Below are 88,539 nucleotides of genomic sequence, written 5' to 3'. Positions count from 1 at the left end.
TCGCGCTCTCGGCGGTCTCCATCGTGACGGCGGTGCCGGTGAGCGTGGCGTGGGCCAGCAGACGGTTGACCGCGCCTTCGAGGTCGCGGCCGTTGGCCGTGATCGCCCGGGCCACGTAGGTCGCGACGCGCAGCGCCTCGTCGAGGGCCGTGATCTCGACCACGAGGCCGCCGCCCAGGCGCGAGCGCACGCGCTCGTCCAGCGCCTCCAGCTCGGTCGGGGGCCGGTCGGACGCCACGACGACCTGCCGGCCGGCATCGATCAGCGCGTTGATGGTGTGGCCGAATTCCGCCTGGATCGACTTGCCTTGAATGAACTGGACGTCGTCCAGGATCAGCAGATCGATGCCGCGCAGACGCTCCTTGTAGGCGAGGGCCGACTGGGTCTTCAGGGCGTTGACGAAGCCGTACATGAAGCGGTCGGCGGTCAGGTAGATCACCCGGCGGCCGGCCTCGCGGGCGGCATGGCCGATGCCGTGCAGCAGGTGGGTCTTGCCGAGGCCGACGCCGGCATGGAGGTAGAGCGGGTTGTAGAGCGCGCCCTCGCCCTGGTGCCGGGCGACCCGCTCGGCGGCGGCATGGGCCAGCGCGTTCGAGCGGCCGATCACGAAGCTCGCGAAGGTCAGCCGCGCGTCCAGCGGCGTGCCGCTGAGGTCACCGCCCGCATCGGCGGAGCGATGCTCCGACGGCGTGGCGACGGCCGCAACCGGTGTCGGCGTCCCGGTGGCGTGGAGCCGGGCCAGCGGGCCGCTGGCCGGTCCGGCCTTGGGCGCGCCGACGGCGGCCGGACGGACCGGGGCGGCCGTGCCGCGCACGCCGACTTCGATCCGGCCGATCTCCTCGGCCTCGGCCTTGAAGGTGCCGAGCACCCGGTCGAGGTAGTGTGATTCGATCCAGCTCTTGAGGAAGCGCGTCGGCACCGTCAGCCGCGCCGTCCCGGCGGTCACGCCCTCCAGTTCCAGGCGGGCGAACCAGCTGGCGAACACATCCTCGCCCAGCTCGGCGCGCAGCCGACGCTTCACCCGCGCCCAGGCGGGCCCGAAATCCATGTTGCCGCCGCTGCGGCCGCCCTCGTCGTCGCTCGCCACCGTTCCGTCGACACGCATCACTGGCTCTCCCGACGCCGCCGGCGGAAACCCGCAGGCCGCGCGTACGCACGATTTACGCCCTCAGCGTCCCGCATAATCGGGCGGGACAGACTCCGCTGGCGGAGTCAACTCCCCACCAAGGAACTTTTGCCGATTGGAAGAGCCTATCAACAATTACCTACAGTTCCTTTAACAGTGGGACTTGTGGGGACGGCCCAGATTCGCAACTGCAAGTCTTCTGCGACTCAACCGGGTCGCTGGATAGAGTCTTGGCGAATCGGAATGATTCGCTCACGTCCCGAAATCGGCGGTCTTTTCTTGAACACAGTCAGTTTTTGTTAAGCTACACGCCACCCCAAGACTCCGCAACGTGCGAAATTCTGGCCTAGGGTTAACGCTTCGCGACCCGGGCCGGACCAGGCCGGCCGGCGGCGCTCCGGAACGCGGACACGAAAAAGCCCGGCGCGAAGGCCGGGCTCGGTGTCGTCTTACGTGGTGCGGTGGCGGGATTAGGCGGCCAGCGCCTTCACCCGGGCGGCCAGGCGCGAGACCTTCCGCGAGGCGTTGTTCTTGTGAACGATGCCGTGCTGGGCAGCGCGCATCATCTCGGGTTCGGCGGCCCGCAAAGCGGTCAGCGCGTCCTGCTGGTTGCCGGCGGCGATCGCCTCCTCGACCTTGCGGACGAAGGTGCGCATGCGCGAGCGGCGCGAGCGGTTGACCGCCGTGCGCTTCTCGATCTTGCGGGTCATTTTCTTGGCCGAAGCGGTGTTGGCCATGGAGTCCTCGTTCTCTTCGTCGGGCGATGCCGACGGGCCGGCTCAGCCGGGAATCGGTCGTCGCATCAGGTTGTCAGGCGATGGCCGCGTAACGGCGCACGCAAAAGCGCGTCGTTCCGGCGAAGTGGCCTCTATAGTTAGCGCGATGCGGCGCGTCAACGCGGAAGATCCCGGAGCGAGCCGGCCGGGCCGCGCGTCCTAGATCTTGACATTTTTCCTATGTTCCTGCTTTGTTCTTGCGGCCGTAACAGGGCGGCGGGGCGGGGCCACCATGCGTGACGAATCTCAAGCGCACAGCGAAGCAATCATTCTGCGTCACGTTCTGGCTCGCCTCACCCTTGAGACGAAGCTGATGCGCCTGCAGCGGCAGCTCCAGGCCAAAAATTGGGAGACCCAGCCGCGCGCGCCAGCGGGACAGCCGAACGGCGGCGAGTGGATGCCGGCCCCCGGCGGTGGCCAGTGGGCCTCGCTCCACGGGGATCGACCCGGCGGACCGTCCCGACAGGATCCACCCGCGCTCACGGACAGCACGACGCTCGAGGATGGGACGCGCATCCTCTCGATCCGCGTACATGCCGGGCGAAAATCCTTCGATGAACGACACACCGTCACGGCGCCGGATGGCGAGAGCCGGATCTTCGAGACATCCGGCGAAACCCCGACGATTCGAGATGGCAATACGGGTGAAGTTCTGTCGCGGACCACCTTCGCGCCGACAGGTCTCGTCGCTGAACCGTTTGCTCAACCTGCCCTGGCCCCTGCCCTACCTCTGATTGCCGCCCCAATCATCGCAACCTTCGAGCTTGGGTTGCAACTCCTGACGTATCTCTCTGCCCGGGAGGACGGGTACGGCACCGCACTGGGGCTTACAACGCAAGAATATAAAACCGGGGACGATCCGCAAATGAGTATGCCAATCTGGATTGGCCGGCTCAGACAATCTCAATTGGACGAAGCTTGTCCAAGAAATGGGGAAGTGCAAGCGATCGTGGACGAGGTAACTGCGCGTGTGACAGCGCAAGGCGGATACGCAAACGCGACGCAGTTGGGTACAAAGATTCACGTCAAGATCGCGCAGATTATCAATGAAAAGAAAGACCCAAATTTTGTTGCAGAACTAATTCTAGCCGAACGGAATGCAAATCAAAATTTTATCCTATCTGGCAGTAAAAGATCCGACGTATTCGAAAGAGCTCGCATCGATACTGCATGTATCTACGATCCAAAAACCGGCCGAAGGGGATGGACCCCTCGACAAGCCGTCGACACAATCAAGGCGGCAAAACGCAAATTTCCCGAAGACGTGCGATTTATCATGATACAGGTGAGACCCAGGAAATGGCCACATTGATTCTTACACCGGCACAGCAAATCCGAGATTTGTCTGCTCCGCTGGTAGATCGAAATCAGGATGTCGTTCTAACTGGCGGCAAATTTATATGCCTTCAAAGTGTTGGTCATATCGCTAGGCAGATACGGATACATAACCGACCAAGCCGTGGATACTTCACACTCGAATGGCGACTAACGGAGTTGTATATCCGGGGGGACAAATTCGATTTCGGAGGCTATGGTCGATCGATCGGCTTGATTGGTCGATCCCGTCGGTTCAAACCCGCCGGTCAGGACGGAGTCTGGTATTGGGACGACCCGATGATCAGTGGCGATTTCGTCGAGCAAATTGAGACGGAAGTTCTGCCCCTTCTCAGATCCTTAGACTCGATCGAGAAAATCGTGACCTTCATCCTATCCCGAGAATCAAGAGGCTACAGTTTTCACAAAGATCATATCTGGATGTGTTTCACGCAGGCAGCTCTTGGCGAGTTTGCAAGTGCAAGAATTCATTGGAAGTTGATCGCTCCGAGCTTTAAAGAACAACATGAAAAGCAAACAGCAATCGATGGCGAACCGATGTCAGACTATTTTCGCAGCGGCCTCGCCGTGGGGGACGCTTTGAAAGAGCGCGATCATATGGCCTTGGCAAAGCTTCTTTGGGAGAACGAGCGCACCGAAGCAGACCGGTTCAAGCTCGGTCGCCACTGGCAGCCGACAGCGTTTCCATTTCAGAAAGCTGCCACACCCGCTACGGTCGCCGGCGGACCGGATCAACAATGATCGCCGCCTGAGGGACAGGTATCAATTCGAGCGCGTCGACGGCGGCCACAATCCGAACAGCAAAAGGATAAGCGCGATAGAGGGATCAGCAGCCAGATAGTCGCGGCAACCCGGAGTTGGCCAAAGTCTCCAGTGTCGTCCACGGACCCGCATCGACTCGCGGGGGAGGGGAAGCGCATGGAAAAGCATACAATCTTCGACGCGCTAAAAGCCTTAGGCGGCAAATAGTGCATTCCGACTTGCGAGGGATCGGCCGGATACGATCAGGGTCGATGCGAACTCTGTACAGATTGCGGCTCGAAATAGGGTGCTTCGATGACAATCACGTCGAGGCATCGAAATTCAAAGGAACAGGAGGCATTGATGGAGGACATGGTTATCTGTTGAAGATATTGGCCGCGAATCCGATGGATTAGATTTCGGCTCTGCGATAGCGCTATGTCGCAAAGCAACGGCGGCGCATAACACTTGACAGCAAACGATCACTCCGGCCAGCGCAAAGCCGCCGCCGCCGCAAGCGTCCCGACCACGGCGGCGATCAGGGTCAGCGCCGTTAGCACCGCGAGCGGCACGAGGAACGGCACCGTGCCCCCCGTCGCCGCCTGGGCGGCCGAGACGCCGAAGATCAGGCTCGGGATCATCAGCGGCAGGACCAGGACCGCGAGAATCAGCCCGCCCCGGCGGATCGAGGCCGTCAGCGCCGCCCCGACCGCGCCGATGAAGCTGAGTGCCGGGGTTCCGGCGAGCAGCGTCAGCGCGGTGGCGCCCATGGCGGTGCCGTCGAGGGCGACGAGCAGGCCGAAGAGCGGCGATGCCAGCGCCAAGGGCAGTCCCGTCGTCAGCCAGTGCGCCGTGACCTTGGCGAGCACCACGCCTTCGAGGGGCACCGGGGCGGCGGTCATCAGGTCGAGGGATCCGTCCTCCTCGTCGGCCTGGAACAAGCGATCGAGGCCGATCAGGGTCGAGAGCACCGCGGCGAGCCACAGGATGGCCGGGCCGATCCGCGACAGCAGGTTGAGATCGGGTCCGAGCGCGAACGGCACCAGGGCGACGATCATCAGGAAGAACACCAGCGACAGGGCGCCGGAGCCGCCGACGCGGCCGGCGAGCCGCAGGTCGCGGGCGATCAGCGCGAGGATGGCACGGGTCACGCCCAATCCTCCGCGGGCTCGGGCTCCGGCCCGGTCCCGGGCTCGATGCGCAACTCCGCCGCCCCGTCGAGGCCCAGCGGCTGGTGGGTGGCGGCGATCACCAGGCCGCCGCCCGCCCGGTGGGCCGCCATCAGGCCAGCGAGGAGGGCCTGCGAGCCGGTATCGAGGGCCGCGGTCGGCTCGTCCAGGAGCCAGAGCGGGCGCGCGCAGACCAGCAGCCGCGCCAGGGCCACGCGCCGCCGCTGGCCGGCCGACAGATAGCCGACCGGCAAATCGTGGGCGTGGCCGAGGCCGAGCCGGTCCAGGGCCTCCCGGGGCGACAGGCGCGGAGCGCCGAGGAGGCTCTGCGCGAAGCGCAGATTCTCGCCGGCCGACAGCGAACTCTTGAGGCCGTCGCGGTGGCCGATTGCATGGAGGCATTCGGGCAGGCTCGCCTCGCCGACCTCGGACAAGGCGATGCGCCCGGCATCGGGCCGCAGCCGGCCCGTCAGGATGGCGAGCAGGCTCGACTTGCCCGCGCCGTTCCGCCCGGTCACCGCCAGGGCGTCGCCGGGCCCGAGGGCGAAGGTCAGGCCGGAGAAGATCCGCCGGCCGGAACGGCGGCAGGCGAGATTGTCGACGCTGAGCCGCACCCGGTACCCCGCCCTCTCCCGCCGGCAGGCGGCCAGACCGATCCGCGCCGCCCCGCGGACGGGAACGGACACCCGGCGCCTCCATGCCCGATTGCGGCGCATAACGGAACCGTGCCGGGACGGGCCGGCTTTTTCACCGGTTGCGGAGGCTTTCATGAACGAGGCGGAACACCCGAGCGAGGCGGACGTCGCCGCGACGGCCGATGCGCGGGAGGGCCGGGCCCTGGTCGAGGCCCGCGTGGCCCTCTGTACCCCGGAGGAGCAGGCGGCGTTCTGGGAGGCGGTCGGGCGCTGCTTCGGCGGCGGCAAACCGCCCGACATGCAAGTCGACGCCTGATCAGCTGCCCAGGTCAGGCCCCTTTCTGAGGTCCTTTTCGTGTCAGCGCCCGCAACGCGCCCCGGAAGGTGCGCACGTCCTGCTCGGTCAAGCCCATGCGGTGGAGCATGTCGCGCATGTTGCGGGCGATGATGTCGCGCTTCTCGGGCGGGTAGAACCGGGCTCCGTCGAGGGCCGCCTCCAGGCTCCCGAACAGGGATATCAGGGCCTCGCGGCTCGCCGGCGACGACAGCAGCTCGCCCGAGAACGGCAGCACAGCCCGGCCGCTGGCCTGCCGCCAGGCGTAGCCGACCAGCAGCACCGCCTGAGCCAGGTTCAGCGACGGGAAGTCCGGCGAGACCGGGAAGGTGATGATGGCGTCGGCCAACGACACCTCGTCGTTCATCAACCCGACCCGCTCGCGGCCGAACATCACCGCGACGCGCTGCCCCTGCCGGGCGACCACCTCGCCCATCGCGTCCTCAGGCGCGAAGACCCGCTTCATCTGACCGCGCTCCCGCGCCGTGGTGGCGAGCACGTAATGCAGATCGCCGATCGCCTCGGCGACGCTGGCATGGATCGTCGCCCGGTCGAGCACGTGGGTCGCCCCCGAGGCCGCCTCGCGCACGCCCTTCTTGGGCCAGCCGTTCTTCGGGTTGACTAGGCGCAGCTCCGACAGGCCGAAATTGGCCATGGCCCGGGCGGTCATCCCGATATTCTCGGCGAGCTGCGGCTCCACCAGGATCACCACCGGGGCGATTCCGGGCGGCACCTCGGTGAGCTTGGCCGGTGCCTGGTCCTGCGGGTCTTGGGTCGTCATGCCGGCCCTCTGGCACAGCCGGCGACCGCCCGTCGAGGGCCGGGTGACGATGCCGCCCGGATGACAGCCCGCGCCTTCCGCTGCCGGAAGGGCCGCGCTATGTCGCCGGGGCGAAACGTACCCAATCGACGGTTGGGCAGGCGACCGCACGGCCCTTGCATGCCGTGCGCGGGGACAACGCGAGAAGGCATCGGTCCATGGCGAAGATCAAGGTAGCGAACCCCGTCGTTGAACTCGACGGCGACGAGATGACCCGGATCATCTGGGCCGAGATCAAGAACAAGCTCATCCATCCCTATCTCGACGTCGACCTCGAATATTACGACCTCGGCGTGGAGCACCGCGACGCCACCGGCGACAAGGTCACGGTCGATGCCGCCGAGGCGATCAAGCGCCACGGCGTCGGCGTGAAGTGCGCCACCATCACCCCCGACGAGCAGCGGGTGCAGGAATTCGGCCTCAAGGAGATGTGGCGGTCGCCCAACGGCACGATCCGCAACATCCTGGGCGGCGTGATCTTCCGCGAGCCCATCATCTGCAAGAACGTCCCGCGCCTCGTGCCCGGCTGGACCCAGCCCTTCGTGATCGGCCGCCACGCCTACGGCGACCAGTACCGCGCCACCGACTTCAAGGTGCCCGGCAAGGGGCGCCTGACCATCAAGTTCGAGGGCGACGACGGCACCGTCATCGAGAAGGAGGTGTTCAAGTTCCCGGACGCCGGCGTCGCGATGTCGATGTACAACCTGGACCAGTCGATCATCGACTTCGCCCGCGCCTCGCTGAACTACGGCCTCGCCCGCAAGTACCCGGTCTACCTGTCGACCAAGAACACCATCCTCAAGGCCTATGACGGCCGGTTCAAGGACCTGTTCCAGAAGGTCTACGAGGAGGAGTTCGAGGCCAAGTTCAAGCCGCTCGGGATCACCTACGAGCACCGCCTGATCGACGACATGGTCGCCTCGTGCCTGAAGTGGTCCGGCGGCTACGTCTGGGCGTGCAAGAACTACGACGGCGACGTGCAGTCGGACACCGCCGCGCAAGGCTTCGGCTCGCTCGGCCTGATGACCTCGGTGCTGATGACCCCGGACGGCCAGACCGTCGAGGCAGAGGCCGCCCACGGCACGGTCACGCGGCACTTCCGCGAGCACCAAAAGGGCCGCGAGACCTCGACCAACTCGATCGCCTCGATCTTCGCCTGGACCCGTGGCCTGTCGCACCGCGCCAAGCTCGACGGCAACGACGACCTCGCCAAGTTCTCGGCGACCCTCGAGAAGGTCTGCGTCGACACCGTCGAGGCCGGGCATATGACCAAGGACCTCGCGCTCCTGGTCGGACCCGATCAGAAGTGGCTCTCCACCACGGGCTTCCTCGACAAGGTCGATCAGAACCTGAAGACCGCGATGGGCGTCTGACAGGTCCATTCCTGTCGGAATCCGAACGGCGGGCGCCCCGAGGCGTCCGCCGTTCTTGTTTAAGGTCGCCGTCGGCCGCCGGAGGGCGGTACGCGGTTCGTCCGGGTCAGGCCTCAGCCTGTCCATCCCCCCCGCAGCTCTGGGCCAGCGCCCGGCCGACCTCGATCAGCAGCAGGTCGATCGCGGCTCGCATCAGCGGATCGCCGACCGAATCGATCAGGTCGCGCACCGAGAGGCACTGCGCCGCGAGGGTGTCCAGGTGGCTATCGTTCATGGCGTTGGTTCTCATCAGGCGGCCAGGTAGGCTGGCTCGGACACGAGGACGGAGCGGCTGTCGCCGTGGACCGTGCGAAGGCGCGCCAGGGTGCGGGCGTCGAAAGCGGCGGTCGCCGCCATGATGTCCTCGCCGCCGATCTGGACCGGAAGGCCCAGCGGCTGGGCGCGGAAATGCAGCTGGATGACGTGGATCATGTACAGGGTCGGCATCTGCAGCAGCAGGCCGGTGAGCCCGTGCGCCATGCCCCATTCCACGATGCCGGTGAGCAGGGCGATCGAGACCGGGTTGACCACACGGCCCCGGGCGCGGTGCGAGCGGGCGACGCCCTGCCGGGTCCATTCCCAGAGGTGCGGGCCGGCGGGACGCGCGCCCTTGCAGAGTTCCGGGTAGACGTCGGAGAGGAGGTGCGGGCGCGTGGTCGGCAGGAGGCGGCTGTAGCCGATGATGGTATCGCCCTCCATGGCCAGGAAGTGCACCGCGTGCGGCGTATCGAACTGGTCGATCTCGCGTCCGTCCGGACGGGCCAGGTCGGTCCAGCCCTTCTCCTCGACGAAGATTTGGTGCCGCAGGCGCCAAGCCTGCTCCATCGCGTCGCCGTAGCGACAGGCGTTGGCGGGGGTGACCACATGGATCATGAAACAACCTCACGTCTCGATGCCGTGAGTGTTCCGCGTTCGGGCTCGGGTGTGTACTACGTAAAACCGTAGGGTTACGTGTATCGCCCAGCGCCGATGCAACCGTGGATTTGACGCCGGATCGCGGACCCAGCGGGTGACGCGCTCAGGTGATGAGGCCGGCCCGCAACGCCTGCGCCACGGTGTGCGCCTTGTTGACCGTGTCGAGCTTCGTGCGCGCCGAGCGCAGATGATAATCGACGCCCGAGGCGGTGATGCCCATCACCATCCCGATCTCCGCGTCGGTCTTGCCTTCGGCGGCCCATTGCAGGGTCTCGCGCTCCCGCGGCGACAGGCGCACCGGCTCGCTTGCGCTGGGACGGCTGTTCATCAGGAGCAGTTGCCCGACCGCGTAGGTCGCCACCAGATTGACCGCGATGCGGTCTGCCGCCTCGATCTCGATCGCCGCGCCGGAAAAGCTGATCCCGCCCGGTTCGCCGTCGAGGGTCACGAAGGGGATCGTCAGGCCGGCCCGGATACCGAACTCCGTGGCCTCGTCCATGACGCGGCCGCCGACTGGCGTCTCGGCCTGTACGGCATTCCATTCGAACGGGACGGCGCTGGTGCAGAGCCGGCGAACCGTCGGGTCGTGCAGGGCGTAGCCCCGGGAGACGTAACGACGGGCCCATTCCTCCGGCATCGTGCTCGCGAGGACGAAGCCGCCGTGGCGCCGCGGCGGCAGCCCGGGTTCCGGCACGATGCCGGCCATCACGTAGGAAACCCCATATCCGCGGAAGGCGCCCACGAGCAGATGGGCGATCTCGTCCGGCGTCGCCGCGCGGTCGAGATCGCGTAAGAGGTTGAACGTCCTGTCCAAATGCTTCGCTTGCGGCATGCTCGCCCCGGATTTTACACGTAGCGCGACAAATCGCAGACCACCACAACCTGAGGATGGCATCTTGAACGCTTCGGCGATAGGTTGTGACCGAAATCTGTCCCGCGGCCGGGGTCGCCTCCGGCACCGATGTGCGAAGCGGATCGAGTGCGAGTTTCGTGTCCATGATCGACGATGAGACTTCTCCGACGACGCGCTCACTTCTGGAGCGCATCGCCGCCACGCTCGACGTGCCGGCGTCCTACTTCTTCCGCGTCGATTGCATGCCGGCCGATCCGTCGGGGGTCAGTGCGGCGCAGTGCGACGAGGTCACGTCGCTGTTCCGGGCCATCAAGTCACCCGCCCGCCGCGACGCCGTGATGCGGCTGCTCCGCGAGATGGCCAGCGACAGCTAGGGCGCTCTTCGACGGAGGGCAGATCTGACGGGCCGCAGCGATCGTTTGGAATCAGAGGCTCGACGTCGATCCGAGGCGATGCGCTTTCGGGCGGCTCCGGGCGGCCCTGGTTTCCGAGGGCCGGTCATCGCCCCAGAGATGCATGCGATCCAATGCGGCCGATGCCGTCGTTTTCGACCCGGCGCCTATCCGATGCTCCGATCCCCACCACCGGGCGTCGGCGGTCACCGCCGGTGTCGCCCGCGCTGCTGCGCCGCCAAGACATCGCCGCAGCGGCTGAGAAGAAGATCCGGTAGGACGGCCGTTCCGACGCTCAGGATGCCACCAACAAGGCGGCTCCGGCCACGCCGGACAGGACCAGCCGCAGGCGGCCGAGCCAGAGCGGCACGAGGCCGCGTCGGGGCAGATCCTGATCGATCAGGCCCCAGGCCAGGACGAGGACGCCGAGCACGCGCAAGTCCCAGGGGGCCGGCGCCGCCATCGCGGCCCAGGCCACCAGCGACGGCACGATCGCGACGACATAATCCCCGTTGCCGGAGTTGCGGGCTGCGGCCGCGCCCCAGCGGATGCCGCCCAGGAACGACGCGATCACCGCGCCATACGCCGACAGGATCGTCCGAGGCGACAGACCGATGCTGCTCAAGCCGCCGTCCGAGCCCGAGACTGCGAGCGCCGCGAAGCCCAGGAACGGGATGAGGCCGGCCACGCCGAGCACGAGCGCGCTCATCGGGACAGGGTTCCGGTGCGCCATCCATCCTCCGAGCCGCCGCACGGGCGGCCGCCACGCCGTATTTACGCGGGCGGGTATCGCCCGACCCGAGCGTTCACGCATCGCGTGAGACCGGTCAAGCTGGGATCAGGGCGGCAAAACACAGCAGGCGTCCGCCGGTTCTCGGACCACGCGTCCGGACCCTGAAACGCCCCACGCCGCGCCGCGGGACACACGGCTCGGGCGAGACTGTGGGTGCACGCACGGCGCGACGCGCCGGACGCGCCTCAACCCCGCGAAAGCACGCGCGGAAAGGGCAGTCTCGTTCATCGAGCGGGGGTGGATCGATGCGGCCACACGCAGTTATTCCGGGGCGCCGCAGGCGAGCCCGGAATGACGGGGCGGGTTATCAGGTATGGGGTATCGATCCTCAGGAACTGAATCGTCCAACCCATGTGGTCCGTAGACACACGGGCACGGAAGCGCATCGCCTCCCGCATCACCATCGAAGCCGAAAGCCGATGGCCCTCGGCCGGGAGGAGGTTCGCGCGGCCGCTACGACTTGCGGGCCGGAGCGGTGAAGCCGTTCGGGCTCGGGGTCGGGGCACCCAGGAGCGACATCGGCGCGGTGATGCCGTCCTTCGCGGCGGGCGGCTCGTTGACGGCGGGATCGAGCTTGCGCGGCTTGAATGTCGCCGCGAGGCTCTTGGCGCTGGCCAGGTCGGTGGGGCTGAGCTTGTTCGCCACGTCGTCGCGCTTCTTAGCCGCGTCGTCGTCGCCCTGTGCGGCGGCGGCCGAGAACCATGCGTAGGACTGCACCAGATCCTGCGTCAGGCCGAGGCCGCGGGCGTAGAGCACCGCCAGGTTGTACTGGCTGTCGCGCACGCCGAACTCGGCGCCCTGTCGGAACCACGAGGCCGCCGAGGCGAAATCGGGCTTGCCGTTGGCGGCGGGGTTTTCAGCGTAGAGCACCGCCAGATTGTGCATCGAGCGGGCATGGCCCTGCTCGGCGGCCCGGCCGTACCAGAGCTTCGCCTTGTCGAGGTCCCGGACCACGCCGGATCCCTTCTCATAGTGACCGGCAAGCTTGTACTCGGCCGGGGCATAACCGGCCCCTGCCAGCTTCTCGAACAGCTTCGCGGCCACCGAGAGGTCGCGGGGCATGCCGCGGCCGTCCGCTTCGCGCGCTGCCAGATCCCAGATCGCCGTCCCGTCGCCGTCCAGCGCCGCCTGCTTCACCTTGGCGAGGGCCGGCGGAACCGTGCCCAGATCCGCCTGCAGGGTGTTCATGCCCGAGACCTGCGGCACAGCAGCCCGGACGGCGGCCGCCCGCGCCTCTGCGGGAAGCGGCGTCGGCAGGGCCTGCGTGGTCACCGGGTCGGCCACCGGCGGCTTCTGCGCCGGAGCCTCTGCGGCGGTCTCCGGGCGGACGTCCCGGGCGGGCTCGGCCCGGCTCGGGGCGACCTGCGAGGTCTGGACCGTGCGCGGTGCCTCGTCGGGGGCACGCATGCTGATTGCCTGGAGCGCGCCCAGAGCCAGCACGATGGCGGCGAGGCCGAGCAGGAGGGGCCGCCGCCGGCGGTTGATCTCCGCCCGCAACCGGCTGAGTCGGCTCTCACCCGCGGCTTCCGGCTCGCTCTCGGCCATGCGGGCGCGCAGGTCCCGGCGGTCGGCCGGCGCCTCGGCGGCGAGTTCAGCCTGGGCAGCCTGGGCGGCGCGACGGGCGGCCGCGATGAAGCTGGTCTTGATGTCGGCTTCGCCGCCGGCCTCCGGAACCGGGCGGCCGCGCGCCGGATCGGCCGAACGCTCCCGCGCCGGCCGGCGGATGGCGGTGTCACGGACCGCGCGCGGCTCCCGGCCCGGACGGCCGCTGCCGGGTTCCAGCAGGTCGTCGGCCAAGCGCGACGCGTCGGATGCCGCGACCCGCGCCTCCGGGCTGGTTGAGGTCAGGAGCCGCTCGTCCAGCGACGGTGGGCGCGCGGCGGTCGAATCGGCTGGGCCGAGCCGGTTGACGAGGCGCTCCAGGGCGGACTGGACGCCCTCCAGGGTGGCGCCGAGCCGCTGGTCCGAGGCGATCTGCCGGGCCTGCATGTCGGCCAGGCTCGCCCGCAGGAGGCCGATCTCGCCGAGCTCGGCGCTCGGCAGGCCGGAGCCCTTGAGGGTCTGGGCCACGGCGTTGCGCGCGGCGCGCTCGACGACGGCCTCGCTCGGCGCCGATTCGCGCAGGGCCGCAACCTGCTGCAGCAGGTCGTCCATGGTGCGCTCGAGGCCTGCCAGGGCCGGATCGCCGCTACGGGGGGCATCGAGCCGGCCCGCGAGCGAGACGACCTGCTTCTCCAGGGCGTCGAGGCCCTCGTTCTCCGGGCGGCTGCCGACCTGATCGACCTTCTCGGCGAGGCTGCGCAGCATCGCGTGGATCGAGGCCATGTCGCCGGCCTGAGCCGGATCGGACGCTTCGGCGCGGTCGTACCGCTGATCGCGGGTGTAGAGGCCGTCGACCTTGTCGGCCAGCGTCTGGATCTGCTCGGCGATGGCGGCCGGGGCGCCGGTGCGGACATCGCTGCGGATCTCCTCCAGCAGCGGGCGCAGGCTGGCCTCGCTGCCGATGCGCTGGAGCTGCGCGATCTGTGCGCTCACGGCCTGTAGGCTGTTGGCCAGACTCTGGATCCGCTCCGGGCCAGCCAGGGCGCCGATCAGGCGGCGGATCTCTTCGAGCTCCGCGAACAGACCCGCCAGCGTGTGGCCGTCCGAACCGGCCTGTCCGGCCGCGGCGACGCTGTCGAGGCGCTCGGCCAGGCGGCGCACGTCGTCGGCCACGCGGGTGTGGACGTTCTCGGCGACCTCCTCGGCCAGCCGCTCGACCTGGGCCCGGACCTGCTCGACCGGCGCCGCGATCGCGGCGAGGTCGGTGCCGACCTGCGCCCGCTCGATGCCGTGCGCGAGCGAGGTCACGGCCTGCTCAAGCGCCCCGACATCGCGGCTGGTCGCCAGCTGATTGATCGCCTCGCGCAGACGCACGGTCTCGCGCTGCAGCTCGGACACGGCGGCGGACGGCGCCGCCATATCCTCGACGCGCGCCTCGAGGCGGCGGGCGAGGTCCATCCGCATGCTCGCCACGACGCCGCCATCGGACCGGCCTGCGGCGAGCGCGCGCTCACCGACGCCCTCCGACAGCTCGCGCTGGCGCTGGCGGATATCCTGGACGGCGTTGCGGATCTCGACCGCATCCGGCCGGCCGCGGCGGCCGGCGGGGCGCCCGGAGGCCATCTGCTCGCCGAGCTGCGACATCCGCCGCTCGATGTCGCCGAGACGCTCGGTCACCTGCTGGACCGGCGCCGCTGTAAGGGCGCGCTCGATCCGGGTCTCGATCTCGGCCAGGCGCCGGGTCTCGGCCTCCTGGGTCAGGCGCCGCTCCTCGTCCAGGGTCCGGTTCAGTCCGTCGATCCGGCTCATCAGGGCGGCGAAGCCCTGGCCATAGGAATCTGGGCTTGGCTCCTGGCGGGTCTCGGACGTCCGCTCGAACCGGGAGCCGCCCGGCTGATCCATGATATCCGCCTGCCGGTCGCTCTCGAGCCGGCTGTCCGGGCGCGCGGTCTGCTCGGCCCGCTGCTGGCGGCGGCGCTGCCGGCGGTTGCCCTGCAGGCCCTGCTGCTGCGGCACCACCGAGGCGATCCAGGTCTCGAGCGGGACACCCGCCCGCGCCGCGACGTCCCGGGCGGCGTCAAGCACCTCCGGGTCGAAACTGTCGAGCTGCGGCATGGCGTTGCGGGTCATCGGAGGCCTGTCGTCGGCAGCGTTCGGCGTTGATCCTGTTCGCGGGGCGGGACCGAGAGACGGTATCCACGGAACGCGGGCGCCGGATCGTTCGGGGCGACCTTTAACTTTCTTGGTAAACACACGGTTAAGGCGAGGCCGGCCCAGTAATCTTCGGCGCTGACGTGCAAGCCCCTGACACTTCCCGCGCACGCGACCGCAGAACCGTTGCTCCGGAGCCGGGGGCGCGCTTAGATGCTGGCAAACGGGCGGGCCGATGTCGGCGATCAGCCCGGCGAGGGGGAATCAGGTCATGCCGCACTATCGCGCCCCGGTCGACGACACGCTGTTCCTGCTGAACGACGTCTTGGGCTTCCATAGCCGGGACAACCTGGCCGGATTCGCAGACGCCTCCCCGGACGTGGTCGAGGCGGTGCTGCGCGAGGGCGCGAAGCTCGCCGAGGAGGTGCTGGCTCCGGTCAACCGGGTGGGCGACCTCGAGGGCTGCCGCCGCGAGCCCGACGGCAGCGTGCGCACGCCGACCGGCTTCAAGGCCGCCTACGATGCCTACGCGAAGGGCGGCTGGATGGGCCTCGCAGTCCCGGAGGCGTTCGGCGGCCAGGGCCTGCCGCACACCGTCAACACGGCGATGCAGGAATTCGCCTCGGGGGCGAACCTGGCGCTGGGGATGTATCCGGGGCTGACGCAGGGCGCGATGGCCGCGCTCCTGGTCCACGGCACCGAGGCACAGAAGGCGCTCTACCTGCCCAAGATGGTCGAGGGCGCCTGGACCGGCACCATGAACCTGACGGAGCCGCATTGCGGCACGGATCTCGGCCTGCTCAAGACCAAGGCGGTGCCGAACGGCGACGGCTCCTACAGCCTCACCGGCACCAAGATCTTCATCTCGGCGGGGGAGCACGACCTCGCGGAGAACATCGTCCACCTGGTCATCGCCCGGATCGAGGGTGCGCCGGCCGGGACCAAGGGCATCTCCCTGTTCGTGGTCCCGAAGGTGCTGGTGAACCCTGACGGGTCGCTCGGCGCCCGCAACGGCGTGTCCTGCGGCTCCCTCGAGCACAAGATGGGCATCCACGGGAACAGTACCTGCGTGATGAACTACGACGGCGCCACGGGTTGGCTGGTCGGGCAGGAGAACCGCGGCCTGAACGCCATGTTCGTGATGATGAACGAGGCGCGGCTCGCGGTCGGCGTCCAGGGGCTGGGCCAGTCCGAGGTCGCCTACCAGAACGCCGTCGCCTACGCGAAGGACCGGCTCCAGGGCCGGGCGCTGACCGGCGCCAAGGCCCCCGACAAGGCCGCCGACCCGATCCTGGTCCACCCGGATGTCCGCCGCACCCTGATGCAGATCCGCGCCTTCAACGAAGCCGCGCGCGCCCTCATGCTATGGACGGCCCTCCAGGCCGACATCCTGCACCGGTCCGAGGATGCCAAGGAGCGCCAGACGGCCGACGACCATCTCGGCCTGCTCACCCCCGTGGTGAAGGGTGTGCTCACCGATCGGGGCTTCGCCAACGCGGTTGAGGCGCAGCAGCTGTTCGGCGGTCACGGCTATATTGAGGAGTGGGGCATGTCGCAGTTCGTGCGCGATGCCCGCATCGCCATGATCTACGAGGGCGCCAACGGGATCCAGGCCATGGACCTGATCGGCCGCAAGCTGCCCAAGGACGGCGGCCGGGCGATGATGACGTTCCTGGGCGAGGTTCAGACCTTCCTGAAGGACCATGCTGAGGATCCCGCGATGGCGCCGTTCACCCAGCCGCTCCAGGCCGGGCTGAACGACCTGCAGGGCGCCGTCATGTGGCTGATGCAGAACGCCTTCTCGAAGCCCGACAATGCCGGCGCCGGCGCGACGGACTTCATGCACCTCTTCGGCCTCGTGGCTTTGGGCTACATGTGGGCGCGGATCGCCAAGTCGGCGCTCGCCAAGCAGGCGGAAGACGCCTCCCCCTGCTGGGCGGCCAAGCTCGCCACCGGCCGGTTCTTCATGGAGCGCATGCTGCCGGAGACTGCCTTGCGCCTGGTGCGGATCAAGGCGGGCTCGGAGTCCACGATGGCGCTGGCGGACGAGGTTTTTTAGGCGCCCGCCGATGGCCGGCTCAAAAGCCGGCTGTCACGCGTGGCAAAACTCCACGGACGGTCGCGAGCGGCGCGGTTTCGCAAGATCCTGCCACGAAGCGACCACTTCGCGACCGTCCTTCCGGGTGCCGTTGTGGCAACGCGACGGCGTCAAAGGCCGAGTTCAGCCTGTGAGCCGAGACGAACCAGCCGGATCGACGGCGCATCCGGTAAGCGATGGAGCAGCACGAAATCCGGTTTGATGTGGCAATCGCGATGATCGCGCCAATTGCCGACCGGAGTGGGATCGCGATAACGGGCGTCCAGCGTCTGATCGACCATCAAAGCATCGATTACGGGCGACAGATCTGCAACTCGCGTTGCGCGATAACGCCCCTTCATCTCGCGCCTGTAGTCCCGCCTGAACTGGCCGGTGCATTCCATCGTCCGCATCGAGGTCGGCCATTGATGCGGCCACGCTGTCGAACCGAACCAAGCCGCCCCGCCGCGCTTTCTCCATGGCGGCAAGGGTCGTCAGGTTCGGAATGAGCGGCTCGAAGGGCAGAGCCTTGTCGCGCGCGACACGGACCAGCATCAGCCGGAAGGCATCGGCACCGTCAGGCCTATCGTAGCCGGGACCGCAGCTGCCTCTTCCTCCGTGGCTGAGCCGATACTGGCCGGGATCAGCGTGTCAGCCATGGGGTCGACCTCCTGCCCGCATCACACCGTGATGCCGCGGACGATCCGGCGCCATGACACCTCGACGTGTCTCTGGCCGCTCTCAAGCCCCCAGCGCACCGTCCAGATCCTCTATCAGATCCGCCGGATCCTCCAGGCCGATCGACAGCCGCACCACCTCCGGCCCCGCCCCGGCGGCGGACTTCTGCGCGTCGGTGAGCTGCCGGTGCGTGGTGGAGGCCGGGTGGATCACCAGCGAGCGCGTGTCGCCGATATTGGCCAGGTGCGAGAACAGCTGCAGGTTCGAGACCAGCTTCACCCCGGCCTCGTAGCCGCCCTTCAGGCCGAAGGTGAAGACCGCGCCGGCGCCGTTGGGCGTGTAGCGCTTGGCCAGCGCGTGGTAGCGGTCGGTCTCCAGGCCCGGGTAGCTGACCCAGGACACGGCCTCGTGCTGCGCCAGGTGCTTGGCCACCACCAGGGCGTTGTCGGAATGGCGCTGCATCCGCAGGGGCAGGGTCTCGATGCCGTTCAGGATCAGGAAGGCGTTGAACGGCGAGAGGGCCGGGCCGAGATCGCGCAGGCCGAGCACCCGGCACGCGATGGCGAAGCCGAAATTGCCGAAGGTTTCGGCGAGCACCATGCCGGAATATTCCGGCCGGGGCTGGCTCATCATCGGGTAGCGGGAATCCCCCGCCCACTGGAACGAGCCGCCGTCGACGATCAATCCACCGATCGAATTGCCGTGCCCGCCCAGGAACTTGGTGGCCGAATGCACGACGATGTCGGCCCCGTGCTCGAACGGTCGGATCAGGTACGGCGTCGCCATGGTGTTGTCGACGACCAGCGGGATGTTGTGCTTCTTCGCGACGTCCGAGAGCGCCTTGATGTCGGTGATGACCCCGCCAGGGTTGGCAATCGACTCGCAGAAGATCGCCTTGGTGCGCGGCGTGATCGCCGCCTCGAACGAGGCCGGGTCGTCGTTGTCGGCCCACGCCACCGACCAGCCGAAGTTCTTGTAGGAGTGATTGAACTGGTTGATCGAGCCGCCATACAGCTTGTTCGAGGCGATGAACTCGTCCCCCGGCTGCATCAGCGCGTGCATGGTGAGGAACTCGGCGGCGTGACCCGAGGCCACGGCGAGCGCCGCAGTCCCCCCCTCCAGCGCCGCGATGCGCTCCTCTAGCACGGCGTTCGTCGGGTTGGTGATCCGGGTGTAGATGTTGCCGAAGGCCTGCAGCCCGAACAGTGAGGCCGCGTGATCGACGTCGTCGAACACGAAGCTGGTGGTCTGGTAGATGGGCGTGGCCCGCGCGCCCGTGCTCGCGTCGGGGGCGGCGCCCGCATGGATCGCCAACGTGTTGAAGCCGGGCAGGCGGTCGGTCATCGTCAGGTCTCCTCGCACCGTCTCGCCTGTATGCCCGCGCGGGCGCGGGGCGCAAGGTTCGACGAAGGCCCGGCGGTCGATGCCCCCGCCCCCGTCCGTTCCTAGGCCTCGTGCCTATGCCTCGTGCGCGGCGCCGATATCGACATGGGGCTGTCCGGCATCGACCAGGGCGCGGTCCACGGCCTCGATCGCCAGCAGCGTCCGGGTGAGGTCTTCGGCCATGGAGATCGGGGCCACGTCGATCCCGCCCAATCGCTTGGCGATGGCGTTCCGCTGCCGCGCCAGGGCGCCGCGCGCGCGCTTCAGGTCTTCGACCTCGTCGAGGGTCATCCGCAATCCCTTTCCTGGCCCGGGCCGTTCAGTCGCCGGGCGTCCAGTCGATGGTCGGCCGCTGCGCCAGCATGCGGTCGAAGTAGTTGGCCACCGCCTGAGCCCCATCCGTGTGCATCATCGCGACGGGATGCGCGAGGTAGGCACGGGCGAGATCCATCGGAATCTGGCCGGACTGGAGGGCTTTCAGTACCTCGTCGATGAACGCGTCGTTGGCGTCGTTGAAATCCCCCGACAGCTTCTTGCGGTCGTTGAGCGCCTTGATCGGCATGCGGTGTCCTCTGGTGCGAACGGTAATCGGCGACGAGTGGGTTTGCCGGCGGGCGCGGACATCCTGAGCGGCGAGTCGCGAGATGGACGGCGTGCCTCGACGCGCCGCCCCGATCGAACCTGCGTTGCCGTCAGGCTCGTCCGAGGCGCCGACGGGCCGATCCGACAATTGCGAGCGTGTGATTCCACACTTAAGTAATCACGTGCGCCGGTCGATCGGAGCGGATGTCCGGCGTGGAACGTTTACGATCCATGTCCATCGATCTGATACCCGCCCATAGCGTCGAAGTCATTCCCTGCGCGCGCGATCCGCGCTGCTACCGCTGGGTCATCCGCGCCGGCGGCGGAACCGTCGTGGAACGCTCTCCCTACGCGTTCGTCACGCAGAACGGCGCCCGGATTTCGGGAGAATGCTGGATCCGCGAGCACTTCGCCGACGGCGTGCGCGGCTGAGCGCGGAGCCGCGTCAGGCATCGTCCAGCGCACGACAACGTTCCGGTACGGCCGGCCAACGCGCATCCAAGGATATGCGCGCGGGCGCCACATCGGCCGCAAATGCAAAAAACGCCCGTCGGGCGTTTTGCAAAGATTTGGTTGGGAAGAAAAACTGGAGCGGGCGAAGGGATTCGAACCCTCGACCCCAACCTTGGCAAGGTTGTGCTCTACCCCTGAGCTACACCCGCTCACTAGTGCCTGGCCGCCTGGACTTTCGTGCCGGCGGCCCCCGGCGCGGCTCTCTAAACACCATTCCGCCGGGCGACGCAAGCGTCTCTTTTGCGGTTCCTGTCGATTCACCAATCCGGGTCGGGTGCGAGCCCCTGCCGGATCTCCCGGAGCCGCGCGGCGGTCGCCCGGGTGGTGCCCTCGGGGAGCGCATCCACCGGGAAGAACCCGAAGGCGGCGATCTCGCGGTCGGGGGTCTTGTCCCGCAGCACCGTGAAGGCCGATAGGACGAACACAGCGACGTGGTCCCGGGGCGCCGCCCCGACGTTCCGGTAGAGCCCGTGGAGGCGCAGGGGCGCAGCGGCAGCGATCTCAGCCTCCTCGCGAAATTCACGCTCCATGGCGGCGACCGCAGTCTCGCCACGCTCGACGCCGCCGCCCGGCAGGTGCCAGCCGCTGACGTAGGTGTGCCGGACCAGGGCTACCCGTCCCTGCGTATCGAGGGCGACGCCGCGCACGCCCAGCGTCATGCCCCGGGACGCGAGGGCCCCGAGGTGGAACAGGCGCCGGAGGAGCGGCCGGTCGAGGAGCATGGTGCGCGCGGTCACACGACGTCGAGGGTCATCTCGCCAAGGCCGGCGATCGCCGCGACCATGCGTTCGCCGCGCCGGACCGGGCCGACGCCCGACGGCGTGCCGGTGAAGATCAGGTCGCCGGGCTGTAGGGTGAAGTAGCGCGACAGGTAGGCGACCTGCTCGGCGACCGACCAGATCATGTCGGCGAGGTCGCCCGTCTGGCGGATCGCGCCGTCCACCGAGAGCGTGATCGCGCCCTTGGCCGGATGGCCGATCGCCGAGGCCGGAAACAGCGGACCGATCGGGCCGGAGCCGTCGGCCGCCTTGCCGAGGTCCCAGGGCCGCGACAGCTTCTTGGCCTCGTCCTGAAGGTCGCGCCGGGTCATGTCGAGGCCGATCGCGTAGCCGTAGACCTGGTCGAGGGCGGTCTCGGTCGGGATGTCGCTGCCGCCGCCGGAGAGCGCGGCCACGAGCTCGACCTCGAAATGGTAGTTCTGCGTCTGGGGCGGATAGGTGTGCGGCGTCGGCTCGGCGCCGACGATCTGCAGGGCGTCGGCCGGCTTCATGAAGAAGAACGGCGGCTCCCGGTCCGGGTCGGCGCCCATCTCGCGGGCATGGGCGGCGTAGTTGCGGCCGACGCAGTAGACGCGGCGCACGGGGAACAGGTCGGTGCTGCCGGCGATCGGCAGGGCGATCCGGGGGGGATTCTGGATGACGGAGAGCATCGCGGCCTCTGGGGTGGAGCGTGCTGGAAACCGGGCGCGGGTGCCCCGGGCGTGCAGGAGCGTTGTAAAGCCTGCCGGGGCCCGCGCCATCCCGGCGCTTGCAACCGGCGCCGGCTGGCCTACAAAATTTCAGTGATGACGCCCCCTTCCCTCTCCCACGACACGCTGCTCAGCGCCCTGCGCGACGGGATCGGCGCGCGCCACGTGCTCACGGAGCCCGAGGACCTCGCGCCCTACCTGATCGAGAGCCGCAAGCTGTTCACAGGCGCGGCGCTGGCCGTGCTGCGGCCCGGGAGCACCGAAGAAGTTGCGTTCGCGGTCCGCGCCTGCACCCAGGCGGGCCTCGCCGTGGTGCCGCTGGGCGGCAATACCGGGCTGACCGGGGGCGGCGTCCCGCAGGGCGGCGTGGTCCTGTCGCTGGAACGGATGGCGCGCCTGCGCGCGGTCGATCCGGTCGACGCCACGATCACGGTCGAGGCTGGGATGATCCTCTCGGAAGTTCAGGACGCCGCCGAGCGGGCCGGCCTGCTGTTCCCGCTCTCTTACGCGTCCCGGGGCTCCGCCCGGATCGGCGGGGGCATCGCCACCAATGCCGGCGGCATCGCCGTGCTGGCCTACGGCAACGCCCGGGACCTCGTCCTCGGGCTCGAGGTGGTTCTGGCCGACGGGCGGGTGTGGAACGGGCTGCGGGCGCTTCGGAAGGACAATGCCGGCTATGACCTGAAGCAGCTGTTCATCGGGTCCGAGGGCACGCTGGGGATCGTCACCGCGGCGGTGCTGAAGCTGTTCCCGCGTCCCCGCTCGACCAGCGTCGCCTTCGTCGGGCTGGACTCGTCCCGCGCCGCCCTCGACCTGTTCGTCTTCCTGCGCACGCGGATGGACCGCGACCTCACCGCCTTCGAGTACCTGCCGCCCTTCGCCCTGGAGATCGTGCTGCGGCACGTCCCGGGCACGGTCCGGCCGCTCTCGGGCGATCACGGCGCCTACGCGCTGATCGAGGTGTCGTCCGCGCGGCCCGACGCCGACACGCGGGCCGAACTCGAAGCCGCCCTCGGGGAGGCCCTGGAATCGGGATCGATCGCCGACGCGGCCATCGGGGCGAGCGGCGCCCAGAACGCCGCGCTCTGGGCCCTGCGCGAGGGCGTGCCGGAGGCGCAGACCCGGGAAGGCGCCTCGATCAAGCACGACGTCTCGGTGCCGCTCTCGACGCTGCCCGCGTTCCTGGAGCGGGCGAGCGCGGCCTGCATCGCGGCGATGCCGGGCCTGCGGCCCTGCGGCTTCGGCCATTTCGGCGACGGCAACATCCACTTCAACCTGACGCAGCCGGCCGGGCTGGATCGCGCCGCGTTCCTGGCGGAATGGGGCCGGTTCAACCGCATCGTGCATGACATCGTGCACGAACTCGGCGGCTCGATCGCGGCCGAGCATGGCGTCGGCCTGATCAAGCGCGACGAGCTGGCGCATTACGCCGACCCGGTCGGGCTCGACCTGATGCGCCGGATCAAGGCGGCGCTCGATCCCGAGGATCGGATGAACCCCGGAAAGGTGATCCCGAACCCCGACGGGGCACCGCCGGCAAAGCCCTAGCCGCGCGCCTGCGCGTAAAGCGCCTCGCAGCGGTCGAGCCAGAGGTCGCGGGTGAACAGGCGCGCGACCCGGGCCTGCGGGATCGGGCGCGGGATGGCCAGCGCCGTGCCGATCGCACCGGCCAGCCCGGCCTCGTCCCCGGCCGCCGCGAGGCATCCGGCCTCGCCGACCACCTCCCGGGCCGCGCCCATGGCGAAGCCCGCGACCGGCAGGCCGCAAGCCATCGCCTCGATCGCCACCAGACCGAACGGCTCGTCCCAGCACGGGGTGAACAGGAAGACCGAGGCGCGGCCGATCTCGGCGGCGAGCGCCCGGCCGTCGAGATGGCCGCCGTAGCGGATCGGGCCGCCGAGCTGCGGGGCGATCCGGTCCTCCCAGTAATCCGGCTCTTCGACCGGGCCGTAGAGCGTCAGCGCGATGCCGGCGCGCCGGGCCGCCGCGATCGCGTGGTGGGCGCCCTTGATCGCCGCAAGCCGCCCGGACCAGGCCGCGCTGCCGTCGCCGCGCTCCCGGAACGGCCAGGCCGCGGGGTCGACGCCGTTATGCAGCACCGACACCTCCGGCGGTGCGCCCTCCGGCCACCAGGCCTGCCCCTGCGCCCGCGACGTCACGGTGATCCGGTGACCCGGGCCAGGGCTGTCGTGAACGAACCCGCGCAGGGCGTCGTAGGGCGGCACGTGCAGGGAGGTGACGGTGGGGACCTGCGCGGTCCGCCGGCGCTCCAGGGGCAGCCGGCTCAGGCTGTTGTTGTGCAGCACGTCGAACCCGCCCGCCGCGATGCGGTCGCAGGCGGCGGCGTAGCCGTCATCGACAGAAGCCCGCAGCCCCGGATCGCCGCGATGCTCGAGACCCGGGAAGACGCGCTCGTGGTGCTCCGGGACCACGGCGTCGATCGCGAAGCGCGGATCGCTGTCGCCAGACGCGAACAGCACGACGTCGTGGCCGCGGGCCGCCAGCCCCTCGGCGAGGTGCCAGCTATGGGCCTCCATACCCCCCGTGAAGGGCGGCGCGACCGGGTGGCGGATATGAGCGAGGAGCGCAATCTTCACGCGGTCGCTGCCGCGCCGACCCGGGATTCCAGATACCGGATGACCGACGCCGAGTTTGTGTAGGGCTGGTGGCTCTGCTGCCCGGTCAGGGCGAGGTCGTCGGCGTCGGGCCGGCGCAGGATCCGGATCGGCTGGTCGGGCGTGTCGTCGATCAGGCCCATGACCCGGAACGCGTAGAGCCAGTGGCCCATGGTCCGGTAGCCCCACTTGGCCTCGAACAGCTCGGCGTTGCGCACGACGCTGTCGAGGTGGTGGACCGGGGGCATGTGGTGCGGGTGGTACTGGTGATAGGCCAGCGCGCCCTTGATCCAGGCGATCGGGGTGCCGCTCTGGTCGAGGATCTTGCCGAAATCGGTGTCCTCGCCGCCATAGCCGGCATAGCGCTCGTCGAAGCCGCCGAGCGCCAGGAAGGTGGCCCGCCGGATCGCGAAGTTGAGCGACCAGAAGCAGCGGTAATCGTTGCACATCTCGATGCCGGAAGCCGGCGGTCCGCGACGGTCGGAATGCCGCTCCGCGCTCGCCGCCAAGTCGGCGTAGCGCCAGGCGCCCGCGGTGGCGCGCTCGGGCAGGTGCAGGACCTCGCCCATCAGCAGGCCGTCGAGCTCGGCGAGCCCGCGCGCGTAATCGGCCACGAGGTCGGGGGCCGGGATGCAGTCCACGTCCAGGAAGACGATGCCCTCGCCGGTGGCCGTGCCCACGCCGCGGTTGCGCGCGGCCGCGAGCGGCAGCTCATGTCCGGAAACCCGGATCTGGCGCACCGGAAACGACGTCTCGGGCAGGTCGTAGAGCTCGTCCTGCATCACCGCGACGATGAATTCGGCGGGGGCCTGCGTCTGGCGCTCCAGGCCGCGCAGCACGTTGCGCAGATGCGCCGGCCGGCCCTTGGCCAGGGTCACGACGGAAACGGTGGACATGCGACAGTCGGGCTCCGGGGGGATGATGGACGGGGTGGCGGCGGGGGATCAGCCGGTCGCGACGACGCGAAGCGGACCCGGCTCTTCGGCGCCCAGCCAAAGCGCGTCGGTGAGCCCTTCGAGCCAGTCGGCGGCGCGGAATGCGGCGTCCGGGGCGTAGAGGTCGTGCAGCACGGAGCCGTCGAGGACGCGGGCACGAGCCAGGAGGTCGCGCCAGCCCTGGAGGTCGCCCGGCCAGGCCGGAGCCTGGACGGCGGCCCCGAGCCGGACCAGGGCTTCGGCCTTGCGGGTCTGCTCGGCGAAGTAGCGCCATTCCGGCATCACGATCAGGCGGCCGCCGACCCGGGCGACCTCGTGGACCGTGTTGTCGCCCGCGGACGCGATGACGATGTCGGCGGCCGCCAGATAGTCGGTGACCGAGGGCACCCAGCCGAGTTCGCGCAGGTTGGCGAAATCGGTCTCGTGACCCTCGCGGTGGGTCGGCCCGAGGGTCAGCCACAGGGCGTCGGGCTCGGCCCGCGCCGCCACGGTGAGCGGCGCGTAAGGCGTGCCGCTGCCGCCGCCGCCGGTCACGGCCACGACGATCTCGCGCTGCGGGTCGAGGCCGAGCTTCGCCCGCGCCTCGGCCCGGTCGGGGATCCGGTCGAGGCTGGTGCACAGACCGCCGCTGTAGAAGGTCTTGGCGCGCAGCGCCGCCGGGTAGTCCGCCTGCTCCAGCCGCGCGTCGAACGGCGCCAGCATCCCGACGCAGGCCTCGTAGGCGCCGACATGTCCGATATCGGAGCGGTCGCCGTGCATCCGGATCTGCACCGCCGGCACGCTGGCGATCCGGGCGAGCAACGCGATCTCGGCCGAGACGTCGACCACGAACAGGCCGGCCTCGCGCGCGTCGAGATGATCGAGGATGGTCCGCATGGTCCGGCGCATCGGGGCGAGCCCCAGGGGCACGCAATGCATCACCTGCGGGGTCGGCTCGGCGTAGAGGCGCGCGGTCGGCACCGCGGCGCCGATCATGTCGGGCAGGGCCACGATCTCGATGTCGCGGGAGAAACCGTCGAACAGATGGGGGCCGGCGGTCAGCACTGAGACCGGCCGGTCGCGGGCAAATTCGGCGGCGACCGCCATGGTGCGGTTGGCGTGGCCCCGTCCCTGGTGGTGGACGAAGAACGCAATCGGCTTCTTCATGGTCTGCTTCATGAGAACAGGGCGCCGGGACGGAGGGAGGCGACCACCTCCGGGGCGGTCGGCTTGCGGATCAGGCGGATTGCCGGGGCGGCCTCGCTCCAATCGATCAGCCCGGCGGCGCGGAACTGGTCGAGCCAGTACGTCATGCACCAGCGCCCGTGCCTGGCGTGGAACCGGACGGCGTTGGCCAGGATCGGCGCGAAGTGCTGCAGGGGCGGCACGTGGACCGGGTGGTGCTGATGGTAGGCACGCGCCCCCGCGACCCAGTCGGTCGGCAGGCCCGTGGCGGCGAGGCGGGCGGCGAAGTCGGTCTCCTCGCCGCCATAACCTGTAAAGCCCTCGTCCATGCCGCCGACCGAGCGCCAGGCCCGAGCCGGCAGGGCGAAGGACAGCCCCCAGAGCTGGCCGGGATCGGGCTCCCGGCGCAGCCCCGTCTCCGGCACCGGAGGCCGTGCCGGGTGGGGGCGGCCGAGGCTGTCGAGGGCTGCGTCGTCGAGATCGGACGCGTCCAGCGCCGGCCCGGCTTCCGGCGGCAGGTACAGAACCTCGCCGAGGAGCAGCCCCCCGGCGCCGGAGGCGGCCGCCGCGTAGGCGCCGACCAGGCCGGAGGCCGGGATGCAATCCACGTCGAGGAAGACCAGCAGGTCGCCGGCGGCGGCCTCGGCGGCGCGGTTGCGCGCGGCGGCAAGCGGCATCGGCTCGCCCGGCACGTGGAGATGACGCACCGGGCAGCCGGGATCGGGCAGGCCGGGGGCGGGCTCGGGCTGCATCCAGGCGATCACCAGCTCGCGCGGGCGCACGGTTTGCCGGGCGAGGCCGCGCATCAGGTTGCGCAGGCATCCAGCCCGGCCGCGCACGAGGGTCAGCACGCTCGGCGCGGGCGTCGGCGATACGGCCTCAGGAGGCTCAATGTCAGGAAGCATGGGCCAGCATCCGGCGGAAATGCGCCACGCCCTCGATGATGCCGCGGGCATGCGAGGCACGGGCGACGTAGGAGTGCTGCAGCGCCGCGTTGCTGGCGAGGTCGTCGGAATAGTTCGCCACGATGATCGCCTGCACCCGCACGCGCAGCATCTCGATGTCGTTGCCCGAATCGCCGGCCACGAACACCGCCCGCTCCGGCAGGCCGTAGAGGGCGCGGACATGGTCCACCGCGGTGCCCTTGGAGGCTGCCGCCGGCAGGACATCGAGGTAGCGGTCGTGGCTGTGGATCACCCGGGCATCGAGACCGAACTCGGCGAGATGCGCTTCGACCTGGCGGGCCGCGGCATCGCCCCCGAAATAGCTCAGCTTGTACGGGCGTTGCTCCAGCGGACCCTGCGGTAGAAGCGCCGGGATGCCGGCGAGCGCCGCGCGCACCGCCTCCCGGTTCCAATCCGCCGCGATCGCCTCGCGCCAGGCGGCATCGGCCGTGTAGGTCACGCCGTTGGCGTCCAGGTGGTAGATCTCGGAGCCGACCGACGTGATCATCACCTGGGGTCGGGGGCTCGCCTGCTGCTCCAGGATCGCCATGGCGCTGTGGAACGAGCGACCGGTGGCGACCCCGAAGGCCAGGCCCGCCTGCTCGCTGCGCCAGCGCCTGAAGATGCCGAGCGCGGCCTCGCAGCCGACCAGGGTGTTGTCGATATCGCAGACCAGCAGCTGCGCAGGCGTCCGCAGGGGCGGCTCTGGGGCGAGCAGGGCCCGCAGCAGGGCGTGGTAGCGCGCGGCGTGCCGGTCCCAGTCGTAGGCGGCCGCGGCGCGGGCCCCGCCGGCCACGTAGCGGGCGCGCAGGGCGGGGTCGGACAGGATGCGCAGGCAGGCTTGCGCGATCGCCGTGGGGTCACGGGGATCGACCAGCAGGCCGTTGCCACAGGTCTCGACGATGTCGTTGGGGCCGCCGCTGTCGGTGGCGACCAGGGGCAGGCCGGCGGCCGACGCCTCCAGCAGCGTCAGGCCGAACGGCTCATTCAGCGCCGGATTGACGAAGATCCCGCCGCGCTCCCGGGCATAGGCGTAGATCGCCGGCACGTCGTCGGGCCTGTGCGTCTTCGGGTAGGCCACGCGGCCGTACAGGTCGTAGCGGTCGATCAGCACCAGCAGGTGGCGCATCGTCGCGGCCATGTCGCCGTCGAGGGCGTCGATGTCGCCGCGGGTGCCGGCCACGATCACCAGGTTGGCCCGGGCCTGCAGCTCCGGGCTCTCGCCATAGGCCTCGACCAGGGCCGCCAGGTTCTTGCGCGCCACCGGCCGGGCCAGGGCCAGCAACGGCGGCTTGGCGGGATCGTCTAGGAAGCGGTCGATCAGGGCATCGACCCGCGGATGCGGCTCGGCGGCGGCGAAGCGCACGAGGTCGCTGCCCGGCGGCACGACGCGGACGCGGCCGGGATTGTAGGATTCGTAGCCGGCATACTGGACTTCGGCCTCGTCCCGGGACGAGGCGATGACCAGGGTGGCCCGGGCGAGTGCCGCCTCCTCGGTGGCGATCCGGCGGGCGAGGTCGGGGGCTCCGTCGGCGTCACCACCGAGCATCGCGGCCTTGACCCGCCCGAGGGAGTGGGCGGTGAACACGAACGGGATCGCCAGCCGCGCCTCGACGATCGCCGCCACCGCGGCGGCGTCGGCGTAATGGGCGTGGATCAGGTCGGGCGTGCGCGCCTGCCCGGCGATCCAGGCGATGAGGTTCTCGGCGAAGCTTGCGACTTCGGCGTGCATCGCCTCCTTGGACCGGTAACCCGATGCCGCGCTCGGGAGCCGCACCAGCCTGACCTTGTCGGAGATCCGCTCTTCGGGCACGGCGTAGTCCGGGCCGGGCGATCCGTGGAACAAGCGGGTCGCCACCACGACCTCGGCGACGCCGAAATCCTGGGCCGAGGCGGCGACGAGATCCAGCAGGTAGCGGATGTGGCCGCCGGTATCGGCGGTCAGGCCGTAGACGACATCGCGGCCGCGCAGGCAGCCCTGCAGGGCGACGTGCAGGACGAACATCAGGCGTTTGCTGAAGCTGTCGACCGCGCCTGCCAACTTAACTTATGTGAAGAGGGCGTCGTGATCCGTGTTGCCCAAGTCGCGCCGAACATTTTTCCCGTTCCCCCAAACCATCACGGCGGCACCGAGCGGGTTGTGCACGATCTCAGCACGGCGCTCCGAAGCTTGGGCGTGGAAATAACGTTATTTGCCTCCTCGGACAGTGCGACAGACTTACCCCGTGTCGGCGATTACCCGAGCCTCGCGGCCCTGGAACAACGCCACGGCCGGGTCGCGCCCGGGGTTCCGGCGGCGCTCGACGCCCTGCAGCTGGAGGCGCTGCGACTGCGGCTGCCCGATTTCGACATCGTGCATTGCCACGGCGAGTTCGCGCACGCGGCGCTGCTCGGCGCGGCCCGAACGCGCAGCCTGACCACGGTGCATTGGCGGGTGGACGAGCTCGACCGGGCGCTGTTTTTCGCCGGCTTCCCCGATCTTCCGGTGGCGGCGATCTCGGCCGCGCAGGAATCCGGCATCCCGGCGTCCAACCGCGCCGGGATCGTGCATCACGGCATCGATCGGGACCGCTACGTTTTCCGGGCCGAGCCGGAGGCGCATGTCGCCTTCGTGGGCCGGATGACCGACCAGAAGCGCCCGGACACCGCGATCCGCGTCGCCCGGGCGGCCGGGATGCCGATCCGTCTCGGCGGCACCGTCGATGTCGGCAACCCCGCCTATTTCGACCGCCAGGTCCGCCCGCTGCTCGGGCCCGACGCGACCTATCTCGGGCCGTTGGACGATGCCCAGAAGGGTTCGCTCCTGGGTAGCGCCCGGGCGCTGCTGTTCCCGATCGACTGGCCCGAGCCGTTCGGGCTGGTGATGATCGAGGCGATGGCCTGCGGCACCCCGGTGGTGGCCTGGAACCGCGGATCGGTCCCGGAGATCGTCGAAGACGGCGTGACGGGGTTCATCGTCGAGTCCGAGGCGCAGGCCGTGAAGGCTATGCGAAGAGTCGCCAGCCTCGACCGCGCACACATTCGAAAAACCTTCGAAGAACGCTTCACCGCCGAGCGCATGGCACGCGATTACCTCGCACTCTACCGTCGCCTGCTCGCCCGCTGATGCGCACGGCGCTCCTGGCCTGGGACTACCCGCCATCCCCCAGCGGCCTCTCGACGGCGGCCCGCGAGATCGCCGAAAGCCTCGCCGAGGCGGGCACCGACGTCACGGTCTTCACCCTGGACCGGACCGGCCGGGAGCGGGTCGGCGGCGTCACCGTGCTCGGTATCGCGATACCGCCTGAGAGCCTGCTGTCGCGACTGCGCCTTTGGGGCACGGTCGGTCATCTCGCGGCGCCGCTGGCCTTCCGGAAATCGGTGCTGGCTGAGCACGCCCGGGCGGCGTTCGCCGTCGTCGAGGCGACGAACTGGTACGCCCCGGCGGTGCTGCTCACAGGCCGCTGGGACCTGCCCATCGTAACGCGCAGCTCGACGCCCGCCGCCTTCACCCGCGAAGGCCGCCCCAACCTGCGCCATCGCCTCGACGGCGCCGCCGCCGACCGACTGGAGCGCCGGCAGGCCAGAAGCAGCGCCGGGCTGATCGCCAACACGGCGGCGCATGCCGGTGTGATCGCCCGGGCCTACGGGCTGTCGGGTGGGAGGCCGGAGGCGGTCATCGGCCTCAGCCTACCGCCGGAGATCGCGGCCGCCGCCCGGGCGGCGCCTTATCCGGCGGACGGGGCGGGACCGGTGCGCCTGCTGTTCGTCGGCCGGGCTGAGGCGCGCAAAGGCTTCGACGCCCTGCTCGACGCCATGGCGATCCTGGCTGCAGAACAGGTGCGAGGCGAGTTTCCGCCCTTCTCGCTCGAACTCGTCGGGGTCCCCCCGGGCGACCTGCCGGCGGACCTGTCGGATGCCGCCAGGAGCCGCATCCGGGCTCGCGGCCGGATCGACGCGGAGGGCCTAGCCGAGGCCTATGCGGGCGCGCACGTCGTCCTGGCGCCCTCGCGCTACGAAAGCTTCGGCCTCGTCTACCAGGAGGCCCTGGCCTATGGCCGGCCGGTGGTGGCCTGCGCCGAGGATGCGAGTGCCCGGGCCTTCGTCGGCGCCCCCGAGGCGGGGCCGCTGGCGCGGGCGGCGACCGGCCCCGCCGTTGCCGAAGCTCTGCGCCCGCTCCTGCGTGATCCCGCCCTGCGTTCGGCCTACCGAGCCCGCGCGCTGACGGCGGCTGGCCGGTTCGACCGGACGAGCCTCGGACGCGAAACCTTGGACCTCTACCGGCGGGCGATCGATCAGGCGCGGTAGGGGCGCAGCAGCGCCTCCCGCTCGTCCGGCCGCCCGCGCCCCGGATCCAGCGCCTCGTAGTGCTGGGAGCGTGCCCGGACATGGGCACCGCTGAGTGCATGGTCGATCACTCCGTGGAGCGCGATGAAGCTCCGGGGCCAGCCGCCGAGCAGCGCCGGCCGCTCGTGCACGCGGCCGACATAGCGCGTCCCGGTCCGGTTTAGCCGGTACTGCACGTCCGGGTAGACATCCGACAGGATGCCGTCGACACGATTGCGCCGGGGAAGCCCAACCGACACGACGTCGCCGGCCTCGGCGAGCACTGCCAGCGCTGGAAGATGCCTACCGGTCTCGGGATCCAGGACCTCGTCGGCGTCGAGCTGCAGCATCCAGTCGTTGCGGGCGAAGTCCTGCAGAGCGTTGCGTTGGGCGGCGAAATCGCCCGCGAGGGGACGCGCCGCCAGCCGCACGGCGCCGGGAGCGAAGCCCGGAACATCAACGGCAAGGGCCGGGGCAGCCGGCGCATCCAGCAGGATCGCGACATCCGAGGTCCAAACGGCCTGCGCCGGCAGCGCCGCCAGCACGGAGTCCCGCTCGGCCGGGCGGCAGATCACCCCGAGCGAGACCGGACGCCGCTCTGCGCCATCGAGGTCGTACAGGGCGCCTTGGGCGGCGCGCACGCTGTGCGGTTGGAGCAGGGCGATGCGATCAGCCGGGCCGAGGGTGCGGATCCCGCGGCCGAGCCGGGTTGCGGCGCTGCGCAGGGTGTAGAGGTCGAGGCCGTAGCCCGCCTCCGGGTCGGGAACGAAGACGGGCGCGGCGAGCCGCCCAGCAAGATCCCGCCAGCATCGGTCGGCGTCCGCATCCGGATCGATCAGCACGCCGCAGGAGGCACACCCGATTGTGAACAGTCGCCGCCACCCGCCCGGGAAATCGAGGACCCGCGCGTTCGGCGCCAGCATGTCGGCGGCGCAAACGAAGCAGCGGCGTGGGGGCTTCACCGAGCGCTCCGGTTTGTCGCGGCGCCCTGGCGACGCGGAGCCGGTGCCATACCTTGGCTGTTCCTCGCGACCCAGCCGCCCATGTCCATCGCCCTCGACTCCCTCCGCCCGGAGCGCGCTGACCCGCGCGGCTCCATCGCCATCGTCGGAAACGCGCCCGGGATCGGACCGGTCGCGCGCACGATCGACGCGGCCCACCAAGTCGTGCGCTTCAACAACGCCCCGGGCTTCGGCGGGCGCACAGGCTCGCGCGTCACGCATCTGGCCCTGGTCAATCGCGGCGGGCAGATGCGGGAATGGCTGGCCGATCCAGGCTTCCTGGACCGCCCGGTGGTCCGGCAGGCAGAGGCGTTCATCCTGCCGTTCCCGATGCTGCCTACCGAAGCGAACGCGCCTGAACCGATCTGCTGGACCCGCGAGGCGCTGGTGCTGCTGCGGCCCCTCGGCAAGCCAGTCCATCTCCTGCCCGAGGCCCTGCACGACGAGGCGAGGCGCCGGCTCGCGCGCGGCACCAAGGATTGCCCGAACCCGAGCACCGGCTTCCTGGTGAGCCTCGCACTGCTGCTCGACCGCCCCACGGATTCTGGTGAGGTGAACATCCACGGCTTCGGCTTCGCGGGGTGGCCCGGCCATCCCTGGGCAGCCGAGCGGGCCTGGTTCGCAGAGGCCGCAGCAGCCGGGCGCCTGCGCCTGCACCCACCCGAGGCGTCGGACGCATCATGACCACGCTGATCACCGTCCTCAGGAGTGGCGGGCGCTACGATGCGACCTGGGTCGAGCGCCTGGCCCAGGGCGTGCGCCGCCACGCGCCGGCCTTCGACCGGTTCCTCTGCCTGACCGACCTTCCGCTCGATGTAGCGGGTGTCGAGCGGGTACCGCTGCGGCACGGCTGGCCGGCCTGGTGGGCCAAGATGGAGGCGTTCCGTCCGGGCCTCGTGCGCGGCACGGCTCTGCTGTGCGATCTCGATACCGTCCTCACCGGACCGGCCGACGCCCTGGCCGAGCCCGGCTTCGCCGCCATGGAGGATTATTTCCACCACGGCCGGCTCTCCAGCGCCCTTATGCGCTGGGACGGGGACGACCTCGCCGGCCTCTACGCGACCTTCACGGCCGATCCCGCACGCTGGATGGCGGCCGGTTCCTGCGGCCCGGTCCCGAACGCGGTGCATGGAGACCAAGTCGTGATCGATCACCTGCTCCGCCGAGACGGCCGCTATCCGGATTTCATCCAGAACGTCCATCCGGGCCCGTTAGATTTCTATGATCCCCGTCGCGAGGCTCATGGCCCAGTCGTAATCTTCATCGGCGCTGCGAAGCCGGATACGGCTACCGGTCCTGTTCTCGACGCATGGAAGCATATTTAACATACTCTGAAGTCCGTCACACCCAAATATGCCAGTTGAAAATATCAAATAATACCTCGCTGAAATTGATCGATATCGGCCATTATACCCTGAGTTACTATGAACACAGCGCCTCGATAGACCCTGTCCCAGCCATCAGCGCTGCGGACAGTATCCGCAAACCTGGGTTGACGGCGGTGCCTGTGCCACGCCGAGGAACCTGAAGAAGGCGTTGCGGACGGGAATGGCGGGTCCGATCCGTGCGCGAAATACGCATCCGAATTGACGATTTGCGCGGAATGCGCAATTTGTTCGCCATGCGTGGTGGGTATTGCCGCCCGTTATACAAAAATTCGCGCGCATTACGCAGGGAGGAAACGAGCATGCAGATCCCGATCAAGCGGGCGATCGAGCGTGTCCCGGGCGGCATGATGGTCGTGCCCCTTCTTACCGGCGCATTGATCGCGACGTTCTTCCCAGGAACGCCGAAGTATTTTGGCTCTTTCACGGGGGCGCTGTTCTCGGGTGCTCTGACGATCCTGGCCGTCTTCTATGTCTGCATGGGTGCGAGCATCGATTTTCGCGCCACCCCTTACATCGTCAAGAAAGGTGGCACCCTGCTCGTCGTGAAGATCGGGATCGCCTTGATCCTGGGGCTGATCTTCGGACGGGTTCTCGGTGAGGCGCCGGTTGCCGCCGGAATGTTCGCGGGGCTGTCCACCCTGGCCATCGTCGCAAGCATGAACGACACGAATGGCGGTCTCTACATGGCGCTGATGGGCCAATACGGGCGCCCGCGCGATGTCGGGGCCTACACGGTCATGTCGCTCGAGAGCGGCCCCTTTCTGACGATGGTGACGCTGGGCGTCGCCGGCCTCTCGGCGTTTCCCTGGCAAACGCTGGTCGGCGCGGTTCTCCCGCTCCTCGTCGGCATGATCATCGGGAACCTCGACCGAGAGATGCGCGCGTTCCTGAGCCGCGCGATTCCGGTGATGATCCCGTTCTTCGCCTTCGCCCTCGGGGCGGGCCTCGATCTGACCAAGGTGTGGCAAGCCGGCCTGCTGGGCTTGGCGATGGGGGTCGCGGTCGTGGTCCTCACCGGGATCCCGCTGTTCCTCGCCGATCGCCTGACAGGCGGCACCGGCGTGGCGGGCGTTGCCGCCGCATCGACGGCCGGCAATGCCGCAGCCGTGCCGGCGATCGTGGCTGCGGCCAATCCGGCCTACACGGATGCCGCCGGTCCCGCGACGATCCTCGTCGCCGCCTGCGTCGTCGTCACGGCGATCTTGGTCCCGATCGTCACGGCCTGGACCGCGCGGGTCGTCGGCCGTGGAGAGGACGAGACGGAGGCGCTCGATGGAGAGCCCGTTGGTCCCGTGCCGGTCAGCCGTGCCTGAGATGAGCGCGCGCTGGCTCATCCTCGCCGACGATCTGACGGGCGCCGCCGACTGCGCGATCGCGTTCCGACGGCGTGGGAGCGCGGCTGCGGTGATCTGGGGCGATGCGGCTCCGGACGATCGGGTTCCGATCCTGTCGTACGATGCGGACAGCCGCGGTCTGTCCGCGCAGGCCGCAGCCGGGCGCCATGCCGCCCTGTTGCAGCGGCTGCACAGCGCGGATCGACGCCTGTTCAAGAAGATCGATTCGACGATGCGGGGGCAGCCCGCCGCCGAGAGCGCTGCAACGCTGGCGCATCTGCGTAACTGGTCCGGTCAACCGGCCTTCGGCGTGCTGGCACCGGCTTTCCCCGCGACGGGCCGGACCACGGTGGACGGCCGGATGCGGGTCGGCGGCCGTCCGTTGGAAGAGGCGGAGGTCTGGCGGCGCGATCATACCTATGCCAGTGCCGACCTCGGCGCGATGCTGGCGACTGCCGGGACACGGGCCAGGACGATCACCCTGCCGACGGTGCGCAGCGGCTGTCTTGCCGAAGTGCTGGCGGAGGCTGCTGCCGGTCCTGACGAAATCGTCGTCTGCGATGCCGAGACCGACGACGATCTGCACCGTATCGCCGAGGCCGGCCTGGCAGCGACGCCGTCGGCCTGCTTCATCGGCAGTGCCGGGCTGGCGCACGCACTTGCGGCCGCCGGGCCGAAGGCTGCGCGCGAGCCGGTCCGGATCAGGCCGGACAGGCGCGGCACGCTCCTCGTCGTCGGTTCACTCGCCGAAGTCTCGCGCGCCGGTGCCAAGCGTCTCGTTGCCGACGGTGCCGTGGCGCATCTGCCGGTCTCCCCGGAGACATTGCTGGCCTCCGAAGGCCAGGGGCATCTGACGGCGGAGCTCGCGGAGCGGCTGACGGCTGGTCAGGATGTCCTGGTCGAGATCCTGATCGGCGCCGACCCCGACATGAGTCTCGGGCCCCGGCTCGCGCACGGGCTCGCAGACGCACTGGCGCCGATCGCGCATCAGATCGGGGCGCTGGCGGCCACGGGCGGCGAGACCGCGGCGGCGCTGTTGACGCGCTTCGATATCCACGGAATCCAGCTGGCCGACGAGATCGAGCCGGGCGTCTCGCTCGGCCTCACGCTGGGTCGGCTTTCGATCCCTATCGCCACGAAAGCCGGGGCGTTCGGCGATGCCGATAGCCTCACGCGCATTCGTGACCGCCTGCGCAGAGCGCGAATTGAAGGAAGCCTGACATGACCCGTCCGACCATCGCCATCACCATGGGCGATCCCGCCGGCATCGGGCCGGAGATCATCATGAAGGCGCTGGCGCATCCGGAGGTCCACGCGATCTGCCAACCACTGGTGGTCGGCGATGCCGGGCGCCTTCGTCATGCCGGACGCATCGTCGGAGCCACGATCGGGGTCGACGCGCTCGCCGATGCCGGCGACGCGACGTTCGACACCGACGCGGTCCAGTGCATCGATCTGAAATGCGTGCCCGACGACCTACCGTTCGGAAAGCTGTCCCCGATCGCCGGCGAGACCGCCTATCGCTGCATCGCGGCGGCGGTGGAGATCGTCCAGGCGGGTCAGGCGCAGGGGATCTGCACAGCGCCCCTGTCGAAGGAAGCGCTGCACGCGGCGGGTCACAAGTTTCCCGGCCACACCGAGATGCTGGCCCATCTCACCGGGACGCCGGAAGTCTCGATGATGCTGGTCTCCCCCAAGCTGCGAGTGATCCACGTCACGACCCATATCGGCCTGATCGACGCGATCGCGCGAATCGAGCCGGGACTCGTCGAGCGCGTCATCGCCCGCGGGCACGCGGTGCTGGTGAAGGCCGGCATCGCCGAGCCGAAGATCGGCGTCTGCGCCATCAATCCGCATGCGGGCGAGAACGGTCTGTTCGGTCATGGCGAGGAGGCGGAGAAGATCACGCCGGCGGTCGAGGCCTGTCGCGCCAAGGGCTGGGACGTTCGTGGCCCCCTGCCGGCCGACACCCTGTTCTTCCTGGCCGGTCGAGGCGATTACGACATGGTGGTCGCCATGTATCACGATCAGGGTCATGGCCCGATCAAGGTGTTGGGTCTCGAGGCCGGGGTGAACATCACGGTCGGGCTTCCGGTGATCCGCACCTCCGTCGACCACGGGACGGCCTTCGACATCGCCGGGACGGGTGTCGCGGATGAGCGCAGCCTCATCGAAGCCCTGCGGCAGGCGGTCGAGCTGGCGCCGAAACCATCCGCGGCTTGACAGGATCGTCGGGACGGATGGAAGCGCCTCCTGTCGCGGGCAGGTAGGAAGAGCAGGGCTATGCGCGGTACGGAACGCCGGGCGCGGCTGCTGGAGGCGCTGGGGCTCGGTGAGATCGATGTGGACGATCTCGCCCGACGGTTCGGCGTCTCAGCCTCGACCGTCCGGCGCGATCTGCAGCACCTCTCCGACACCAAGGCGGTGCGACGGACCTACGGCGGCGCAATCCTGGCCGGGGCCATGCCCGAGACCACTCTCGACCAGAGGTCGGCGATCAACGGCCCCGAGAAACAAGCGATCGCCCGGGCGGCGCTCGCACTCATCGCGGATGGCGAGACCCTCATCCTCGATGCCGGCTCGACGGTCACGGCCTTCGGGCGCCTCCTGCTCGATCGACGGCTGCGCATCATCACGAACAATCTGGCGCTGCTGCCCTGCCTGGCGCAGGCGCCCGGAATCGATCTCGTCGTCCTCGGCGGCAGCCTGAGAGCCACGAGCATGAGCACCGTCGGCCCTCTCGCCGTCGAAGCCCTGCAGAGGATGACCGCGGATCGAACGGTGATGAGTGCGGACGGCGTGGTCGCTGGACGCGGCCTGTGCGAGGCGAGCCTCGATCAGGTCGCGCTCAAATCCGTGATGATCGCGCAGGCGCGCGAGACGATCGTGCTGGCCAACGCGGGCAAGCTCGGGCGCGCGGAGCAGATGGCCTGGGCTCCGCTCCCACGGCGCTGGACTTTGGTCACCGACGCGACAGTTCCACCGGACCAGCGGCGGCACCTCGCGGACGCAGGCGCCTCCATCATCGTCGCCGGCACCTGATCGACGCGGCGCCGTTGGCGGACGCGATCAAGCGGCGGGACGGTCGTATCACAGCGCGCGGTGTACGATCCCGGTGCTGCGGCCGACAAAGGTGGACCGATCATGACCCAGGACCTGCCGGAGCTGCCGCCGGAGGCATTCGCCAAGCCCGACCACCATCCCGATCCGCTGTTCTACGCGCAGCCGCGGCTGGTCACCCACATCGACGCGGCCGCGATCGCCGCCGTGACCGACCTCTACCGCGCGGTCGTGCCTGCGGGCGGCATCGTCCTCGACCTGATGTCGAGCTGGATTAGCCACCTGCCGGACGAGGTCGCCTACGAAAGCGTCATCGGCCACGGCATGAACGCGGCGGAGCTGGCCGCCAACCCGCGCCTGGCCCGGCACTTCGTGCAGGACCTCAACGCCGAGCCGCGCCTGCCGCTCGACACGGCGAGCGTGGACGCGGCTTTGATGTGCGTCTCGGTGCAGTACCTACAACGCCCCGTGGACGTCCTGTCCGAGGTCGCCCGCATCCTGCGCCCCGGCGCACCGGTGATCATCAGTTTCTCGAACCGCTGCTTCCCGACCAAGGCGATCGCGATCTGGAGCGCGCTCGATGGCGAGGGGCACGCGCGGCTGGTCAACCTGTACCTGCAGCGCGCGGGCTTAGCGCGCGTCGAGACCCGCATCCTGAAGCGCGCGGCAGGCTCGGGCGACCCGCTGACGGCGGTCATCGGATGGACAGGGCCGGCCTGACAGCCCGTCCGGATCGGGAGGGTGAATCCGAGCGTCCGCGTCAGCGGATGCCGCCGTCGCTGAGCCGGTACCAGGCGATGATGGCCGAGACGTACAGGCGGTGGAACGCGTGCAGCGGCAGCGGTGCGACCGGTGTCAGCGGCAGTGGCAGACGGTCCGGATCCCCGGTCACGACGTAATCGGCGATCAACCGCCCCATAGTGGATTGAAGGCCGACACCGCGCCCCTGGCAGCCGATGTCGATGAGGAGCCCGGGCGCGGGCTCGTGGAGATGCGGTAGGTAATCCTGCGTGATCGCCACCCGGCCGCACCAGCGATGGTCGAACGCGATCCCGTCGAGATGCGGGAACAGCTTGCCGACAATGCGCTCGAGATGAGCCCAGTCGCGGGCACTGCGCGGTTCGCGGAACGGCCCACGGCCGCCCATCAGCAGGCGGCCGGTATGGTCGAGGCGGAAATACAGCAGCAGCTTGCGCGTGTCCGAGGAGACTTGCCCCTCGGGCAGGATCGAGCGGCGGAGGTTGTCCGAGAGCGGCTTCGTGGCAACCTGGAAGGAATTCGCCGCGATCACGGTCTGCGCGAGCCCGGGCCAAAGCCCGCCCGTGTAGCCGTTGGTGCACAGGACGACCCGCTCGGTCGAGAGCCGCGCGCCTTGAGCGGTCGTAACGGTCCAGGTCGATCCGCTGCGGGCCAAGCCGGTGACAGGGCTGCCTCCGTGGATGGCGGCGCCGGCCTTCAATGCAGCGCGAGCGAGACCGCGGGCGTAGCTCAGCGGCTGGACCGCACCGCCACGGCCGTCGAGCCAGCCGCCCAGGTATCGCTCCGTTCCGAGGAGCCGCGCGGTCTCGGACTTGTCGAGGACCCGGGTCGGCGCACCGAGCCCGGCCCATTGCTCCGCCCGGCGCGCGACCTCGACGAGCCCGGCCGCGGTATGCGCGCCCTGGATCCAGCCGGCGCGTTGGTGCGGCACGTCCATCGCGTGTCGGGCGATCAGGTCGAAGACCGTGTCGGCGGTGCTTCCCGCAAAGCGCGCGAGCCGCTCGCCGCGCTCGTGCCCGAACTTGGCGACGAGGTCGGCGGGATCATATTTCAGGCCCGGGATCACTTGGCCGCCGTTGCGCCCGGACCCGCCGAAGCCGACTTCGCGAGCCTCCAGCACGACCGGTCGGATCCCGCGCTCGGCGAGGTGCAGGGCGGTCGAGAGGCCGCAGAAGCCGCCGCCGACGATCACCACATCGGCGTGCCCGGATTCGGACAGGGGCGGCGTCTCGGGTCCCGGTGGTGCGGTGGTGGCCCAGAGCGACGGAGCGAGGGGAAACGGTTCGGCCACGGTAATCCCTAGAGCGGATGCAGCACGCGCTGCAGGAAGTCTTGGGTGCGCGGGTGTTGCGGGCGATTGAGGATCTCGGCGGCCGGCCCCTGCTCGACCAGGCGACCGCCGTCGAGGAACAGCACGCGATCGGCGACTTCCCGGGCGAACCCGATCTCGTGGGTCACGACGATCATGGTCATGCCCTCGTCCGCCAGCCCGCGCATCACCCGCAGGACATCGCCGACCAGCTCCGGATCGAGGGCCGATGTCGGCTCGTCGAACAGGATCGCCTCGGGACGCATGGCCAGGGCCCGCGCGATGGCGACGCGCTGCTGCTGGCCGCCGGACAGCGCGTCGGGCCGGGCGTGCTCCTTGCCGGCGAGGCCGACCCGGGCGAGCAGCGCCCGAGCGCGCTCTTCGACCTCGGCGCGGGGCTCCCGCTTCACGTGGATGGGCCCCTCGACGACGTTCTCCAGCGCAGTGCGGTTGGCGAACAGGTTGAAGCGCTGGAACACCATGGACACGCGGGTCCGCACCGCTTGGATGCTCCGCTTGTCCCGGTCGACGCGCTGGCCGTCGACCCGGATCTCGCCGCCGTCATAGGCTTCGAGCCCGTTGATGCAGCGCAGCAGCGTCGACTTGCCGGAACCCGACGGCCCGATGATGCAGACCACCTCGCCCTTGGTGACCTCGGCCGAGACGCCCTTGATCACTTCCAGCGAGCCGTAATGCTTGTGCACATCCTGGAGGACGATCACCGGTGGCGCCCCTTCGCTTCGAGATGACGCACCAGGAGGATCAGCGGCAGGCTCAGCGCCAAGTACATCAGCGCCACCATGGTGTAGACGCTGGTATTTTTGAACGTGGAGGAGGCGATGAGCTTGCCCTGGAGGGCGAGTTCCGCGACCGTGATGGTCGAGGCTTGCGACGAATCCTTGAGCATCATGATCATGATGTTGCCGTAGGGCGGCAGCGCGATCTTGACCGCCTGGGGCAGGATCACCCGACGCATGGTCATCCACCAGCCCATACCGATCGACAGGGCAGCCTCGACCTGCCCGCGGTCCACAGCCTCGATACCGGCCCGGAAGTTCTCGGCCTGATAGGCAGAATAGGCGATTCCGAGCCCGATGATCGCTGCCTGCACCGCCGTGAGCGACAGGCCGAAATCCGGCAGCACGAAGTAGATGTAGAAAAGCTGCACGATGATCGGGATGCCGCGCAGGATGTTGATCATCACCGCGCTGAACCCCGCCAGCACGGCGATGCCGGAGACCCGCAGCACCGCCCAGAACAGGCCGAGGACGGTCGAGACGACAAGGGAAGCCAGGGTGATCAGAACCGTAAGCTGCACGCCCTGGAACAGGATCGGCAGATAATCCTGCGCGTCGGCCAGGAACTCGCGCATGAAGCTCAGGACCGGTCGGCCGAGGGCGGCAGACCCCACTTCGTCAGGATCTTCTCAAGGGTCCCGTCGGCCTTCAGCTTGGCGAGCGCGGCGTCGATCTTGGCGAGCAGGGCGGTGTCGGCCTTGCGCACGCTGATGCCCACCGCGGCCACGACGGTCGGCTTGAGGGTCTCGACCAGCCGGACGCCGGGAAACATCCCCTGCTTGACGTAGTAGGCCAGGATTGGAGCGTCGGCGAAGCCGGCCTTCAGCCGCCCGGAATTCACGTCTCGGATGATGTCCGGGATCGCGTCGTAGATCTTCACCTCGGCGAACAGGCCCGACTTCTTTAACGGATCGACGAAGGCGGTGCCGACCTGGGCGCCGACGGTCTCACCCTTCAGGTCGGCGAAGGACGTGTAGTCCTTGGTGTCGGCCTTCGGGACGATCAATCCCTCGCCGTAGCTGTAGACCGGGGCCGAGAAAGACACGATCTCCTTGCGCTGGGGCGTGATGAACATCGCCGCCGAAATGATGTCGATCTTCGAGGCGGTGAGCGCCGGGATCAGGGTCGAGAATTGTAGGGGCTCGACTGCGACGGCGAAGCCGGCCTCCTTGCCGACCGCGTTCACGAGATCCACCATGACCCCCTGGATCGTGTTGGTCTTGGTGTCGAGGAAGGTGAACGGCAAGCCGGTCGGCGTGGCGCCGACCCTCAGGGGCGGCTCGGCCCTGGCCGGGCCGGCGATCAGGAGGGCGAGGCTCAAGCCCAGGCTTGGAAGCAGGCGTCTCATGGCGCGGATCCTCGACACTTGCATAGCGCGGCTCTGCGCTATCGCTCGTCTGTTTTCATATTCGTGAAGATTACCGCACGGTTCGCGGCTCGACGCAAGATGATTTCACGTGCATGAAGATGGCACGGATTCTCCAGGATGACGCTGCGGTGAGCAGGCCCAAAGTCGAACCGATGGCGGCCGATCCCGTGGACCGGGCCGTGGGCCAGCGGCTGCGCGCCCTGCGCCAGGAGCGACGGCTGTCCCTGGAGAAGGTCGCGGCCAGCACCGGGCTCTCGATCGGGTTCATCAGCCAGGTAGAGCGCGGCCTGTCCTCGCCGTCCCTGCGCGTCCTGGCCCTGCTCGCCGACACGCTCCAGACCGGGATCGGCGGCCTGTTCGAGACGACCGCCCCGGAGAAGGACCCCGACCCGATCGTGGTGTTCGAGCGGGACCGGGCGGAACTCAAGCTCTGGCGCGCCGGGATCACCAAGCAACTGCTGACGCCCGCGGGCAGGACGCCGAGCCTCAGCCTGTTCCACATGGTGCTCGAGCCGAAGGCCAGCACGGGCGACGAGCTGTTCAGCCACGACGGCGAGGAGGCCGGACTTGTGCTCGAGGGGCGTCTGACCCTCGTGGTGGAAGCCCGGACGCTGGACCTCGCCGCCGGCGACAGCTTCCGCTTCGCCAGCCATCGGCCGCACCGGTTCGGCAATCCGGACGGCCGGACGCGTGCCGTCGTCCTGTGGGTCAACGCCTTGGGGGCGGATCGAACACCGGATCCGTGAAGGGCCGCAGTGCGCGCGCGCGCGGATAAGCGCAGCCGTCCGGGCCGCGATGCGCGCCGGCGGAACGAGACTTCGGCTCGGTGTCTCGCAGACCATGGCGATCGGTCTTGACGCTGAGTTGTAGCACGTGCCCTCGTAACACTCACAAAGAGAAGCATTCCACGGGAGGTCCACCATGGCGCTGATCCGCAGCTGCGTCCTCTCGGCCGCGATCGCCTGCGGCGCGATGGCCGGGGCAGCCGCGGCGGAGCCGATCACCGTGAAGGTGGGTGTCCTGAACGATATGTCGGGGGTCTACTCCGATACGGGAGGCCAGGGGTCAGTGGTCGCCGCGCGGCTCGCGATCGAGGATTTCGCCAAGACCGACGCCGACGTGCGGGTCGATCTCGTCTCCGCCGACCACCAGAACAAGCCGGATGTCGGCGCCGCCATCGCGCGGCAATGGTACGATCGCGACGGAGTCGACGCGATCTTCGACGTGCCGACGTCCTCGGTGGCCTTGGCGGTCAGCCAGGTCACGCGCGAAAAGAACCGGATCTTCATCGATTCCGGCGCCGGGACCACGGATCTGACCGGCAAGGCCTGCTCGCCCAATACGATCCAGTGGACCTACGACACCTATGCCCTCGCGCACGGCACGGCCGGCGCGATGCTCAAGCGCGGGGGCGAGTCCTGGTACTTCCTCACCGCCGACTACGCGTTCGGGATCTCGCTCCAGAACGAGGCCTCCGCGGTCGTCCAGAAGGGCGGGGGCCGCGTGCTCGGTGCCGCCAAGGTGCCGTTCCCGGCCACGGACTTCTCGTCGTTCCTGCTTCAGGCGCAGGCGTCGGGGGCGAAGGTGGTCGGGCTCGCCAACGCCGGCGGCGACACGATCAACGCCGTCAAGCAGGCCCACGAGTTCGGTCTGACGGAGAGCGGTCAGACCCTGGCGGCATTGCTCGTCTACGCGGTGGACGTGCATTCGCTCGGCCTGCAGACGGCCCGCGGACTGGTGCTGACCGAGTCCTTCTACTGGGATCTCAACCCCGGCACGCGCGCCTTCTCCGAGCGTTTCGCGCCGCGCCACAACGGCGCCATGCCGACGATGAACCAGGCGGGCGTCTATGCCGGCCTCCTGCACTACCTGAAGGCCGTCGCGGCGACGAAGTCGAAGGATCCGCAGACGACCATGGCCTGGATGAAGGCCAACCCCACCGACGATCCGCTGTTCGGCAAGGGCTCGATCCGAGTCGATGGCCGCAAGCTGCACCCGATGTACCTGTTCGAGGTGAAGGCGCCCGCCGAATCGAAGGGCGAATGGGACCTGTACAAGCTCCTCGACACCATCCCGGCCGAGCAGGCGTTCCGCCCCCTCGCCGACGGGGGGTGTCCCCTGGCCGCCGCGCAATAGGCTCGGCGCATGAGCTTCCGGGAGCCGGGGATCGGCAACCGGTAGACCCTGGGACGCCGTCCGGCGCAGGCACGGCCGCGGCCCTCGACGAAAGACGTTCGGGAGAGCGCTCGACATGCTGCGCGATATCAGAGGACAGGTCGCCTGGGTGACGGGAGCCGGGTCCGGCATCGGACAGGCCGCCGCGGTGGCGCTCGCCAAGGCCGGGATGCGGCTGGCCCTTACGGGGCGCCGGGCGGACGCCCTGGAGCACACTGCGGAACTGGTCCGCGCCGCGGGTGGCGAGGCCCTGATAGCGCCCGCCGACATGGGCCGCGCCGACGACGTCGAGCGCGCCTGGGCGGCGGTCCACGCGGCCTATCAAGGCTGCGACATCCTGGTGAACTCCGCCGGTCTCAACGTGCCGAACCGGTCCTGGAGCGAGATCTCGCACGCCGACATCGACGCGGTGATCGGCGTGGATCTCAACGGCCCCTTCTACGCATCCCGGGCCGTGCTTCCGACGATGCGCGTCCAGAAGGGCGGCCTGATCATTCAGGTCTCGTCATGGGCCGGCCGTTACGTGTCCAAGCTGACGGGTCCGGCCTACTCGGCGGCCAAGCACGGGCTGGTCGCGCTCTCCGAGAGCCTGAACCAGGAGGAATGCGGACATGGCATCCGCTCCTGCTGCATCTGCCCCGGTGAGGTGGCGACGCCCATCCTGGACAAGCGTCCCGTTCCGGTCACGGCGGACGACAGGGCGCGCATGCTGCAATCGGAGGATCTCGCCGAGACGATCCTATTCGTGGCCCGCCTCCCGGCGACCGTCTGCGTCAACGAGATCCTGATCAGCCCGACATGGAATCGCGGCTATCTCGAAGGGATCAAGCTCTGAGCGGGGAAGACCGCGCCCGGTCGTCGGGATATTGGATTCCGCTGCTCGACGCGGCCCTCTTGAAGGGCACGAGGCTTGCTGAGATTGGTTCTGGCAGCCGGAGACGTCCACGAGGCCGATATGCAGTACCGACACGATGCGCTCTACGCCTCCCGGCGCTCGCCCGTCTTCGCGCGCAATCTCGTCGCCACGTCGCAGCCGCTCGCCACGCAGGCCGGGTTGCGGATGCTGCAACAGGGCGGCAACGCCCTCGACGCGGCGCTGGCGGCGGCCATCGCGCTCACGGTGGTCGAGCCCACCGGCAACGGCATCGGGTCGGACGCCTTCTGCATCCTCTGGCACGACGGCAAGCTCCACGGGCTCAATGCGTCCGGCCGCTCGCCGGCTGGTTGGACGCCTGAACGCTACGCCGGGCACACGGCGTTTCCGCATCGCGGCTGGGACACCGTCACGGTCCCGGGCGCAGTCTCGGCTTGGGTCGAGCTATCGCGGCGCTTCGGCCAGCTGCCGTTCGAGCGCCTGTTCGAGCCGGCCATCGATTACGCCGAGGCGGGCTTCCTCGTCTCGCCGGTCATCGCCGAGCTCTGGCGGCGCGGCGCGGCGGAACTGAAGAACCAGCCCGGCTTTGCGGCCACCTTCATGCCGGACGGGCGCACGCCGGCCGCCGGTGAGCTTTTCCGGTCGCCCGGCCACGCGCGCACGCTCCGGTCGATCGCCGAGACGCGCGGCGACAGCTTCTACCGGGGCGCGTTGGCGCACCGGATCGCGGATTTCGCCCGCGCGCACGGGGCGGCGCTCGACGAGGGCGACCTTGCCGAGCACAGCGCGGATTGGTGCGGCACCATCCATCAGGATTTCGGCGGCGTGAGCCTGCACGAGATCCCGCCGAACGGTCAGGGCATCGCGGCGCTGATGGCCCTCGGTATCCTCCGGGCGGCCGGCCTCGAAGATCTGCCGGTCGACGGCGCGGACGCGCTCCACCTCCAGATCGAGGCCATGAAGCTCGCCTTCGCGGACGTCTACGCCTACGCGGCCGACCTTCGGCACATGACCAAGGTCACCCACGACCATCTGCTGGACCCGGGCTACCTGGCGTCGCGGGCGGCGCTGATCGACCGTCGGCGCGCGCAGGTGTTCGGGCATGGAGCGCCGAACGAGGGCGGGACCGTGTGCCTCGCCACCGGCGATGCGGGCGGCATGATGGTCTCCTACATCCAGTCGAATTATTCGGGCTTCGGGTCCGGCGTGGTGGTCCCGGAGACGGGCATCAGCCTGCAGAACCGTGGATACGGCTTCACCCTGGCCGAGGGCCATCCCAACCAGGTCGGGCCGAGCAAGCGTCCGTTCAACACGATCATCCCAGGCTTCGTGATGCAGAACGGCGCGCCGTTGATGGCGTTCGGCTTCATGGGCGGGCCGATCCAGGCGCAGGGCCACGTGCAGGTTGTGGTTCGAACCCAGGTGTGGGGGCAGGATCCGCAGACGGCGGTGGACGCGCCCCGCTGGCGCCACGTCGCCGGCCTGCAGGTGGCGGTCGAGACCACGTTCCCGGCCTCGACGCTGGGCGACCTGGAGGCGCGCGGCCACGAACTCGTCCGAGAGCCGCCGGATTCCGCCTTCGGGTTCGGGGGCGCGCAGCTCGTGCGCCGGATCGAGGGCGGCTACGTCGGCGGCTCCGATCCCCGCAAGGACGGCCATGCCGGCGGATTCTAGAGCCTCGCCCGGCGACGTCTGAAAACCCCGCTGCGACGCGCGCTGAAGCGGCGCCCGTCACGGCGCGCGCCTCATCCAACCGAGATCGAGCAGCATATGTCGTCACCGGACGCGGCCGTGAGCGCAACACCCGTCCGCGGTACATCGCAAATGTACAAGGCGGTGATTGCATCCTCGATCGGAAACGCTCTCGAGTTCTACGATCTGACGCTGTACCTGTACTTCGCCGTCACGATCTCGAAGTTGTTCTTCCCGACCAGCAACCCGACCACGTCGCTGCTGATCGCCCTCGGCAGCTTCGGCATCTCGTACCTGATGCGCCCGCTCGGAGCGATCGTACTCGGCCTCTATGCGGACAGAGCCGGCCGCAAACCCGCTTTGATGCTGTCGATCATGCTGATGATGGTCGGGACCTTCATGATGGTCGTGATGCCGTCCTACGAATCGATCGGCATCATGGCCTCGGTCGGCGTGCTGGTGGCACGGCTGATCCAAGGTTTCTCGGTCGGTGGCGAATTCGGCGCGTCGACCGCCTTCATGGTCGAGCACGGGCCGACGCGAAAAGGCTTCTTCGCGAGCTTCCAGTTCGCCAGCCAGGGTCTGGCGAGCGTTCTGGCGGCCTTGTCCGGGGTCATCCTGAGCGCCACGCTGAGCCCGGACCAGATCGCCGCGTGGGGCTGGCGCCTGCCGTTCGCGTTCGGGCTGCTGATCGGTCCCGTGGGCCTCTACATCCGTCGTAACATCGCGGAGACGCCCGAATTCGAGGCCTCGGCCGAGACGGGCGACGCGCGCTCACCCGTACGCGACCTGTTCGGACAGCAATGGCTGAACATGCTGCTGGCGACGGGGCTCGTGGCGACCTCCACGGCGCTGAACTACATGATCAGCTATACGCCGACCTACGCCGTCAAGCAACTCGGCCTGCCATCCTGGATCGGCTTCCTGGCGTCGTTCGTGGGCGCCGTCATGCTGATGACAGTCGCACCGCTGGTGGGGCACTGGTCGGACACGGTCGGCCGGACACCGATCATGCGGATCGTGGTAATCGCGGTGTTCGTGCTGATGTTTCCCGCCTTCGCGCTGCTGATCAGCTATCCGGTGCTGCTCGTCATCGTGCCGGTGCTCGCCCTGATCGGCGGCCTGAAGGCGAGCTACAGCGCGGCCCTGCCGGCGCTCATGGCCGAGATCTTCCCGACACGCACCCGCAGCACGGGCATGAACATCAGCTACAACGTGGGCGTGACGGTCTTCGGCGGCTTCGCACCGTTCTGGATCGAGAGCCTGATCGCGGTCACACACACGCCGCTCGCGCCCAGCTTCTTCCTGATGTTCGCGGCCGGAATCAGCCTCACGTGCCTGGTGCTGGTCCGTCGAAAATTTGGATTGCGATGATCTGGGTTTTCTCGGTCTGACGTTGGCATCGGCTGCCGCGTCCAATTGAGCCGAGGCGTGCCCTACGGAGCCTGATCCGGGGGTGAGGCAGCTGTCCGGCCGTGATCCAGGCGCATGAGGACAGAACCGTCAGGGGTTTGCAGGGGCAGATACCGCAGGACCGGCCCAGGACATCCTCTGCTATACCGTCGTTGCCACGCCTCGATCGCACTTCCGATCTCGGCTGACGATGGGACACCGTTCGAGTTCGGCCAACGTCGCGCAAGCGGTCCCGATGGCGAAGTCGCTCGCAGGCGGACTTCGCCTCAACACTCCGATCGGCGCGATTGAATTTGTGCGGCGCGCCATAATTCGGCACGTCGAGGGGTGCAGGACAGCCACGCGGCGCCGCGTTCGGCGGTCGCCGTGCCGGCCGTTAAACGACTGCTAACGCATCGAGCCGACCCTTCAGGCAGCGATCGGGGGCAGCCTCGTGAGCCCGGGCATAGTCCTTGCTCAGGATGTGTTCATCTCGCATGTGCGAGATATCGCAACGCTCCGTCCACCGATGACCGCGTTCACTTTTCTGGAGACCCACGGAATGCCGACCTCTCAGGCCCGCGTGCAGACCGCCGAGGCAAGCCGCTACCTGCAGCAGCTGTGCCGGCACTGGAGCCACAAGTTCAAAGTCGAGGCGACGCCCGAGCACGGCACCGTGCCGTTCGGCGAGGACCGCGTCTGCACCTTCGACGCCGAACCCGATGCCCTGGTGATGCGCATCGACAGCGCCGACCCGGTCAACCTCACCCGGCTCGAGAACGTGGTCGCTGATCACCTTGCCCGCTTCGCCTTCCGCGAGAGCCTCGGCGATATCCGCTGGTCCCGCGCCGCCTGAGCTGTCGCCGACGTTGCCGGGGCGCGAATCCTGAGGACGCGCGAGCGGTCGCGTTCCGATATGGGCCGTCTGGCTTCAGACCGGGACGGCTGTCTCAATCCTGACCGGTAAGGGTCCGGCTGCTGGCGTAGGCTTTGCAACCGGGAAGCGCTGCGCGGATCCGCGTCGGCAACCCTGGATCGGAGCGGGACGACGGTATGAAGCGACGCACTCTGCTGCGAGGCGCTGGCGCCTTGATGGCCGGAGCCATGGCACGCCCTGCCCTGGTCCGGGCGGCCTCAGCCACGACACTCCGCTTCGTGCCTTACGCAGACCTCGCTCTGCTCGATCCGATCATCACCACGAATTACGTCACACGCACGCACGCGTTGATGGTGTTCGACACGCTGTACAGCCTGGATGCGTCCTACCGCGCGCAGCCGCAGATGGTCGGGAGCCAGGACGTATCGCCGGACGGTTTGACCTGGCGGCTGACCCTGCGCGACGGCCTACGCTTCCACGACGGCACCCCGGTTCTCGCCCGCGACGTGGTGGCGAGCCTCAAGCGCTGGTCCGGGCGCGATGCCTTCGGGGGCGCGCTGTTTTCCACCGTCGACGAACTCTCGGCCCCGTCCGACACCGTTGTGCAGTTCCGGCTCAAGAAACCGTTCCCGCTTCTCCCGGACGCCCTGGCAAAGCCGACCTCCTACCTGCCGGTGATCATGCCGGAACGGCTGAGCGCGACGCCGGCCACGCAAGCCGTGGCGGAGATCGTCGGCAGCGGGCCCTATCGCTACGTCGCGACCGAGCGCGTACCGGGCTCCCTCAACGTCTACCGCCGGTTCGAGGCTTACCGGCCCCGCGAGGACGGCACGCCGAGCTTCACCGCCGGCCCCCGGATCGCGCATTTCGACCGGATCGAATGGCGCACGATCCCCGATGGCGCCACCGCGGCCGGCGCCCTGCGTTCGGGCGAGATCGATTGGTGGGAGCAGCCGCTGGTCGACCTCGTGCCCGATCTGCTGCGCCAGCGGGACGTGCGCGTCGAACTGGTGGAGACGACCGGCCTGATCGGGCAGATCCGCCTCAACCATACCCTGCCGCCCTTCGACAATCCCGCGATCAGCCGGGCGCTCCTGTCGGCCGTCGATCAGAACGAGATGATGGACGCGGTCGCAGGCAGCGATCCGTCGATCCGGCGCGGTCCCGCGGGCATCTTCACCCCCGGCGGCCCGATGGCTTCGGAGGCTGGGATGTCGGTATTCACCGGTCCGCGCGACCTCGCAGGCGCCAAGCGGGCGCTGGCGGCGGCCGGCTACAACGGCGAGCGGGTCGTGCTGCTGGCGGGCACCGACGTGCCGCGGATCAACGCGGTCTGCGAGGTGATGGCCGACCTCTGCCGTAAGCTCGGGATGAACCTCGACGTCGTCTCCACCGACTGGGGCACGGTGAATCAGCGGATCCTCAATGCGAAGCCGCTCGACCAGGGCGGTTGGTCGATGTTCGGCATCTTCTCCGGTGGGCTCGACATGATCTCGCCGGCCTACCACTTGGCGGCCCGCGGCAACGGCCGGGCCGGCGTCCCGAGTTGGCTGACGGATGCGCCCCTGGAGGAGATGCGCGCCGCGTGGTTCGCAGCCCCGGATGTCGGCGCTCAGAAGGCCTTGGCGGCGACCATCCAGGCCCGGGCCCTGGAGGTCGGCGCCTACATTCCGTGCGGCCAGTATTTCCAGCCCACCGCCTACCGGCGCGACCTGGACGGTATGCTCACTGGTTTGCCGCTGTTCTGGAACCTGCGCCGGTCGGCCTGATCGATTAGCCGATCGCCAGAAGGCTGGCATTGCCACCGGCGGCCGCGGTGTTGATCGCGGTCGAGCGCTCCTCGATCAAGCCAGGGAGCGCATACAGGTCGCCTGCCGCAAGCGCGTCGATTGCGCGGGCCTGAACCTGAAGGATCGGACCGGGACGGTGGGCGATGGCGCGGTTCAGCGCCTGCAAACCCTCGGGTCCACCTTCGTACAGCACCGCCCGGACCTCGCCGGCCTGCCTGAGATCCGCCGCGCGTTTGACCCGGGCCGCGAGTTCGGCCGGTAGCTCGGCCAAGACCGCGAAGATCCTGTCCGGACTCAGCACCACGGCGCGGTTGCCTGTGGCGATGATCGCACCGAGTTGAAGGATCAGGCCGCGCTCGGTCTCGGCGATCGCCGCGACGCGCCCGCGTGGGCGCAACGCGTAGAGATTGCGCTCCCCGACCGGCCCGGCGAGCGCAATCTCCGCGCCCTGGATCGGAGGCAACGCTGCAACGGTGTCGGCGAGCGGGCCGAACCCACGGACTCGCAGCCACGCCGCGTAGCGTCGGCCCAGATCGCCTGAGCCCTCAAGACCATCGAGCGCGGAAGCCGGCGGCCGCTTCAGCAAGCGGCCGAGATAAAGCGGACCGCCGGCCTTGGGCCCGGTACCGGACAACCCGGACCCGCCGAAGGGCTGGACGCCGACCACCGCGCCGATGACGTTGCGGTTGACGTAGCGGTTGCCGGCCCCGACGCGGTCGAGAATCCGGTCGGCGGTCTCGTCGATGCGGGTCTGGAGGCCGAACGTCAGGCCGTAACCGGTGGCGTCGATCTCGTCCAACAGGCGGCCGAGATCGTGGCGCGCGTACCGCAGGACATGCAGGACCGGCCCGAACACCTCATGCTCGACATCCGCGACGCGGGTGATCTCGATGAGCGTGGGCGGAACGAAGGTGCCGTTCGCCGTCTCGGCCGGCAGCGAAACCTGGTGGATGGCGAAGCCGCGTCCCCGCATCGTCTCGACATGCTTGTTCAGGCGTTCGGCCGCCGCCTGGGTAATGACAGGGCCGACATCGACTGCGAGCCGGCGGGGATCGCCGACGACCAGCTCGCGCATGGCGCTCCGCAGCATGTCCACGGTACGGTCCGCGATCTCCTCCTGAAGGCACAGGATACGCAGGGCCGAGCAGCGCTGGCCGGCGGAATCAAACGCCGAAGCGATGACGTCGGCGACCACCTGCTCGGCCAGGGCGGAGGAATCGACCACCATGGCGTTCTGACCGCCCGTCTCCGCGACGAGCGGGATCGGCTCGCCGTCGCAGCCCAGGCGCTCGGCGAGACGTCCCTGGATCGTCTTTGCGATGCCGGTCGAGCCGGTGAACATCACGCCCTGCACGCGGGCGTCGCCGACCAGGGCCGCCCCGACGTCGCCGGCCCCCGGAAGGATCTGCAGGGCATCCTCCGGGATGCCGGCGCCGTGCAGCAAGCGGATCGCCTCCCAGGCCGTGAGCGGCGTCTCCGCGGCGGGCTTGGCCAGGACCGGGTTGCCGGCCGCCAGGGCGGCGGCGACCTGCCCGACGAAGATCGCCAGCGGGAAGTTCCAGGGGGCGATGCAGACGACCGGACCGAGCGGGGCGTGCGGGCCGGTGAGAGTCCGCTCGGCCTCGGCCGCGTAGTAGCGCAGGAAATCCACGGCCTCGCGGATCTCCGCGACGGCGTTGGCGGAGGATTTGCCGGCCTCGCGCACGATCAGCCCGATCAGCACCGGCATCCGTGCCTCGAAGGCGTCGGCCGCGGTGCGCAGACGCGCGGAGCGCGTCTCGGTCTCCACCGCCGCCCAGGTCTCGGCTGCCGCCTCCGCCCGGGCGAGCGCCGCCTCGATGGCGGGGACCGACGCGGCGCGGACTGTCCCGACCACGTCCCGATGGTCGGCGGGGTTGTGCACGGGCGTATCGGCTGAGGCCGGATCGGCCCCCGACGGCACGGCGCGCCAGGGCGTCCTCCCGCTTTCCGCCAGCGCCGCAGCGAGTCGGCCCAGGACGGCCTCGTCGGCCAGGTCGAGGCCCGCGGCATTGGCACGGCTGAGTCCGTAGAGATCGCGTGGCAGGGCGATCCGCTCGTGCGGTGCGCCCGGGACTGGCATCGCCGCGACGGCGGCGACGGGATCGGCGATCAGCGCGTCCACCGGCACGGACACGTCGCCGACCCGGTTCACGAAGGAGCTGTTGGCGCCGTTCTCGAGGAGCCGCCGCACGAGATAGGCCAGCAGGGTCTCGTGGGTGCCCACCGGCGCGTAGATCCGGCACGGCCTGTCGAGGTCGGCCCCGCCGACCACCGCTTCGTAGAGCGGCTCCCCCATGCCGTGCAGGCACTGGAATTCGTATCGGCCGAGGCGGAAATCGGGGCCCGCCATCTCGACGATGCTGGCCAGCGTCTGTGCGTTGTGCGTGGCGAATTGTGGAAAGATCGCGTCGGGTGCGGCGAGGAGCTTTCGCGCGCAAGCGAGGTAGGACACGTCCGTGTGCAGCTTGCGGGTAAAGACCGGGAAGTCCGCGAGCCCGTCCACCTGCGCGCGCTTGATCTCGCTGTCCCAGTACGCGCCCTTCACCAGACGGACCATCAGCCGCCGCCGGCTGCGCCGGGCCAGGTCGATCAGCACATCGATCGCGAATGGGCAGCGCTTGCCGTAGGCCTGTACGACGAAGCCCAGCCCATCCCATCCGGCGAGACCCGGGTCGAAGACCAGCGTCTCGAGGATGTCGAGGGACAGGTCGAGGCGGTCGGCCTCCTCGGCGTCGATGTTGAGACCGATCTCGTAGCGCTTGGCGAGACGGGCGAGGTCCCGAATGCGGGGCGCCAGTTCCGCCATCACGCGCCCGCGCTGGGATCTCGTGTATCGGGGATGAAGCGCCGACAGCTTGATCGAGATGCCCGGCCCCAAGAGGACGCCGCGCCCGGCAGACGCATCCCCGATCGCTCGAATCGCCTCCTGGTAGGCGCTCAGATAACGGTCCGCGTCCTCGGCGGTGAGGGCAGCCTCGCCGAGCATGTCGTAGGAGTAGGTGACCCCCCTCGCCTCCACCTGGGCGGCGTTGCGCAGGGCCTCTCCGATGTCGCGCCCGGTGACGAACTGCTCGCCCATCAGCCGCATGGCGAGATCGACCGCCTTGCGGATCAGCGGTTCACCGCCGCGCGCGATCAGGCGGGTCAGCGTCGCCGACAGCCCGGATTCACTGCGTGTCGCCGTGAGCCGGCCGGTCACCAGCAGGCCCCAGGTCGCGGCGTTCACGAAGGGCGACGGGCTGTGGCCGAGATGCGCGGCCCAGTCGCCACCGGCGATCTTGTCCCGGATCAGCGCATCGCGGGTGGCGGCGTCGGGAATGCGCAGCAGCGCTTCGGCGAGACACATCAACGCCACGCCCTCCTGACTGGAGAGCGCGTATTCGTGGATCAGGCCTTCGACGCCGCCGCGGCGGGTGTTGCGACGCAGCCCTTCCACCAGACGCCGGGCTATGTTGGCGACGCGCCCGGCCGCGTCGGGCGGCAAGCGGGCGAGATCGAGGAGCGGTGCCACGCAATCCGGCTCGGGGCGCCGACACGCCGCGACCATCGCGGCCCGGAGTGGCGACAGGGAGACCACGTCGTCCGCGAAGGCCGTGAACGGGTCGTCCGTCGGGACGGCGGGACGGTGCAGAACGCCTGATTCTGGCATGTTCGCTTCCTCGGGCTGAAAAAACTCACCGCCTGTGTGCACCAGGCTACGTCTCCGGGGCATCGTCCCGAAAGGTGGCTGCCGACGCGGATCGGGTGCCGCTCAGCGCACGGGTTTCGCGCACCTGCCAGGATCGCCTTGTGACCGGCCGCCATGTGACGGACGGCCGTACGCAGTCCCCTCCTGCTCGGGCCATGATAGAGGGACGGTCATGACCGCGATCCTGATCTACGGAGCCACCGGCTACACCGGGACGCTCCTGGCCGAACATGCCCTTGTGCAGGGCCTTCGCCCGATCCTGGCCGGCCGCGATCCGGACAAGCTGCGACCGCTGGCCGACCGGCTCGGGCTCGACTGGAGGGCGGCCCCCCTCGATGCCCCGGACCGGCTGCGGGACGCGCTCGCCGGCGTCGCCGCGGTGATCCACGCCGCCGGACCCTTCTCCAGGACGGCCCGCCCCATGGCCGAGGCGTGCCTCGCCGCAAGGACGCACTACGTCGACATCACCGGCGAGATCGACGTGCTGGAGTCGCTCGCCGCCCGGGACGCCGATGCGCAGGCGGCCGGCATCGTGCTGCTGCCCGCCGCCGGCTTCGACGTGGTGCCGAGCGATTGCCTGGCCGCCCACGTGGCCGGCCGGCTACCCGGCGCCACGAACCTGCGGATCTCCATCGGCGGTTTCGGTGGCTTCAGCCGCGGGACGGCCCGCACCATGGTCGAGGGCATCGCCTGGGGCACGCGGGTGCGGCGCGCCGGCCGCATCGTCGAGTTGCCAAGCCCGCCCCGCGGGAGCGCGGATTTCGGCCGCGGACCTCGGCGCACGGTGGGGCTCGGCTGGGGCGACGTGTCGAGCGCTTGGTACTCGACGCGGGTCCCCAACATCGAGGTGTTTTTTGAGGCGCTCCCCGCCATGTCTGCCGCAGCGGGCCTGCCCGCTGGCTTCCGGCGGATTATCGCCGGCGGCACGGTGCAGCGCCTCATCAATCGCGGCATCGACCGCCTGCCGGAGGGCCCGTCGGCGGCCGCGCGGGCGACGGCGCGCAGCACGTTCCTGGCCGAGGCCTGGGATGAGAACGGCAGGCGCGCGGCAAGCCGGATGGAGACCCCCGAGGGGTATACGCTCACCGTCCTGACAGCGCTGGAAGTCGCCCGGCGCGTGGCGGCGGGTGGGATCCCGGCCGGGTTCCACACGCCGGTCACCGCCTTCGGGGCGGATTTCATCCTGGGTTTTCCAAACGTCGTGCGGATGGATCTCTGATCTCGCATCCGGGCGTGTCGTTCGAACAGCGCGATCTCCGGAGGGCCCATTCTCCGAAGTGGCTCCGCTACGCTCGCAACGGCAATTGAGACTTCGATCGCCGTCAAATCAGACGGTTGCGCCGAGCTGCCAGGGGGCGAATTCCGACGATCCGAAGTCGAACTGCTCGCTCTTCGTCCGCTCGCCGCTGGCGACCCGAAGGATCAGCTCGAAGATCCGTTGGCCGGCCTGCTCGACGCTTTCCTCGCCGTCGAGGATCGTGCCGCAATTGACGTCCATGTCCTCCTCGAGCCGCTGGTACATGGCCGAGTTCGTGGCGATCTTGATCGACGGGGACGGCTTGCAGCCGAACACGCTGCCGCGCCCGGTGGTAAAGCACACGAGGTGCGCCCCGCCGGCCACCTGCCCGGTCGCGGAGACCGGATCGTAGCCGGGGGTGTCCATGAACACGAAGCCTTTGGCGATGACTGGATCGGCGTAGCGGACCACGTCGACCAGGTTGGTGCTGCCAGCCTTGGCCATGGCACCCAGCGACTTTTCCAGGATTGTGGTCAGGCCGCCGGCCTTGTTGCCGGGGGACGGGTTGGCGTCGATCTCCGAGCCCTCCCGACGGGTGTACTCTTCCCACCAGCGCATCAGATCGACGAGCTTCTGGCCAACCTCCGGGGACACAGCGCGCCGGGTGAACAGGTGTTCGGCCCCGTAGGTCTCGGTGGTCTCCGACAGGATCACGGTGCCGCCGTTCTCGACCACGCGGTCGCTGGCGATCCCGAGCGCCGGGTTGGCGGAAACGCCGGAATAGCCGTCCGAGCCACCGCATTGCAGGGCGACGATCAGCTCGCTCGCCGGCACGGTCTCCCGCTGCACCACGTTCGCCTCGGCCAGGATTCCCGTGACGAACGCGATGCCGGCCTCGACGGTCTTGCGCGTGCCGCCGAGCGTCTGGATGTTCATGCTGCGGATCCGGTCGCCCAGGCCCTGCTCCTCCAGGAAGGCGCCGATCTGGTTCACCTCGCAGCCGAGCCCGATCATCACGATGTGCGAGAAGTTGACGTGGCGGGCATAGCCCGCGAGCGTCCGGCGCAGGAGCCGCAGCGGCTCACCCATGGCCATGCCGCAGCCGGTCTTATGGGTCAGCGCGACGACGCCGTCGACATTCGGGTAAGCGGCCAGCGGATCGAGGCCGAGGATCGGGTGGCGCCGGAACGCGTCCGCGATCAGGTCGGCGACATGCGCGCTGCAATTCACCGAGGTCAGGATGCCGACATAGTTGCGCGTCGCCACCCGCCCGTCCGGGCGGCGGATGCCCTGGAAGGTCGCGGGTGGCGCGACCAGCCGGGTCGGGCGCGCATCGACCCCGAACGCGTAGTCGCGAGCGAACTCGCCCACGCCGAGATTGTGCACGTGGACGTGCCGGCCGGCCGCGATGTCGTCCTTGGCGAAGCCGATGATCTGTCCGTACTTGGTCACAGCCTCGCCCGAGCGGTGGGGACGGACCGCGACCTTGTGGCCGGGCAGGATCCGCTCGACGGCCATCACGCCCGGGGCGACCGGCGTGCCCGGCTCGATCGCAGTCCTGGCGACCGCGACGCCGTCGTCCAGCCGCAGGGTGATGACGGGATAGGCGGACAGCCTGTCGGCCGTGACCAGCATCGGACTTCCTCCCTGAGTCGCGCCTCGCCGGGCGCGTTCACGGGAAACCTAGCGCCCCTGCACGCAGGGCGCGAGAACCGCGGGTGACGCGGGAGCCCGGATGTCGTCGGCTGGCGTCAGGAGATCTCGCGCACCAGCTTGGCGATGAGCGCCCGGCCGAATGCCTCGAAGCTCTGCGCCGTCATGACGAACGCTCCTTCCCCGCCGATCACGGTCTCCCGGTAGTAGGCGGCCAGCCCGCCGGGGGGATTGGTGTGCTCTTTCAAATACCCCGGCATCCCGGTGGGATCGGTGAGGATGACGATGCCGTTGACCGTGGTGCCCAGCGCCACGGCGGCATCCCGGGCTTCGGCGATCGCGCGGCCGGAATTGCTGGTGCCGTCCCCGGAGATGTCGATCACCGTCCGCTCGGCGCGGTAGGGCGAGCTATCGATGAGCTTGGACGCGAAACCGATCGCCGACCCGATGGCGGTCCGGCCGTAGAAGGGGCGCGATGCTCCGGCCAGCCGCGCGGCGAAGGTAGCAGCATCGGCGGCCGAAGCGATGGTCATCCAGTCGACCGCGACCTGCTGCTCACTGGGCCCCGCCCAATCGAACAGCGCCACAGCGATGCGCCCGCGCTTCCCCTCGGCGATCGCCTGCAGGACGCGCCGGTCGCCGAAGGCTTCGGCATAGCCCCGTCGCTCCAACTCGAAGCGCGACGCGCTGATGCTCAGCGAGACATCGACCGCAAGCACCAGGAGAACATCGACCCCGGTCTCCGCGGCGGTGGCCCGCCGCGCCGTCAGCGACAGCGTGGCGAGCATCCCGGAGAGCAGATGGCGTCGCCGCATGGCCGAAAACCCGGTGTTGGGCGTCCGCACGGTCCGGCGGACCACCTCGGGCGTGCAACGAGCCTGCCGCCGGGCTGGTTCGGTGCCACCGGCACCGCATATGCGACACCGGCGCCCGGCTTCCAAGCGATAGGAGCGGCGGCGCCTCTCCGTGGTCGAAGCGGCGGGCTCATCGGCGATGCTGGCTCCGACCGCATTGCGGGAAGGTTCCGTTGCCCCGGGCGCGGGCGACGCCGCCTTCGGTCGCATCGGGCACCGGGCTGTCCGCCCTATCTCCGCGTGGTGAGGTGCATCAGGCGCCGAAACCGGGAAAGCTCGAAACCGACAATGCGTATCTTCAAGTGGATCGGCCGCGTCACGAGGGCTGTCGTGGTCGGCGGGGTGACGGGCACCGTCGCTTTGACCAGTCGGCTCCTCGACGGGACCATCGAGCTGGTCGGCCGGTCCTCCGAGCGCCTGGATGCGAAGCTCGGCGCCCTGGCGCACGCCTCGGAAGAACGCCGCCGCCAGCAGGGCCGCCGCCCGATCGATCCGATCACCCTGCAGAAGTAGACCGTAGCCCTACAGGCCCGGGCCCTTGGCGGCGCCGAGGATACGGCCCGGACGGCCTTCGGCGGCGCTCTGGACCAGAACGACCCAGCTGTCGGCCTCGGCGATCTCCGCCATGGTGCACGGGACATCGAACCGCGTCGGCTGGCCGGCCCAGGTGCCGAGACGCTGCATGCCGCGCACGACGTTGACATAGGTGGCCGTCCGGCCGCCGTTCTCCCCGCCCTGAATTGCGATGGCGCGGCTCCGCAGCACGGGCACGAGCCAGACGTCGCCGCGGGTGTCGGTCCTGGTGTCCGGCGCGGCGCCGACCTCGACGGTGATCCGGTCGCCGTGCATCTCGCCGCGGACCGGGATCGGCAGACCGCCGTGCTGCGTCGCCTCGCGCATCAAGCGTTCGAGGGCCGCTCGATCCGATCCGACCGCGAAGCCGCTGCCGTCGACCACGATCTGCGGCGTGAAGACCTGACGGGCGCCGCGAGCCCTGGCGTAGGCGCGCTGACGTTCGGTCAGAGGCCGCATCGCCAGGGTGTCTTTCCAGCCGAGATAATCCCAGTAGGTCACCGGCAGGGTCAGCGCGACCACGCCGGGCTGGCGTGCCAGGTCGCGGATCACGGGGTCGGCACTCCGGCAGGCGCCACAGCCCTGGCTGGTGAACAGCTCCACGACGGCGCGGACCGGCTCCGCCCGCGCCTGCGCCGAAGCCGAGACCGCGCACAGCAGCGCGGCAGCGCACAGCGCGCGGCTTTCGCCGGTCCTGGTACGGGCGCGGTGCCGATGCGTCATCGATCCATCAGAGCGGTTGGGACGCCGTGTGGGAAATCACGTTGGCTTGAGAGGCCTCTACCATCGGTTGAGCGGCCTGTGGGAGATTTCTCGCCTTAGGCAACATGTCCGGCCGCCACCGGCGGTGCATCCAGAGCCATTGGCCGGGATGCTCGCGCACCCAGCCATCCACGACCGCCGTCATCGCCTGCATGGCGCCGGTCACATCGATCACCCCGTCAGCGTTGCGCGGCAGGTCGAGCGGCGGCGTCAGTTCGAGCCGGAATCGGCCCTTCGGCAAGCGGATCACTCGGACGCCGTGAACCGGGCAGTCGTAGTGCCGGACGAGCTTGGCGAGTAGCGGGTTGGCCAGACAGGGCCGCCCGAGAAAATCGACCACGACGCCGCGGGTGAAGTGCTGATCGATCAGCTGCCCGAGATGTCCGCCGTTCTCGACCACGTCCCGCATGGCGAAGACGGCGCCGGGGGTCGACGCCGCCAGGCCCCCCATCGAACGCCGGCGGACCTCCTGCACGAGGCGCGCGGCGGCCGGGTTGTTGGGCGGCCGGAAGACGGCGGTCGCGTCGAGGCCGAACCGGGCCGCGCAGATCGCCGGGAGTTCCCAGTTCCCGAGGTGGGCGGAGAAGATCAGCCCGGGCCGACCGTCGTCGCGCAGGGCCGCGAAGTGCTCGATCCCCGCAACCTCCGTGCGCATCGTACCGGTGGCGTCGGGATCGTAGTCGAACAGCGAATCGAGGTGGGCGTATTCGGCGCCGGTCCGCCCGAGATTGTCCCAGGCCTCCAGGGCGATGCGCTTCCGCTCTGCCTCCGGCATGTCGGGAAACGCCCCGCGCAGGTTCGCCATGGCGGTGCGATGGGCCGGCAGCCATGGTCCGACCGTGCGCAGGAGCGCTGCGCCGAGCGCAGTCGAGCGATCCGGACCGAGGGCGCGGGCCAGCCAGACCAGGGCGCGTATCAACGGGATCATGGCGAATCCGGCAAGCCGGGGGAACGATCGTCTGAGGATGAGAGCGAGGCGCAGCACGTTAATTTCCCGGGCACGATGCGGGCAGGCCCGGCAGTTCGCGTGTAAGGCGACGCTTAAACCATGTCCGCCGCGGTGCGATAGCGCATCGCCGCGCGAGATGGCCGCCGCCCTTCGGAACGATGGCAGGCCAGCATTGGGCAAGGCGTCCGGGAGGAGATCCCAGGACGCAGCGCCGGCCGCTACAGGCTGACGAGAATCTTTCCGAACACCTTGCGGGATTCGAGCCGCTCCAGCCCCTGCGCGAAGTCGCCGAGCGGGTAGACCGTATCGACCACCGGGCGGATCCCCTGGGCCATCTTTTCGAGGGCCTGCGCGATGTTCGCCAAGGAGCAGCCGAATGAGCCGGTGATGCGATACTGCTGCTGGAACAGCTGCATCAGGTTCATGGTCGCCGAGACGCCGGAGGTCGAGCCGCAGGTTACCAGCCGGCCGCCGCGCTTCAGGCAAAGCAGCGAGCCGTTCCAGGTATCGGCGCCGACATGCTCAAACACCACATCGACGCCCTTGCGCTTGGTCAGCCGGCGGACCTCGCCCTCAAATCGCTCGGTGCGGTAGTTGATGACGTGGTCGGCTCCGAGCTCCGTCGCCTTCCGACCCTTCTCGTCGTCGCCGACCGTGGTGTAGACGGTGCAGCCGATCGCCTTGGCCATGCGGATCGCCGCGGTTCCGATGCCGGAGCCGCCGGCATGGACCAGGACGCTCTCTCCCGGCTCCAGGCGGGCGTTGTCGAACAGCATGTGCTGGACGGTGCCGAAGGCGATGCCCGCACAGGCTGCGTCCGTGTCGCTGACGCCATCCGGCACCTTCACGACCAGGCGGGCCGGCACGGTCACCAGCTCACGCGCAAAACCATCGACGTGGAAACCCATCACGCCGGAGACATCCTCGCAGAGGTTGTCGCGGCCCTCCCGGCAGGCCCGGCACTGCCCGCAGGTCATCGCCCCGTAGGGCACGACCCGATCGCCGGGCGCAACAGCGGTGACGCCTGCGCCGACCGCTTGCACGACGCCGGCCGCCTCGGCGCCGACGATGAGCGGCATCTTGCGCTTGGCGAACGCCATGCCGCGAAAGCCCCAGACGTCGATGAAGTTGAGGCCGACCGCATGGATACGGATCTGCACGTCGCCGGGCCCCGGCGCAGCGGGGGCCTCGACCTCGTTCAAGCGCAGGTCGCGGTCGCCGAATAGCTGTAGGGCTCGCATGTCGTCTTTCATCGTTCCGGCGCCAGGTAACGCCGCCGCGCCCACCCCACGGTTCGCCCGGCCTTGACCCGGCACCACGTCGCCCGGCTCGGCGTATCGGCGGTGCAGCCGAAGACCAGGGCACGGGTGCGGATCTCGCCGACCTGTTCGGCCGCGGCGTCCGGCTCGGCGCGGATCGAGAGAGGCTCGCCGGGGGAGAGCCCCGAGATCCGGTACGATTCCGGTTCGGCACGGGCACGGCCCGGGACGAGCGGAGCGGCGAGGCAGAGTCCGGCGAGGAGGGCGAGGCGGGCGCGCATTGGCAGGTCGCTAAAGCATCGCGCGTGCGAGGGGAATTGAGGGCGTCGGACTTATCACGGCGGTGGCGAAAGCCGCGAGCCTACAACGGAGACACGCAAGCGGAACTGCAATCAGGCGCGGTGGACGCCCATCATCGCGGTGAGACCGCCGTCCACCGGCAAGACTGCTCCGGTGATGTAGGCCGCCCCGTCGCCCATGAGGAACGCGGCCAGGGCGGCGACGTCCTCGGGCCGGGCGAACCGGCCGGCGGGAATCTGGCGCTCCATCCCGGCGCGGTGCGCGGCGTAGCGCGCCATCATGGCGGTGTCGACGAAGCCCGGCGCAATAACGTTGACCGTCACCCCGCGCTTGGCGGTCTCGATCGCGAGCGTGCGGCAATAGGCGATCAGCGCGCCCTTGCTGGCCGCGTATGCGGCGTTTCCGGCATTGCCCCGCAGGGCGGCCACAGAACCGATGGCGATGACGCGGCCCGCCCGGGCGCGGATCATCTCGCGCATCAGCGCCTTGGCGATCCGCGTCAGGGAAAAGAAGTTGACCTGCATGGCCGCCTCGGCCCGCTCCTGGTCGAACATCGCCGCCAGGGCGTCGCTGGCCTGACCGGCATTGTGGACGAGGCCGTAATAGGCCGTCGCCTCCGCGGCCTCGCAGAAGCCCTCGAGGGCGGCCTTGTCGGCAAGGTCCAAGGCGTGACCGGTGAAAGTGCGGTCCGGATGAGCCTCGTGCAGCTCGGCGAGCAACGCCTCGGCAGCCTCGGCCGAGGAGCGGTAAGTGAAGTCGACGGCGTGCCCGGCGCGTGCCAGCGCCCGTACGATCGCCAGGCCGACCCCCGAGGCGCCGCCGGTGACGAGGACGCGCCGTGCTTCGGGCGTGCCGCTCACGCCGGCTCCGCCCCGAAGACCAGACAAGTGTTCTGGCCGCCAAATCCGAACGAATTCGACAGCACCGTCCGCACCGTCATGTCCCGGGCGGTCTCCACCACATCGAGGCCGATCACTGGATCCGCCATCCGGTGGTTGATGGTCGGCGGGATGCGGCCATGCTGGATCGTCAGCAGCGAGACCGCCGCCTCGATGGCACCGGCTGCGGTCAGCGTGTGGCCGATCATCGACTTGTTGGAGGTCACCGGCAGGGACGGGGCGCCGGCGCCGAAGACCGCGGCGAGCCCGAAAGCCTCCATCTTGTCGTTCTCGGGCGTCGAGGTGCCGTGCGCATTGACCGTGTCGATTGCCTCCGGGGCGAGCCCGGCATCGTCGAGACTGGCCCGGATCGCCGCGATGACCGGCGCTCCGTCAGGGCTGGAGCGGGTGCGATGAAAACCGTCGCCCTTCTCGCCGCAGCCGAGCACGTAGCCGAGGATCCTGGCGCCCCTGGCGATTGCGGCCTCCGCATCCTCAAGGACCAGGGCGGCCGCGCCCTCTCCCATCACGAAGCCGTCCCGATCCTTCGAGAACGGCTTCGAGGCCTCCGCGGGGACATCGTTGCGCGTGGAGAGCGCCGAGAGCAGCGAGAACCGGATCAGCGATTCCGGGTTCACGGAGCCGTCGGTGCCGATGCAGAGCGCCGCTGCGGTCTCGCCCCGGCGGATCGCCTCGACACCGAGCTGGATCGCGGTGGCGCCGGAGGAGCAGGCGGTGGAAAGCGAGATCGGCGAGCCCTTGGTGCCGAACCGGTCGGCGATGCGATCGGCCACGGTGCCGAAGATGAACAGGTCGTGCCAATCATCGAAGCGCCGGGTCGCAGCGGCCCGGAGCAACCCGGCGTAATCGACCGCGCCGTCGCCGCCGGCGGCCTCGGCGAGCGCCTGGCGCTGCGGCCATTCCATCTCGACGGGGGGGACCGCGATGAACAGGGCCCCCGGGAAATCACCCTTCGTGCCGATGCCGGCCTGCGCGACCGCCTCCTCGGCGGCCTCCGCGGCAAAGCGCTCGGACAGGAGCGGGGCAATCAGCGGATCGGTATCCAGGAAATCAACGGTGCCGGCGATGCGGGTGCGGAGACCCTCGGTCGAGAATCGGGCGATGGCATGGATGCCGGACCGGCCCGCACAGAGGGCCGCCCAGGTATCGGCTTGGCCCTGACCGAGGGAGGAGACGACGCCGATGCCCGTCACCGCGATCAGCGGCCGGCCCCTGGCGTCGCGATGGGATCGCGCGCTCATGGCGCGTCTGTACGGGATTTTCCGGCGGCGTACACCCGGTCCGTGTATGCCGTTCAGGCTGCGCGCCGCGAAGCCGAAAACGCTCTGAGCGCCCCGAACAGCACCCGCGCCCCGGTCTCGATATCGGCAATGCTCGCGAATTCGGCGGGGTTGTGGCTGATGCCGCCTAGGCAACGCACGAACACCATGGCGATCGGTGCGATCGCCGCCACCGCCATGCCGTCATGCCCGGCGCCGCTCGGCAGAGCGACGACGGGCAGGCCCTCGGCCGCGATGGCGTCGCGGATCAGCGCGGTCAGCCCGGGATCGCACGGCACTGCCCCGGCCTCGTGCAGGAGGCTGACGCCGAGATCGAGGTTGCGGCGCGCCGCAATGCCATTGAAATCCGCCTGGATGTCGGCGAGCGCGGCGAGGCGCTGAGCGTCGTCGGGCGCGCGAAGATCGAGCGTGAATCGCACCCGCCCGGGTATCGTGTTCCCGACGCCCGGTTCGACCACCATCCGGCCGACGGTGCCGACCAGATGCTGCTCTTCGCGGCATCGTGCCTCCACGGCGAGCACGCAGTCCGCGGCGCCCGCCAAGGCGTCGCGCCGCTCGCCCATGGCGACAGTGCCGGCATGGCCGGCCTCGCCGACCAAGGTGAATTCCAGGCGGCTGGCGCCCGAGATCGCGGTCACGACGCCCACCGGCAGGCCGGCCTTCTCGAGCATCGGCCCCTGCTCGATATGCAGTTCGAGGTAGCCGAGAATCGCGACCGGCGGACGCGCCGCGGACGCGATCGCCGCGGGGTCGAGCCCGGACGTCCGCAATGCCGCGGCGAGGGAGATCCCATCCGCATCCGTGGCATCGAGGACGGCCGGGTCGAGGCGGCCCGCGAAGGCGCGGCTGCCGATGAGGGTGGCGGCGAAGCGGACACCCTCCTCGTCGGCGAAAGCCACCACTTCCAAGGCGTGCGGCAGGCGGATGCCGTCGCGCGCTAGAGCCTCGACGCAGGCGATCCCGGCGACCACGCCGAGCGGCCCGTCGTAGCGGCCGGCATTGCGGACCGTATCGAGATGGGATCCGATGACGAGAGCCGGACCACCCGGGTCAGGACCTTCGAGGCGGCCGATCAGGTTGCCGACGGCATCGTGCCGCACGGTCAGGCCGGCCTCGCGCATCCATCCCGCCACCAGCGCCTCGGCCCGCGCCTGCTCGGGTGTCAGGTAGAGGCGGGTGATGGCGCCGGGCTCGGCGGTGATCGCAGCCAGCGCGTCGAGGCGGTCCTGGATGCGCGGGGCGAAGATCATCGCGCGGTCTGGTCCGTCCGGGGCGCGTTGGCGAGGCGGAGCACCGTCTGCAACAGGACGTCGGCACCGGCCGCGCAATCGCCCGGCGTGGCGGATTCAGACTCGTTATGGCTCACGCCATCCTTGCACGGCACGAAGATCATCGCGGTCGGCACCTTGGCGGCTAGGTTGCAGGCGTCGTGCCCGGCCCCCGAGATAATCCGGCGCTGCGGATGCCCGAGGCTCTCGGCGGCGGCATCCACGGCGGCCACGATCGCCGGATCGAACGGCACCGGTTCCTTGCGCCAGATCCGGGTCAGGGCGACCTCAAGCCGGCGTCGCTCGGCGATCTCGGTCGCGGCCTCGCGCAGGCTCGCCTCCATGGCGTCGAGGGTTGTGGATCGGGGGTCGCGCACGTCGACCGTGAAGGCGACCCGCCCCGGCACGACGTTGCGCGAAGGGGCCAGGATCACGGCCTCCCCGATCGTGGCCACCGCGGTCGGCGCATGCGCCAGGGCGATCCGCTCGGCCGCAAGCGCGAACTCGGAGAGGGCCAACAGCGCGTCCCGGCGGCGCGGCATCGGCGTGGTGCCGGCGTGGCTCTCAAAGCCGGTGATTCGCCCGTCGAACCACATGATGCCCTGGCCGCCCTCGACCACCCCGATGGTCTTGCCTTCGGCCTCCAGGATCGGGCCCTGCTCGATATGCAGTTCCACGAAGGCACCGATCTCGCGTGCACCGACGGCTTCGCCGCCGTGATAGCCGATCGCCGCCAGGGCTTCGGCGACGGTGACGCCGGCCGCGTCGCGCTTGACCAGGATCTCGTCCGTCGTGAAGTCACCCGCATAGGCCGCCGACGCCATCATGGCCGGGGCGAAGCGCGAGCCCTCCTCGTTGGTCCAGTTGACCACCATCAAGGGTGCCTCGGTCTCGATCCCGGCATCGTTCAGGCTGCGCATCACCTCCAGTCCGGCCAGGACTCCGAGCACGCCGTCGAACTTGCCGCCGGTCGGCTGCGTATCGAGATGCGATCCGAACGCGATCGGCGCGCGGCTCATGTCTCGCCCCGGCCGCACGGCGTACTGGGTCCCGAGCGCATCCACCGAGACCGTGAGGCCGGCCGTCTCGCAGGCTTCCCGGAACCAGTCGCGCACGCAACCATCCTCGGGCGACAGAGTCAGGCGGTTGATGCCGCCGGCCGGCGTACTGCCGAACGTCGCCGTCTCCAGGATCGTGGCCCACAGGCGCGATCCGTTCGCGCGCAGGTTATCGGTCTTGCTCGGGGTGGTTTCGGGCATGGCGGGTCCTCTCACGGCGCTGGGCCGTGCGAATCGTTTCTCGGTCACCGTTATCAGGCGATGGGCCGGCCCGGAGCAACGGTGATGCCAGCCGGCGGGATCAGACCGGAGGCCGGCGTACCGGATTGGCGCGCAACAATGCCTCGCCGTCGACCTGCAGCGCGATGGCGATCTCGCCCAGGGCGTTCGCTTCGATTCCGCTGATCCCGTCCTGGTCGGCGACGTCGGCGGCGATCAGGAAGACGTTCTCCCGCTGGCTCATCGGCCGATCCGCGACGGCGGCAACATGGCGGAGATTCTCGGCCCGGCCGAGACGGGTGCGGGCCCGAGCGATCCCTTCGTACAGCTCCGTCTCCAGCATCAGCGCGTCGTAGCCCTTCACCAGGACCGGATCGGCGCGCAGACCGTGCAGGGCCGTGTCGAACTCCTCGCTCGCCACCTCGCCGTCGGCGACGATGACGTTGGCGGCGGCCGAGACAGCCGCGAGCATCAGCGCCTTGTCGCCCGCATAGGCTGTCACGGTACGGCCGACATGGCCGAAAATGTCGCTCAGAAGGCTCATGCCGAATATTCGAGGATGTCCGCCGGAGCGGGAGGGATAGCAGACCGCGGTCGCGAAGGAAGGGGCTGTGAGGCGCTTGGTCAACGCGACGCGGTTCGGATCTTGGGTCGGAGCTTCGCAACAGGCGAGCACCAAAAATTCGCCAGCAACATCCGTCTGTGAATCAGGCATTCAACCGCGTCCCCAGCGCGGTCGGACAGATCCCGGGCCTGCCATCCCCCCCTCGGGCGCGCCCGGTTTTTGTTCAACGCCGTCGGGACGGTGCGCGCGTGGCCCCAACCGCGCTCGCCGGTCCGGCGGCGGATTCCTGGGCGAGAAGATCCACCACCGCCGACAGGGCCTCGCGTTCCCGGGCCCCGCGTTTGCGGGCTGCGGAAAAGATCGCGAGCTGTCGATCGGCGCTCGATCCTTCCGCCACGATGGTCCGGGCGTGCGCGCAGGCCTCCGCGCAGCCGAGCGCTTCGGCATCCTCTGCCGTCTCCTCGAGCAATGTCTCGACCGTCTCGGTCATCGGCACCGCCTGCTCCCGCGCCTCGTCGATCAGCTTGGCCTTCACCCCGTCGCGTTCGGCCCGCCACAGGTTCTCACGGATGAAGCCCCGGGATGCGGCCGTCATCCCGGCATGGCGTGTTTGGTCCCGGACCACCCGACGCACCAGGCAGCGGAACAGGCTGGCGATGCAGAGTCCGTCGTCGAGGCGAGGGCAGCTGTCTGCGACGCGCAGCTCGAGAGTCGGATATTTGAGGGACGGGCGGATCTGCCACCACAGGAAGGTCGCATCCGCGATGGCGCCGCTGCGGGTCATCACGTCGACGTAGCGGGCGTAGTCGGCCGGGCCGGCAAAGAGTTCCGGCAGGCCGGTGCGGGGCAACTCGGCGTAGGCGCGAGTCCGATAGCCGGCCATCCCGGTCCGTTCGCCCTGCCAGAACGGCGAGGAGCTCGAGAGCGCGAGCAGCACCGGCAGGAACGGCAGCAGCCGCCCCATGAGGTCGATGCGGGTGTCGGGATCCGGTACCTCGACATGGACGTGCAGTCCGCAGACGAGGTTGCGTTGCCCGACCATCCGCAGGTCGGCCATGATGCCGTGGTAGCGGGCCTTGTCGGTGGCAGATTGGTCCCGCCACCGGGCCGTCGGATGCGTCCCGGCCGCGAAAGGCAGGATTTCGCGCTCAGAACCGATTTCAGAAAGCCTCCGGCGCTGCTCCGCCAGATGGCCCCGCGCCGCTTCGGTGTCGTCGGTCGGGGGTGAGGCGATCTCGATCTGACACTGGAGTTGCTCACGCTCGACTGTGTCCAGCCGCGCCTTGACGGCTGCGTGGAACGCCTTCAGCCGGGCTCGCGGCGAGCCGCGCGTGCGGGCGTCGGCGAGGAAGAACTCTTCCTCCATCCCGAACCGATAGGCATGGGCCATCCGCGCTCCTCGCCGGGGACGTCGGCCCAGGCCGGCATTCCGATCGACGAAGCGTCGCGAGATCCGTGCCGGACCCGATCGCAATCGGGCACGGATCCGCTGTCTCGGCCGGGAAACGCGGGGTCAGGCAGCGTCTGTCAACGCCAGAACGGCTTGACGTCCAGCAGCTCGGCGCGCGCCTCCGCGGCCTCGATCAGAAGCTCCCGGGTGCTCGCGTCGTCCGGACCGGGCATCGGCGCCCCGCCCAGGCTCTCCATCATCGTGCGCGCCGTCTCCAGGTCGTTCAGCGCGCCGAGGTGATCCTGCAGGTCCGAGAGCGCGGTGCCGAACTTGTCCTGGCGACGCCGCGCCTTCTTTTTCGTGTAGAGCCCCGCGAAGAATTCGGCGCCGTAGCGCAGTTTCTTCGCGGCGATCCGTGCCCGGTGGCGGGTGTGCGGATCGAGCTTCTTCAAGCCCCGGCCGCGCTTCTTCAGACGCTCGCGGGCCCGATCCAGGACGCGCGCCGCGAAGGTGCTGCCGTCCTCGGCGGCGGCATCCTGGACCGCCCAAGACCCAGCCTCGACCCAGCCGGCGAAGTCGATGATCAGGCCGCGCCATTGCGGGCTCTCCAGGATCGCCAGGACTGCGTCGTAGGCTTTGGCGCGCTCGGCCTCGGCCAGCTCGCGCACGGCGGTGAGGTCGGTGTCGTCCGGGCGCTCCTTGGCGAGGTTCGGCAGGGTATGACCGAGGAACACGTCGAGGTTGCGGGCATGCCCGAACGGTTCGGTGACGCGCTTGATCTCGTCGCCGAAGGTGGCCGCGCGTGGGTCGGTCTCCAGCATGGGGGCGAACAGCGACAGGGCCGAGCGCAGGCGCCGCAGCGAGACGCGCATCTGGTGCAGGGCCTCCGGCGCATGGCCCGCAAGGAACGCGGTCTCGTTAAGGCGCAGGTGGCGCAGGCAGGCGCGGGCCACCCGGCGGAAGACGTCGCCGACGCTCGCCCCCTCGGGCAGCACCACCGGCTCGGCCTTGACCGAGGACGGGCTGGTCGCGTCGACCAGGGCGAAGCCGCGGCTGCTCTTGGCGGTGGCGCTCAGGCGCAGCGGAACGGTCTCGGCCAGATGCTGTGCCAGGGCGAACAGGTCGGCGGGCTCGCCGTCGGCGAGCTCGAGTTCGACCTCGCAAATCGGGGTATCGCCGGCCGGGCTTTCGACCCGACCTTCATCCAGAGTGACCAGGATGCGCGAGGTGCCCTGCAGAACCGGGATGACCCGACGCGTGACCACCGTCGAGAACAGCTTCACCAGGGGCGCGTCCGCCTTGCGCAGGACCTTGTCCGCTGCAGTCTCGGCCCAGGCCGCGGGATCGGGCATCTCGCCCGCGATCTCGGTCTCCCACTCGGACCGGTCGAACAATCCGACACCGCCCTGCCCGGCCTTCACGGTCTGGATGTGGCGGTCGCCTTGATTGCGGACCCGCAGGGTCAATCCGGCGGCGCGCAGATCCTGTTCCGCGGTATCGTAATAGCTGCTGACGAGGAGTTCGGGCTCGGAGCCTTCGGATCCCTGAAGCCGGGGATGGGCCGCCAGCGCGGTCAGGTCGGGACCCGCGCAATCGAGCTTCAGCTCAATCTCGCGGGGGGCGGCCACGGCGTGGCTATCGGTCTCGCTCATGCTCTCCTCTTCGAAACGTCCGGTTCTTAACTCGGCGGGGCGCCCACCGGTTTGCATCCGGGCGTCGTGAAAGCCGATCTAGGGCCGATCCGGACTTTCTGGCAATCGGGGCCACCCCTAAGTCCTTGATCGGACGTGCACGATCGTGCCGATCCGGCGCCCGGCACGCATATGAGGTTGCACCGGGTATCCACGGTATCGGCCGAAGCGGTCCGTGGCATGCGTATTGAGTCGCTTCACTTTTACGCTTTCCCAATCCGGAATGCCGTGGCAAACCCGATTGTCCACAACTCATCTGCCTCCAGCGTGACGACCTCGACCGGTGGGCGGCGAACGCGCAACGTTGGTTCAGCGAGACGAAATCCCTCGCCGTGAGTGCGGTGCGCGCTGCGTGGACGGCATCAACGCGGAGACAATCGGGTCGGTGACTTCCTTGAAGACACTTCTGGTCGGCGTGATCGGGCATGTGGACCACGGCAAGACGGCCCTGGTCCGGGCGCTCACGGGAGTCGAAACGGACAGGCTCAAGGAAGAGCGGGACCGCGGGGTTTCCATCGTACCGGGCTTCGCGTTGCTGACGAGCGCGCAGGGCGAGATCGACCTCGTCGACCTGCCGGGTCACGAGCAGTTCGTCCGCGCCATGGTCTCCGGTGCCACCGGCATGCGTGCCGTCCTGCTCGCGGTGGATGCCAACGAAGGGATCAAGCCGCAGACGGTCGAGCACCTGGAGATCGCCCGGCTGATCGGTGTCCGCCGCGGCGTGCTGGCGCTGACGAAAGCTGATCTGGCCTCGCCCGAGGCGATCGCCACGCGGTCAGCGGAGATTGCCGCCGCCGCCTCCCGGGCCGGGATCGTCGCAGGGCCGGTGATCGCCACCTCCACGCACGCCGGCACCGGAGTCGAGGATCTGGCCCGCGCCTTGGCCGATTTGCTCGCCGATGCGGAAACCGGTGTCGACGACGGGTCCCCGTATCTGCCAGTGGATCGGGTCTTCACCCGTCCGGGCTTCGGCACGGTGGTGACCGGGACCCTCCGGCGCGGGCCGCTCGCAATCGGCGACACCCTGGAGATTGTGCCCGGCGGCCGCAGCGCGGTGGTGCGAAGCCTTCAGATCCACGGACGCCCGGTCGAGCGCGCCGAGCCCGGACGACGGACCGCCGTAGCCCTGCGCGGCGTCGGTCTCGACGAGATCGCGCGCGGTCAGGCCCTGACGGTGCCCGGATTGCTGGCGCCGTCGCACTGGCTCGACGTGGCGCTGACCGCTGCGGCCAGTGCGGATGCGGTGCTGCCCGGCGGCAGCGCATGTCGGCTCCTGTTCGGGACCACCGAGGTCGAGGCCCGCCTGCGCTTGCTGGACCGCGACACGCTGGAACCGGGCGCGACCGCACCGGCGCAGTTGCACCTCGCCGAGCCGATCACCGTGCCGGCTCGCGAGCCGTTCGTGCTCCGCCTCGATTCCCCGCCCGCGACCGTGGCCGGCGGCCGCGTACTCGATCCGGTGAGCCGTCGGCGGCGGCGGCACGATGCCAGGGTGTTGGCCGACTTCAGCGCGCTGGCGACCGGGAAGCCGGCGGACGCCGTGACGGTCCGGCTGTCGCAGGCCGGTGCAGCGGGGGCGACCCTGCCGGAACTCGCCCGCGCAGCCGGCATCGGAACCGAGCGGGTCCGCCAGATCCTTACGGCCTCCGGCGCCCGGGCGATCGGCGACGGCTTCATCGGGGCTCCCGCCTTCGCGGCGCTGCGCGCCGCAGCGTTGGCGGCGCTCAGCGAGTATCACCGGGACAACCCGATGGAGCACGGCATCCCGCTGGAGCGCCTCGCCCGGCTGCTGTCGATTCCTGAAGTCCTGACAAGCTTGGTCCTGCGCGATCTCGCCGGCACGGGGGGCACGGTTCAGGCCGGCGCACTCTGGCGCAGGTCCGATTTCGATCCGGCCCGCAACGAGAGCGAGACCGCGCGCAAGCTCGAGCAGCTGTTCCGCCGGGCCGGCCTCAATCCGCCCGATGAAACCGAGGCGGTCGGCCGTGATGTCAGGCGCCGGGAGGCGCTGACCTATCTCGTCGGCGCCGGCACGGTGATCCGCGCCATCGACCGGGTGCAGCGCCGGGCCGTGCTGTTCCACCGCGACGCGGTCACGGTCGCCCGCACGCGGCTGGCGGAGGCATTCCCGAACGCGACGACGCCGGAAACCGGATTTCTGGCGCGGGAAGCCGGGGCGGCCCTCGGGATCTCGCGAAAGTACTCGATCCCGCTTCTCGAGCACCTGGATGCCGCGGGCTTCAGCCGCAGGGCGGGGGATCGGCGCGTGATCGTGACCCTGGAGGAAGCGGCGGGCGGTCGCTGAGGTCCGCAGTCCATAACCGCGCGAGCCAGCGCATCACCGTCATCTCGAAAGCGGCAATCGGCTCTCGGGAGGATGTTCTAGAAACCCTCGCCGGGCCAATCGTCGGCACCGGGTTCGTAGCAGGTGTAGCCGATCAGGCAGGTCGGGTTGTCGCGGGTCGGCCGGAAGGCGCGCCGCGCGATCTCGGTCGGCTCGCAGAACGACCGGTCCCGGACGAACCGATCGTAGGTCTGGCCGCCGGTCCCGAGGACCAGGGCGCCGCGGGCCTGGACCAGCCGGACGGTCTGCTGGCAGGTCATGGTCGTGCTCGACGGGCGCGTCTGGGCCGCTGCGGGGATGGTCATCACGAAGAGAGCCGTGGCGATCCGGACGATCATCGGTTGCGCCTGGTGTGATCAGATCGGGTTATCTGGGAACGCCGCCTGAACCGCGATCCGCGCTGTGTCGGTTCGACACGGGTTGGCGGAGCTTCACGCAGCGAGCCTCGATCAGGTCGCCCCGCCTGCGCCATGAGCCGATCTCGAATTCATCATTCCTCGAACGCCTCGACATGCACCGTGCCCGGCACCTGACGACGCGCGGCATCCTCAATCCGGGCCAGTTGCGACTCTGCCCGCCCGCAGGAAATCCGTACCGCTCACGGACCTTGTCGCTGGCGCTGCCGAGGGCGAGCCGGATCGGTGCCAGGAACTCGTCCAGGACGTAGTCCTGACCGACCGCCGAATGGTCCTTAATGACCAACGACGGCGAATAGCAGGCCTCGCGGCTGCCGTCCGGCCATCGGATATGGAAACGCATCTCAGGCATCGCCCGCGATCCGGGTGGTGTTCCAGGCGGCGGATCCCGTGGCGATCGCCGAAAGCGGGGCCGGACCGGGGGCGAACGACGCGTAGGTCGGCAGGTGACGTGCGGCGCAGGCGTCCCAGGTGTGGGCCCGGGCGACCTCGAGACCGTTGGCGCGCAGGCGAGCGTGCCGGGACGGGTCGAGGCTCGCCTGCATGGCGGCGGCGATCGCTTCGGGATCGTCGGGCTGGACTGCGAGGGCCGCTGCGACGTTCGGCTGTTCAGCGAAGGGCGACGGTGCCGAGACGATGACGGCGGTACCGCTGGCCATCGCCTCCAGAACGCATAGGCCGTAGCCTCCCCGTGGGGATGGAAACACCAGCGTATCTGCGATGCGGTAGAGGCCCGGCATATCCGCCTGAGCGATCGGCCCTGTCCGGATGACCGGCTTGCCGGGACCGACCTCCAGGCCTTCGCGCTCCAGGGCGGCGTAGCACCGGGCTTCGTAGCCGGCATGGTCGAGGAGCGAAACGCCCCCCGCGATCACGAGCTGTGCGGCCGGGATATCACGGCGCAGGCGCGCGAAGGCCGCGATGATCGCCAGCGTGTTCTTTCGCGCTTCGAACCCGCCGACGCTGAGGAAGACCGGCCCGGGCCCGATGCCGATGCGCTCACGCAGCGCCGGATCGCCGGGCGACGGCTCAGGGGTGTAGACGGTACCATCCACGCCGCTGCCGACCACGTCGGCCCGCGCGCCATATTCGGCCGCAAGAGCCTTGGCCCAGGACGAGCTCAGGCAGAGCAGACGCCCGGCATCGACGATCGCCCGCTCCTGCCACTGGCTCATCTGCGGATCTGTCAGCGTATCGATGTGGTGGACCGTGCGGACGAAGCCGGGGATCAGGCGGCGCCGCGTCAGGGTCGCCAGCGCGTTGCCGCTGATGCCGCAATGCGCATGGAAGATGTCGAAGTCGCAGGCCGCCGGCGTCGAGAAATGAGACAGGTAATCAGCGATCCGTGACTGGACCAGCGCGACCGTCGGTTCGGCGATTGGTTTGGCTGTGACCGAGACCACGGGACAGCGTGCATCCCGAAAGAAGCCGCGACCGGTCGGGTCGGGGGCGTGGACCACCGCCTCATGCCCGAGGTCGCACAGAGCCTCGCCGAGCGCCAGGGCGTGGACCACGCCCCCGCGGGGGTTGGTCGAGTGCGTGAGAATCGCGATGCGCAAGCGATCGACCATGGGATGGCAGATGAGGCTCGCAGCCGGTCCGGACTCCGCCCTCGAAGCCCAGCACCAGGATCCCGCCACCCATCCGGAGACCCGTTATGCCCGATCGCATCGATCGTGCCGAAATCTGCACCCGGGATAATAAACGGTTCGATTTTGTCATCTTGGCGGGGCACACAACGTCATCGGCGTATTCGAAAAGCCACCTTGAGCCACGGCGTCGCGCACCGGAACCCAGGCTCCTTCATCTCATTACCGGCGAGAGACCCGCGCGCTTTGATCCTCGCTGTGAATATTTAATACAGTGCGAGGATCACTGGATGGAACGGAGCGTCGTCTTCCTGCGAGAGCCGGCGCCTGGCCCTCGGGACGATGCTCCGGCTGCGGGTCGAGGCGGAGAACCAAGACCTTGCAGAAGATCCTAATCGCTGCTGCCCTGGCTAGCCTTCTCGCCGGTCCAGCCGACGCCGAGGACAACCCGCAGCTCGGCAAACCCGCCAGCGCGGTGATGCCGCCCGTCGAGCTGACCATCACGCTTCAGGATGACAAACCGGTCTGCGCGCCGGCCGATCTGCGCCTGCCCGCCAACACCGACGTGGTGCTGAAGGTGGTGAGCGAGGCCAATGTCCCAGTGACACTCACGGCACCCGGACAGTTCGAACAGGGACACCTGCTGCACGCCGACGGCGACCTCGTCCATGTAATGAGCGAGAAGGGCTACACCGTCAAAGCCAACGGCCGCGGCACCCTGAAACTGCGCACCCTCGACGCCGGGGAGCACAGCTACGCCTGCACCGCGAACAACAAGCGCAATGCACCCTTCGTGGGCAAACTCGTGCTGTCCCCGCCGGCTGGTTGACGCCGGTCGCGCAGAGGCGAGACGCCGCCCGGCTCGGGTCCGGCGACGTCTCGCATTTAATTTTGTGTTACGAATTCACATCATCTTAAAGGCGCGTACGGAACCGCTCTTTTCAAGTGCCTGTGTCAGATTGTATCGGTCATTGACGAGTGGCGGAGCAATCGGTCCCGTGTCCCAGAACCTGACATCCGTCACGCCCGCTAAGCTGCGCCGAAAGCGCTGGCGGGATGTATTGGTTCTGTGCGGCCTGCTGTTGGTCCCCACCGCGGTTCTCGCCTACGCGGATCTCCTGCCTGATTCATTGGACATGCTCGGCATCGACCTGAGCGACAGTCCGGATCTCCCACACGTCGCACGGCAGATCGCCATCGGCGCGCCGCTCAAGATCGTCGCGTTCGGGTCGTCTTCGACAGAGGGCATCGGTGCCTCGAGCCCGGCCAACGCCTATCCGGCCCGCTTGCAGGTCAACCTGCGCAAGAAGCTCCGCGGCATGGAGGTCGCCGTCATCAATCGCGGCATCGGCGGCGAGCATGTCGACGACATGCTGAAGCGCCTGGACCGCGACGTGATCGCGGCCGAGCCGCAGCTCGTCATCTGGCAGACCGGCAGCAACGATCCGCTGCGCGGCGTCTCCATCGAGCATTTCCACGAGGCGACCGCCGTCGCGATCCGTCGGATTCGGGAAGCCGGCATCGACGTGGTGCTGATGGAACCGCAATGGTGTCCGAAACTGGATTCGACACCCGGCTCGTCCCGGTTCCGGGATGCGGTGCGGGCGATCGGGACGGAACTCGACGTGCCGGTCATCCGTCGGGCCGACCTGATGCACGGCTGGGTCCGCGAGGGGAAGCTCACCGCCAAGCAGCTCTTCGCCTCAGACGGCCTCCACATGGCCGATGGTGGCTACGCCCTGCTGGCTCAGGCGGCGGCCGAATCGATCCTGCACGACGCCGGTCCCGTGCAGACCGCCGAGGCGGTCGCGGAGTAGAGCTCCGCACCGTCGCAAGGCCCCCGACACGACGGAAGCGAACGTCCTATCGTCGGGGCGGACGTCCGATGGCTGGACGCGGCCGATAAAGCTCCCCATCTCGGCGCGGACCGAGATCGGAGCCGAACTTTGAGCCAGGACGCATTCAGGTACGACGACCGGGGCTCCGTGCCCCAGATGCACGCCACCACGATCCTGATGGTCCGCAAGGGCGGGCGCGTCGTGGTTGGGGGCGACGGGCAGGTCAGCCTTGGCCAAACCATCGTCAAAGGAAACGCCCGCAAGGTGCGACGCCTCGCCAAGGGCGCGGTGATCGGGGGCTTCGCCGGGGCGACCGCCGATGCCTTCACGCTGTTCGAGCGCCTCGAAGCCAAGCTGGAGCAGTATCCCGGCCAGCTGACGCGCGCCTGCGTCGAACTCACCAAGGATTGGCGTACCGACCGCTACCTCCGCCGCCTCGAAGCGATGATGGTGGTGGCTGACCGCGACGTCAGCCTGTTGCTCTCGGGTTCCGGAGACGTGCTGGAGCCGGAAACCGGCGTCATGGCGATCGGTTCGGGCGGAAACTACGCCCTGGCAGCCGCCCGCGCCCTCGAGGATAGCGATCTCGACGCGGAAGCGATCGTGCGTAAAGCCATGACGATCGCCGCTGAGATTTGCGTCTACACCAACGGCAACCTGGTTATCGAGGCCCTCGATCAGGCGTGATGCAGAAGGTTCATGCGCCCGAGGTATGATCGCCTGGTTGCGGTGAAGTAGGCTGGTGCGACGAGGGGCGAGACGATTTTCGACGTTTATAGAACAGGATAAGATGCCGATCTGCCGGTCGAATGACCACGCGGACCGGCGATTCGAATCGCATCAGCTTGCCAGCAGACTGCACCTTAACGGAGCTTTGATTCGTCACCGGCACAATCGTTCCGCAAAGCCCTGGGTGGAAACGGCATGAAGATCGGTGGCAAGATCCTGGGCTTCGTCGCAGCCTGCAGCCTGACGACGCTCGTCGTCGCGGGCATCAGCGTCGCGACCCTGCAGCGCTTCGAGTACGCACTGACACAGGTCGAGGATGCCTCGGTCCGCGCGCTGAATGCCGCAAACTTCAACCGCCTCGTTGCCGAGGTGACAATGGATTCCCGCGGCGTCTACGCCTCGGCCGACCGAACCGAGGCTACGAAATACGCCGCCGGCATCCGCAAGGGCTTGGCCGCGATGGATGTCCTGCGGGCCGACTGGGCGCCCCGGGTGACGGAGCAGGAACGCCCGCTCTTCGACGCGATGGCGCGGAACGCCGACGCCTTCCGGACCTTGCGGGCTGCGCTGGCCACCGCCGGCGTGGAAGCCGGTCCCCGCGCCGCCGCCGATCTGGGCTTCAACGAGGCCAACCAGTCCAACCGCAGGGCGTTCCAGGCGAGTATCGATGCCCTGGTCATGGGCGGCCGGGCCGAGATGGCCGCGGTCAAGGCCGAGACCCGCGACCTCTTCCAGGCGCGGACGCTCCTGGTGTTCGCGCTGGCGCTGCTCGGCACAGTGGCGTGCTGCGGGCTCGGCCTCCTTGTCGGCCAGCGCCAGATCGCCCGGCCGCTCCGGGCCGTGTCCGAGGCGATCCAACGCCTGTCGCGGGGCGACCACACGCTGCCGGATGTGCATCCGCGTCGCGACGAGATCGGGGCGATCTGGGCCAGTATGCAGGTCTTCGCGGGGACGATGCGGGAAGCCGACGGTCTGCGGCAGGAGCGCGAGCGCTTGGGCGCGGAGGCGGTGACCCGCAAGCGCACCGAGATGGTCGGGCTTGCAGACCAGTTCGAGGGCAGCATCGGTGGCTTGGTTCACCACCTCGTCGGCGCCGCCACCGGCATGGAACGCGCCGCTGCCGCCATGGCGGGCAATGCCGAGCGCACCGACGAGCAGTCGCGCGTCGTGACCCGCGCCGCCGAGACCACCGCGCACAATGTCGAGGCCGTGGCTGCCGCCACGGAGGAACTCGCCGCCACCGCGAGTGAGATCGGCGTCCAGGTTTCACAGACGTCCGACGCTGCCGCTGGCGCCGTCGAGGCCGCCAAACGGACCCGCGCCAGTGTCCAGGCGCTTGCTCGGAGTGCCGACGGCATCGGGCGGGTCGTATCGCTGATCTCGACCATCGCGGGACAGACCAATCTGCTCGCCCTCAACGCGACGATCGAGGCGGCCCGGGCTGGCGAGTCGGGGCGTGGTTTCGCCGTGGTCGCCACCGAGGTGAAGGCGCTGGCGACTCAGACCGCCAGGGCTACGGACGAGATCGCCGGCCAGATCGACGCGATGCGTGCGGCGACCCATGCGGCCGTCGTGGCCATCGAAGAGATCGGCGGCACGATCGAGCAGGTCCACGGCATCGCGCTGGGCGTGGCGGCGGCCGTCGAGCAACAGCAGGTCGCCACCCAGGAGATTGCCCGCAGCATCGCCGAGGCTGCCAGCGGCACCCGCGCCGTGACCGAGACCATGTCGATGGTGTTGGACGCCGCCCACGAGACCGGCGCCAGCGCCGGCAGGGTACTCGATGCGGCGGCCGACATCGCCCGCCGTTCGGATGGCCTGGGGAACGAGGTCGCGGGTTTCGTAGCGCAGGTGCGAGCGGCCTGACGCCGCCTGAATGTTGCATCGCAGTGCGATGCCCCGTAGGGTCGTGCCATTCGCAAGGACCCGGTGAAAGCCCGGGTGGCTCTTCCGGCCGCCGATCCGCCGGACCACGCATCCGAGACGCCCGTTGATCCGCCGTTCGAGCGGACGCGCGTCTCGTGCGGATTCTCATCACCATGCAACGCAGTTCATCCGGAACCGGCGGCCCTCTCGGGTCGTGGGTGTCCAATATCCGCGGCGATACCCTGTCGGGCGTCGTCGTCGCCCTGGCGCTGATCCCGGAGGCGATCGGCTTCTCGGTCATCGCCGGGGTCGATCCCAAGGTCGGGCTCTACGCCTCGGTGGTCATCGCCTGCACGATCGCCTTCGCGGGGGGGCGGCCGGCCATGATCTCGGCCGCGACCGCCGCGACCGCGGTGGTGATGGTCGATCTCGTGCGCGAGCACGGGGTTCAATACCTGTTCGCCGCCACCGTCCTGATGGGCGTGATCCAGATCCTCGCCGGCCTGCTCAAACTCGGCCGGCTGATGCGGTTCGTCTCGCAATCGGTCATGACCGGCTTCGTCAACGCGCTGGCGATCCTGATCTTCCTGGCGCAAATGCCCGAGCTTACGGGCGTTACGCCGGCGACCTACGGATTGATCGCCTTGGGCCTCGCGATCATCTACGGTTTCCCGCGGATCACCCGGGCCGTCCCCTCGCCCCTCGTGGCGATCGCGGTGCTGACCGCAGTGACGGCGATCTTCCACCTCGACGTGCGCACCGTCTCGCATCTGGGCGCTCTGCCCTCGACGCTGCCGAGCTTCGCGCTGCCGGACGTGCCGCTGACCTTCGAGACCCTGCGCATCCTGCTGCCCTACGCGGCGACGCTCGCCGCCGTCGGCCTGCTGGAAAGCCTGCTCACCGCGCAGATCGTCGACGACATGACCGACACCGCCAGCGACAAGAACCGGGAATGCATGGGCCAGGGCGTCGCCAACATGGCCTCCGCGGTGTTCGGCGGCATGGGCGGCTGCGCGATGATCGGGCAGTCGGTGATCAACGTCACCTCGGGGGCTCGCGGCCGCCTGTCCACGCTGGTGGCGGGCGCCTTCCTGCTGCTGCTCCTGGTGGCCCTTCAGGATCTGCTGGCCGTGGTACCGGTCGCGGCCCTGACGGCGGTGATGATCATGGTCTCGCTGAATACCTTCTCGTGGCGGTCGCTGGCGCAGCTGCGCACGAACCCGCTGCCGTCCTCGGCCGTGATGCTGGCGACCGTCCTGGTCGTGGTCGCCACCCAGGATCTGGCGCAGGGTGTGCTCGCCGGCGTGCTCCTCTCCGGCGTGTTCTTCGCCGGCAAGGTCTCGCGGCTGAGCCAGGTGACCTCCACGCTCTCGGAAGACGGCCGGACCCGGACCTATCGGGTGGCCGGGCAGGTCTTCTTCGCCTCGGCCGGCACGTTCTCGGAGGCGATCGACGTGCTGGAGCCGGTGGACCGCCTCGTGATCGACCTGCAGGACGCGCATTTCTGGGACATCTCGGCGGTGGCCGCGCTAGACCGCGTCGTCCTGAAGGCCCGGACCCGTGGGCGGACCGTCGACGTGATCGGCCTGAACGCTGCCAGTGCGACGCTGGTCGAACGCTTCGGCAAGCACGACAAGCCCGACGCCGCACCGTCGCTGGCGGGTCACTGAGACGGGGCGACGCACGCCCCAGGCCGCGCCCGGCCTCTTGCGTCGCGCGCGCCGCGACCCCATTCCCGGCCCAGGCCTGCGGTTGCGTCGGCCAGGCCGGGACAATAAGGATGGCACAGCGTTGACGACGTTCTCTCCCCGCGAGATCGTGTCCGAACTCGATCGCTTCATCGTCGGGCAGCACGACGCCAAGCGCGCCGTCGCGATCGCGCTCCGCAATCGCTGGCGTCGCCAGCAGCTCACGGGGCCGCTTCGCGAGGAGGTCGCGCCCAAAAACATCCTGATGATCGGGCCGACCGGCTGCGGCAAGACCGAGATCGCCCGCCGCCTCGCCAGGCTGGCCAATGCCCCGTTCCTGAAGATCGAGGCCACCAAATTCACCGAGGTCGGCTATGTCGGCCGTGACGTCGAGCAGATCATCCGCGATCTCGTGGAGGTGGCGATCGGCCTGACCCGACAGGCGAAGCGCGAGACCGTCAAAGCCAAGGCAGAGGCGGCGGCCGAAAATCGGATCCTCGACGCCCTGGTCGGGCCCACCGCCAGCCAGGCGACCCGCGACAGCTTCCGGCGCAAGCTGCGTGACAGCGAACTCGACGACAAGGAAGTCGAGCTGGAGCTGGCCTCGGGTGCCCCGTCGGGTCTGCCGATGTTCGAGATCCCCGGCATGCCGGGGGCCTCCATGGGGGCGATCAACATCGGGGACGTGCTCGGCAAGGCGCTGGGCGGGCAGCGCGGCAAGCCGCGCCGTATCCTGGTTCGAGATGCCTACGCGCCGCTGCTGGCCGAGGAATCCGACAAGCTGGTCGACGACGACGCGCTGATCCGCGACGCGATCCGCGAAGTCGAGAACAACGGCATCGTCTTCCTCGATGAGATCGACAAGATCTGCACCCGTGAGGGCCGCTCCTCCGGGGACGTCTCCCGCGAAGGCGTACAGCGCGACCTGCTGCCCCTGATCGAGGGTACGACGATCGCGACGAAGCACGGCCCGGTGAAGACCGACCACGTGCTGTTCATCGCCTCGGGCGCGTTCCATGTCTCGAAGCCCTCCGACCTCCTGCCGGAACTCCAGGGCCGTCTGCCGATCCGGGTCGAGCTGCAGCCGCTGACGGTGGACGACTTCCGCCAGATCCTGACCTCCACGGAAGCGAGCCTGCTCAAGCAGACGGTGGCGCTGATGGAGACGGAGGGCGTGACCCTCACGTTCACCGACGACGCCGTGGACGCGCTGGCCCGAGTCGCCGTCGAGGTGAATTCGTCGGTCGAGAACATCGGCGCCCGCCGCCTGCAGACCGTTCTGGAGCGGGTGATCGATGAGATCTCCTTCACCGCCACCGACCGGTCCGGAGAGACCGTGCCGATCGACGCCGCCTATGTCCGTGCCCGGGTCGAGGATCTGGCAGCCAACGCGGACCTGAGCCGGTTCATCCTGTGATCACGCGCTCGGGGTGGCGGCCGGATGCGGCTCTCCTCCCCGTCATCGCGCTGGTGGCCGGGATGATCTCCCTCCAGTTCGGAGCCACGGTCGCCAAGAGCCTGTTCCCCGTCGTCGGAGCGGCCGGGACGGCGTCTCTGCGAGTCGGCTTCTCGGCCGTGATGCTGATCGCGGTCTGGCGTCCGTGGCGGCGCAGCCTGTCGGGGCGCGATGCCGGATGGATCGCGCTCTACGGGATCAGCCTGGGGCTGATGAACGTCCTGTTCTACCTGGCCATCGCCCGTTTGCCGCTCGGGCCGGCAGTGGCGATCGAGTTCGCAGGGCCGCTCGCCATTGCGCTGATCGCGTCCCGTCGCAGGTCTGACTTCCTGTGGATCGGGGTCGCGGTACTGGGACTCGGCCTGCTCCTGCCGGTCGCATCGACGAGCTCCTTGGACCCGCTCGGCGTCGTCCTGGCGCTCGGGGCGGCTCTGGCCTGGGCGCTCTACATCCTGTTCGGCCAACGAGCGGGACGGATCGACGGCGGTCAGGCAGTCTCGCTGGGCATGCTGGTCGCGGCGGTGGTCGCAGCACCATTCGGGCTGACGGAAGCCGGTCTTGACCTGTTCGCCCCCGGTATCCTGGTGGCCGGTCTCACGGTAGCGCTTATGTCGAGCGCCCTGCCCTACTCGCTCGAGATGTTCGCGCTGCGCCGCCTGGATCGGAAACGTTTCGGCGTCCTGATGAGCCTGGAGCCTGCCGTGGCCGCCTGCGCGGGCTTCGCTCTGTTGGGTGAGCGCCTCGGCATCGTTCAGTGGCTGGCCATCGGGCTGGTGATTCTGGCCTCGGCGGGCATCACCGCAACGAGCCGCCAGCCTGCTACCACGGCCGTAGTCCTCGACGGCTGATGAGCTTTATTTCCCGGCCAGGACGCGGGAGGCGACGTTGATGTATTTGCGCCCGGCTTCCTGGGCGTGAAGGACGGCGTCGCTGAGGTTTTCCTCGTCACGGACGCTCGCTAACTTGATCAGCATCGGCAGGTTGATCCCCGCCACCACCTCGACCGAGCCGCCGTTCATACACGAGAGCGCAAGGTTCGAGGGCGTGCCACCGAACATGTCGGTGAGCACCACCACACCGTCGCCGGTGTTCACGCGGCAGACCGCCGACATGATGTCCCGGCGCCGCAATTCCATATCGTCTTCCGGCCCGATCGTGATCGTCTCGATCTGATCCTGCGGGCCGACCACGTGCTCCAGAGCGGCCTTGAATTCGGTCGCCAGCAGCCCGTGAGTGACGAGCACCATGCCAATCATCGACACGTGTTCCAACGTCCTCTGTCTGCCGCCATGTTGTGCACTGCACAGGTCCCAACAAGGCGATCGCGACGTTTTTGCTCGGACATTAGAACGATCATGCCACGCTGGCCCCTTCGGCGCCATGGGGTCTCACCACCGTGACGCGAATCGATGACCTGTGCGGCTGCGAAGTCACGGACTGGACTTTCGCAGCGCGGCACGAATCAGCAACATCGATAATCCCGCCCGTCGCACTGCGGCGTCGAGGACCAAGCGCGGTAACGGCACGTCGAGAATGTGGGCATCGCCCGGTGGATCGGGCAACCGAGGTTGTTCGTCAACGAGATCGACCGAGAGGCGTAGATGCGCCTCGTAGCGGAGCGGCAATCCAAGGTCCGCTGCCGATAGAATGCCCTGCCCTCGGATCTCGACCTGTCCCGCCGATACCTCATGGGACCGGGCGACAAGCGCATCGGCCCGTCGGTCGCACACCACCCGGTCGTCAGCCACGAAGGCCCCATCCGCCTCCGCGGCGATGAGAACCGCCAAGCTCGACTTTCCAGAGCCGGACGGACCGCGAATCAGGATGCCGGCCCCACCCAAGGTCACGCAGGAAGCGTGGAGGGTCGTCATCAGGCGTGGAGCTGCCGCGGTGCGGCCGGGAGGCGAACGGTGAAGCGGGCGCCGCGCACCGTGGGCTCGCCGTCCTCGTCCGGTGCACCGGGTCGGTTCTCGGCTCGGATCGTCCCACGGTGGGCCTGAACGATCTGGCGCGAGATCGACAGCCCGAGCCCCGAATTCTGCCCGAACCCCTGCTCGGGCCGATCGGTGTAGAAGCGCTCGAAGATGCGCTCCAGGGCGTGCTCCGGAATGCCGGGTCCCTCGTCCTCGCAAACCAGCTCGACCTCGCCGCGGACCCGGCGCAGGGCCACCCGGACCTTCGCCTCGGTGGGCGAGAACGAGCGGGCATTGTCGAGAAGGTTGTTGACGACCTGACCAAGCCGGCTGTCGTGGCCGATCACCGTGAAGGGTGCATCCTGATCGGCGATCGGCTCGACGTCGAGCTGGATCAGGCAATCTTTCGGGCGTCTCCGCTCGTTCGCCACCGAGACGACCGTGGACAGCAGCTTCTTGAGATCGACCGGGCGTGCCTCTGCGCGGGCAAGTTCGGCGTCGAGCCGCGAAGCGTCGGCGATGTCGCTGATCAGCCGGTCGAGGCGCTTCACATCGTGCTGGATGATCGCCATCAGGCGGCCGCGCGAATCATCGGACTTCGCCAGCGGCAGCGTCTCGACCGCGCTGCGCAGGGACGTCAGCGGGTTCTTCAGCTCATGGCTGACATCAGCGGCGAAGCTTTCGATGGCGTCGATGCGCCGGTAGAGCGCCTGGGTCATGTCCCGCAGGGCCCCGGAAAGGTGGCCGATCTCGTCCGTGCGCTGGGTAAAGTCGGGGATCTCTTCGCGGGTCTTGATCCCCATGCGGACCTTTTCGGCAGCCTCGGCCAGCCGCCGGACCGGCCCTGCGATGGCGCCGGCCAGCAACGCCGAGAGCACCACCATGACAGCCGAGGCGACCAGGAACACCTGCAGGAGACCGAAGCGCTCCGAGGCGATCACCCGGTCGATGGCGTCCCCTTGCGTGGAGATCAGGAGCGCGCCTCGCACCGAGCCGGCACGGTGGATCGGCACGGCCACCGAGACGGTGGTCTCGCCCAGGGCGTTGCGGCGGACCAGGCTGCCGCGATTGCCGGTGAGCGCAGCTTGGACCTCGCGGAGCGAATGGCCGTTCACCGGCCCCGTCTCCTCGGGTTGAGCGCCTCGGCCGCCGATGAGGGCGCTGAGCTTAGTCTGGACCGCCTGGAAAGCGGATTCCAGCATGCCCGCTTTGTGGGGCTTTGCCGCGATCGTGTCGTTGCGGCCGGCATCCCCGCGCTTGAACAGGGTCCGGGTGTCGAACAGCAGGCCGCCCTCCTGGTCATAGACCCGGGCCCGGTTGCCCGTGGGGGTGACCAGGCGGGACAGCAGCGGCGCCACCTTCTCGGGGTTGAGCGAGAAGGCCAGAGGCTGCGATTCCTCCTCGGTGGGCTCCCCCGCCTGCTGCTGGAGCAGCTTGTCGGGGTCGATCTGGATGGTGTCGGTGTCGACCGACGCGGAGGCCGCGATGGCGCCCGCGATGATCTCGCCCTGGATCGCCAGGCTCTGGATCCGGGCCTGGATCAGGCCCTGCCGGAACTGATTCAAGTAGAGGAACCCGACGAGCAGCGCGATCAACCCGACGAGGTTGAGCACGACGATGCGACGCGTCAGGCTCGACGACGCGCGCTGGCCGATCGCGTCCCAGAGGGCGCGCGGCCAGGTCAGCGGTCGGGACAGGAGCTGGGTGAACGAGGGGCGCGGTGGGGCGTCCTCGGCTTGGGCGGGGGTCTGGCCGGTCACGTGGCGGATCCTTTTAGATCACGCCTCCTTGAACCGGTAGCCGACGCCGTACAGCGTCTCGATCATGTCGAAGGCCTGGTCGGTCACTTTGAACTTCTTGCGCAGGCGTTTGATGTGGCTGTCGATGGTGCGGTCGTCGACGTAGACCTGATCGTCGTAGGCGGCATCCATGAGGGCGTTGCGGCTCTTCACGACGCCCGGGCGGTGGGCCAGCGCCTGCAGGATCAGGAATTCCGTGACCGTGAGGGTCACCGGCTCACCCTTCCAGGTGCAGGTGTGGCGCTCCGGATCCATCATCAGCGAGCCGCGCTCCAGCGAGCGGGCCGCGACCTCGGCCTCGCCCCGTGGGGTGGCGCCCGCCGGCTCCTTGGCGAAGCGGCGCAGCACCGCCTTCACGCGCTCCACCAGAAGGCGCTGCGAGAACGGCTTATGGATGAAGTCGTCCGCGCCCATCTTGAGACCGAACAGCTCGTCGATCTCCTCGTCCTTCGAGGTCAGGAAGATCACCGGGAGGTCGGATTTCTGCCGCAGGCGGCGGAGAAGCTCCATCCCGTCCATGCGCGGCATCTTGATGTCGAAGATCGCGAGGTCCGGCGGGGAGTGCCGCAGACCGTCGAGGGCGGAGGCGCCGTCGGTGTAGGTCTGGATGCGATAGCCTTCGGTCTCAAGCGCGATCGACACGGAGGTCAGGATATTCCGGTCGTCGTCGACGAGGGCGATGGTTGGCATGCGCGATCCCTGACTGAACGGGCTCAAGCGCGGTCCCGGCTGTTCGCGCGGGCCGCGCTCCATCCCGGCCCCCGAGGGGCAGGCGGAAGCGCGAACCGGGCCGGTTTCGGCGCCGCCCGGTTCGCGCAACGGGACAGGTGCTTTAGTACGGCCGATCGGAAAAAGCGAGCGGCGGTCATAGCTTGGCCATAAAGGCCGATCTGACGCGGGTCCGGGCGCTCGTGCGGGAAGCGGTGCGCCGCTACGGTGGCGGGCGTGCGGCAGCGGTGGAAAACGGGAGCGACCGGATGGGCGAGACGAGCACCAGTGCGTCGGAACAGCGCGAGATGGCCCGTCCGCTGCCCGCGGGCGAGGCGCCGTTCGACGCCATCGGGTTGTCGCGGATGCTGCTGCGGAGCATCCGTTCCGGGGCGCTGGCGACCCTAGATGCGGAGGGGACGCCGTTCGCGTCGCTGGTGACGATCGCCACCGACCAGGACGGCACGCCGCTGATGCTGCTGTCGCGGCTCTCGGCCCACACCCGCAACCTGCTGGCGGATCCGCGGTGCTCGCTGCTGTTCTCGCAGGGCGGCAAGGGCGATCCGTTGGCGCATCCGCGGCTCACCGTGGTCGGCACCGCCGTGCAGACCGAGGCGGCGCGGGCGCGGGCGCGTTTCCTGGCCCGCCATCCGAAGGCCAAGCTCTACGCCGACTTTCCGGATTTCGGGTTCTTCGCAGTGACCGCGAAGTCTGGCCACCTGAACGGCGGTTTCGCGAAGGCCGCCACGTTGACCCGCGAAGAATTGCTCCTCGACCTCACCGGGGCGGAGGCCGTGGTCGCCGGCGAGGCCGGGGCGGTCGAGCACATGAACGCCGACCACGCCGACGCGCTGGCGCTCTACGCCGCCGCGGCGGGTGCAGAGTCTGGGCTGCCGTGGCGCTTGAGCGGGCTGGACCCGGAGGGGCTCGACCTGATGGCCGGCGACCGGACGGCGCGGGTGGTCTTTCCCGAGCGCGTCTCCGACATGGGCGGCCTGCGCAGACACCTCGTCGCCATGGCGGCGCAGGCGCGCGGCGGGGCCTGAGCGGGG

81 protein-coding genes, 1 tRNA gene, 2 pseudogenes and 1 other annotated feature are annotated in these 88,539 nt (G+C 69.1%); of the genes and pseudogenes, 35 read left to right on the top strand and 49 right to left on the bottom strand.

Annotated elements, in window-relative coordinates:
• Together FV242_RS10535 and rpsT are read right to left on the bottom strand one after the other, a co-directional pair.
• Positions 1-1,105, bottom strand: a 1,105-nt coding sequence (locus FV242_RS10535; protein WP_147938883.1) for a chromosomal replication initiator protein DnaA, incomplete at its 3' end; no start/stop codon positions are given.
• A 491-nt stretch (positions 1,106-1,596) separates the two neighbouring features.
• Positions 1,597-1,863 (bottom strand): 30S ribosomal protein S20, encoded by a 267-nt coding sequence (gene rpsT, locus FV242_RS10530; protein WP_147856441.1) that lies wholly within the window; start codon positions 1,861-1,863, stop codon positions 1,597-1,599.
• Between the two features lie 271 nt (positions 1,864-2,134).
• Here rpsT and FV242_RS10525 point away from each other — a divergent pair, with 271 nt between their 5' ends.
• Both FV242_RS10525 and FV242_RS10520 read left to right on the top strand, forming a co-directional pair.
• On the top strand, positions 2,135-3,214 hold the full coding sequence (locus FV242_RS10525; RefSeq protein ID WP_147938882.1) for a hypothetical protein: 1,080 nt from the start codon (positions 2,135-2,137) through the stop codon (positions 3,212-3,214).
• A complete protein-coding gene (locus FV242_RS10520; protein ID WP_147938881.1) occupies positions 3,202-3,978 on the top strand; it encodes a hypothetical protein in 777 nt (258 codons plus the stop codon). The genes FV242_RS10525 and FV242_RS10520 overlap by 13 nt, the downstream gene beginning before the upstream one ends.
• 482 nt (positions 3,979-4,460) lie before the next feature.
• Here the strand turns inward: FV242_RS10520 and ccmB are convergent, their stop codons facing one another.
• Positions 4,461-5,129, bottom strand: coding sequence for a heme exporter protein CcmB (gene ccmB / locus FV242_RS10515; protein WP_147856438.1), 669 nt, complete (start codon positions 5,127-5,129; stop codon positions 4,461-4,463).
• Positions 5,126-5,761, bottom strand: coding sequence for a heme ABC exporter ATP-binding protein CcmA (ccmA, locus tag FV242_RS10510; RefSeq protein ID WP_147938888.1), 636 nt, complete (start codon positions 5,759-5,761; stop codon positions 5,126-5,128). Before ccmA ends, ccmB begins: the two co-directional genes overlap by 4 nt.
• A 154-nt stretch (positions 5,762-5,915) precedes the next feature.
• Here ccmA and FV242_RS10505 point away from each other — a divergent pair, with 154 nt between their 5' ends.
• Positions 5,916-6,098: a hypothetical protein gene (locus FV242_RS10505; RefSeq protein ID WP_147907115.1), complete on the top strand. Its 183-nt coding sequence runs from the start codon at positions 5,916-5,918 to the stop codon at positions 6,096-6,098.
• Positions 6,099-6,111: 13 nt separating this feature from the next.
• Here FV242_RS10505 and FV242_RS10500 read toward each other — a convergent pair whose 3' ends face one another.
• A complete protein-coding gene (locus tag FV242_RS10500) occupies positions 6,112-6,897 on the bottom strand; it encodes an RNA methyltransferase (protein WP_147938880.1) in 786 nt (261 codons plus the stop codon).
• Between the two features lie 197 nt (positions 6,898-7,094).
• Here FV242_RS10500 and FV242_RS10495 point away from each other — a divergent pair, with 197 nt between their 5' ends.
• A complete protein-coding gene (locus FV242_RS10495; RefSeq protein WP_147907113.1) occupies positions 7,095-8,309 on the top strand; it encodes an NADP-dependent isocitrate dehydrogenase in 1,215 nt (404 codons plus the stop codon).
• Between the two features lie 106 nt (positions 8,310-8,415).
• Here the strand turns inward: FV242_RS10495 and FV242_RS10490 are convergent, their stop codons facing one another.
• The 3 genes from FV242_RS10490 to FV242_RS10480 form a co-directional block, all read right to left on the bottom strand.
• The gene (locus FV242_RS10490; RefSeq protein ID WP_238259382.1) at positions 8,416-8,583 is read right to left on the bottom strand and encodes a hypothetical protein; all 168 of its coding nucleotides are present in this window, start codon (positions 8,581-8,583) and stop codon (positions 8,416-8,418) included.
• A gap of 14 nt (positions 8,584-8,597) precedes the next feature.
• The gene (locus FV242_RS10485; protein WP_147938879.1) at positions 8,598-9,221 is read right to left on the bottom strand and encodes an acyl-homoserine-lactone synthase; all 624 of its coding nucleotides are present in this window, start codon (positions 9,219-9,221) and stop codon (positions 8,598-8,600) included.
• 145 nt (positions 9,222-9,366) lie between these two features.
• Positions 9,367-10,095 carry an autoinducer binding domain-containing protein gene (locus FV242_RS10480; RefSeq protein WP_147938878.1) on the bottom strand — a complete coding sequence of 243 codons (729 nt, stop codon included), beginning with the start codon at positions 10,093-10,095 and terminating at the stop codon, positions 9,367-9,369.
• A gap of 164 nt (positions 10,096-10,259) precedes the next feature.
• Between FV242_RS10480 and FV242_RS10475 the strand changes: the two genes are divergently transcribed.
• On the top strand, positions 10,260-10,490 hold the full coding sequence (locus tag FV242_RS10475) for a hypothetical protein (RefSeq protein ID WP_147907110.1): 231 nt from the start codon (positions 10,260-10,262) through the stop codon (positions 10,488-10,490).
• A gap of 313 nt (positions 10,491-10,803) precedes the next feature.
• Here the strand turns inward: FV242_RS10475 and FV242_RS10470 are convergent, their stop codons facing one another.
• Both FV242_RS10470 and FV242_RS10465 read right to left on the bottom strand, forming a co-directional pair.
• On the bottom strand, positions 10,804-11,241 hold the full coding sequence (locus FV242_RS10470) for a DUF3429 domain-containing protein (RefSeq protein ID WP_147907109.1): 438 nt from the start codon (positions 11,239-11,241) through the stop codon (positions 10,804-10,806).
• Positions 11,242-11,754: 513 nt separating this feature from the next.
• A complete protein-coding gene (locus FV242_RS10465; RefSeq protein WP_147938877.1) occupies positions 11,755-14,973 on the bottom strand; it encodes a tetratricopeptide repeat protein in 3,219 nt (1,072 codons plus the stop codon).
• 292 nt (positions 14,974-15,265) lie between these two features.
• Between FV242_RS10465 and FV242_RS10460 the strand changes: the two genes are divergently transcribed.
• Complete coding sequence (locus FV242_RS10460; protein ID WP_147938876.1) at positions 15,266-17,053, top strand: acyl-CoA dehydrogenase C-terminal domain-containing protein; 1,788 nt, start codon at positions 15,266-15,268, stop codon at positions 17,051-17,053.
• 149 nt (positions 17,054-17,202) lie between these two features.
• On the opposite strand, the gene FV242_RS10455 is transcribed toward FV242_RS10460, so the two are convergent.
• The 5 genes and pseudogenes from FV242_RS10455 to FV242_RS10435 all read right to left on the bottom strand — a co-directional run bounded on the left by FV242_RS10455 (position 17,203) and on the right by FV242_RS10435 (position 19,694).
• Positions 17,203-17,484 (bottom strand): type II toxin-antitoxin system YafQ family toxin, encoded by a 282-nt coding sequence (locus FV242_RS10455; RefSeq protein ID WP_147938875.1) that lies wholly within the window; start codon positions 17,482-17,484, stop codon positions 17,203-17,205.
• Between the two features lie 97 nt (positions 17,485-17,581).
• Positions 17,582-17,626: pseudogene (locus FV242_RS36330) on the bottom strand (hypothetical protein); the annotation flags it as partial.
• A 186-nt stretch (positions 17,627-17,812) separates the two neighbouring features.
• Positions 17,813-19,093: an O-acetylhomoserine aminocarboxypropyltransferase gene (locus FV242_RS10445; RefSeq protein ID WP_147938874.1), complete on the bottom strand. Its 1,281-nt coding sequence runs from the start codon at positions 19,091-19,093 to the stop codon at positions 17,813-17,815.
• Positions 19,094-19,207: 114 nt separating this feature from the next.
• Positions 19,208-19,423 (bottom strand): hypothetical protein, encoded by a 216-nt coding sequence (locus FV242_RS10440; RefSeq protein ID WP_147855183.1) that lies wholly within the window; start codon positions 19,421-19,423, stop codon positions 19,208-19,210.
• A gap of 28 nt (positions 19,424-19,451) precedes the next feature.
• Positions 19,452-19,694, bottom strand: coding sequence for a hypothetical protein (locus FV242_RS10435; protein ID WP_147855182.1), 243 nt, complete (start codon positions 19,692-19,694; stop codon positions 19,452-19,454).
• 251 nt (positions 19,695-19,945) lie between these two features.
• Here FV242_RS10435 and FV242_RS10430 point away from each other — a divergent pair, with 251 nt between their 5' ends.
• Entirely contained in the window at positions 19,946-20,146 is a 201-nt protein-coding gene (locus tag FV242_RS10430) for a hypothetical protein (RefSeq protein WP_147907104.1), read from the top strand.
• A gap of 155 nt (positions 20,147-20,301) precedes the next feature.
• Here the strand turns inward: FV242_RS10430 and FV242_RS10425 are convergent.
• From FV242_RS10425 to FV242_RS10415, 3 genes are all read right to left on the bottom strand, one after another.
• A tRNA-Gly gene (locus FV242_RS10425) sits at positions 20,302-20,376 on the bottom strand.
• A 108-nt stretch (positions 20,377-20,484) separates the two neighbouring features.
• On the bottom strand, positions 20,485-20,949 hold the full coding sequence (locus tag FV242_RS10420) for an NUDIX domain-containing protein (RefSeq protein ID WP_147938887.1): 465 nt from the start codon (positions 20,947-20,949) through the stop codon (positions 20,485-20,487).
• Between the two features lie 11 nt (positions 20,950-20,960).
• Positions 20,961-21,656, bottom strand: coding sequence for a fumarylacetoacetate hydrolase family protein (locus FV242_RS10415; RefSeq protein ID WP_147907103.1), 696 nt, complete (start codon positions 21,654-21,656; stop codon positions 20,961-20,963).
• 135 nt (positions 21,657-21,791) lie between these two features.
• Here FV242_RS10415 and FV242_RS10410 point away from each other — a divergent pair, with 135 nt between their 5' ends.
• Complete coding sequence (locus FV242_RS10410; RefSeq protein ID WP_147938873.1) at positions 21,792-23,243, top strand: FAD-binding oxidoreductase; 1,452 nt, start codon at positions 21,792-21,794, stop codon at positions 23,241-23,243.
• Here the strand turns inward: FV242_RS10410 and FV242_RS10405 are convergent.
• Genes FV242_RS10405 through FV242_RS10385 form a run of 5 tightly spaced genes read right to left on the bottom strand, consistent with a single transcriptional unit; the run spans position 23,240 to position 29,358 of the window.
• Positions 23,240-24,292, bottom strand: coding sequence for a glycosyltransferase (locus FV242_RS10405; protein ID WP_147938872.1), 1,053 nt, complete (start codon positions 24,290-24,292; stop codon positions 23,240-23,242). The genes FV242_RS10410 and FV242_RS10405 overlap by 4 nt on opposite strands.
• On the bottom strand, positions 24,289-25,206 hold the full coding sequence (locus FV242_RS10400) for a glycosyltransferase family 2 protein (RefSeq protein ID WP_147938871.1): 918 nt from the start codon (positions 25,204-25,206) through the stop codon (positions 24,289-24,291). The genes FV242_RS10405 and FV242_RS10400 overlap by 4 nt, the downstream gene beginning before the upstream one ends.
• A gap of 48 nt (positions 25,207-25,254) precedes the next feature.
• Positions 25,255-26,391 (bottom strand): glycosyltransferase, encoded by a 1,137-nt coding sequence (locus FV242_RS10395; protein WP_147938870.1) that lies wholly within the window; start codon positions 26,389-26,391, stop codon positions 25,255-25,257.
• A gap of 8 nt (positions 26,392-26,399) precedes the next feature.
• On the bottom strand, positions 26,400-27,314 hold the full coding sequence (locus tag FV242_RS10390) for a glycosyltransferase family 2 protein (RefSeq protein WP_187278390.1): 915 nt from the start codon (positions 27,312-27,314) through the stop codon (positions 26,400-26,402).
• The gene (locus tag FV242_RS10385) at positions 27,304-29,358 is read right to left on the bottom strand and encodes an HAD-IIB family hydrolase (RefSeq protein ID WP_147938869.1); all 2,055 of its coding nucleotides are present in this window, start codon (positions 29,356-29,358) and stop codon (positions 27,304-27,306) included. The genes FV242_RS10390 and FV242_RS10385 overlap by 11 nt, the downstream gene beginning before the upstream one ends.
• Before the next feature lie 60 nt (positions 29,359-29,418).
• Here FV242_RS10385 and FV242_RS10380 point away from each other — a divergent pair, with 60 nt between their 5' ends.
• Both FV242_RS10380 and FV242_RS10375 read left to right on the top strand, forming a co-directional pair.
• Positions 29,419-30,459: a glycosyltransferase family 4 protein gene (locus tag FV242_RS10380; protein ID WP_147938868.1), complete on the top strand. Its 1,041-nt coding sequence runs from the start codon at positions 29,419-29,421 to the stop codon at positions 30,457-30,459.
• Complete coding sequence (locus tag FV242_RS10375) at positions 30,459-31,640, top strand: glycosyltransferase family 4 protein (RefSeq protein ID WP_147938867.1); 1,182 nt, start codon at positions 30,459-30,461, stop codon at positions 31,638-31,640. Before FV242_RS10380 ends, FV242_RS10375 begins: the two co-directional genes overlap by 1 nt.
• Here FV242_RS10375 and FV242_RS10370 read toward each other — a convergent pair.
• Complete coding sequence (locus FV242_RS10370) at positions 31,628-32,581, bottom strand: hypothetical protein (RefSeq protein ID WP_147938885.1); 954 nt, start codon at positions 32,579-32,581, stop codon at positions 31,628-31,630. The genes FV242_RS10375 and FV242_RS10370 overlap by 13 nt on opposite strands.
• Positions 32,582-32,701: 120 nt before the next feature.
• On the opposite strand from FV242_RS10370, the gene FV242_RS10365 reads away from it, so the two are divergent.
• The 7 genes from FV242_RS10365 (at position 32,702) to FV242_RS10335 (ending at position 39,161) form a co-directional block, all read left to right on the top strand.
• Complete coding sequence (locus FV242_RS10365) at positions 32,702-33,343, top strand: hypothetical protein (protein WP_147938866.1); 642 nt, start codon at positions 32,702-32,704, stop codon at positions 33,341-33,343.
• Complete coding sequence (locus tag FV242_RS10360; RefSeq protein WP_147938865.1) at positions 33,340-33,984, top strand: hypothetical protein; 645 nt, start codon at positions 33,340-33,342, stop codon at positions 33,982-33,984. The genes FV242_RS10365 and FV242_RS10360 overlap by 4 nt, the downstream gene beginning before the upstream one ends.
• A gap of 362 nt (positions 33,985-34,346) precedes the next feature.
• Positions 34,347-35,360 (top strand): 2-keto-3-deoxygluconate permease, encoded by a 1,014-nt coding sequence (locus FV242_RS10355; RefSeq protein WP_147907093.1) that lies wholly within the window; start codon positions 34,347-34,349, stop codon positions 35,358-35,360.
• Between the two features lies 1 nt (position 35,361).
• The gene (locus FV242_RS10350) at positions 35,362-36,606 is read left to right on the top strand and encodes a four-carbon acid sugar kinase family protein (protein WP_147938864.1); all 1,245 of its coding nucleotides are present in this window, start codon (positions 35,362-35,364) and stop codon (positions 36,604-36,606) included.
• Positions 36,603-37,604 (top strand): 4-hydroxythreonine-4-phosphate dehydrogenase PdxA, encoded by a 1,002-nt coding sequence (pdxA, locus tag FV242_RS10345; protein WP_147938863.1) that lies wholly within the window; start codon positions 36,603-36,605, stop codon positions 37,602-37,604. Before FV242_RS10350 ends, pdxA begins: the two co-directional genes overlap by 4 nt.
• Positions 37,605-37,664: 60 nt before the next feature.
• Positions 37,665-38,423 (top strand): DeoR/GlpR family DNA-binding transcription regulator, encoded by a 759-nt coding sequence (locus FV242_RS10340; RefSeq protein ID WP_147907090.1) that lies wholly within the window; start codon positions 37,665-37,667, stop codon positions 38,421-38,423.
• Between the two features lie 102 nt (positions 38,424-38,525).
• Positions 38,526-39,161, top strand: a complete 636-nt coding sequence (locus tag FV242_RS10335) for a class I SAM-dependent methyltransferase (protein ID WP_147938862.1) — start codon at positions 38,526-38,528, stop codon at positions 39,159-39,161.
• A 40-nt stretch (positions 39,162-39,201) separates the two neighbouring features.
• On the opposite strand, the gene FV242_RS10330 is transcribed toward FV242_RS10335, so the two are convergent.
• Genes FV242_RS10330 through FV242_RS10315 form a run of 4 tightly spaced genes read right to left on the bottom strand, consistent with a single transcriptional unit; the run spans position 39,202 to position 42,654 of the window.
• The gene (locus FV242_RS10330; protein WP_147938861.1) at positions 39,202-40,491 is read right to left on the bottom strand and encodes an FAD-binding oxidoreductase; all 1,290 of its coding nucleotides are present in this window, start codon (positions 40,489-40,491) and stop codon (positions 39,202-39,204) included.
• Positions 40,492-40,499: 8 nt separating this feature from the next.
• The gene (locus FV242_RS10325) at positions 40,500-41,231 is read right to left on the bottom strand and encodes an amino acid ABC transporter ATP-binding protein (protein WP_147907087.1); all 732 of its coding nucleotides are present in this window, start codon (positions 41,229-41,231) and stop codon (positions 40,500-40,502) included.
• Positions 41,228-41,881, bottom strand: coding sequence for an amino acid ABC transporter permease (locus tag FV242_RS10320; protein WP_147855084.1), 654 nt, complete (start codon positions 41,879-41,881; stop codon positions 41,228-41,230). The genes FV242_RS10325 and FV242_RS10320 overlap by 4 nt, the downstream gene beginning before the upstream one ends.
• A 5-nt stretch (positions 41,882-41,886) precedes the next feature.
• Positions 41,887-42,654: an ABC transporter substrate-binding protein gene (locus tag FV242_RS10315; protein WP_147907086.1), complete on the bottom strand. Its 768-nt coding sequence runs from the start codon at positions 42,652-42,654 to the stop codon at positions 41,887-41,889.
• Positions 42,655-42,827: 173 nt separating this feature from the next.
• On the opposite strand from FV242_RS10315, the gene FV242_RS10310 reads away from it, so the two are divergent.
• From FV242_RS10310 to FV242_RS10280, 7 genes are all read left to right on the top strand, one after another.
• Complete coding sequence (locus FV242_RS10310; RefSeq protein ID WP_147907129.1) at positions 42,828-43,421, top strand: cupin domain-containing protein; 594 nt, start codon at positions 42,828-42,830, stop codon at positions 43,419-43,421.
• A gap of 175 nt (positions 43,422-43,596) precedes the next feature.
• The gene (locus tag FV242_RS10305) at positions 43,597-44,811 is read left to right on the top strand and encodes an ABC transporter substrate-binding protein (RefSeq protein WP_147938860.1); all 1,215 of its coding nucleotides are present in this window, start codon (positions 43,597-43,599) and stop codon (positions 44,809-44,811) included.
• A gap of 115 nt (positions 44,812-44,926) precedes the next feature.
• Complete coding sequence (locus FV242_RS10300; protein ID WP_147938859.1) at positions 44,927-45,685, top strand: SDR family oxidoreductase; 759 nt, start codon at positions 44,927-44,929, stop codon at positions 45,683-45,685.
• Between the two features lie 120 nt (positions 45,686-45,805).
• Complete coding sequence (locus FV242_RS10295) at positions 45,806-47,398, top strand: gamma-glutamyltransferase family protein (RefSeq protein ID WP_147938858.1); 1,593 nt, start codon at positions 45,806-45,808, stop codon at positions 47,396-47,398.
• Positions 47,399-47,515: 117 nt separating this feature from the next.
• Positions 47,516-48,790: an MFS transporter gene (locus tag FV242_RS10290; RefSeq protein ID WP_246692661.1), complete on the top strand. Its 1,275-nt coding sequence runs from the start codon at positions 47,516-47,518 to the stop codon at positions 48,788-48,790.
• A gap of 580 nt (positions 48,791-49,370) precedes the next feature.
• Positions 49,371-49,664, top strand: coding sequence for a DUF2218 domain-containing protein (locus FV242_RS10285; RefSeq protein ID WP_039902563.1), 294 nt, complete (start codon positions 49,371-49,373; stop codon positions 49,662-49,664).
• A gap of 197 nt (positions 49,665-49,861) precedes the next feature.
• A complete protein-coding gene (locus FV242_RS10280; RefSeq protein ID WP_147907080.1) occupies positions 49,862-51,454 on the top strand; it encodes an ABC transporter substrate-binding protein in 1,593 nt (530 codons plus the stop codon).
• A gap of 4 nt (positions 51,455-51,458) precedes the next feature.
• Here FV242_RS10280 and putA read toward each other — a convergent pair whose 3' ends face one another.
• On the bottom strand, positions 51,459-55,145 hold the full coding sequence (putA, locus tag FV242_RS10275; protein WP_147938856.1) for a trifunctional transcriptional regulator/proline dehydrogenase/L-glutamate gamma-semialdehyde dehydrogenase: 3,687 nt from the start codon (positions 55,143-55,145) through the stop codon (positions 51,459-51,461).
• Positions 55,146-55,356: 211 nt separating this feature from the next.
• On the opposite strand from putA, the gene FV242_RS10270 reads away from it, so the two are divergent.
• Positions 55,357-56,403, top strand: coding sequence for a trans-acting enoyl reductase family protein (locus FV242_RS10270; RefSeq protein WP_147938855.1), 1,047 nt, complete (start codon positions 55,357-55,359; stop codon positions 56,401-56,403).
• Between the two features lie 108 nt (positions 56,404-56,511).
• Here the strand turns inward: FV242_RS10270 and FV242_RS10265 are convergent, their stop codons facing one another.
• A complete protein-coding gene (locus FV242_RS10265) occupies positions 56,512-58,035 on the bottom strand; it encodes a UxaA family hydrolase (protein WP_187278391.1) in 1,524 nt (507 codons plus the stop codon).
• Between the two features lie 137 nt (positions 58,036-58,172).
• Positions 58,173-58,889: a DUF1194 domain-containing protein gene (locus FV242_RS10260; RefSeq protein ID WP_147938853.1), complete on the bottom strand. Its 717-nt coding sequence runs from the start codon at positions 58,887-58,889 to the stop codon at positions 58,173-58,175.
• Positions 58,890-59,216: 327 nt separating this feature from the next.
• On the opposite strand from FV242_RS10260, the gene FV242_RS10255 reads away from it, so the two are divergent.
• Positions 59,217-59,441: a hypothetical protein gene (locus FV242_RS10255; RefSeq protein WP_147907076.1), complete on the top strand. Its 225-nt coding sequence runs from the start codon at positions 59,217-59,219 to the stop codon at positions 59,439-59,441.
• A gap of 9 nt (positions 59,442-59,450) precedes the next feature.
• Here FV242_RS10255 and FV242_RS10250 read toward each other — a convergent pair whose 3' ends face one another.
• From FV242_RS10250 to FV242_RS10200, 11 genes are all read right to left on the bottom strand, one after another.
• Positions 59,451-60,224 carry a thioredoxin family protein gene (locus tag FV242_RS10250; protein WP_147907075.1) on the bottom strand — a complete coding sequence of 258 codons (774 nt, stop codon included), beginning with the start codon at positions 60,222-60,224 and terminating at the stop codon, positions 59,451-59,453.
• Positions 60,225-60,231: 7 nt separating this feature from the next.
• Positions 60,232-61,248 (bottom strand): lipid A biosynthesis lauroyl acyltransferase, encoded by a 1,017-nt coding sequence (locus FV242_RS10245; RefSeq protein ID WP_147907074.1) that lies wholly within the window; start codon positions 61,246-61,248, stop codon positions 60,232-60,234.
• Positions 61,249-61,430: 182 nt separating this feature from the next.
• The gene (locus FV242_RS10240; protein WP_147938852.1) at positions 61,431-62,453 is read right to left on the bottom strand and encodes a zinc-binding dehydrogenase; all 1,023 of its coding nucleotides are present in this window, start codon (positions 62,451-62,453) and stop codon (positions 61,431-61,433) included.
• 8 nt (positions 62,454-62,461) lie between these two features.
• Complete coding sequence (locus FV242_RS10235; RefSeq protein WP_147907072.1) at positions 62,462-62,752, bottom strand: SH3 domain-containing protein; 291 nt, start codon at positions 62,750-62,752, stop codon at positions 62,462-62,464.
• A gap of 111 nt (positions 62,753-62,863) precedes the next feature.
• On the bottom strand, positions 62,864-63,631 hold the full coding sequence (locus FV242_RS10230; protein WP_147938851.1) for an SDR family NAD(P)-dependent oxidoreductase: 768 nt from the start codon (positions 63,629-63,631) through the stop codon (positions 62,864-62,866).
• Complete coding sequence (locus FV242_RS10225; protein ID WP_147938850.1) at positions 63,628-64,911, bottom strand: beta-ketoacyl-ACP synthase; 1,284 nt, start codon at positions 64,909-64,911, stop codon at positions 63,628-63,630. The genes FV242_RS10230 and FV242_RS10225 overlap by 4 nt, the downstream gene beginning before the upstream one ends.
• Positions 64,912-64,964: 53 nt before the next feature.
• The gene (locus tag FV242_RS10220; protein WP_147938849.1) at positions 64,965-66,200 is read right to left on the bottom strand and encodes an allantoate amidohydrolase; all 1,236 of its coding nucleotides are present in this window, start codon (positions 66,198-66,200) and stop codon (positions 64,965-64,967) included.
• Positions 66,197-67,477: a Zn-dependent hydrolase gene (locus FV242_RS10215; protein ID WP_147938848.1), complete on the bottom strand. Its 1,281-nt coding sequence runs from the start codon at positions 67,475-67,477 to the stop codon at positions 66,197-66,199. Before FV242_RS10215 ends, FV242_RS10220 begins: the two co-directional genes overlap by 4 nt.
• Before the next feature lie 100 nt (positions 67,478-67,577).
• Positions 67,578-68,039, bottom strand: coding sequence for a tellurite resistance TerB family protein (locus FV242_RS10210; protein WP_147907067.1), 462 nt, complete (start codon positions 68,037-68,039; stop codon positions 67,578-67,580).
• A gap of 244 nt (positions 68,040-68,283) precedes the next feature.
• Positions 68,284-69,450, bottom strand: coding sequence for a carboxylate-amine ligase (locus FV242_RS10205; RefSeq protein WP_147938847.1), 1,167 nt, complete (start codon positions 69,448-69,450; stop codon positions 68,284-68,286).
• Positions 69,451-69,587: 137 nt separating this feature from the next.
• A complete protein-coding gene (locus tag FV242_RS10200; protein ID WP_147938846.1) occupies positions 69,588-71,102 on the bottom strand; it encodes a CYTH and CHAD domain-containing protein in 1,515 nt (504 codons plus the stop codon).
• A gap of 391 nt (positions 71,103-71,493) precedes the next feature.
• Here FV242_RS10200 and selB point away from each other — a divergent pair, with 391 nt between their 5' ends.
• Positions 71,494-73,446: a selenocysteine-specific translation elongation factor gene (gene selB, locus FV242_RS10195; protein WP_147938845.1), complete on the top strand. Its 1,953-nt coding sequence runs from the start codon at positions 71,494-71,496 to the stop codon at positions 73,444-73,446.
• Positions 73,447-73,523: 77 nt separating this feature from the next.
• Here the strand turns inward: selB and FV242_RS10190 are convergent, their stop codons facing one another.
• The 3 genes and pseudogenes from FV242_RS10190 to FV242_RS10180 form a co-directional block, all read right to left on the bottom strand.
• Positions 73,524-73,823, bottom strand: coding sequence for a hypothetical protein (locus FV242_RS10190; protein WP_147907063.1), 300 nt, complete (start codon positions 73,821-73,823; stop codon positions 73,524-73,526).
• Positions 73,824-73,975: 152 nt separating this feature from the next.
• Positions 73,976-74,253, bottom strand: a pseudogene (locus FV242_RS10185) (MSMEG_0570 family nitrogen starvation response protein).
• A complete protein-coding gene (locus FV242_RS10180) occupies positions 74,246-75,472 on the bottom strand; it encodes an MSMEG_0565 family glycosyltransferase (protein ID WP_147938844.1) in 1,227 nt (408 codons plus the stop codon). The pseudogene FV242_RS10185 and the gene FV242_RS10180 overlap by 8 nt, the downstream one beginning before the upstream one ends.
• Positions 75,473-75,869: 397 nt before the next feature.
• Here FV242_RS10180 and FV242_RS10175 point away from each other — a divergent pair, with 397 nt between their 5' ends.
• The 7 genes from FV242_RS10175 (at position 75,870) to FV242_RS10145 (ending at position 83,915) form a co-directional block, all read left to right on the top strand.
• Complete coding sequence (locus FV242_RS10175) at positions 75,870-76,319, top strand: anaerobic typically selenocysteine-containing protein (RefSeq protein WP_147907061.1); 450 nt, start codon at positions 75,870-75,872, stop codon at positions 76,317-76,319.
• 169 nt (positions 76,320-76,488) lie between these two features.
• Positions 76,489-77,307, top strand: a complete 819-nt coding sequence (locus tag FV242_RS10170) for an SGNH/GDSL hydrolase family protein (RefSeq protein ID WP_147907060.1) — start codon at positions 76,489-76,491, stop codon at positions 77,305-77,307.
• A gap of 177 nt (positions 77,308-77,484) precedes the next feature.
• Positions 77,485-78,015 carry an ATP-dependent protease subunit HslV gene (gene hslV, locus FV242_RS10165; RefSeq protein WP_147938843.1) on the top strand — a complete coding sequence of 177 codons (531 nt, stop codon included), beginning with the start codon at positions 77,485-77,487 and terminating at the stop codon, positions 78,013-78,015.
• Between the two features lie 237 nt (positions 78,016-78,252).
• Positions 78,253-79,923 (top strand): methyl-accepting chemotaxis protein, encoded by a 1,671-nt coding sequence (locus FV242_RS10160; RefSeq protein ID WP_147938842.1) that lies wholly within the window; start codon positions 78,253-78,255, stop codon positions 79,921-79,923.
• A gap of 53 nt (positions 79,924-79,976) precedes the next feature.
• Positions 79,977-80,032: a sequence feature (sul1 is cis-regulatory element that is thought to sense ions involved in sulfur or methionine metabolism; They are found in Alphaproteobacteria), on the top strand.
• 64 nt (positions 80,033-80,096) lie between these two features.
• Positions 80,097-81,593: a SulP family inorganic anion transporter gene (locus FV242_RS10155; protein ID WP_147938841.1), complete on the top strand. Its 1,497-nt coding sequence runs from the start codon at positions 80,097-80,099 to the stop codon at positions 81,591-81,593.
• A gap of 121 nt (positions 81,594-81,714) precedes the next feature.
• Positions 81,715-83,028 carry an ATP-dependent protease ATPase subunit HslU gene (hslU, locus tag FV242_RS10150; protein ID WP_147938840.1) on the top strand — a complete coding sequence of 438 codons (1,314 nt, stop codon included), beginning with the start codon at positions 81,715-81,717 and terminating at the stop codon, positions 83,026-83,028.
• 62 nt (positions 83,029-83,090) lie between these two features.
• The gene (locus tag FV242_RS10145) at positions 83,091-83,915 is read left to right on the top strand and encodes a DMT family transporter (protein WP_147938884.1); all 825 of its coding nucleotides are present in this window, start codon (positions 83,091-83,093) and stop codon (positions 83,913-83,915) included.
• A 6-nt stretch (positions 83,916-83,921) separates the two neighbouring features.
• Here FV242_RS10145 and FV242_RS10140 read toward each other — a convergent pair whose 3' ends face one another.
• The 4 genes from FV242_RS10140 to FV242_RS10125 form a co-directional block, all read right to left on the bottom strand.
• On the bottom strand, positions 83,922-84,323 hold the full coding sequence (locus FV242_RS10140; protein WP_147853550.1) for a PTS sugar transporter subunit IIA: 402 nt from the start codon (positions 84,321-84,323) through the stop codon (positions 83,922-83,924).
• 174 nt (positions 84,324-84,497) lie between these two features.
• Positions 84,498-84,938 carry an HPr kinase/phosphorylase gene (locus FV242_RS10135; RefSeq protein ID WP_147938839.1) on the bottom strand — a complete coding sequence of 147 codons (441 nt, stop codon included), beginning with the start codon at positions 84,936-84,938 and terminating at the stop codon, positions 84,498-84,500.
• Positions 84,938-86,677, bottom strand: coding sequence for a sensor histidine kinase (locus tag FV242_RS10130; RefSeq protein WP_246692663.1), 1,740 nt, complete (start codon positions 86,675-86,677; stop codon positions 84,938-84,940). The genes FV242_RS10135 and FV242_RS10130 overlap by 1 nt, the downstream gene beginning before the upstream one ends.
• Before the next feature lie 81 nt (positions 86,678-86,758).
• On the bottom strand, positions 86,759-87,469 hold the full coding sequence (locus FV242_RS10125; protein ID WP_147907053.1) for a response regulator transcription factor: 711 nt from the start codon (positions 87,467-87,469) through the stop codon (positions 86,759-86,761).
• Positions 87,470-87,756: 287 nt separating this feature from the next.
• On the opposite strand from FV242_RS10125, the gene FV242_RS10120 reads away from it, so the two are divergent.
• Positions 87,757-88,533 carry a HugZ family protein gene (locus tag FV242_RS10120; protein WP_147938837.1) on the top strand — a complete coding sequence of 259 codons (777 nt, stop codon included), beginning with the start codon at positions 87,757-87,759 and terminating at the stop codon, positions 88,531-88,533.
• Positions 88,534-88,539 lie beyond the last annotated feature (6 nt).

Origin of the sequence: Methylobacterium sp. WL64, assembly GCF_008039945.1 — a bacterium.
Lineage (GTDB): Bacteria > Pseudomonadota > Alphaproteobacteria > Rhizobiales > Beijerinckiaceae > Methylobacterium.
This window is presented reverse-complemented; position numbering and strand designations above follow the sequence as displayed.

Coding starts and splice junctions, on each gene's coding strand:
- FV242_RS10390 (WP_187278390.1), bottom strand. CDS start 27,314: ATGCTTCCTGACATTGAGCCTCCTGAGGCCGTATCGCCGACGCCCGCG.
- FV242_RS10205 (WP_147938847.1), bottom strand. CDS start 69,450: ATGGCCCATGCCTATCGGTTCGGGATGGAGGAAGAGTTCTTCCTCGCC.
- FV242_RS10210 (WP_147907067.1), bottom strand. CDS start 68,039: ATGAGCCTTCTGAGCGACATTTTCGGCCATGTCGGCCGTACCGTGACA.
- rpsT (WP_147856441.1), bottom strand. CDS start 1,863: ATGGCCAACACCGCTTCGGCCAAGAAAATGACCCGCAAGATCGAGAAG.
- FV242_RS10365 (WP_147938866.1), top strand. CDS start 32,702: ATGTCCATCGCCCTCGACTCCCTCCGCCCGGAGCGCGCTGACCCGCGC.
- FV242_RS10400 (WP_147938871.1), bottom strand. CDS start 25,206: ATGTCCACCGTTTCCGTCGTGACCCTGGCCAAGGGCCGGCCGGCGCAT.
- FV242_RS10490 (WP_238259382.1), bottom strand. CDS start 8,583: ATGAACGATAGCCACCTGGACACCCTCGCGGCGCAGTGCCTCTCGGTG.
- FV242_RS10215 (WP_147938848.1), bottom strand. CDS start 67,477: ATGCCCGAAACCACCCCGAGCAAGACCGATAACCTGCGCGCGAACGGA.
- FV242_RS10355 (WP_147907093.1), top strand. CDS start 34,347: ATGCAGATCCCGATCAAGCGGGCGATCGAGCGTGTCCCGGGCGGCATG.
- FV242_RS10375 (WP_147938867.1), top strand. CDS start 30,459: ATGCGCACGGCGCTCCTGGCCTGGGACTACCCGCCATCCCCCAGCGGC.
- FV242_RS10200 (WP_147938846.1), bottom strand. CDS start 71,102: ATGAGCGAGACCGATAGCCACGCCGTGGCCGCCCCCCGCGAGATTGAG.
- FV242_RS10520 (WP_147938881.1), top strand. CDS start 3,202: ATGGCCACATTGATTCTTACACCGGCACAGCAAATCCGAGATTTGTCT.
- FV242_RS10140 (WP_147853550.1), bottom strand. CDS start 84,323: ATGATTGGCATGGTGCTCGTCACTCACGGGCTGCTGGCGACCGAATTC.
- FV242_RS10305 (WP_147938860.1), top strand. CDS start 43,597: ATGGCGCTGATCCGCAGCTGCGTCCTCTCGGCCGCGATCGCCTGCGGC.
- FV242_RS10180 (WP_147938844.1), bottom strand. CDS start 75,472: ATGGTCGATCGCTTGCGCATCGCGATTCTCACGCACTCGACCAACCCC.
- FV242_RS10320 (WP_147855084.1), bottom strand. CDS start 41,881: ATGCGCGAGTTCCTGGCCGACGCGCAGGATTATCTGCCGATCCTGTTC.
- FV242_RS10350 (WP_147938864.1), top strand. CDS start 35,362: ATGAGCGCGCGCTGGCTCATCCTCGCCGACGATCTGACGGGCGCCGCC.
- FV242_RS10435 (WP_147855182.1), bottom strand. CDS start 19,694: ATGCCGATCAAGGCGCTCAACGACCGCAAGAAGCTGTCGGGGGATTTC.
- FV242_RS10145 (WP_147938884.1), top strand. CDS start 83,091: ATGATCTCCCTCCAGTTCGGAGCCACGGTCGCCAAGAGCCTGTTCCCC.
- FV242_RS10280 (WP_147907080.1), top strand. CDS start 49,862: ATGAAGCGACGCACTCTGCTGCGAGGCGCTGGCGCCTTGATGGCCGGA.
- FV242_RS10120 (WP_147938837.1), top strand. CDS start 87,757: ATGGGCGAGACGAGCACCAGTGCGTCGGAACAGCGCGAGATGGCCCGT.
- FV242_RS10255 (WP_147907076.1), top strand. CDS start 59,217: ATGCGTATCTTCAAGTGGATCGGCCGCGTCACGAGGGCTGTCGTGGTC.
- FV242_RS10260 (WP_147938853.1), bottom strand. CDS start 58,889: ATGCGGCGACGCCATCTGCTCTCCGGGATGCTCGCCACGCTGTCGCTG.
- FV242_RS10505 (WP_147907115.1), top strand. CDS start 5,916: ATGAACGAGGCGGAACACCCGAGCGAGGCGGACGTCGCCGCGACGGCC.
- FV242_RS10445 (WP_147938874.1), bottom strand. CDS start 19,093: ATGACCGACCGCCTGCCCGGCTTCAACACGTTGGCGATCCATGCGGGC.
- FV242_RS10125 (WP_147907053.1), bottom strand. CDS start 87,469: ATGCCAACCATCGCCCTCGTCGACGACGACCGGAATATCCTGACCTCC.
- FV242_RS10160 (WP_147938842.1), top strand. CDS start 78,253: ATGAAGATCGGTGGCAAGATCCTGGGCTTCGTCGCAGCCTGCAGCCTG.
- pdxA (WP_147938863.1), top strand. CDS start 36,603: ATGACCCGTCCGACCATCGCCATCACCATGGGCGATCCCGCCGGCATC.
- FV242_RS10360 (WP_147938865.1), top strand. CDS start 33,340: ATGACCACGCTGATCACCGTCCTCAGGAGTGGCGGGCGCTACGATGCG.
- putA (WP_147938856.1), bottom strand. CDS start 55,145: ATGCCAGAATCAGGCGTTCTGCACCGTCCCGCCGTCCCGACGGACGAC.
- FV242_RS10460 (WP_147938876.1), top strand. CDS start 15,266: ATGCCGCACTATCGCGCCCCGGTCGACGACACGCTGTTCCTGCTGAAC.
- FV242_RS10250 (WP_147907075.1), bottom strand. CDS start 60,224: ATGACGCATCGGCACCGCGCCCGTACCAGGACCGGCGAAAGCCGCGCG.
- FV242_RS10340 (WP_147907090.1), top strand. CDS start 37,665: ATGCGCGGTACGGAACGCCGGGCGCGGCTGCTGGAGGCGCTGGGGCTC.
- FV242_RS10155 (WP_147938841.1), top strand. CDS start 80,097: ATGCAACGCAGTTCATCCGGAACCGGCGGCCCTCTCGGGTCGTGGGTG.
- FV242_RS10370 (WP_147938885.1), bottom strand. CDS start 32,581: ATGCTGGCGCCGAACGCGCGGGTCCTCGATTTCCCGGGCGGGTGGCGG.
- FV242_RS10190 (WP_147907063.1), bottom strand. CDS start 73,823: ATGATCGTCCGGATCGCCACGGCTCTCTTCGTGATGACCATCCCCGCA.
- FV242_RS10225 (WP_147938850.1), bottom strand. CDS start 64,911: ATGAGCGCGCGATCCCATCGCGACGCCAGGGGCCGGCCGCTGATCGCG.
- FV242_RS10475 (WP_147907110.1), top strand. CDS start 10,260: ATGATCGACGATGAGACTTCTCCGACGACGCGCTCACTTCTGGAGCGC.
- FV242_RS10440 (WP_147855183.1), bottom strand. CDS start 19,423: ATGACCCTCGACGAGGTCGAAGACCTGAAGCGCGCGCGCGGCGCCCTG.
- FV242_RS10525 (WP_147938882.1), top strand. CDS start 2,135: ATGCGTGACGAATCTCAAGCGCACAGCGAAGCAATCATTCTGCGTCAC.
- FV242_RS10470 (WP_147907109.1), bottom strand. CDS start 11,241: ATGGCGCACCGGAACCCTGTCCCGATGAGCGCGCTCGTGCTCGGCGTG.
- FV242_RS10300 (WP_147938859.1), top strand. CDS start 44,927: ATGCTGCGCGATATCAGAGGACAGGTCGCCTGGGTGACGGGAGCCGGG.
- FV242_RS10485 (WP_147938879.1), bottom strand. CDS start 9,221: ATGATCCATGTGGTCACCCCCGCCAACGCCTGTCGCTACGGCGACGCG.
- FV242_RS10270 (WP_147938855.1), top strand. CDS start 55,357: ATGACCGCGATCCTGATCTACGGAGCCACCGGCTACACCGGGACGCTC.
- FV242_RS10430 (WP_147907104.1), top strand. CDS start 19,946: ATGTCCATCGATCTGATACCCGCCCATAGCGTCGAAGTCATTCCCTGC.
- FV242_RS10235 (WP_147907072.1), bottom strand. CDS start 62,752: ATGCGCGCCCGCCTCGCCCTCCTCGCCGGACTCTGCCTCGCCGCTCCG.
- FV242_RS10410 (WP_147938873.1), top strand. CDS start 21,792: ATGACGCCCCCTTCCCTCTCCCACGACACGCTGCTCAGCGCCCTGCGC.
- FV242_RS10420 (WP_147938887.1), bottom strand. CDS start 20,949: ATGCTCCTCGACCGGCCGCTCCTCCGGCGCCTGTTCCACCTCGGGGCC.
- FV242_RS10495 (WP_147907113.1), top strand. CDS start 7,095: ATGGCGAAGATCAAGGTAGCGAACCCCGTCGTTGAACTCGACGGCGAC.
- FV242_RS10135 (WP_147938839.1), bottom strand. CDS start 84,938: ATGACGACCCTCCACGCTTCCTGCGTGACCTTGGGTGGGGCCGGCATC.
- FV242_RS10415 (WP_147907103.1), bottom strand. CDS start 21,656: ATGCTCTCCGTCATCCAGAATCCCCCCCGGATCGCCCTGCCGATCGCC.
- FV242_RS10335 (WP_147938862.1), top strand. CDS start 38,526: ATGACCCAGGACCTGCCGGAGCTGCCGCCGGAGGCATTCGCCAAGCCC.
- FV242_RS10395 (WP_147938870.1), bottom strand. CDS start 26,391: ATGAAGAAGCCGATTGCGTTCTTCGTCCACCACCAGGGACGGGGCCAC.
- FV242_RS10465 (WP_147938877.1), bottom strand. CDS start 14,973: ATGACCCGCAACGCCATGCCGCAGCTCGACAGTTTCGACCCGGAGGTG.
- FV242_RS10480 (WP_147938878.1), bottom strand. CDS start 10,095: ATGCCGCAAGCGAAGCATTTGGACAGGACGTTCAACCTCTTACGCGAT.
- FV242_RS10310 (WP_147907129.1), top strand. CDS start 42,828: ATGGCGGCCGATCCCGTGGACCGGGCCGTGGGCCAGCGGCTGCGCGCC.
- FV242_RS10295 (WP_147938858.1), top strand. CDS start 45,806: ATGCAGTACCGACACGATGCGCTCTACGCCTCCCGGCGCTCGCCCGTC.
- FV242_RS10500 (WP_147938880.1), bottom strand. CDS start 6,897: ATGACGACCCAAGACCCGCAGGACCAGGCACCGGCCAAGCTCACCGAG.
- FV242_RS10220 (WP_147938849.1), bottom strand. CDS start 66,200: ATGATCTTCGCCCCGCGCATCCAGGACCGCCTCGACGCGCTGGCTGCG.
- FV242_RS10385 (WP_147938869.1), bottom strand. CDS start 29,358: ATGTTCGTCCTGCACGTCGCCCTGCAGGGCTGCCTGCGCGGCCGCGAT.
- hslV (WP_147938843.1), top strand. CDS start 77,485: ATGCACGCCACCACGATCCTGATGGTCCGCAAGGGCGGGCGCGTCGTG.
- FV242_RS10240 (WP_147938852.1), bottom strand. CDS start 62,453: ATGCGAGCCCTACAGCTATTCGGCGACCGCGACCTGCGCTTGAACGAG.
- FV242_RS10285 (WP_039902563.1), top strand. CDS start 49,371: ATGCCGACCTCTCAGGCCCGCGTGCAGACCGCCGAGGCAAGCCGCTAC.
- FV242_RS10455 (WP_147938875.1), bottom strand. CDS start 17,484: ATGCGGACGATGGAATGCACCGGCCAGTTCAGGCGGGACTACAGGCGC.
- FV242_RS10315 (WP_147907086.1), bottom strand. CDS start 42,654: ATGAGACGCCTGCTTCCAAGCCTGGGCTTGAGCCTCGCCCTCCTGATC.